This is a genomic window from Agaribacter marinus, from assembly GCF_030160655.1.
In the GTDB taxonomy this organism is placed as follows: Bacteria; Pseudomonadota; Gammaproteobacteria; order Enterobacterales; family Alteromonadaceae; genus Glaciecola; species Glaciecola marina.
Window position 1 is genome coordinate 692,059 of sequence record NZ_BSOT01000005.1, and the last position, 115,343, is coordinate 807,401.

Here is a 115,343-nt window from a genome sequence, read left to right on the forward strand (position 1 = left end):
ACGCAAATCCAAGAAATGACCCTAACGTTTGTACCCAAAATCTTCATTTGTATTGCGGTGTTATATTTTGCCGGCAATTGGATGTTATCTACTTTAGTGGCCTTCGCCAGAGATATCATCATTCAAGCAGGGAGCTTTTAGTGGACGCCGTTGTTGCTTTTATTCAACCGTACTCTTTGGTAGCAAGCCGTTTGTCGCCGCTATTTATAGGTATGAGCATGACGCCAGTCGCTAGGTTTCCCACTACAGTAAGGCTCATGTTACTGCTGATATTTACAATTGCGGTTACACAGTTAACGTCTTCTCAATGGCAAGCATTACCAAAAACAACATGGATGTTTGAAATGTTGGGAGAGTTTGGTTTAGGCGTACTAATGGCGCTTGGGTTTCAGCTAATGTTTGCGGCCATTCAAATTATGGGGCGAGTACTCGATATGCAAATTGGTTTTGCGGCCGCAGGGGTTATAGACCCTATTAGTCGCAATAATGACCCGCTCTTAGGAACCATGCTAACCCTATTCATGACGCTCTTAATTTTGGTGACCAATACGCATCATCAAATATTGGCCGTCATTGTCGAAATATTTACCTATGTACCCCCTGGGAGTTGGAATGGCGAATTCTATTTTGCCAACATCATGGGGTACTTTTCTGCTCAACTTGTCTTTGCGTTCTTGTTGTTTGGCCCAGTCATGATGGCGCTTTGGATGCTTGATTTGTTCAATGGCATCATTGCTAAAACCATGCCTCAAATGAACGTATATTTTGTAATGTTGCCGCTAAAAATTGGTGTCGGCATTTTATTAATGTCGGTGGCTATGCAGTACATGAAGCCACTTATTTCTCAAATTTTGCAGTCACTTATCGAATGGTTTCGATTTGGGTGGGTATTGTAATGGCAGATGATTCAAATAAATCAGAAAAAGCCACGCCCCATAAACTCGAAGAAGCGAAAAAGAAGGGGCAAGTAGCTAAAAGTAACGAAGTATCTAGCTTACTCATATTTATTGCGTTTTGTGGTGCAATGTTTATGACAGGGGGGCAAATTTGGGATGGCTTGCAATCGCAAATGCGAGAGCTTTTATTGCAGTCAGGGCAAATAGCTATTACCCCTTTATCGCTTAAAGGCTTATTTTTTGATGTGTCTATGGTAGTTTTTGAATTATTTGCTCCTTTACTGGCAGTAATTGTATTAGGCGCAATTTTGTTCAACATTATTCAAACCGGCCCAATTTTTTCGACGCACCCAATCACACCCGATTTCACTCGGCTAAACCCAGTACAAGGGTTTAAAAAATTGTTTGCAATCAAAACTTTATTTGAACTACTAAAGGCATTGTTGAAAGTCGGTATTATTGTCTTAGTTTGGCTCAATATTGGTGAATATTGGCTGGATAAAGTCATGCAAAGCTACGGCATGACTGAAAAAAGCTTTGTTGTACATTGGTCAAATATGTCGATTGTATTGGCGTTAATGATTATTGGATTAATTTTGCCACATGCATTAATCGATTTCGCATTTAGCAAATGGGATTTTGGTCGCCAAATGCGAATGAGCATGCAAGACATCAAAGATGAGCACAAAAAACGCGAAGGTGACCCGCAAATTAAGCAAAAACAAAAGCAGATTCAAAAAGAGCTATTGAAAAAAGCGGCATCCCTAAAAAGTGTGAAAGATGCAGATGTCATCATTACCAACCCAGAACACATTGCAGTGGCGTTGTCATATAAACCAACGGAAATGCTAGCTCCCAAAATTTTATCTATGGGGGCGGACAAAAGTGCCGCAGTTATTCGAAAAATTGCACGACACCACAATGTGCCTATTTTTAGAAATATACCGCTCGCACGCGCGATATACAAAAACAGTGTTATTGACGGGTTTATCCCAGAAGATTGTTATCAGGGCGTCGCTGAAATTTTAAAACAAGTACTAAAATTTGATGGCGTAGCGCATTCAAATCATCAACAAGGAAGTCAATCATGATTGGTTTGTTTAAACACGGAAAAAGTGAATTGGCATTGGTATTGGCCGTTGTCGCAATATTAATGTTGTTGTTTATACCTGTGCCCGCTGCATTCTTAGATTTGCTGTTGCTAATGAATTTTAGTTTGGCCTTAGTAATCTTACTGCTAACATTTTATACAGATAAACCTCTCAGTTTTTCAACGTTTCCGTCGCTCATTTTAATTGCAACCTTATTTAGATTGGGACTGAACGTATCATCTACGCGTTTAATCTTGGCAGACGCTGATGCCGGTCAAGTCATCAGTGCTATTGGGTCGCAAGTGGTTGACGGCAACTATGTAATTGGTTTGGTTGTATTCCTCATTTTGATTGTGGTGCAGTATGTGGTCGTCACAAACGGCGCTCAACGGGTGGCAGAGGTTGCTGCCCGCTTTACGCTAGACAGTATGCCGGGCAAACAAATGAGCATAGATGCTGACTTGAACATGGGGATTATTGACGAAGTCGAAGCAAAAGAAAGACGCCTTGCCATTGAGAAGGAAGCTAACTTTTATGGTGCTATGGACGGATCAACCAAATTTGTTAAAGGTGATGCGATTGCCGGTATCATTATTATTCTCATCAACATTATTGGCGGTTTGTCGATAGGCGTAGCTCAACACGGTATGAGCTGGGGTGAAGCAATGCATACCTTTACGCTGCTAACAGTAGGTGACGGTATTGTTACTCAAATCCCATCGCTTATCGTGGCAACCGCCACAGGTATTATCATTACTCGTGCCGCCTCAGACTCGCAGTTGGGTAAAGAGCTTACCAAACAAATTACCTCACAGCCCAAAATACTGATTATCATCGCGGTAACGCTAGGCATTTTAATGTTTATGCCCGGACTCCCTACATTACCGTTGTTACTTTTGTCAGTGGTGTTTGGCGCAATTGCATATTTTGCTCATCGAACAAGTGTTGCTAAAACAAGTAGCGAGTCAACACAACAGAATGAATTAGACAGTGCTAAGGCACAGACCGAAGACGGCGCAGATTTATATGCATTGACTCAAATCAATACGCTAGAATTACGGTTGGGGTTTGAAGTAAATGCATTTATTAATGAGGAGCAAAGCACACTTACCTCTCGACTGAATAGCTTTAGAAAACAGTTTGCAATGGAATTTGGTGTGGTGTTGCCAACAGAAACCATAATGGTTGACAATACCATGGACGCTAACGAATACCACTTGTTCATTCAAGGCTCTCAGGTAGCTAAAGGTGACGTGATGGCTAATCATCATTTAGCGATAGACCCCTCAGGCAATCGAAACGATCTCAAAGGCAAAAAGACCAAAGAACCCACTTATGGGTTACCCGCAATTTGGATTGATGACAACGACGTAGAACTGGCACGCAATGGCGGTTATACGGTTGTAGACCCTGAGACAACGCTACTCACGCATTTAACCGAAACACTAAAACGATATAGCCCCGAATTTGTCACGCGGAAAGAAGCAGAAAAGTTATTGTCGCGCATCGCCGATTCTCAATCAGGTCTGATCGACGAGTTAGTGCCCAATATTTTGTCTTACTCTGAGATCCAAAAAATATTGCAAACACTCCTACAAGAAAAAGTGTCGATTCGTAATTTACCAATGATTTTGGAAGAGCTTGTTGATGCCGCGAAGTCAGACAAGTCAATTCACTCATTAGTGGAAGCGGTAAGACGTAAGCTCAGAAATCAAATCTGCCAATCGCTGGTAGACAAAAACGGGACCTTAAATGTACTCACGTTTGAGCCGAGGTTTGAGCAACGTTTAGTGTCTGGTGTAGTTGATGGCGACAGCAATATGTCTTTAGCCATCGATGCGGCGACTACCGAAAGTTTACTTAAATCGTTGTCGAGCAATGTAGAAAAAATGATGGGTAAGCGGGTAAAACCGGTCGTGCTTTGCACGCCAATACTGCGCCGGCATTTATTCTTATTTTGTGAGCGAGCATTGCCACAAATGCACATATTGTCACTAAACGAAATTCCAACAACAGTAAATGTGCAGTCTTTCTCGATAGTGTCAGACAATCCATCAACAGATAAGGCGGCTTAATAATGAGTTCAGATGCTATCGATATTGTCCTAAAAAGCATTCAAAACAATGTAAAGCAGGTTGATGTTGTAAGTCACAATATTGCAAATGCAAATACACCTGGCTACATGGCCACCGAAGTATTTGCAGAATTTTCTGCCGATGCCAGCAATCAACTTCGTGAAACAGTATCGACTAAAGCGAGTAGTGCGGTGATTACCTCCAATAGGCCGCTAGACGTTGCAATGATAAATGATGGATTTTTGTTACTTGAACTGGCAGGTGAAGCGGTACTTACCCGCCACGGTCGGTTACACGTTAATGCACAAAATGAATTAACACACTTGTCAGGCGCGCAAGTAATGGGGGAATTTGGGGCTATTGTATTGCCAGAAGGTGATATCCAAATTGACAGTAAAGGCGTTATCTATGTTGATGGCCAACGAGTAGACCAACTAAGGTCAGTTACGATGGATAAAGGCGCACAAGTTACGCGCATGGGTAACTCTGTTTACCGCGCCGAGTCTACTTTTGAAGTCATTGAAAATAACATACAACAAGGCGCAGTGAATGGCGCAAATGCGGAAGTATCAAAAGACATGATCCGCATGATTGAGCTATCAAGACATACACAAAGTTTACAAAAAGCAGTATTGGCAATTGACCAAGTGGCAAATGCAGGCATCAATGAGTTAGGGAAAAGATAAAAATGATTGAATCACTTTATATTGCAGAAACAGGGATGACGTCGCAGCAGCGTCTCATCGATGTTATTTCAAACAACATCGCAAACGCGTCTACACCGGGTTTTAAAAAAACGAACTTGAGCTTTGTCGATCTTGTATACCAAACACAAGCGACACCAGAGAGCAATCAAAGCAGTTTGTCGTCATCCGTCAATAATGGCGCAGGCGTAAAAATAATGACGGGAATGAAAGATTTTACTATTGGTGATTTAAAGCCAACTGGTAACCCATTTGATCTTGCAATTCAGGGCAATGGATTTATTGAAGTCGAAATGCCCTCGGGTGACTACGCGTACACAAGAGCAGGAAGAATGCGCCTAGATGCCGACGGTAACTTAGTAACAACACAGGGATACAAGTTGTCTACGAATATTCAAATTCCACCAGACGCAAAAAACATGACGATTTCAAGTGACGGCAAAGTCATGGTCGAGCTTGATGGCACAGATGAAATACAAGAAGTGGGTCAACTAGAATTGACGAAATTTGTAAACAATGAAGGCCTCGAAACACTAGGCAATAATTTGTATGCGGCGTCAGAGCGCGCAGGCAATGCGATTTATAGTAAACCTGGCGAACTTGGTACTGGACAAATACTTCAAGGCTCAACCGAAGTAAGCAACGTATCGATGACCGAAGAAATGGTGAATTTGATGCTTGCACAACGTGGCTATCAGCTTAATGCACGGATCATCCAAGTATCTGACCAACTACTAGATACGATAAACAATTTAAGACGATGAAAATTAGCTTCTTTCTTTTATTGGCTTGTTTGTTGTTGCCTGCATTGAGTAACGCATCTGATGTGCGCTTTATTCAATCGGTAAACAGGCTAACGGCACCGGCAATGTTAGTCGATGTGGTTGATACTGAGTCTGCGGCACTTACGACGCTAGCATGGCCTAGCGAACTTACCGGTTGGGTTACGCAGCAACAAATCACGCATTGGTTAAATAATCAAATGGCGGACAGCGTCAAGCTTACGTGGAGTGGCAGAAATAAGACCTGGGTGAGCTTGTGTTTTCCAATAAAAGAAAGTGAGTTACGCGATAGTGTGACATCTGAATTGTCTGCACAATTGGCTAAAAAGCACGTCGTGTTGGAACAGCTGTTGTTCGAGAAGTTACCTTGTGCAAATTCGTCTGAATACAGCGTTCGTTTTGTATCGCTGAAACGATTGGGTCAACGAAACGCTATCGCAAAATTTACTGTGTTATCCGATGAAAAAAGCAACTCAGATATAGATGTAACACTTCGCTATTCAGCGATGATTAACGTGCTTGAATTAAATCACAGTGTGGCGAAGTTTGATGCCGTGAATAAAAGTGATTTTTCAATTGTAAAGCAATTATGGACAGGTAAAGAACTGCCAGCTGAAGCGGTGCTAACACGCCATGAATTTAAAAAATCAATGCGAAAAGGGCAAGCCGTAATGCTGAGTGATATTCAGCTAAAAAATGCTGTTACACAAGGGCAGATGGTTAAAGTGATGGTAACAAATGGACCAGTGGTCATTGAAGCAAAAGGAAGGGCGATGACAAGCGCTAACGAAGGCGAACAAATTAAAGTCAAGGTAAATGGTAGCAACTCGTTAAGTAATGCCGTTGTAGTTGCGGAAGGAGAAGTACATGTTTCGGTATAAGGTGTTAATCGCCATGTTGTTGTGTAGCAGCTTTGTTAGTGCGCAATCGTTGTACGACGAAGCCAAATTTAAGGCATTACACGCGGATAAAAAAGCGGTCGATATTGGTGATGGAATCACCGTATTGGTATATCAAAATGTTCAAGCGACATCTAGTGCTGGCGAAGTAAGCGAAGGGCAATTTGGCTTTAACGGTGGTGCATCGGTTGATGACAGGTCGTGGAACAGCGGCGTTAGCATTGGCTCATCTAACGAAGGCAATGCCGGTACCAACAGGAATGGCTTTGTGCGTGCGCAGTTAACAGCTGTAGTTGTTGGTAAAAAAGATAACGACACTTTGATTATAGAAGGGACGCAAAAGATTACCGTCAATGAAGAGCAGCAGATCATTACGATAAAAGGCAATGTGCGACTAGAAGATGTTAGCAACAACAATATGGTGCCGTCATTCCGTGTGCAAAATGCTGAAATCGTTATCGAAGGTGAAGGCGAAGTAACATCAGGTAAAAATGGCAATGTATTCACGCGTTTTATTGAATGGTTGGGGTTTTAGTATGAAAAGTTTGCGAATACCACTGAGTATCTTTTGTTGTTTTTTGTTGTTGGCGAATGCATCTGCGTCATCAGTGCGTTTAAAAGATTTGGCACGCATTCAAGGTGTGCAAGACAACCCACTTATTGGCTACGGATTGGTTGTTGGTCTTTCGGGGACTGGTGACTCAAATAGTAATCAAGCAACTATTCAGTCATTGAGCAATACGCTCCAAAGTTTTAATTTAATTGTAGACGCAAATCAAATTAAAAGCCGTAATGTTGCCGCGGTAATGGTCACCGCGTCTTTGCCGGCATACGCGCAAAGTGGAGATACGCTAGAAGTAAATGTGTCATCGATTGGTGATGCCCGAAGCTTGCAAGGTGGCACGCTGCTATTAACGCCGCTTGAAGCAGCTAATGGTGACATATATGCCCTAGCGCAAGGTCCCTTAAGTGTGGGCGGGTATCGTTTTGATTTTAATGGTAATCGCGTGCAAAAAAATCATCCGACTGTCGGCGTCGTACCTAATGGCGCAAATGTAGAAAAATCAATAGATTATCATTTTGATATCGAAAATAGTGGGCTAACGTTAGTGTTGAATGAGCCTGATTTTACGACCGCTCAACGCATCATCGACGCTATTTCAACAAAATTCCCTAGCAGCAAAATTGAATCTAATCACCCTGGAAAAATCAATTTGCAACTATCGTCAAACCAACCGCTTATGCAACTGATGTCGAAAATTGAGTCTATCGAAGTTCGCCCAGATAATTTTGCCAGAGTCGTAATAAACGAGCGTAACGGCACGGTGGTCGCAGGCGCAGGCGTACGTATAGACGACGTTGTAATCAGTCATGGTGAACTAAAGCTTAGAATAGAAACCGAGTTCTCTGCATCACAACCTAATGGATTTTTTCGTCAAACCGGTGAGTCAATCGGTTCACTCGTGATAGCGAACTCGGACATCGAAGTCACTGAAGGCGGAAAGGGCGAAATTCATGCGCTACCAGGAGCCAGTATTGGCGAGTTAGTTGATGCACTGAAGGCGTTGAACTTATCAACTCGCGATTTAATTTCGGTATTGCAAGCGATTAAACAATCGGGCGCGTTGCACGCTGAACTGATTATTCAATAAGGAAAACAATAAATGGAACCCGTAACTTTTGAACTTGTAAAGTTTGCGTTGGATATGCAATCAGCGCAACAAAAGATGGCTGCTAAAAATATTGCAAATGCCGATTTTCAAACACAGATGAAATTAGACTTTAAACAGCCACTAGCGCGTTTAGACGCAATGAATAATGAGCAACGCCTCGACTATTTGAAGGTATTTAACAGTAACGCAGGCAATATTGAATCACTTGAGTATGACACGGGAAACGCAGTTGATTTGGCAACTGAAAATTCTGACTCGACAAAAGCGATGCTTGAATTTCAAGCCTTGGTAGAAGCGTTAAATAGACGTTTGAGTATTAAATCACTGGTATTAGGAGCACAAAAATAATGGCTGTTACCGAAGTGATGAATGTATCTGACTATGGCATGCACTATCAAAAAATGCGTATAGATGCGGCCACTATCAATATTGCGAATGCAAACGTTATTCAACCACTAAGTGGCAATGGATTCCAAGCGCTTACTGTGCAGCTTGATAACACACTCGATAGTGCAATGTTTGACAAAGATAATGTGAAAATGCAGACAACCAATGTAGCAGACAGAAAGGTATTTCAGCCAGATCATCCGGCCGCAGATACGCAAGGTTTTGTGCATTATGCAAATGTAGATGTAGCTGAGCAAATGGTCATCTTAACTGAGGCTACTCGTGCATATGAAGCGAACGTTAAGGCCTTTAATGCCCAAATGAGTATTAACAGCAAAGCGCTTGAAATAGGAAAATAAAAGGAGTTAGTAATGACAATTGAAGCTGTTTCTGCGATTAACGCAACGGAGATTACTCCATCGTCAGATCTGTTTATTGAGCAACTAAATGTGGCACCAACGCAAAATTTTGGGCAAATACTCACTGACGGATTACAAGACATAAGCGCGAGTTTACAACGTGCTGATCAGGTACTTACTGATATGGCATTAAACAAACCTATCAGTACTCACGAAGTAATGATCGCTATGCAAGAAGCAAAAAGCGAATTACGCCTTGCAGTGGAAGTACGGAATAAGCTGCTCGAAGGCTATCAAGAAATTATGAGAATGCAGGTATAACATCATGACCGAAGTAATTAATGCAATGGACAGTAAAAAGCGAACGTCATTTTTTGTGATTATCGGAGGTGTTGCCTTACTTTTTATTGCCGCAACAGTTTGGTTGTTGATGCCAAAATATAGCCCGGTACTTGAAGGGCTCGATGAACAAATGGCTACCGCCGCTATCGCTAAATTAGACGAGCAAGGGGTGATGTACGAGTTAACGCAAACAGCAGATGGCACAACCCTAATGGTCGATCAGAATGTGGCGGAAAAGCTACGCGTAACACTAACTGAAAGCTTGGGACTGCCTGACGTTCAAGGGTTAGAATTGTTTGATAACGCTGACTACAGTATGACGGACTTTTCTCAGGACGTCACTTATAAGCGCGCTATTCAAGGTGAGCTAGCAAGAACAATTTCCTCAATGCCGGGAATTAAAACCGCGCGTGTACATATCACGTTTGCTCCGAAACGATTGTTCTCAGCGAATAAATCTGAGGCCAAAGCGTCAGTCTATCTAGAGCAATTGCCCGAAGCAAACATTGGTAACGAGCAGGTACTAGGTATTAAACGACTGGTAGCTAATGCAGTGGACAAAATGCTATCGACAAATGTCGCCGTGTTCGACAAAAACGGGTTGGAATTGAATCCGCCAGATGAACAGGGCCTAACAGCAAATTTAAGTAAAAAGTACGAAACTAAACTGCAAATCGAACAAATGTTAACAGAGAAAGCGTATCGAATTTTAACTCTGTTTGTGCCGCCTGAAAGTGTAGCGATTTCGGTTGATGCTGCTCTTAACTTTGACCAAAAGAGAAAGACTACGCAAGGGTTTGCTACTGGGCAGAACGGACAAGGGCTTGTGGTACGAGAAAAAGAGTCGAAAGTATCCGCAACGCCTAGCACCAATAAACCTGAAGAAAGTAAGGATGTCTCACTTTCTCAAGAGCGAGAAACTGAATACCGTCATGGTCAAGAAACCGAAGAAACGGTTTATTCATCAGGTGAAATTGAATCATTAAGCGTTGGTATTGCTGTTAATGCAGATTTAACGGATGAACAATTGTTAAAGTTAAAACAAGTACTCGCAGCAGGTATGGGAATTGATGAAGCGAGAGGCGATACCTTTGCGCTTGAAGTGCTAAATATTACGCTACCAACGGCAAATACAAATCAGCAAAGCGATACCAATCAAGCAGATATCGCGACTATTGCAAACAGCAATGCTAATGACCTTGCAGCGACGCCCGTTGCAAATATAGCAAATACCGCAAATACAGATAGTGCAGTGGGTTTAACTGATGACTCATCCAAATTTATGGCAGTGGGCGCAATAGTACTATTAATTGTTTTAATTGGGGGCGCAGTTGGTTTGTCTCGTTACAAGACGGCACAAAAGCAAAAACGAGAAAAGCTGTTACTTGAAGTGAATGAGTGGTTAGCGCAAGAGGAAGATGTTTATGCCTAATGTATCTCAAGACAAGGTGATGGCAATTAAATTGGCCAGTTTAAACGACGCTGACTGCGCATGGTTACTTGCTCAAATGAACGATGAAAGACGTATACGTTTAGAAAAATACTTGAACGTTGCTAAGAAGTTTACAAGCGTACAACGCGACATAAATCTAAGAACGATAAATGAAGAGAATAAAGCGATGCCCGCTAAAAAAGAGGTATTTAGCCGTTCTTTAAGTCGTTGGTTTAATGCTTTGGACAAAGACAACGGAGAATTATCTAGTCATGCAGTTGGGCGAATAAAAGCATTAGAACTAGAGGTCGTTAACAATGGCTGAAAGTAATGTGTTAATCCAAGGTTCAGTGGCATCATTTATTCCCGGGTTGTCTCCAGTTGAGCCAGCAAGCAAAGCGCCAGGTGTCATTGTACCGACCGTTGACAACGTAGAGCAGGCGACACAGGCGCTTAATGCACTTAGCCATGAAGAACGAACAACGATACTTAAGACTTTTTTTGCAAATGACCTAGAAATTGCGAAAAAACAAGCGAGTACTGAAGCGTATCAAGCCGCATTTGATAATAGCAAACATGAACACGAAGAAGCTCTAAATGCAAAATTAAGTGCTTTAGATGAACACATCGATGCGTTTTCAAGCGTTGTGGATAACATGAATTCGCCAGAAAAATGGCAAATTTCTGATGAATCGGTAATAAAAGAACTTATCGTAAAATCTGTTTCTACCATTACGTCTAATTTAATTGAATCACCCGAGATCAATTTGGCGCGCTTTACTGCACTTGCCAATGAACATATCGCGGATAAACCGAAAACACTGTATATCCCGCAAGGCCTACACACGATCTTAGTCCGCACAAAAAAATTGGATGCGATAGAGAAAGTGGTAACCGTTAAGGCAGACGTAACGCTTGAAAAGGGTGATTACAGAATTGAATTCGAGAAATCAGGCATTGAATATTCGTTAAAACAAAGCTTACAAAATTTTGCATCAATGGTTGCAGATGCAAATATTTCTGAAGAAGGTCAGTAACATGAAATTCGCAGATTTAGCCTCCCGTGTATCAGCTATGACCGTTCACAGCACTTATGGATGGGTGACTGATTGCGTTGGGTTAATTCTTGAAGCAGATGGCCCTAAGGCAAGCATAGGAAGTTTATGTGATATACACCTCCATTCTGGTGACGTGATAAATGGCGAAGTCGTTGGTTTTAAACAAGGACGACTATTAATTATGCCTTATTTTGGCACTGCAGGTGTGAGTCGCGGCGATAAAGTCGTATTTAACCACCAAGTAGCTAGTTTGAAGGTAGGAAATAGTTTACTCGGACGGGTTATTGACGCATTTGCTAACCCTTTAGATAAACAGGGACCTATAAACGAGCTCCACACAATTGACGTTGGTCAGCGAAAATCCTCTAACCCACTCGATAGAGCGCCAATTGACGAAGTATTAAAAACAGGGATTAAGTCTATTGATGCATTTACCACTATTGGAAAAGGGCAGCGTTTAGGTCTGATGTCAGGGAGTGGGGTAGGGAAAAGCGTACTGCTGTCTTCTATCTGCAGAAATGTAGACGCAGACATTAATATCGTCGCTCTTATTGGCGAACGAGGGCGTGAAGTTGAAGAGTTTGTACATTCAACACTAGGTGAAGAGGGGCTGAAAAAATCTGTAGTGATATCAGCGACCGCGCAGGATTCTCCGTTAGTAAGAGTAAAGGCAGCGTTTAATGCCGCAGCGCTTGCTGAATATTACGCTGCGCAGGGCAAAAACGTATTTTTTACGATGGACTCTGTCACCCGTTTAGCTTCAGCATTGCGGGAAATAGGTTTAGCCATTGGTGAACCACCGACGGTAAAAGGGTATACGCCATCCGTATTTGCCGTATTACCCGAATATATAGAACGTTTTGGAAAATTTAGAAATGGAGGCTCTATTTCAACCTTGTTAACCGTATTGGTTGAAAGTGATGACTTTAATGATCCTGTTGTTGATTGCGTAAGGGCAGTGCTTGACGGACATATTGTGCTAACACGCGAATTGGCGGAACAAGCGCATTTTCCTGCGATAGACATCAGTAAAAGTGTTAGTCGATTGGCGACCAAATTACAAAACGATGAATTCACTACTTATACAAAGGCATTACGAAGAATTTTTGCGGACTACCAACAAAATAAGGATGTACTTGAACTTGGTTTATTTGAGTCAGGTGAGGGCAACAATCGTGAAAAACTCAAAGAGAATTGGGGGATTTTACGTGAGTTTTTAGTGCAAGGGATCAATGAAAGTTTAGATTATGACAATGTTTTACATGAAATTGCGCGTATAGGAGATATTGTTAATGCTGCATAAAATGAAAAAAGACATGGGCAAGCAAACAATGTTCCTCAAATACGCTGATAGCCAGCTGTCGCAAATTAGTCGTGAATTGTCTGCGTTGATAAAACAACGTGAGAGTTTAGAAGACAAAATTATTCAATTAAACGAAAGTAAAAAATCGCATATGTTTGATAAAGAAGCCTATCTGGCTGGCGTCACTATATGCCCAATTCGTTTATCTGGCTTCAATACGCGCTATTTGCATTTAGAAGAGAATATTCGCTCTCTCGGTGCAGAAAAAACAACGATAGAAGAAAAAATACACGAAAAACGCCATGCTTTTAATAAAGCAAAAAAACAACAAGAACTAACTAGCGATGCAGTCAAAAAAACGAAATATAGCATATCGTCTTATATTAGTAAGAAAGAAGATGAGAGTGTGATGGAGTGTAATTATAGCAGAATGGAGGCAAGTAAATGATCCCGCAACTCGATGTAACTACCTTGTTACTACAAAACGTAACGGCACAAAGTCTTAATTCTGATAGTAAAGGGCAGCAGTTTGGTGAGTATCTTTTTGGTAATGCAATTGAACAGCCACTCGCAGGCACAGCAGATATGCAAGAGCAAAGCGAATACTCTCCGTCATTGATAGCAGGCCAATTGCTTAAGTTAGGTATTAATACCAGTGAATATGCAACGAATAGTCAGCAACAAAATGTACTTTTGTTGAACGAAAACGCTAATAATGCAGAAATATATTTGTTAACTGATCAGGTAAATAGTGTCAATTCAGGCGTTAGTGGCAGTGATATTTATGAGTTTCAAATAAGTGCTGACGGCACCAGTCTTCAAGCGGCCTTTACTCGTCAACTTGAGCTTGGCGCTATTGGCAACGGTGTACTTTCATATCTTTCTCCGGGTCAATTGATGGCATCAGAAAACGCCGTGGGGAAAGCAATTGATGCTTCAAAGAGTTCGAATACAAATTCTCATGCAATAGTAAACAACGGTGCGACATTCACTAGCAAAATATCTAATCAAAAGGTCGCTTTTAACGCTGGCAATATGGCGTTACTTGCAAACAATGCCGCACGCGCTGCGACAAGTGTATCCGTTAAGGCAAAAAATGTGGACGCCATTCAATTTGCCGCAACGCCACAAATGGCAGAGCTTACTAAACGTTCCTTATTATTCACAGAAAGCAGCATGCAACGCACCTTATGGATCAGAGACTATAGCCTAACTTCTGAATCATCACTGCAGGTCTCAAAACGCATTGCTGCATTTGTACAATCACAAGACTCGCAAATAAATCGCGTGTTCTTAAATGGAAAAATTTTATGGGATCAAAAAGGAGATCTTAGATGATAGAAGCAATTGGGGGCAACATCACCACCGAAAACCAACAAATAAACAATTCTTCTATTGGCCAAGAAGAGTTTATTCGCTTGTTTTTAACACAATTGACTAACCAGGATCCATTGGAACCGGTAGACAACAGCCAATTTTTGGCGCAGATGGCACAATTTACTTCGTTGGAGCAAACGCGTTTATTAAATGAAAACATGAACAACTTGCTAGCAATGAACTCAACCAATCAAGGCGTAAATATGCTTGGAAAACAAGTCGAAGTAATTAACGGTAACGCATTATTTAACGGCACCGTTGAAGGACTTCAGTTTGGCCAAAATGGAATATCACTTACTGTCAGAGGGACAGGTGATGAATTTTTATCTGATGTGTCACTGACAGACATTAGACTTATTAGGGAATAGGAGAGCATCATGTTTCAATCTTTTTTTACAGGTTTATCGGGAATGCTATCGTTCTCTCAGAACCTAGATAACGTAAGTAACAATATTTCGAATTTGAATACTCCTGGATTTAAAGGCAGTGATACCTTTTATTCTAGTTTGACCTCGGGCGATAGCGCTTTTGGTACGCAAATTTCTGGACAACAGCAACGTTTTACTGAAGGCGAAATTCGTCAAACAGGTAATCCTGGCGATTTAGCAATTGCTGGCCAAGGTTTCTTCATTTTGATGAACGACGGAGAAATAAATTATACCAAAGCAGGTCAATTTATTTTCAATGATGATGGAGTATTGGTTGATTCGGTGTCTGGTGGCAAAGTAGCTGCAATAACGGACGAGGGGAAACTTGAAGAAATTAATATCAGTGATGTCGGTGTTTTAGCGCCACAAGCGACTTCTCAGGTTGATTTTATCGGTAACTTATCAACAGACATGTCGAGCTTTACCGTTGCAGATGTTGAAGTGTTTACGGGCTTGGGCGAGCAACGCCAATACCGTTTTGAATTCACGAATAATTCTGCTACTGAAGCCGGCAGTTGGAGTGTGCGGATTGTTGATGACAATGGCGCCGACGTTCATACCGGAGAAATTCGATTTGATAGCCAAGGTACGCCGGTAAATACCTTCAGTAAAGTAAGTTTTCAAGTTGAAGACTCACTTGGTGGAGAAACAACTGTAGAAATTGATTTTGGCGAAAATGGCAGTTTTGCAAAAGGTACGTCGGTTTCTGGCGGTGACACATCGACGCTACGTGCGTCTGTCGTTGACGGCTATGGCGTGGCATCACTTACTACCGTTGATTTTACTGCAGACGGTCAGCTAACACTTAATTATTCTAATGGAGAAGCGGTTGACGGGCCATTCATCGCATTAGCTAACTTCACTAACTTATCTACATTGAGTGTCGTACAAGGCAGCGTTTTTGAAGCGGGTGACAACTCGACACGTGTAATTGGGCGCGCAAATGAATCCGGTTTAGGTAGTATCTTGTCTGAGAGTATCGAGTTATCAAATGTCGATTTATCTAGAGAATTTGCAGATATGATAATTATTCAGCGCGGATATCAGGCAAGTTCTAGAATTTTAAATGTAGCCAATCAGTTATTGGAGCAGCTATACGAGAATACTAGAGGTCGATAATGCTCAATCGTGTATCTATAGTTGGGCGTGAACATCGCGCCCCAGTAACACAAAAGCTAAGTGCGGCGATCGAATCTTGGGCAAGTCGATGGTTTGAGTGTCCTGCAAGAGTTGATATTGATTTTAATGAACAGCTATTTAATGGTGTGAATATTGAGTCAACGGATCAAATATTTCCAGGTAAAAGCACAACATCTAGTGGCTACTTAGTTGTAAAAGGCGGACACTTCCTTTTTGAAGAGTTTATTCAATCACTTAGTGGTAAAGCGTTTGATATGGCGTTTGACGCAGATAAGTCATTGTTGGAGAAGCTTAGTTCAGAGATCCTTTTTGACTTGTTAAAACCACTAAACGTTGATATCCCAATTCACAGCGGCGAGATGCCTTCCAAGTGTTTGAATTCGTGCGTCACAATACGTATTCGCATAGGCGATATGAGCAACGCTCTCAACTTATATTGCGACAATGCATTCCTTCGGCATTTGGGCTTGGCTGATAACGTAAAAACAGATGAACGTAAAGTTTGCACGAGTATTGGTGACGCACTAAAACCCGAAAAGCTTAATATTGAGGTGGGTCTTGACAATCTCTCACTCGATATTGGCTCTTTAGCGCATTTAAAACAGGGGCAAATTTTGAAACTTTCCCACAAACTTGAACAACCAGTAAATCTAACACTATCTAGGCGAAAAGTGCCGGTAGATGGATATTTAGTAAGAAACAACACTAAAAAAGCAGTGTTAGCCACTATAAAGGAGATGTAATTATGACGGAATCTACTGCAAAACGCGTTGAGCTGTCTGAAGTAAAAACCGAGGTACAAGACACATTAGCGCTCAACCAACGTGATTTTAGTTTAGTAAAGTCGGTACCCGTGAGCGTTGAAGTCAAACTTGGCAAAATAGAAGTATCCGTCGAACAACTTTTTTCATTAAAAGCCGGCGAAACCTTAGATATGAACAAGGACGTAAATCAACCAATCGAGCTAGTACTAAATGGTGACACCATTGCGACAGGAAATCTTGTTGCTATTGATGGAAATTTCGGTATCGAAATAATTGATGTAAAGAATTAATTGTGACAGACATTGGCTTTAAAACAGAATCGGCGTTTTCGCTTAGTCAGCTAGGCATTCTCTTTGTTGTTATTGCTGTGTGCTTGCTGATTCTTTTTTTCTTAAAAAAGAAGAAGGACGAGATACCTGCATGGTTAAGTTCGTTTAAAAAGCAAGAAAGTATTGCAATAGTTGAAAAACAAACGGTAGACAGTGGCCTTGTGATATATAGCGTAAAAACCGCTGAGCATAAATACGTCATCGCCAAGTCTAATGATAATTTGATAATGCTGGATAAAGTCGAGCAATCTAAAAAGTAGTAGTTGTAAATGATTTATTGTAAATGGATTTTTGTTGTGGCGTGCCTAACGATGAGCCCGGTACTTATCGCTGATGATGGTTTTTTATCGTTGGTAGAAAACAGCGAAGTACTTGATCAAATGGCACCCGAAGTGCGTCTGCTAATTACCATGACAGTGTTATCAATGATCCCTGCATTGCTAATTGCCGTCACGGCTTTTACTCGGATTGTCATTGTTCTTTCATTGCTAAGGCAAGCCTTAGGTTTAATGCAAACACCACCGAATGTAGTAATAATAACCTTGTCTATATTTTTGACTTGGTTTGTGATGCAACCGGTATTTGAGCAAGTTGATAAAGCGGCGGTAACGCCTTATTTGTCGGGTCAAAAATCGCTTTCACAGGCAGTAGACGACGGAATTAAACCTTTCCGAGCGTTTATGATTGAGCAGACCAAAGAAGAAGACTTTGCCGCAGTACTCGAAATGGCGCAAGCGGAAGTCCCTAGTGCCGCAGAGGACGTGCTTATTGAGCATTTAATTCCCGCGTTCTTATTGAGCGAACTAAAGACTGCGTTTCAAATTGCATTTATGATATTCATCCCATTTTTGCTTATTGACCTCGTGGTTGCAAGCGTATTGATGGCCCTAGGTATGATTATGGTGCCACCGATTTCTATCGCATTACCAATAAAAATTATGCTATTCGTGCTTATAGATGGTTGGACATTAGTCACACAGTCATTAGTTGGAAGTTTTTTGACCTAATGAGCGAAACTATGGAAAGGATTTCTATACCGATAAGCAGTATTAATTGGATTGGCCATATAGAAAAATGGCCAAACAAAACTACAAGCGACTGGGGTAAATCTCGAATAAATTTATTTAATAGTCATGCTAAATGGGCAAGGGCAATTGGCCTAAAAGTGTTCGGGATGTATAGAATTTATGGCGTGGACGTTAACGACTATATTAATTTTGCTAACTTAGGATTATTGGAATCCATTGACAGCTATAATCCGGGTAAAGGGGCAACATTTAGAAGCTATGCTTTTAAGCGGATAAAGGGAGCTATATTAAGTGGGATCATTAAATATACCGAGTATTCGCAATCAACAGATTGGATACGTCGACGAATGAAAGAAAGGATGCGTTCAATCACTAACGACAAGCCCCAGAATGATGATATTGAATTAATTGAAAATATCATTGCATTAACAATCGGCTTTATTTTAGAAGACAATGCCTTGATGATTACGGATACTCGTTTATCGGGCACTTATTTCGATTCACAAGAATTGGTCGTTTTACAAGGTAACATTAAAAAGGTTGTCGATGAATTGCCTCATAGTCAACAAGAAGTCATGTCTATGCATTATTATGAGCTAAAAAGTTTTTCGGAAATTGCTGAAATCAGAAATTGTTCCATTGGTCGAGTATCTCAGTTGCATGCGCAAGGCGTGAAGAACATACGAAAAAAACTCACTTGGGAATAGCACTTATAGTACGTTGTTTAAACTGTTCACAAAGGAACAACCAGTGTTCGAAAACGTACACCAAGTGATAGATATTTCCTCTCATTCCCGTTAGCTCACACGGATATTTTTTCTTAAAAAAATTAAAATTTAGTTATATCAATTACTTAAAAATATTTTTATTATTAGCCGTGACAAAATCCGCTACATTTCCAATATGGCATATCATTCGCAGCATTTCATTTTTTATCCGTTAAATTCAACTACTCTTTATATGTCAAAATGTTTTCAAAAGGCTAAATTCATGAAATCCACCTATTTAAGATTCAGGCTTAGTTTTACCACATTATTATTTTTTGCATCTGCTATTTTCGTCAATACAGCTAATGCGCAATCTGCGGTTGCGGACACGCTAATGTTGTTTGATTTTGAAAAAGCCGTCGAGTTGAAATCGACGGATACCAAAACTCGTATTATCAACAAAGATAACTCTCAACAATTACTCATTGAAACAGGAATCAATTCAGGTTCACCAGGAGTAACCATAAAAAAGCCAAAGGGCAGTTGGGACCTCAACGCTTATTATCACGTAAAAATGGACATTACCAATCTGGGCGAACATCCTGCGCGAATAATTTTTAAAGTAGGTGACCCAGAAGACGGAATGGAAGCATGGCAAATGGAGATTCGTTTTGACCTTGCGCCTGGACAAACAAAAACTGTTGCCGACGATATTGCCACGTCGCCTTGGCGTTTTTCTGAGCCGCTTAAATTGCTCGCGATGCGCGCTGCGCCTGGTCAAGCAAAATCTGATTTGAGTGCAATAGACCAAGTGAAAGTGACAATTAATTATCCTGAAAACAAACACAAACTTTTAATTGATAACATTCGGGCAACCAATCCAGTTCGTTTGGTAGATCCTAAGGGCTTCTTACCTTTCGTTGACCGATTTGGGCAATATAAACATGCACATTGGCCGGGTAAAACATTGTCAGTCGACGATTTGCGCCAACAGGCAATTGTGGAAGAGCGAGAGTTAGCAGCGTATCCAGGACCTGCAGACTTTAATCAATATGGTGGCTGGCTGGATGGTCCGCAATTGGAAGCGACAGGCCGCTTTAGAGCAGAAAAGTACGACGATGTCTGGTGGTTAGTTGACCCAGATGGACGATTATTTTGGTCGCATGGCGTAGGAGTTGTGCATCCTGGCACGGCTATCACCGGAACGACTGACAGAGAAGACTATTTTGAATGGCTGCCAAATAAAGAGACACCATACGGTGCCTTTTATTCTAAAGCTGGCCGGGCATCCCATGGATATTACAAAACGTTAGATGAACGCGAAACATACAATTTTACGGCCTCAAATTTATATCAAAAATATGGCAAAAATTGGAAGCAAGCATTCGACCGCCTCGCACATTCTCGGCTACGAAGTTGGGGGATGAATACATTAGCGGTCGCATCAGATCGTCAACTTTGTGAAGCAGGTATCACCCCATATACTGAAACTGTCTGGGTAAATGGCACGAGAAAAATAGAAGCATCTAAAGGGTATTGGGGAAAATTTCATGATGTGTTTGACCCTAGCTTTCGTAGGCAAATTAAGCGGGCATTGTCAGATCGCCAACATGCAATTGATGACCCGTGGTGCTTAGGTTTCTTTATTGAAAATGAGCTATCTTGGGGAGCTGAAGGATCGCTTGCCATAGCGACGTTAGAGAGCCCACCTGATCAACCTGCCAAAAAGGAATTCTTAAATGACTTGAAAGCTAAATATTCTTCCATTTCAGCTTTGAATAAAGTATGGGGGACTAGTTACAGTTCTTGGAAAGCCTTACTTAATTCAACTGATACGCCAAACAAATCGAAAGCATGGGCTGATCTAAGTGCCTTTTATGCAAAGATTGTGGAAACATATTTTTCGACGGTACACGATGAACTTGAAGCAGTTGCGCCAAGTGCCATGTATTTAGGTTGCCGTTTGGCTTGGGCTAACAGTGATACAGTTATTCGCACCGCCGCTAAATATACCGATGTAATCAGTATGAATAAATACCAATACAACGTGTCTAATGTTGGCTTACCGACAGGTGTTGACAAACCAATTATGATAGGCGAGTTTCATTTTGGAGCGCTTGATCGTGGTGCCTTGCACCTCGGTATCGTCGAGGCCACTAGTCAATCACACAGAGCAGCGCTTTATACCGATTATGTCGAAAGTGCACTACTAAATCCTTATATCGTCGGTACTCACTGGTTTCAATATGGCGAACAACCGCCCACTGGCCGTGGTGACGGTGAAAACTACAATGTAGGGATTGTCGATCTCGCGGACAAACCATTTCCAGAGTTAGTGAATAGTGTCAGAGAGCTAGGCTATAGAATGTATGATTTTCGTAGCAACGCGGCAAAAAATGGCAATATTGTTCAGCCTAAAAAGCCAGTTAAGCAAAACGTTATGCAAGAAGACACAGACATGCATACACGTTCTAACTAAATGATGTATAGAAGTTTTAACCTGATTTGCAGAAATGTTGAAGTGCTCAAATTCCTTTAGCGTAATTGAGTGCTTCTATCGCCACGACCTAAAAAGCATTAGATCTAAAGTTTTATTCACAGATCAATCAGTTTAATACGTGTCGCTTGAATTCGTTTTTGGCTTGTAGGGTGTATGCGTTTAGCTGAATGCTCTATCTTAAGCCTATGAGCTACTATAGCGAATGCATCTGTGCCGAGACTAGTATGAAAAAACTCCTTTATTTTTGTTCCTGAATGCATAGTAATCATACTTGCCTGTCCCGCACCGTGTGGCGCGATAACTTCTTCTGCCGAGAAAAAGGCCGAAAATTGTTCTAATGGTGAAAGTTCTCCAAGAACGATTCTGGCAAACCCCCGTTTTTCTAATACTGACATTACGTCGTCTTCATTTTTGACCATTCTTAGTTTAGCGTCAGCTCTAGATATATAAATTTTTCTACACTGTTTGTTATCTTTTACAACTTGCAAAAGCTGTTTTCGCATATATGAAAAAAGAGTGGGTTCTAACAACTTCATCGGATGAGCAAAGCCATCAGAATGATCATTAGTTATGTCGCAACTCACATATAGCTCTTCGCAATTAACAGTAGTTCGTTGATCTATTTCCATGAAAGGGATATTAAAAACTTCCAATATAAATAGATGATATTTGCTTATACTGCCTTTTAGTAAAATTAATACACTGCATTTCTGGGGGTCATGGAGTCTTAAAGATAAATAGCGTCCAATAACGTCATACATGAAGTGGGTTATATTGCCGTTTCCAAACCTATCAGAGCAGAAGACACCTTGCTTTATTTTTAGAGCAGCTGGCTGCTTTAAGTGATGCTTTTTTAGTAAACACATTGATATCGGATCAACTAACCCATTACGACTAATAGACAATCCCGTTTTACCTAATCTTAAGTTTGTATTCTTAAAACAATAAAAATCCGATGAAGGACGAACTAAATGAAGTTGGCTTAAATGATTTATTTCTGGCGTTACTCTTACATTTCCAAAAAACTCATTCACTGATGAGGGTAAAACCGTTAAAACGTCATCAACTAAGGAACTGAAACTAGGCAAACCTTTAAATTCTGATAAATTCAATTTCTGATATGTATTTAAAGCACCTAGCCTAAATGATTGTCCGTTTGATCGTTCTCGAGCCCATGAAAATTGAAGATATCTTAGGCCCGGTCTATTAATTACTCCCTTGTAACTAGGAATATCAATTTTGTCAGATCGTAACCAAAGTCGTTTAAAAAGGTCTAGACTATTTTCTTCCACTAAAAACTTCACCCTTTGAGCTTTTCTAAAAAAACGTTTTGTCACAAATCATTGTATTATACCAACTATAACGGTTTTTCGTGTGATTTTTGTTTTACCTGTTAACTTTGAACGCTAAACCGAATATTTGCAGTACATCCACTTTCCAAGTTGTTATGTAAACTAAATACCCAGTCATATTTTTTACAAATATCTTCTACCAACACTAAACCAATCCCAAAACCGTCGAGCCCACGATGACTTGATTGTAAGGCAACACCGTTGTCGACAATGTCGATACCCGATGCGCTGATAAACATCATAACTTTCCCTTGATTGGAACAAATCATTGCATTACTTAGTAAGTTTTGTATTGCGACTTTGAGTAATAATTGATTGGCAAATAAGCTAAATGATGATTCCAATTGCCAATGAAACTCAACTTGATTCGCGTCAATTTTATCTTCTAGCTCGTTCACTGCTTGACCAATGAAGTCTTGATTTATTTCCACGCATTCTTTTATTGAAGAATCGTCCCTTGCTAACATCAAAAACGTGTTGGTTAACTCATGCATCTGTTCTGTTGCATAACCAATCTTATCGATATATTTTTTGACGTTTTTCTGCTCATTCAAACGGATGTTGCTAATGGAGCCTTTAATAACGGTCATGGGTGTTCTGAGTTCATGGCTGATATAGCGAGTAAATGACTGTTCCCTAGCTATCAAATTCTTTAACCTCGATCTATAGCTGTTTATCGCCCGTATAATTTTTTCAAACTCAAATGTCTCTTTTTTAGTCACAATAAAAGGAGAAAAATCATCCATATTTGCAGATTCTAAAGTGTGGGCTAGGTCATGGAATGATTTTGCCGCGCGTTTCACGGTGCTAATCATATATGTACTTATCAGAAGAAACAGAAATATGCCGACAAATAGCAAAGACAATTCAAACATCACTAAATTTCTATCACTCAACTCAACGGCGTCTGAATTTTCTAAGGCGTACACAATTCTGTTATCTATGGGGGTGTTAATTTCCATGGCAAGCAGTTGTAATTCAGTTTCGTCGCTGAAGGTCAGATGCAAGTATCCTTGCCACTCTTGCGATATTTTATTTCTAATTTTAAGAGGTAGCAGAGCATATTGGTCATAAATGCTTAAAAGAGGGTCTATTTCCAAAACGCCGATTTGTCCCTGCTCAAAACGTTTAAAGTGATAGGGGGCAACAATATGAATACGACGCTCCATTACCATATTTTCGGTTTCTATAATAGATATGCGAAAAAGCACTGCATAGAACACCAACATAAGGCCAGCGCCAATGAGAAAAACTTTTATAACAACACTGCTAAAAGCAAATTTCTTAGGCATTATTCATACTCAATTAAATATCCTACTTTGGGCAATGTTTTGATAATGTGTTGATCAAACGGCTTATCTAAAATTTTCCTCAATTGATAAATATGTTTACGTAATAGGTCATCATCAGGTAGTTCATCTTTCCATAGCGTTGACGCTATTTCTTCTCGGCTTGCAGGCGCTGGATATTTCCGTATTAACAACGCTAATATAGAAAAACAAGAGGGATTGAGACTAATATCAATCCCTTCTCTGGTAACTTTACGAGTTGTTAAATCAACAGTTAGAGGGCCGCATGCTAGGAGTTTTTTAAATCCGTCTTGACTTGTTCGTCTGACGACTGCGTTAATGCGTGCTTCTAACAACTCTAAGTCAAATGGCTTAACAATATAGTCATCAGCACCATAACGAAACCCTCTTAACATATCTTCATTCGTATCTCGTGCTGTTAACATAATGATAGGTGTATTAAGACCATTTTCTCTTAATTGTTTACATACGGTTAAACCGTCGATTCGAGGCAGCATAAGGTCTAAAATAATGCAATCATAAAAATTTTCAGACGCTAACAAAAAGCCTTGTGAACCCGAAACCGCGTAATCCAATGCGAAGTGTCGTTGTTCAAGGTAGTCGAATATTAATTCTGCAACGTCTTTTGCATCTTCGATGAGTAATAATTTCAACGCTTTTCTCTATCTCCTTTACAAAACAATAATTGACGTATATTGCTACTCAGTATTTCAGTGCAATTTCCTTTTAAATGAGGCGTTTTAATAAGCGTAAGATGTTTGTCTTCAATGGCTAAAAAAAAGTCACCCTGAGCATCAATGACTTGCTGTAATTCATGCGTATTCGCCAAAAGTTTAGCGTTACCATTTGAATAATATTGCGCTGAAAATGGTCGATGTTGCCAGTAGTAGAGTGGTGTGCTTTCAAATGTTGTCGAATTTCGACCGAGTAAATGTAACTCACTCGATTTTGATACATTACCCGTCAGGTAAATACCAAGCAGCGTAGCCAACAGCACCACAGTTAAAGCAGCCGCCGTTAAATGACGTATTTGAAATTGACAAGTTAACGCGATGAGTATCGACATAGCGCTAAATCCCGGCAATACGTATGCACTTAATATATTGCCTGACAAGGTAAATAGTAACATTGGTGCAATCATCCAACATATCAAATATGCATTAAACCCACTTGGGCTGCAGCGTGTTTCTGATGTAGCCACTAGCATTCGTTGAATAAAAGATGTTATGAGTACAAAAGACCAAGGAAACGCGGCAACTAACCAATAAATCCAGATTGTGCCTCTTGGTTGGTCGTGTGCGCTGCCATATAAATCGCCTTCCCATCCAGATACGATAAAACGTTGAAAGTGCTCTCCTATTATAAAGTATTCTAAAAAACCAGGCGTTCTGTACTCTGCCATCAGATACCATGGTAGCGTTAATAACGCGAATAAAGACACGCCTGTAAGCCATGGCAAACAGGTCAACGCTTTTATTAACTGTCCTTGCCATATACTCCATACTCCTAACGAAATAGCCACAAGTACTATCGCAACAGGCCCTTTTACCAACATACCTAACGCTAAACTGGCAAAAAAAATCAAACCGTAAAATTTATCACTGCTGTCGGCATATGTTTTCCAAAAGCTGATCATTGCTACGCTAGTACTCAATAATAGGGCTATATCTGTCATTACCATGCCCATACCTACAATGAAGCCAATACTCGAAGCTAACACCAAGACAGCGAGTACTGCACTTTTTTCGTCATTCATTTCTTTTACAAATCGAAAAACCAAAAATAGTGTTATTAAGCCGCATGCAAAATGAGGAATGCGAGCACCAAATTCGGATACACCAAAGACCATAAACCCGCTAGCGCTCAACCATGTATGAAAGGGTGGTTTACCCCAAAATGGTTTTTCATAGTCAATCATCGGTGTTACCCAATTATTGGTTTCAAACATAATTCTGGCTATTTCTGCATACCTTGCTTCTGTTGTGTCATATAAGGGGAGAGCACTTAAACTAAAAAAGCGAATAAGCAACAACACAAGTATAAGTAGCAGAGCGACAGAGTATTTATCAACAAGATGAGTTCGGTTACCCATGTTTGTTCACTCTACTATGCGAATTTGCAACACTCGACTCGGAATCCATCAGCAAATATACTGGGCGCGCTTTTGCTTCTAAAAAGATTCGCCCGACATACTCTCCGACTATGCCTATTGCAATTAATTGCACACCACCCAAAAACAACTGAATTAATAGAAGGGTTGGATATCCTGCCACTGCTTCACCAAATAACATCGTTTTGGTGAACACCCAAATCGCATATATAAAGGCAAAAATAGACAGCAGTGCGCCAGCAAATGTCGCCAATTTTAATGGTTTTACGCTAAAGGCCGTGATGCCCGATAAGGCTAAACCTATGAGTTGCAAAAAAGACCATTTACTTAAGCCTGCCACTCGCTGCGGCCTATCAAAATGTAAGGTGGTTTGTTTAAACCCCGGCCAGCTCATTAATCCTTTCATGTAACGACTTCGCTCAGGCATTTTTTTTATGTGGTTAACTATACGCTCACTCAGCATGCGGAAGTCTCCCACGCCTGTTTCAATTTGCCCATCTGACAAGCTTTTGAAAAGGCGATAATATTGCTTGGCGCAAAACTTCTTAAAGAAGGACTCCCCAAAACGTTGACGACGTTTCATATTAACGACGTCGTAACCGTTTCTCAGTACTTTAAGCATATCAGGCAATAGTTCTGGTGGGTCTTGTAAGTCAGCATCAAGTAATACAGTAGCTTTACCGTTAGCGTGATCTATGCCTGCTGTCATTGCCGCTTCTTTGCCAAAGTTTCTGCTCAGATTCAATCGCACAATGTTGGCAAAAGGGCACGTGAGTGCCTGAATCATTTCCCAACTTTTGTCGCTACTGCCGTCATTTATATAAATGACTTCTATTCGTTCGTTGTGCATCTGAGCAATAACTTTACACAATGCATGGTGAAAGGTGCGGATAACCTTTTGCTCGTTATACACAGGGACAATGACGCTTAAATCAATATGTAGCTTTTCTTGTATGTGTTCTGGTCGTATTAATGGCGGCATTAGCTGCATAAACATATCCGTATTTCGTGTTTAATGCAGAACATATCAGACTGAATGTCGAAAAAATGTGAATTGTCATTGACAAATTTTAGACATCGCTAAAATTACAATACGGGTAAAACATCGATATTGAAATTGGCGTAAAAATGCAATTTGTCCGTTTTTGTATTATCGGCACTACCGTATTTGCAATCGACCTGATAATTTTTAGTATTTTGCTAAATACTCTGGAAAACCCATACATATCAAGACTGCTCAGTTTTTGGATTGCTATTTGTTGTGCCTGGTTTGGCAACGCTACCTTTACATTCAGTCAGCAAAACATTTTTGTGGCAATGTGGGAGCAATTTTCCAAGTATTTTCTTTTATGCCATTTGACCGGTGTATTAAACCTTGCGATTTATGCCGTGACCTTAGTTTTGGGATTTCCTACGCTTGTCTGCTTTGTTTCAGGCGTAGTGATTGCGATGATTGCAAATTTTGCGGTGACTAAACGTATATTAGTAAATTAACGCGTGTTGTTTTTTTAGATAACTGCAATAATCTAGCAAAATAAAAAGCGTAAAAGAATGTAAAATGAAACCAGCCTTACTCGTTATCGATGTGCAAAAAGACTCCTTTAAATTAAATGCCACCGCAGAACACACGCTTGGTAGAGCAATGGGTTTAATCAATCTGTCGATGGAGACTTTTAGAAATCGGAAACTGCCAGTTGTTATCGTCAGGCATATCAATGAAGAACAGGGCTTTGCGCCAGGGAATGAAGACTATGAATTTCCTCCCTCGTTAGCTATTGACGAATCAGATATTTATATTCAAAAGCGGTACGGCAATGCATTTAACAAAACTTCTTTGGCTAGCACCCTAAAAAGTTTGAATGTAGACACAATATTCATTACCGGGTTTTGCGCAGAAATTTGTGTATTATCTACATATCGCGGTGCAGAAGACGAAGACTTAACGCCAATACTTATTCGCGGTGCACTTGGCAGTGGGAATCTTGACAACTTAGCGTTTGTCGAGAGTATTCACAATACACTTACTTATGACGCTACTAAGGCTATTTTGGCCAAGTAGAACATAAGCCGGAAAAACAGATAGGGCAATCACCAACGCCTACTTACTTTGTGTTAATGCTAATCTTAGTGTAGCGCTTTTTGCATTATACAGTCGTTTAGTTTCATCTTCATATGCCAAGTCTTTCGCCTTTAACAAGGACTCCATGGCTTTATTTTCATAGCCTTGAAGATACTGAACTTTTGCTAAGCCAAAATAAGCTTCATGTAGGTAGGGAGCTAACTTTGTCGTTTTTCTGTAATATTTTGTCGCTAACCAGTAATTATCATTTTGAAAATGTTCGTTAGCGATGTCCAACCAACTATATGGGTTCGTGTCTTTATTTGCATCAATATCGGCAAGCAAGCTTGAGGCCTTTTCTCCTTCACCTCTGGCCTTGAGAATATTGGCGTAATTCCATATTAAGTTAACGGTTCTAGGTGTGAACTGTACTCCGTATTCGTAAATTGACGCAGCCGCCTCAGATAAGCCCACTTGATTAAGTAGCACTGCGTACGTATTAAGGCTATGTGGATTTAAGTGGTTAAGCTGTAGCGCTTTTTGAATATATGAAAATGCCAAATTATAGTTTTCTTCAACTAAGGCTTCACTCGCTAGATTTTGAAAATACATTGCCGTAAAATCATCACGCGAAATAAACTCGCCTTTTACATCACCAGCGCTTGGAAAATAATCAATAATCATGCGGCTTCGCAAAAGAGTGCCTGGTTCGTCTTTAGTTTTCTTTTTAGCAAGTAATATCGTTCTCACATGGCCAGCGGTCGTGGTCACATTCGCATATCGCCTATAAATAGGGCTTGAGTTGACCGTTTGAAAGCGGATGTCCAAATCAACAAGATCGGCTAACGCGGTAGTGAGCATTGCCAATGATAAGCAGTTCCCCTCATTATTTAACAAGGCTTCTTTCGCAGTATATGTTCTGCCTAAAAAGCTAAAACTATTTAGTTTACGTTGTAAAAAGTTAGAAACCCTCTCATGCTCTGAAAGATGTGAGTTTTTTGCAGAATTAAAGTACAGTAAAAAATCAGTCGATTGCTGCGGCGTAAGTGTAAATAACGCGTCTTTGTCAATTACGTTTTGGGTTTCAAAACGACTAACATCGACTTCTGGCAGTTTGGGTTGGTTAGTAGTGCTTTTTTCGACAATAGGCTCAGATGATTGGCAAGCGAATAATAATAGGCAGGTGATTACTATCAATGCTTTATTGTTTAGTTCTCGCAAGGGCTGCTCCTTAACATCAATATTATTAGCTATTTAAAATGCATATTAAAATATATCAAGACAAGTAAATACTTGATATAAATAAATACAATTACGTGCATTTGATTTAACTATAGCTAGCAAAAATACAGGCGCTTAGCTTAATGAGAGCTAAATAATGTAAATACAATGGGTTGTGCTTTTAACATTTGGAGTTTTTTGTGTCGACAATATCAACGGCAGAACTGGCAAAAGTTCTGACAAAAACAGAAGAACAAGGCCTAAATACGCGCTTACTTTTTACCACTATGAAACAAAGTGCAGTCAAACCTAAGTATTCAAACATCATTTTGGAAAACCCTAATAGATATATTGCCGATTCAATATTATTTGATTTTCAGGATGATATTGTCGACGTCGCTAGCAATATATCCAACACAATGCCTTCGCTCCAAGTATTTGAAGATAAAGTAAAGAAGCTAGGTATCTGTAATGAAGACTATATCGTTGTATATGATGATTTTGGTAATTTTTGCGCTTCACGGGTTTGGTTTATGTTTAAAACTGCGGGGTTCAATAATATTTACGTTCTTTCTGGTGGATTACCTAAATGGTTAAATGAAGGCAGAGACACAATCGAAACACTCAAAAACGTCAATAAAATTGGGAATTTTACGGCAACACCGTCAAACAAGTACAAGTTTGTAGATAAACGCTATGTATTGGCATTAATTAACAAGCAGCAACAAATAAAGAGTTTGTTCGACGCTAGGAGTCTATCGCGATATTTGGCGACAGAAAAAGAGTCTAGGCCTAACTTACGTAGCGGGCATATTCCCACTGCAATATCGCTTCACTACCAAAATCTGCAAAATGAACTGGGGGAATTTATCTCAAAAAGTGACGCACCAAGTACCTTACTTAACGCTAAAAGTGGCGCTGTATTTTCTTGTGGCAGTGGTGTCACCGCTTGCATACTAGCCCAATATGCAGACCTGCTGGGCATAGCACCAATATATGTTTATGATGGCTCCTGGTCAGAGTGGGGCGCTGATGCAGAATTGCCGATTGAGACTCAACTTGAACACTAAAAATAAGGAATAAGCGGCTCAATGGGATTTGATATTGGAGTATTGTTAACGGTAGCGCTGATGCACGCGGTAGCAGTAGCGAGTCCAGGACCTGATTTTGCTATAGTATTAAAACAAAGTCTGCAACAAGGCAAAAAGGCCGGTATTTGGACAAGTATTGGCGTTGGTGCTGGCATCTTGGTACACGTATTGTATTCTCTACTAGGTGTGGGTTTACTCATCCAAACACATGACTGGTTATATCTTGGGTTGTTATATGTTGCGGCGGCTTATTTAGTATGGATAGGTATTGGCGCATTAAAAAGTGCGCCGACTACAACACAAGCAAATGAAGAACTCAATGACGTAGAAGCGCGTAGCCACTACCCAAATAAACAAAGTAAACATGCGTTTTGGTTAGGTTTTGTTACGAATGGCCTAAACCCGAAGGCGACGTTGTTTTTCTTAGCCTTATATTCTCTTGCAATTCCATTAAATACTTATCTGTTTGTAAAAGTAGCCTATGGATTATACCTGGCCGTCGCAACGAGTCTGTGGTTCATATTTGTTACTTTTTTAGCCAGTCGCGATAGAATTAGACGGATTTATCAACAAAAAGGGCATTGGTTCGATCGCGCGATGGGAGTCGTGATAATATTAATGGCAATCTTACTCGTGATAAATCAATAGATGAAAATAGACGATGAATCTATACAGCATGTGTTAAGGGGTGAAATCCCTCTTGACGTAAAAAAAGTGCTAATACAAGCACGTGAGCTGACCAGCAAAAACATATTTACACTAGCCTTTTCACTCATCATCATATTGGCGATGTTTTTTATTTTCGGCCTATTTTTAGTGAATCACTATGATATAAAAACGATGGACGACATTCAGCAACTGCAAACGCAAGGCGGTGCCATCATTGGTTTTGTTTCCACGCTAGTGACCGCACCATTATGGGCCGGTGTGACAATGATGAGTTTGCGTTCTTTGCAGCAGTCTCCTATCAAAATTAGCCACGTTTTTGCATATTATCCGCTAATGCTAGCGTTAGGACTTGCAGCACTTATTGTAAGTATTTTTTTAGAAATTGGTTTGGCACTGCTAATTCTGCCAGGGCTATACGTATTCATCGCATCTGCGTTTGTCGCTCCCCTTATTGTCGAACGCAAACTTGGGCCAATCAGTGCCATTGTATTGTCAATCAAGGTGACAAACGCATATTTTAATAAAATTGCGATGATCTATTTAGTCTTACTATTACTAATGATCGTGGTTATATTTAGCTTTGGCCTCGCATATTTTCTTGTTGGGCCATATTACTTCAATGTGAAAGCCGTTTTGTATCAAACGCTATTAGTCAATGATAAGCCCGAAAAATGTGAAAATGGCAACGATACATCGGCTACTCATGATTCAGGGATCTTTAATGCCTAGTCATCAAGTAAACTTTATGCAACAAGGAAAGCGGCATAAACTTAAAGTCATTTTAGTCGCAATTTCTTTTGTGAGCGTGGTGATATTGGCGATAGTTTTATCTCAGCCTAAGAGTATCAATGTTTCTGAGATACCTGCTACCGAACTCGATAAAAAAATAGTTCCTGATTTTTCTCAATATTCAAATACGCAAGAAAAAAAACGGGCGTTTTTTGAATACTTACGGCCTGCAATCGAATCGCAAAATGAATATATACTAGCGGTTAGGCAATATGTACAAGGTCTGCGAGCAAAACATCTTATGGGTGAAAGCCTAAGTAAGAGCCAAATTGAACAGTTAAAATGGCTACGACAAGAATATAGAATTGAGAAAAAAGCGAATAGAAATCAGGTATTCCAAGGTTTATTAAAAAAAATCGACTTGATACCTGTCGAGTTGGTTTTAGTACAGAGTGCTAACGAGTCAGCGTGGGGCACATCTCGATTTGCTCGTGAAGGGTTTAACTTTTTTGGCCTTTGGTGCTTTGTCGAAAACTGTGGGTTTGTGCCGGCAAGGCGGAATCCTGGAGCCATTCATGAAGTCGCAAAATTCGATGACTTGTCTACAGCAATGTATACCTACATGCGCAATATAAATCGCCACCCAGCGTATGCAGAACTTAGAAATATTCGTGCACGGCTTCGAGAGAATCAGCAAGAAATTTCGGCGACTAAATTGGCGGAAGGGCTAACTCGATACTCAGAGCGGGGCGATGAGTATGTTGATGAATTAAAGCAAATGATAAGAGTGAACAAGGATTTAATATCTACATGAAGTATAAAGCTTTCCTGTTAGTGCTAATGCTAGCAAATATGCTGGGTAATTTTGCGACCGCTGAAGAAATCACAGTAAATTATAAGAGCTTTTACAGCCACATACGTAAACTCAATAATGACGACTTAAACGCATTACAATTTGCCTTTGGTTTCCAACATATCCGAGAACCTCGTTTGTGTAAGGTGTCGTCTGCAAAAATTAGTACTGAAAAACAACAAATTCCCTTAGTTGTTACGGACGAGGGAAGATTTACCGTACCCAGCGAAAAAGCGTTGAATTTGGCAAAAGCAAAAGTTGTTATCAGTTTAAAAGAACAAGCAAATTTATGTGATATGTCAGTACAGTTAGAAACCAAACCTGAATATTTAAAAACAACCTACCAACAATCAGAACTTCAACATATATATAATCAGTATGATGCGTTCTTTGATAAGATGGGGAGTTTTTTATCCTTTTTGATGCCTAGCGTAATAGGGATATCATTGCATGTAGAAAACGTCTCAGAAGAGGAACTCCATTTTTTAGGGCTAGGTGAACAAGTAAAATTTGATGGAAAGAAAATTGAATTTACTAAAGATGCATTGTCCAACATGAGTGAGATTACACTCCCTGAAAAACCGTTACGCATAACCGCTCTAACCGACAAATAAAGGTATCTCAAGCAATATACGTTAGTTGTTTCTGATGTCTAATTGATATTCAATTTGTCGCGCTAAACGTTCTACAGATGCTCTCCCTTGATTAGATAATTCTTCTGCTCGGTGAAACTCCAGTAAACCAACATCTCTCAGTTGAGGTTCAATTAAGATATCGGGAGGATCACCTGCTAACCGTGACCGAGTCACTCTTGCTTGCAGTATTTCCAAAGATGAGCTCATCACTCCCATAATGCCCGGCGGCGATTTCTTCTTACTCTCTTTGGGTGCGGGTGAAAACCATTGTTTCATAAAACCAGAACTTCCTTTTTCCATAAATTCGTCTGTTTTTAGCTGATTCTTTTCATGATCATCTTCAAATTTTTCTATGAGTTGTGGTCTGAAATCAGCTGACAAATTTACAGCAATAACAAAGTCCGCACCTAACTGCCTGCATTGATTAACAGGTACAGGGTTGACCACCGCGCCATCAACTAACCAACGGCCTTCGTGCTCAATTGGCGCAAAGAGTGCCGGAATTGCGCAAGACGCTTGAATTGCATCGTTAATGTCACCCTGGTCAAAAATTACCTCTTTACCTGAATATAAGTCAGTTGCGACGGCTGTAAACGGCTTTTCCATCGTTTCAAAAGAAGGTGCACAAAAATCGTTACGGTGCTTTTCAAACACTTTTTGTCCACTGGCTAAGCCGCCGCGCCGAAAGCCGATACCCAACAAACCAAACACTTGCCATTCAGTGAGGGTATACGCCCATTCTTCAAGTACATCTAATCTTCCGCTAGCATACGCGGCCCCAACATACGCACCAATCGAGCACCCCGCAACAACATCTATTTTTACACCAAGCTCTTCCAAGGCCTTAATTATGCCTATGTGCGCCCAACCTCTAGCGGCACCAGCACCTAGCGCAAGTCCAATTTTCACAACGATGTCCTTATATCTAATTTCAAGGTTATTTTAACTCTATTATAGATACCGAGGTGGTATCTATTTTATCTTGCCGCTTTAAGGTCGTTTCATCCTCAAAAATAGGCGATATATCGATTGGATCAAATGCCGTGTCTCCTTCAATCTGATTCAACACTTCGTGGTCATTTGCATTTAGTGCCATAAAGTTAAAGAGTGAGTTATCGAGCAAATGAGACGGTGTCACATTTTGTAATGCAGTAAACATTGATTCGATTCGCCCTGGAAAACGAGATTGCCAATCTTGCAACATCATTTTAATGTTTTTTCGTTGCAGATTTTCTTGAGAACCACATAAATTACATGGAATTATTGGAAAATCCATATGGTTGGCATACTTAGCTAAATCCGTTTCTTTACAATACGCTAGCGGTCTAATGACCACATTATTACCATCGTCACTGACTAACTTAGGCGGCATCGACTTTAATTTACCGCCATAAAACATATTTAAAAATAGCGTTTCAAGTATGTCATCTCGATGGTGTCCGAGGGCAATTTTTGTTGCACCTAATTCTTGAGCTACTCTATACAATATTCCGCGTCGAAGCCGTGAGCACAACGAACATGTCGTTTTACCTTCAGGGATTTTTTCTTTTACAATTGCGTAAGTGTCTTCTTCAATAATGTTGAAATCGACACCAAGCTCACTTAAGTATCGAGGTAAAATATCCTCAGGAAATCCAGGTTGCTTTTGGTCTAGGTTAACCGCAATTAAATCAAATTTTATTGGTGCTACACTTTGTAAATACATCAATGTATCAAGCAGGGCATAACTGTCTTTCCCGCCAGAAAGGCAAACCATGATTTTGTCACCATCTTCTATCATATTGAAATCGGCAATTGCCTTACCCGTTTCTCTACGAATTCTTTTTTGTAATTTGTTTGCGCTGTTAGACTTTTTTAATTTTACTGACATGTAATAACTGTTTATCTTAATTAATCTATAAAAAACGCCGAAAGTATACAGTAACTTTCGGCGTTTTTTTAGAGAAGATATTCGTCACTTTCTTTCAGTTCAAGTGATTGAAAAGAATTTCTTGTATTAATAGTTCATACAGCGACATCAGCTTCTGGCATACGATCTTTTATCGCTTCGGTATCAAGTATAGTGATCAATTTACCTTCTACTTTTATTAAACTATCTTTTTGAAATTTAGTTAACAAGCGACTTATCGTTTCGACAGTTAGGCCCAAATAATTACCAATTTCATTTCGCGTCATAGATAAATTAAACTGCTTTGCAGAAAAGCCTCTTTCATCAAAACGTTGCGACAAGTGTGAAATAAAGTGCAAGAGTTTTTCTTCAGCACTTCGCTTACTCAGTAACATCATTAGTTCATGGTCATGTTTTATTTCAGCACTCATGAACCGCATGATTTGTTTACGTAATTGAGGATACTTTGCCGACATTTCATCTAAGGTATCGTATGGTAATTCGCAAACCATTGCGGTTTCTAGCGCTTGAGTATAACTCTCATGCGTTTCATTTTTTAAGGCATCAAAACCAATAATATCACCCGGAAAATGAAAACCGATTATTTGTTCAACACCATCTTTGTCACTAATATACGATTTGAAGGATCCCGAACGAACAGCATACAAACTCTGAAATTTATCACCACTTCTAACTAATTTATCTTGTTTATGGAAGGGTTTTTTACGCTCAATAATGTCATCTAATGATTCCATTTCAGTCTTGTTTAAAGACACAGGCAGACACAGGTGACTAAAGCTACAGCTCTGGCAATGAATGGACAAATTATGACTATTTGACATGCGTTACTCGTTACGTCTACTTTGAGATAAATGTACTCTCATATTATGTAAAAATCAAAAAAACAGCACTTAACATTAGGAAAAGCGCAACAAGATTTCTCGTTACTTTGTGCTGCATTAGTGGCAAAAGACTGTTTGCGCCAACACTTATCGCGATAAGTGACGGTAGCGTACCCAAACCGAAGGCCGCCATTAGCATAGCGCCCTTAATAGCACCACCTGATGCAAGACTCCATGTCAGCGCCGAATAAACAAGACCACATGGCAAATATCCCCAAATCATGCCGTACATAAACGCATATTTCAGGTTTTTAACCGGGATAAATAACTTACTTAATGGTTGTATTCTTTTCCACACATGGCTACCAAGTTGTTCCAGAACACTTAAGCCTTTCCATATGTCGCTAATATAGAGCGCAAGTAATACTAAAAAAGTAATACTAATATAGTCTAAAATTGGTATTTTAGTATTCGTAGCACTACTCACAATAGTACCGATATAACCGGTGGCCGCACCAATCATTGAATACGAAAGGATTCGACCAACATTGTAAGAGAGAACGAAATGGTGTTTATTGGCATCTTTAGGTGCAGCAAAGGTAAATGCACTCATTACACCGCCACACATGCCTATGCAATGCACACTGCCTGCAAGCCCAATGAGAAAGGCCGCAATCAGGTTAATTTCGTTCATCTGTTTGCTTTACTGCATTGCTTTCTTTCGTTTGTTTTGGTGAATCGATATCATCGTCAAATAGAATGCTATACCCTTGACGTTCTAGGTCATCGAACTGATTATTTCTCACCGCCCAGAAAAATACAGCAATCCCTATGCATACAATTATTACGGCGAGAGGAATTAATACATAAATAATACTCATATCTTTCTCATTTCATTAAACGGGTTGAGTTGTAAACAACGATAATTGAACTTAAAGACATGCCAAGCGCTGCCTGCCAAGGGCTTAAAAGGCCACTGATCGCAAAAGGTAACACCAGCATATTATATCCTAGCGCCCAGGCAATATTTTGTTTTATCTTTGACTTGGTTTTCTTCGCCATTGTTAACAAATCATCTAAGGCATTCAGTCGATGACTTAATAATATGACGTCCGCCGCATTTTTGGCTAAGTCTGATGCGTTACCTACCGCAATAGACACATCTGCAGCGGCTAAGACCGGTGCATCGTTAATACCATCTCCCAACATGATCAATGATTTGCCTGCAGCTTGTTGTTGCTTTATATGTTTCAACTTACCGTCGGGCGTATTGTTACCAAAAGCGTTTGCAATATGTAGCTCGTTAGCCAGTTTGTTCACATTGTGTTGCTCATCGCCACTTAAAATAGACAATCGATAGCGACCAAGTTTCTCAACTAATGCTTTTGCTTCAGGTGCGACGGTATCTGTAACAATGAATGTCGCGACGATTTCTTCATTAATCATCAGTACTACGTTTGCGTCATCTAATGCGCCATCAAATGTTCCATTAGCATACATCATTTCTGCCGCTTGGCATTGCGCTTGAATAAAGCGCCTAGAACCCATATGGCAATTGAACTCGTTGACTTTAGCACTGATACCTTTACCTACATGGACAGTAAACGCAGACATTGAGAAGTTGTAATTGGCATAGTCATGCAAAAATGCACCTGCAATAGGGTGTTCAGAACGACTCTCGATAAAACTACCTAAGGCTAATATGAAATCTTGTTCAGATTGATCCTCGGTACTTTTTTCAATCTTGTCGTTTCGAATAGAAACATTTTCTTTTACAAAGGCATCGCTAAAAGCAAACTCGCGTAAAGAAAATTCACCTTTTGTTAAGGTGCCTGTTTTATCAAATACAATATCAGTTGCAGTTGTTATCTGTTCAAGTGCGTCAGCGCGTTTCAGTAACACGCCCAATTTATTTAACTTTGCCATCGCGCAGGTTAACGCAGACGGTGTCGCTAATCCTAAAGCGCAAGGGCAGGTCGCAACCAATATTGAAATGGTTATCCAAAATGCATCTGGGTTGCCTACTGACCACCAATACCAATATGTTAAGCCACTGACAAGCAGTACCGCGATAACAAAGTAACGTGACACTTCATCCGCTACTTTGGCAATTTTTGGCTTACTCATCAATGCGAGCTCTTGTAGCCGCAGGATTTGATTCATTACAGCGTGCTTAATAGTACTTGAGACCTTTACATTAATACTGCCTTCTTGATTAAGTGTGCCCGCATAAACCTTGTCACCCATCATTTTTACTACGGGTTCAAACTCGCCAGTCAACATAGATTCGTTAACGGTAGACGTTCCGCTTTCAATGATGCCGTCGATAGGCATCGACTCACCCGGTTTTACTAACACTAGGTCATTTACTTGTAATTGTTTAGCAATAACAGACGTCCAATCACTCCCATCCCATTTTAAAGCAGTGACGGGAATCAGTTTAAGCATGTTTGATGATAGTTCACTAGCTTTATGACGAGAACGATGTTCCAAAAAACGACTAACAAGCAAGAAAAAAACGAACATGCATATAGATTCAAAATACACTTCGCCGTCGTTATTGTTAACCGCCAAAACACCCGCAATGTAGGTCGCAGCTATTGCAATGGTTACAGGAACGTCCATATTGACTGTGCGCGCCTGAATCGCTTTCAGAGCGCTGACATAAAAGATACTGCCAGAGTAAAGTACAACGGGTGTCGTTAAGAGTAAACTTACCGCATTAAAATAGGCAATGGTTTCAGCGCCTAAATTACCAAAGACGTCAAAGTATTGGCCAAAAGCCAACATCATCACTTGCATCGTCATGATGCCAGCAAGCCCAAGCTTTTTTAAATAGCTTTTTTGTTCCTTTTTATATGACGCCTCATGCTCATCCGGCTGAAAGGGGAGCGCCTCATAGCCAATGTGACTTAAGCGCTGCAGTACACCTGATAACTTAATAATGTCATTATTCCAGGTAATTAACGCCCGTCTAGCGGCAACATTTACCGAGACCTGTTTAAGCCCGGTTACTTTGGCCAGTTGTTTTTCAATTAACCAACCGCAAGCGGCACATGTAATACCTTCAACAGTGAGTTGAATTTGTTTATCCGTGCCATGCTCAAAAACAAATTCTTCTTGCAACTCCGGTTCATCATAGACCGCTAACTTAGACATCGTTGCATCTAACGCGGCATCGCCACGTGCAGCTAGTTCGGTACGAAATTCATAATAATTCTCAAGGCCATTGTCCACGATAGCACTTGCGACTGCGTAGCAACCAGGACAACACATGGGATAACTTTTATGATTGATTTCCACCATAAATCGTTCACCTTCCGTGTTCGGTAGGCCGCAATGAAAGCATCCATTTTCTGGTATTACTACACTCATTATTCTTGGTAATTACCTTAGGGTCTAAATTGAATAGGGGATGCTTGAGGAAGACTTAACTTTTGTTGTAATTTCCAAGTGTCATCCATTGGCGTTAAACGAATTCGCCACTTACCTTGAACATTGAATGTTAGCGGTGCACGGTATTTGCCACTAGCATCTCTAGCAAGCAATAATTCGATATCACGTTCAGGTTGCGTGACATGGTAAAAATTTAACTTTAAAGCCGTCCCGTCTTTTGGTTCGCCAGAAGAAAAAGACAATACTGCTGAAGAGTTTTCAAACACTAGATCAGCGGCAATACCTAATGCTTGTGCGTTTTCAACTTTGTCTAAGCGCGCATTTATTGATTTACCTTCTTTGTAGTAATCATCAACAACCAAACTATTTGTACCGTCGGTGGCAAAATTAAATACAATGCTTCCGACAACGACTGACGACATCGGTATGGTAATCAAAAACCAAGGCCAAAACTGCTTGTACCAAGGTGTAGTATCCGTCTGTTGCATAAGCCTCTCAATACGATAATAGTGATTAAAATTTACATAAAAAAGCCTCGATAAACGAGGCCTTTTTCGTCCGGTTTTTATAATGCTAATACATCATATTAACCGACTAAAGAAATGTGCTTAGTTAGATAAACTATAAACGTAAGTTGCCACTACGTGAATTTTATCTTCACCCAAGGTATCTTTGAAAGCAGGCATTACCCCGTTTCGGCCATAATTGAGTGTTTCGGTAACAGCACGCTCAGTACCACCATACAACCAAATATTATCAGTCAAGTTTGGTGCGCCAAGGGCTTGGTTACCTTTACCATCCACCCCATGGCACGCAGCACAAGCCGCAAATCGAGCCTTACCAGCACTCGCTAAGTTCGCGTCTACGTCACGGCCACTTAAACTTAAGGCATAGGCAACCACTTCAGAAATGCCTTGCTCACCAAATGAATCCAACCAACCTGGCATTAAGCCTTGGCGACCATTAATCAGCGTTTCTTTAATTTTTTCGCCAGTGCCACCATACAACCAATCATTATCGGTAAGGTTAGGGAAACCACCACGTTGCCCTCGGGCATCAGAACCATGACACTGAGCACAGTTTTGCAAAAACAATCGTTTGCCCACTTGGACTGCTTCGTCATCCTTTGCCAATTCTTCGATAGGTATTTTTGCATACGCTTCAAAAATTGGGTCAAACTTTTCTTCAGCAAGTTTTACTTCAAGTGCATATTCATTCCATGCACCTTCCTCAATATCTTTGCGTAACTCTTCTTCAGATTCAGCTAACGACAAGATACCTTGGTTTGAGCTTTCCCACCCCAAAAAGCCTTTGTAAGCGCCAAGGCCAGGGTAGGCAAGTAAATATGCAAATCCCCAAACCATTGTTATCCAAAAAAGAATTGTCCACCAACGTGGTACCTGATTGTTTAACTCAACGATGCCATCGAACTCATGTCCCATTTCATCGCCTTCTTTAACACCTGTTTTATTAGCAAGTGTCCAGCGGAGCAGAAAATAACACCCTATGATTGTGCCAAGGCTAATTACACTGATCCAAATTGTCCAAAACATACTCATGGCTTAAGACTCCCGGTCTTTCTTATTTGTTGCATCTTCGTCGTCATCAAATACAAGGTTTGCGGCTTCATCAAATCGATCTTTGTTTCGACTACTGAATGCCCAAATCACTACGCCAACGAAGCTTACGAAAACGATAACAGTAAAAATACTGCCAATAATTCCCTGATCCATTATTTTAAATGCGTTCCAAGTGATTGAAGATAAGCGATAAGCGCTTCCATTTCGGTTTTACCCTTAACAGCAGCTTTAGCACCTTCAATATCTTCATCCGTATATGGCATACCAAGAGAACGATGAACAGACATTTTCTTAGCAATATCTTTACCTGTCAGCTTGTTTTCAGCTAGCCATGGATAACCTGGCATATTCGACTCAGGTACAACGTGTCTGGGATTAATTAAATGCACGCGATGCCATTCGTCACTATAGCGTCCACCGACGCGGGCTAAGTCAGGCCCAGTACGTTTTGACCCCCACAAAAATGGACGTTCCCAAACAGACTCACCAGCCACAGAATAGTGGCCATAACGTTCTGTTTCAGCTCTAAAAGGGCGAATCATTTGGCTATGACAACCTACACAGCCCTCACGAATATAAATATCGCGTCCTTCCATTTCCAAGGCTGTGTATGGGCGTAAACCTTTTACTGGTTCAAGCGTTTGTTGCTGAAACATAAGTGGCAGTATTTGAGCGAGTGCACCAAAGCTAATTGCTACTAAAATTAGTATCGTTAACAAACCAACATTTTTTTCGATTAACTCATGTGGATTCTTCATTTGGCAACTCCTAAGGCTTCATCACCACTCACTGGCTCATTCTTAGGCGCAAAAACTGTCTTATAAGTGTTGTAAGCCATAATAAGCATACCTGCAACAACAAAAACACCACCGATAAATCTCACAACATAGAACGGTTTAGATGCTTCAAGCGATTCCACGAAGGAGTAGGTTAGGGTGCCGTCAGCATTTACTGCTCGCCACATTAGACCTTGAAGTACGCCTGACATCCACATTGCTACGATGTATAAAACAACACCAATAGTAGCAAGCCAAAAATGTATATTTATAAGTTTAGTACTATACATTTTAGGTTGCCCGAACAAAATCGGAATCAAGTGATATACAGACCCGATAGACACCATAGCTACCCAGCCTAATGCCCCAGAGTGCACATGACCAATTGTCCAGTCAGTATAGTGAGATAGTGCATTTACGGTTTTAATGGCCATCATTGGGCCTTCGAATGTAGACATGCCGTAAAATGAAAGCGATACAATAAGGAAACGTAAAATCGGGTCAGTACGAAGTTTATGCCAAGCGCCAGATAACGTCATAATACCGTTTATCATACCGCCCCAAGATGGTACAAACAGAATGATTGACATCACCATGCCTAAAGATTGCGTCCAATCAGGCAGCGCAGTGTAATGTAAATGGTGGGGACCTGCCCAAATATAAAGCGAAATGAGTGCCCAAAAGTGAATAATAGACAAGCGATATGAGTAAACGGGGCGACCGGCTTGTTTGGGAACAAAATAATACATCATCCCCAAGAATCCAGCGGTTAAGAAGAAACCTACAGCATTGTGCCCGTACCACCATTGCATCATGGCATCCACAGCACCTGCATAAATCGAATATGATTTAAAGAAACTGACTGGAATCGCCATACTATTGCCGATATGCAATACAGCAACAGTCAGCATAAACCCGCCCAAAAACCAGTTTGCAACATAAATATGCGACGTCTTACGTATGATTAACGTACCGAAAAAATTAATTATGTAAGCTATCCAAACCAATGCAATCAAAATGTCGATTGGCCACTCTAGTTCCGCATATTCTTTACTTGACGTTAAGCCTAGAGGCAATGTTATCGCCGCAGCCACAATGACAGCCTGCCAACCCCAAAAAGTAAATGCCGCTAACTTGTCGCTAAACAAACGCACTTGGGACGTTCGTTGTACGATGTAGTAGCTGGTTGCAAACAGCGCACAACCACCAAACGCAAATATAACAGCGTTTGTATGAAGGGGTCTTAAACGAGAGTAGGTTAGCCATGGAATGTCAAAGTTTAATGCAGGTGCAAATAGCTGTGCAGCTATCAGAACACCAACCGACATACCCACAATACCCCATACAATCGTCATGATGGTAAACTGCCTAACTACTTTATAATTGTAGTCTGGCTTCACTTGACTTGTTTCGCTCATAACTAAAAATTTCCGTGTATAGAAATAAAATGGAATTAGAACAGGGCGATTTTACTTTTTATTGTCGTCCTAGTTGAGTGGCGCACGTAAGAAAAGTAAACTCATATCTATTCAGGTGTGAATGATAAAGTTTTTAATAACAAAAAGATACACAAAGACTAAGGTGATTGATCTCAGTCAATAAAGGAAAGTTTACGGTTAATGAATTGTGAATAAAAAGAACGTAATTGCGCCCTCTATTTTCTTAGCATGCCTAGTAATATTAATGCTTTCACGACTATTTGAAAGCGATGTTAATGATACGTTAAATGCAATGCAAGAATGCAGATTAATTAACGAGCAATGCGCCATCGAATCAGATTACGGTAAGATCAGTGTGAATTTTATGCAACCTCCAATTTCTGAGGAAGAATTAGCGCTTCAGTTTTCGATTCCTGCAGGGTATGCCTTAGGTACTGTGCAAATAGAAGGTATTAACATGTACATGGGTAAAACGCCGGTACTATTTGAAGATACACGAAGACCTGCACTTGGTGTCACATTTTTAGGCGCTTGCAATCTAGACGAAATGCAGTGGAAAATGACATTCAAGCTAACAAAAAACGGCACTATATTAGCGCCGCTTTATACTGTGTACTTTAGTACTACTAAGTGACAACGTTGATTGTCAAAGTTGAGATTGCGTATAGTTCTGCAGGCCGATACGCTTGATTAACCCTAATTGTTGCTCTAGCCAATGTGCATGATCATTTTCAGTATCATCTAGCAAAACAACTAGCATGTCTCTGCTGACATAATCTTTTTCAGCTTCACAAATACTAATAACATCTCTTAACTTACTTGCGACTTCGTACTCTACACGCAAATCACTCGACAACATTGCCTCGACATCGTTACCAATCTCTAACCCGGTGCGTGTTTTCATATCAGGCACGCCGCCTAAAAACAACATTCGTTCAATTAGTTTGGTTGCGTGACCTTTTTCATCATCAAACTCATGATTTATTCGTTCATAAAGTTTGTTTAAACCCCAATCCAAATACATTTGAGAATGAATAAAGTACTGATCCATCGCCGCCAATTCATACGCCAACAACTCATTTAAACCCTGAACTACTTTTTGACTGCCGTTCATAACCTTACCCCTCTATTTGCGCTTGAAGATAATTAGAAATACCCATTTCTTCAATTTGGTGTTCTTGGGTTTCTAACCAATCCAAATATTCTTCCTCATCGTCCAATATCGAAGAGAGTAGTTCTCTACTCACATAGTCTTTCTGACTTTCACAGAGCGCTATTACATCTTTCAACTGTACAATTTGATTGCTTTGAAATTTTGAATCACAAGCGATGCATTCTTCTGTGTTTTCGCCAATAAACAACTTACCTAAGGCTTGTAAATTAGGTAATCCTTCCAAAAATAAAATCCGCTCTATTAGTTTATCTGCTTGTTTCATATCGCAAATAGACTTTTTATATGCAGCATTATTTAGCTTATTGAATCCCCAGTTTTTGTGCATTCTGGCGTGCAAAAAGTACTGGTTTATTGAAGTTAATTCAAAGGTCAAAATATCATTCAGCCCCTTGATTACATTTGTGTCGCCTTTCATTTTTCTACACCTACGATTAAACACATGTGAAGTATACGCAAACCAGGGAGGTGAAGTCAATTTTTCCTTATTTTTCATACGTTTACAAAAGTAAATCATTATCATTTATGGTTAGATTTAACTTAGCACTTTGCTTTGTTGTTGTTTTAATATATCCATACTTTCTTCAGCAAAACCTAAACCGGCATCAGTAAAGAAATTAAAAACGTGATCTACACCTTTTTCTTGCAGCGGTTTAACTTCATCATTGTAGCGAGCAATGGCTGCAATCTGCCCTTTATAGCCGGCATTTCTTAACTGATTAGTAACGTTACCTGAGTCTTCAATAGAAGGGAGCGCAAGTAGTACTAACTTGATATTAGAGATATCCACGCTTTCCCATAAATCGATGTTTTCACCATCTCCATTTATTGCGTTGAGTCCTTTTACCTTTAGCTTTGCGACCTTGTCTTCGTCAGCATCCATTCCACAAACAGCGTTGCCGAGTTCAGCAGATAAGGCCCGGAACGCACCTTTACCGACGCGGCCCATACCTAAGACAACAACTTCTACCTTGTTAAAACTGGGGTACATGTCTTCAATCAGCGGTGTTGGATGCTGAAAACCGTGCATTAGGTGATTGGACTCGTGATAAATATCATGAGACTTGCGATAAAAAATACTTGTGATAACAAATGAGAACGACACACTTATGGCAATAATTACTAACCATTCCTCAGTTAGCATGTTTAAACTTACCGCTAACGCGGCAACGATTAAACCAAATTCGCTATAATTTGACATTACCGCCCCAGTAAGAAAAGACGTACGTGCCCGTAAACGAAGTTTTGAAAACATCGTAAAGAAAAACATGAATTTAAATGGAATAAGTAGTGTAAACAATAAGGCCGTCATAACCATATCAGTATTTGGTAAGGCAGTTAGTCCGATAGACAAGAAAAAACAAATCAAGAATAAATCTTTAAAGCTCAACAACGACTTTGACAACTCGACAGACTTTGAATTGCCAGCAAGTAGAATACCGAAAACTAGTGCACCAAGATCTCCCTTAACACCGACCAACTCAAACAGTTGATATCCGCCAAGTGCGAAGACAAAACCACATAGTGGTAACAACTCGCCATGCCCAACTTCTTTTAATAGTCGTTTGAATATTGGTGCAACTGGAATGAGCAAAAACAGCGATAGTGCATAAACAGAAGGCATCTTGCCTGTAGCAAAGACCAGAAATAAAACCGCGAAGATGTCTTGCATGACCAATATGCCAATCGCAACTTTTCCGTGACGCGTTTTACCTTCTCCACTTTCTTCTAGAATTTTAACGACACACACCGTTGAACTAAATGAAAATGCAAACGCTATTAACGCCGCTTGCTGAATACTCAATTCAGAGAAGTAGGGCAGAGAAGCAATTGTGAATAACGTTATAATACCCGTGAGAGAAACCACCCACACAATACAATGGCCAATACTGCCAAGCCAAATTTCGCGCTTAATTAAGTCGGCCACGTTTAGCTTAAGCCCAATTGTAAACAGCATTACTGTTATACCAAGGTTTGCAATTGTGTCGATAGTGTCGTTTGACGAAAAACCAAAGGCATTCATTACAAAACCTGCGGCTAAAAAACCGACAAGTGGCGGGAGGTGTATATATTTACAGGCGAGTCCGCATAAAAATGCGATTAGTATTAGAACAAAGTCCATGCAATAAGAATCAACGGCGCAGTGAAAAGTGTAATTGAATTAAACCCTTACTACGCCGAATACGCAATATAAATTATCGTTTTAGTTTTACCTAAGGTAAAAGCGCAATTTACTCACAAATGACTACTGCGTTAACACTCTAAGGTCTTGTTCGCTCAAGCTATCTTGAAATGCAGATACAAACATCGTCACGTAGTGCTTTGGGACCGCCTCGACTTTTTCTAGTGCGCGCAAGGTCGCCAATTTACAATTAAGTCTAGTCGCAATACAACTCAAGGGAATACCGCGTTTACCTATAAATTTTATAAATTCACGTCCGGTCATCACTTCCTCCAAATTTGCTTAAGGACAATTGCAAGAATACAACAATTGTTTATATATCACTCACCGGAAACCATACTTTGGTATATATTTTATACGAATTAACAGCTACTGATTTTATGTAGCCGCTAATCTAATGAACATTATTTGTAATGTAAATGTAAAATTATTGTTTTGATCAATTATTGGTCTCGAATGCATAATTTATGAGCGAAAACGGGTTATGCGTAACCTATAATTTAACATTCAGTTAAAATTATAGGTGTTTTTACGTAATTTTCCTCACAAAGTTCTAAACTTTTTGTAAATAAAAGAAATTCAGAAAAAATGCATTGTTTGCGCGTGTCTTAAGATTGATTCGAATAGTGAAAAAGTGATCTAGCAAGCGAAATAGCAAACATATTTTCCACCAAACACACGATTAACCAAGGTTAAAAATATGACGCTTTAAAGTACAAAACTATGATGTACAAATCAGGCAGAAACATAAAAACATAGCATGGTCGTGCTTACGAAAAATAAAGAGTGTTTCACCAAGCACTCAAAGCATTGATTTACAGATTCATGGCTGAACTACCGTATAGGTCACTAATTTACGATATTATAGTATAAGCCATTGATTAAAATGGCTTATATAACAGAAATTAAATTGATACGTCTCTCATCTGCTTTAATGTAGACCCAAATTGGCTTCGCACAACTGGGTTAAATTCATATATACCCATAAAGTTAATGTGCGCCCAAGCGATAACCGAGCCAGTCGATATTGATTCAATGACATTCGCACGTTCATCATGTGAATCAAGAGACAAACAATAGTCAGACAAAAATAAGTAGTTCCATAGAATAATCATATTGCGTAACAAGGTATTACTGGCCATGACCAATTGAATCTCGTCCTGCAGACCGACTTGTAACTTACCATTTCTTCCAAACAGTACTTTGTCAGCAAGTTTTTGACCTAACTCGACTCTGTTAAGCTGCTTCTGAATATTTTGCCTAAGCGCTTTATCGTCTACATAGTTTAAAATGAAGTGGGTCTTTAGCAAGCGCCCGAATTCTTTAAAGGCTTTATACAGAGTGTTGTCTCGCTCACTACTAGATAACATTTTTAACATTTGTGAAGCACTGCAGCGCTTCAACTTCATAGATGCCATAAGCCTCAATATATCATCCCAATTTTCCAATATAAGTTTCTTATTGATTTGCGTCTTCGGCGCTAATGGCGAATCAGAGTATTTGCTGGTTGTTTTAGACTCATAAGCATAAAGAGTCTGATGATGAACATTTTTAATGCGTGGTGCAAAAGACACGTCCATGAAATGCAAACCCGCAAACACAGCCTCAGTATAACCATGCGTGTCGGTGCTATGAAAGTGCTCCTCTATATCGTATTGCATCAATGCATGTTTTGATGAAACTAACCCTTCCAGGACATAAGGCGCCTCGCGATCTGATGACGTTAAAACATTGACATGAAAAAATGACTGCTTTTCGTCAAGAAAACTATTAACGCTTATCCCTTGTTCTTTGCCGTAATATTTGTATGAATAATTTGCAAGCAGAGAGTTAACATTAACCACGACTTTCTTACCATCGCTACTTGAATGTAATCTGCCATCATTTTCATTATAAATGGTGGGTAAAGAGAGAGATTGGATCGTTTTGACTAAAAGGTCATTTGCTCGTTGAAAGTTTTGAGTAGATATCCACGAATTTTCAGTATCTTTTAACGCTTTTTCTGAAAATAGCTTACTTGCCCTAGCGAGCTCTGTATGACCCAAGTTTGTCCCTAAACTTAATATTGTGGCGAACAGTAAGCGCACGTCTACTTCAGATTTACCAGCACGTGGAAGACGATTACGAAAACAGCCTGAAAAATCAGTATGCCGGTTTATTTCGAACATGACATCTTGAAGCGTAATTGAGCGGGAAGCGCCCAACAGCGTGGGTATGTATTTCGCGATCGAAAATTCGGGGTCTGGATATTTAATCCGCCAAGTACCATCTTCTTTTGTCGAAAAATGTGAGTTTTCATTGTTGTTAATCCGCTTAATGACGTCCTCAAATTTTCTCGTTACGCCCTGACCAATGTCGGCAAGTACCGCTTTTCCGTCTGCAAACTTTTCAAGCGATGCTGCTTCCAACAGCCTTTTTCGATGATGACGCCACTCTTCGATACCAATCATATAACTTGGCGTTTGTCTGTAACGATAGGAATAAGTTAACGTTAATGACTTGTTCTTTAGTCCCTTCGCCACGCTCATGAATAGGAACGCCCGATATTTGTTTATTGGATTGATATCGTCTTCTTCATTCAGGTGAGCCAGTTCGATTTTATTTAAGAACGCAGTAGGTGAGTCTTCATCAATACTTTTTGGCTGGGATAAGTAGAAGGTTATGGCTTCCAACAATCCTTGATCCTTACTTTGCGTGTCAAAGCTCATAGACTTAATAAGCGGACCTAGTGTGCGCTGGAGTTTGATGCTGTTTTCAAACAGCGAGCGATAATAATCAGCATGTGTAGCTAGTTTAGTAATACTGTTCCCAACACGTTCAATATGCTTTTCAAAATCAGGGTTTTCGGCATTAAAAAAAGCACTTATTAATTGGTGTGCACGCTCGTTTCGTTCTTCAAAAGACAAATCCGCATCTTGGGTGATGGAATATACTAGCTCTAACACTCTCTTGGCATCTTTTGCACTATTTAGTACTGTTTTGTTAGCCTCAAGTGTACTGACTCGTTGCTCGTCGCGTTTGGTCCGCTCATTACCTTTTGCTTTGTTTGTAAATTGTTTAACTACTTTCAAAATAGCATCTGCAGCAAAGTCATGGCGCTTATAAAACTGATCATAAATAAAAGACAAATAGTAAAGCGACTGTTTGTTGTCATTTTTCAATCGCCGGATTTCATCGTTGTTCCCTAAGTAGATCGCATCTGAAAAATGTTTAATCGCTTCGTCTGTGAGCCCCATTTTTTTGTAAACAGGTGATAGTTCAAAAAAGTGCACGCCAAACACCTGTAGTATTGCCGCATTTTGATTGAGGATCCTCTGGCCAAGGCCTTGATCGATTCTTTTTAGCTCTCTGATGCTATATAGATGCGATTGCGCAGAAAAAAACTGCAACAGCGACTTTTTCTTTTTGAGTGATAATGACTTTTCAATCAAATCAAGCATCCGTGTTTCATAAGAATGAAAAGCAGTCGAGATAATGTCAACAAACTGATTATATGATGGGATCTCGACGCGGCGCATCCAACAATACGAGACAAGTGCAAACAACATATCTTCTTTGTTCATGCGGATGGATACTAAGCTGTCTGCATGCGCTGCTAATAGTGCATTCGTGTTAGATGTCATCGCTTGCCAGTTGTATTGCGCAAGTATTTGTTTCTTTTGCCGAGAGGCAACTTCTGGCGAATACGTCGATAAATCAATAGTGCTTTTAAGTGATAGTGCCTTTGTTGCCCTTTTTATATCGGCGTCAATATAGCGACTTGTTTCAAAAAACCGTCCCTTTGCTTGAAAGTAGGCCTTTGACACTAAGTAACCCACCTTGGCAACGTCAGATTGCATTTTGTTCAATATCTTTTTAGTGTCGACATCTAAAGTGAAATAGCCAATAGTTGCTTCTTTAGTTAGTTTTGGTACGCTATCAAATGCTCGCTTTCTCGCTGAAGAAAGTACTTTCATTTTCGCCATTTTATCATTCCTTTTAGTTATTAAAATCAACCTGTTAATTACGTTATCCCTAAAAACGTGCAGTGTACACTGTTGTAATTTAAAGAAATGGTAATTAAAACCGCAATATATATAACTGTATCGTCTTACTAAGCTAGTCATTTTCGTGTAGTGTACAACGACTAATATGTCATTAATTCACGGATGTGCATCAGCAAAAATGTCGCCCACTAACGAACTCTATGCGCCTCTGATAAAGGCATTTGACCACTTTAATCGCGCATTATTTAATAACGAATTGCCGCCTGTCATTTTTACAGTCCAGCGTAAGAAGAACGTGATGGGGTTCTTCGCGGCAAAACGGTGGGGGAATGCGCAAGGTGAGCTCTGCAGTGAGTTAAGTATTAATCCTTCCTATTTTGCTTCGTCGAGAATAATAGAGGTTTTTCAGACCTTGGTTCATGAGATGGTGCATGCATGGCAATTTCATTTTGGTCTGCCCAGCGAAGGTCATTACCATAATAAAGAGTGGGCGCAGAAGATGATGGATATAGGCTTGATGCCCTCAGATACCGGGGAGCCGGGTGGGGCGATTGTAGGACGCAATATGAGCGACTTTATTATGAAGCAGGGCGCGTTTATGCAAGCGGCTAACGAGCTTCTAGATGACAAAACATTCAATTTACGCTGGGTTGACCGCTTAGCCTTACCTAAACTTCACGAGCCGATAATTGTTGATAATCCAGCATTCAAACCAAATTCGCAAGTCGAACACTGCGCGCATGCAAGTGATATCATAAACGCAGATGTCATTTCGCTGCGGGATGAAGCGCAGTTTGCATCATATGCATCTCAGCGCGAGGGCTTTTCGTCAATGCCGGATTTTTTAATCCCAGAAGTAGCAAAACGCCAAACACGATCAAAGTATGTGTGCCCTAGGTGTAGCACTAAAATTTATGGCAAAGCGTCACTAAATGTTATTTGCGGTGATTGCGAGTTACCTTTCATAAAGGAATAACCGCTACTCGGATTTAGCATGTTATCTCTAGCCACGAGTCTATTTGTTTTATTTTCACTTTGCATGCCACCAATAGTTTAGATTGTATCATCCAAATCATGTCATACTGATTTAATCATCTTATAAAAGTTCAATTGCATGTAATTAGCATAAATTAATATGTTGCCCTTACCGTTGGTCCTTTGAACTTAAGTTGCTTACGTTAATGCTACCTCACTAGATGTTGTAAAAATATACAGTTATCATTTCGCGATTAAACGTTAAATAACAATGAGGCAATACGTCGCTTGACCTTATGCGAGAACATTGAATATTTTTTATAGTAGAAGATAAACATTGACTTCTTAGCAGTCTCCCTTCAAGCCTTCTAAAATTGGGCATTCGGGTTGTTCACTCGATTTGCATTGCTTGACCAACGATTGCAAAAATGTCATTGCGCTTTTCAATTCTTGTATTTTTATTTGTAAATCTTTCTTCTTGTGCTCCGAAAGCGCCAAGATCGTTGTTCTGTCTTTCACAGAATCGAACTGTATGAGTTGCTTGATTTCAGCAATAGAAAAACCTGCTAACTTTGCATTTTTTATAAATTGCATTTTTTCTAAGTGTGATAGGGTATATTGACGAATACCAGTTTGATTCGAAGGTATGTCTAACAGTTGCTCGCGTTGGTAATAACGTATTGTTTCGACGCTCACATTCGCTTTGTTAGCAAGTTCACTAATTTTCATTTTGTTATACCTCTTGACTCCGTACCTAACTACGTAGTTTATCATGCGTGTTATCGTAAATTAAGGCAAAGGTTATTTATGAGTAAAACAGCGACATTGTATAGAATGGAAACCGCAGAGCACACTTGCCCCTTTGGTTTGAGAGCTAAGGATTTACTTAAGCGGCAAAACTATCATGTTGACGATAGGGTTCTAAATAGTCGTGAAGAGATAGAAAAGATTAAAGATAAGCTGAATGTTGAAACAACACCGCAAGTTATTATTGATGAAAAAAGAATAGGCGGCTTTGAAGATTTGAAGCGTTTCTTTGGTAAATCCAAAAAAGAAGACAATACCTCATATTTCCCCGTAGCTGCTTTATTTTCCATTGCCGCATTATTGGCGACCGGTTTATCGTTTCAATCATCCTCTGCTTTTCAAGTTGCAGATACCATCATGCTCTTTATCGGTCTGTCGATGATTATGCTTGGTTTACTCAAGTTACAAAATATCGACGGGTTCGTGAATGGCTTTTTAGGGTATGACATATTAGCACGCCGTTATGTGCCGTACGCCTTTGTGTATCCGTTCGCAGAGGTCACCGCTGGGCTTTTAATGGTTAGCGGTTTGTTTCCATACATCTCGGTTCCGTTAATGCTGTTTATTGGTGGCGTGGGCGGTATTTCAGTGTTTAAAGCCGTGTATATCGATAAACGCGACTTAAAATGTGCGTGTGTAGGAGGCGGATCAAATGTGCCATTAGGCTTTGTTTCATTTTCTGAAAATGCAGTTATGGTTGGTGCGGCGATATGGATGATAATGTAGGATGCATCTTCTTGCGATGGACATATTCACTGACGCGCTGCGCCTACTACCCAAACGAACTTACCCAACTGTAAAATTTGGTTTATAATAAGACCATGAAAAGACATTGTGTAGTGAAAAGCTTAATAATAATCGTTGTCTTGCTAGCATCACAGCTTGGCAATGCATTTGTTTTTGCACCGCCCATGCAAGACTGTGGTATGGAAATGTCTTCTAATACTTATCAAAGCTCACATGAAATGACGACAGATATGGCAAAAACCATGTCGAGCAAGCATCATTCGCCATCACAAGATAACATGCCAAGCCAAATGGACTGTTGTGACATGACTGCTACTATGTCTTGTTGTGAAGGAGAGTGCCAGTGTAGCTCGCTTATTTCAGCGAGTGCGTTTGTAAGCAACAGTAGCTTGACTGTAGAAATAAACAGTCAATTGCAGCCATCCATCCTTTTTATGACGACCCCATTAGGTCCGTTTTTACACCAACCCAAGCGCCCCCCAATTAACTATATCTCGTAACGTCGTTAAAAACGACGGCTTATTTAACGTGTCGAATAGGTTTGCGCCTTTTGTAAAGTGCGCCTACATGTTCACTATCGTTGTTACACTCATTTATTCTACGAGAAAGTTTTATGTTGACATTATTTCAAAAAAACAGACAGAGCTGGTCTCAGCACCTTACTTTTAAACCTTGCAATGCACAGGCATTCAAAACAGCTAAAGCCTTTATCGCTGGTTTAGTCTTTGTACAGTCATCCTGTCTATTAGCGCAATCACCCTCAAACCAACCACAGCAAACGTTAACGCTTCAAGATACGATTGAAATAGCACTTAGCAATGATGAGTGGCTAACAAAGAGTGAATTAACGCAGTCGAGGCTCAATGTGCTCAGTGAAGGTGCAGACGCAATGCCTGATCCTACTTTTAGTTTGGGCCTATTAAATTTTCCGACCAATGGCTTTGCCATTAACCAAGAGCCAATGACGCAAATAAAAGTGGGTGCATCGCAAATGTTTCCTCGCGGTGATTCACTATCGCTTCAAGAGAAAAAGTTTACGTTAATCGCTAATGAGCAGCCCTACCTTCGAGAAGAGCGTCGGTTAAAACTAACACAACAGACGACTCACTTATGGTTAGACGCATTTGAAGCATCGGCTAGCTATCAACTAGTCAATGAGGCTCGTCCTTTATTCGATAAGTTAGGCGATATCGTCAGTGCAAGTTATGCGTCATCAGCGGGTAAAGCTAATCAACAAGATATTATTAGAGCTGAACTTGAGTTAGTGAGGTTAAATGACCGACTGATTTCGTTGGATACAAAAAAGCGTGTGGCATTATCTACGCTATCGAAATTTTTATTGTCGACGAGTAACAATGTCAAATACAGCACTTATATCTATCAATCTAAAATGCCACCACACCTAGATAAGGTAGATGCAAGTACCATCGAAAAGCTGATGATATTAGATAGGCATGACGAACAAGGCTTGTACGAATTTATTGATACTCATCCCCTCATCGATGCTACCGAGCAGCGTGTTCGGGCATCAAATGTTGATATTGAGTTAGCCGAGCAAGCTTATAAGCCTCAATACGCTGTGAATGCAAGCTATGCGCTTAGAGCCGATGCTCCCAATGGGCAAAGTAGGGCAAACTTCATATCCATTGGCGCGAGCGTTAGCGTACCACTATTCTCAAAAAAGAGACAAGACGCCAATCTAGCAGGTGCAAAATTAATGACTGAGGCTATACGCACCGAGAAATTGCTAATTATGCGTGAATTGATGTCAGGTTTAAGCAGTGCGTATCAACAGTACACCGGGCTATCTGAACGTTTTGCCATCTATCGAGACACCATTGTGCCGCAGATGAAACATCAATCAGCGGCTGCACTCAATGCTTACACAAATGATATTGGAGATTTTGCTGAGGTGGTGAGAGCAAAAATAGCCGAGCTTGATGCGCAAATAATGCTGTTGAACATCGACGTGTCAAAGCGTAAAGCGCTTTCAAATATTGATTACTTTTCTCCCATTCGTTCAAACACATATTCATCTGCCAAGGCATTGCTACAGACTGAAAAAAAGGACAATATCCATGACTAAATCGACACTAAAAACACTCGTTTCGGGTATATCTATTGGTTTAATAATAGGCGTGGGCGCTTTTTACACGGTTACATCAAATAATCATAGTAATCATTCAATGGAAGAAAATACAGAAGTAGGCGGTAAAGATCCGCTCTACTGGGTTGCCCCGATGGATCCTAATTTCAAACGCGACAAGCCAGGCAAATCACCAATGGGGATGGACTTAGTGCCTGTTTATGCAAATGAAGATACACAAGTTTCAAAGGGCACGGTGCAGATTGATCCTGTGACGGTGCAAAACCTAGGGGTAAAGACGGAAGTAGTAGCAAAGGCGCGACCGCAATTGACTATCGATACCTATGGAGAACTTGTGCTTGCCCAAGATAATATCGTGCATATCCATCCTCGTGTTGAGGGATGGGTAGAAACCTTGAGTGTGCGCAGCGTAGGCGACTTTATTGAGCAAGGTGAGGCGCTATATTCATTGTATGCTCCCGAACTCGTTAATGCGCAAGAAGAGTTGTTAATTGCGTTGGGGCAAGATAACGAGGCACTTGTTAACGCTGCGCAATCAAGACTAATATCGTTAAATGCGCCACAAAGCCTTATTAATGCCATCCGCAAAACGCGAAAAATCATGCGTACGATCACCTACTATGCGCCTCAAAGTGGCTATGTTAGTCAACTGAACATTCAAGAGGGTTTTTATGTGAAGCCCAGCACGACTATGCTGGCTATCGCTAGTCTTAAAGACTTATGGGTATTGGCTGATGTGTTGGCAAGTGATGCAAGTCATGTAGCGGTTGGCCAGACAGCGCTTATAAGTAATGAGTATTTACCTCAACAGCGCATTAGCGCCACGGTTGACTACATCTATCCCGATATTGACACGAATACGCGCACCGTCAAAGCAAGGTTTACGCTAGATAACGCTGATTTATCATTAAAACCAGGTATGTACGTTAATGTTGCAATAGACGCCTTTTCAAATGATGGTAATAATCTCGACAATTTAGTTACTGTCCCGAAGCAGGCCGTAATTCGAACAGGTGATTCTGACCGCATCGTGCTCGCTTTAGGCGATGGAAAATATAAATCAGTTAATGTCGCATTAGGGCGCGCTTTTGATGATGTCTTTGAAGTGTTAAACGGCGTTCATGACGGGGATGAAGTCGTAACGTCGGCGCAGTTTTTATTAAATTCAGAAAGCAGCATTAGTTCTGACTTCATGCGATTTGAAGCTCCAAATAATGATGATACTGCTCAGCAGGAAAAAGACAGCGACATAAGTTCATGGACACATGCCACGGTCAACGAAGTGATGATGGAGCAAGGCATGGTCAACCTGATACACGGGCCGCTTGAAGAATTTAACATGATGGGCATGACCATGAACTTTATGGTGAGCAAGACGATTGATATGGCTGATTTTACAATAGGGCAGGAAGTACATGTCGAAATAATAAAGTCTGATACGGGAATGTATGAAGTAAGGACTGTTCATTTCATGGACGACATGGGCAAAGTCAATGTTCAAGGTGACTCTCAATGATTTCAGCCATTATACATTGGTCCATCCATAACCGCTTTTTCGTTTTACTCGCTACGCTAATATTAGTGGGTGCAGGTTTATATTCCATCAAAAATACGCCTATAGACGCTATACCCGACTTATCGGATGTGCAGGTGATTGTAAAAACATCGTATCCAGGGCAAGCCCCACAAGTTGTTGAAGACCAAGTGACCTATCCATTAACAACGGCGATGTTATCTGTGCCGGGTGCTAAAACGGTACGAGGGTTCTCTTTTTTCGGCGATTCTTATGTGTATATTATTTTTGATGATAGCACCGATTTGTACTGGGCTCGTAGTCGCGTACTGGAATACTTATCACAAGTTATTCCTAATCTACCAGAATCGGCCAAGCCACAACTGGGGCCCGATGCCACTGGCGTTGGCTGGGTATATATGTATGCATTAACAGATCCAACAGGACAATACGATATAAGCGAGCTTAGAAGCTTACAAGACTGGTTTTTAAAGTACGAGCTGCAAACGGTTCAGGGCGTGTCCGAAGTGGCCAGTATTGGCGGGATGGTCAAACAATATCAAGTCATGGTCGACCCACGGAAACTTCAGGCCTACAACATTCCCTTATCACATATACAAATGGCCATTCAACGAGGAAATCAAGAAACTGGCGCATCTGTTGTCGACATGGCCGAAGCTGAATATATGATAAGAACAACAGGCTATATTGCCAGTCAACAAGATATAGAAAATATTCCCGTTGGAACGGGAGCAACTAAAACAGGCACCCCTTTGTTAATCAAAGATATTGCCCAGGTTGAAATTGGGCCGCAAATGCGGCGCGGATTGGCTGATCTCAATGGGCAAGGTGAAACGGTCGGTGGCATCGTAGTCATGCGCTTTGGTGAAAATGCTCAAGCCACCATAAATGGCGTAAAAGCCAAATTAGACACGCTTAAAGCCAGTTTACCTGACGGTGTTGAAGTCACTACCGTGTATGATCGCTCAGCCTTAATTGAGCGGTCGGTGAATAACTTAAGCAAAAAGCTGCTTGCAGAGTTTGGTGTTGTGGCATTGATATGCGTGATATTTTTGTTTCATGTTCGCTCATCGCTTGTTGCTATTATTAGTCTGCCTATTGGTATTCTAAGTGCGTTTATTATCATGCATATTCAGGGTATCAACGCGAATATTATGTCTTTAGGCGGTATTGCAATTGCCATAGGGGCAATGATAGACGGCGCGATTGTCTTGATTGAAAACATGCACAAACACATCGAGAAAACGCCTCTAACCAACGAAAATCGTTGGGAGATAGTTGCCAAATCTGCATCTGAAGTCGGACCTGCGCTATTTTTCAGTTTACTCATCATCACAGTAAGTTTCGTGCCTGTTTTTACCTTAGAAGCGCAAGAAGGTCGTATGTTTTCGCCCCTTGCCTATACCAAAACTTACGCAATGGCCGCAGCTGCGGTTTTGGCTATTACCTTAGTACCGGTGTTAATGGGATACTTTGTGAGAGGGAATATTTTACCTGAACGCAAAAACCCAATAAATCGCGCTTTGATGAGTGCTTATCAACCTGTACTTAAGACAGTTTTAGCTTTTCCTAAAACAACCATTTTACTGTCGATTGTTGTTTTGATGGTGGGTTTATGGCCGCTTAACAAGATTGGAAGTGAATTCATTCCGCCATTGGATGAGGGCGATTTGATGTATATGCCAACGACTTATTCTGGGGTGTCGATTGGTGAGGCGCGCGATATTTTGCAGCAAACTAATAAATTGATTAAAACGCTGCCCGAAGTTGAAACCGTTTTTGGGAAAGTGGGCAGGGCGGATACCGCAACCGACCCAGCGCCTTTAACGATGATAGAGACCTTTATTCAACTAAAACCTCAATCACAGTGGCGAGCAGGCGTAGATACTAAAGGCCTAATAGATGAGCTAAACAACTTAGTGGATTTCCCAGGACTCACCAATGCGTGGGTGATGCCCATTAAAACCCGCATTGATATGCTGGCAACCGGTATTAAAACGCCTGTGGGGATCAAAATTGGCGGACCTGATTTGGCAGTGATTCAACAAATAGGGCAAGACATTGAGCAGGTATTATCGGAGGTAGAAGGCACCGTATCTGTCTACGCAGAGCGTGTGGCTGGCGGCAGGTATATCAATATTGATATTAACCGCCTTAAAGCTGCTCGATTTGGCTTAAACATTGCTGACGTGCAATCATTTATAGCTAGCGCTGTAGGTGGCATGAACTTAACGACCAGCGTCGAAGGTTTAGAGCGTTACCCCGTCCAAGTGCGGTTTCCACAGTCTTATCGCGACTCACCGGAACAGTTAAGAAAATTACCTTTTGTCACCCCATCTGGTGCACATATCGAACTCGGTGAAGTTGCAAATATTGATATTATTGATGGGCCGCCAGGTATTAAAAGTGAAAATGCGAGACCCAATGGCTGGGTTTATGTCGATATCGAAGATGTTGATATTGGCAACTACGTCAATAAGGCAATTGACGTGGTGCGTGAACAAGTGTCATTGCCGGCAGGCTACTCGATTACATGGAGTGGTCAATATGAATACATGCAACGAGCGGAAGCGAAATTGACCTATGTTGTGCCACTTACACTCGCGATTATCATCATATTGTTATATGCCAACTTTCGTAGCTTTCCACAGGTGGCCATGATTATTGGCACGCTTCCCTTTGCCTTAATTGGCGGTATTTGGTTGTTATACCTAGAGAACTTTAATTTTTCAGTTGCAGTGGGGGTAGGCTTTATCGCCCTTGCAGGCGTGGCAGTGGAAATTGGAATAATTATGCTGGCATACATAGACAATAAAGTGAAAGAGTTAGGCGACAATTATAACCAAGATGATTTAAAAAATGCGGTGATTGAAGGCTCTCAAATGCGGATCAGGCCCGTGATGATGACGTCTACTTCCATAATATTTGGTTTGCTTCCAGTTATGTATGGCACGGGTACGGGATCAGAAGTGATGAGCCGTATTGCTGCGCCAATGGTGGGGGGAATGGTCAGCGCCTTAATACTTACGCTTATTGTGCTGCCTGCTGTTTACTATTTGTGGCGGCGCAAATAAATAGACAGTATAAGCGGCAGCAGGCTCTGTCGCTTATATACTTAGTAAAAACCTAAACTCTTATTACTATTTAATTGGTTGACGCTCGAGAAGTAACGATATTATCCAACTGCTGTAAGACGCCGCAGTCTTTTACTTTTTTATCATCCTCACAAGCTGAACGAAATGAGAGGAGTGTCTTTTGTAATGCATTCAACTCAATGATGCGACTTTCGATATCTTCAATATGCTTATCAATTGTCGCATTGACACTCTCGCAACTATAGTCTGGGTTCGCGCGCGTTTCAAGAACTAGATTAATCTCTTCAATAGTCATATCTAGCGCACGGCATTGCTTAATAAACAGCAACTGCTTTAGCGCTTCGTCCGAGTAAAGTCGATAATTCGATTGCGTGCGCTGTGGTGCTGATAACAGCTTCTTTCGTTCATAAAAGCGAATAGTTTGGATACTTAGGCCTGTTTTATCTGCTAACTGTCCAATTTTCATTTTTCTTTACCTGATGCGCTTGACTCTATACCAAGTATAGAGTTTACACTTGTGTCATGAGTCAGTAAAGCGAGTGTTTTTATGAGCGGCTGTGGGTGCGACATTGAAATCAAAGACCAAGAACAAAAAAGGGTGTTGTATTGGTTATTAGGCATTAATGCAGTGATGTTCGTCGTTGAAATGAGTGTAGGGTTATTGGCTGACTCAACCGCGCTTATTGCAGATTCACTGGATATGCTTGCGGATGCGGTGGTGTATGGCATTGGTATTTATGCTGTGGGTAAAACCATCATTCACAAAGCAAACGCCGCAAAAATTAGCGGATATTTTCAATTGATTCTAGGCCTCATTATTTTATTTGATATTGCTCGTCGTTCGATATTAGGCAGTGACCCCGAGTCATTGTTAATGATTGGGATGGGTTTTGTTGCCCTAATCGCTAACGTTATATGTTTGGCAATCATAAGAAAACAGAAGAGCGGCGAAGTACATATGCGAGCGAGTTGGATTTTCTCGGCGAATGACGTTATTGCCAACGTGGGCGTCATTGTAGCGGGAGTGACGGTTTATCTATTTGACACTCGCTGGCCTGATTTAGTGATTGGCTTTATTGTTTCAATTATCGTCTTGCGGGGTGCAATCTTAATCTTAAAAGATGCTAAGCAAGAACTTCGTAATAACAGCGCATCTAATGGAGAAGTTTTATGAATTTTACTCAAGCAGCAAAGCCTTACGTAACCCAGAAATTAAACGAAGCACATAAGTCATTTACAAATAAAGATGATGAGGCTGGATTTACAGCATTGGAAGATGCACATGTGATTGGTCAGCATTCAACTTATCACCATACCCTAGTGCACTATGAAATGCTCAAATTTGGATTAAAACGCAAGGATACTAAAGAAGTCTTTGGGCAACTTTTCAGGCTGATTGGTGCTGTTACCAAAACGGCTGTTGGTTTGTTGCCAGAGGGCAATACTGGCGGGGCAAATGTCAGCCCGTTTAAACCCATGCCTATTTCACAAGCAAATAAAGCAATCTTGGATAAGATTAAACATGCACAGTCATAATCATTCACATAGCCATACACACTCAGATGGCAATTCAGACGATGCATCAAGGCGCATTGGCTGGGCGTTCTTTTTAAATGTGGTGTTCACCATCATCGAGTTTATTGGTGGTTGGCTGACCAACAGCACCGCTATCATGGCAGACGCGGTGCATGACCTCGGCGATAGTTTGTCAATTGGCACAGCGTGGGGATTGAATAAGCTTAGCGATAAATCAGCTAATAAAACCTTCTCATATGGATATAAGCGCTTTTCTTTATTGGGCGCGTTGATTAACGGTTTAGTGCTCACGGTAGGCTCTATTTGGATATTGTTTGAAGCGATCCCTCGTTTGGCTGCGCCTGAAATGCCCCAAGTAGAGGGGATGTTAGCCCTATCTATTTTTGGTATGGCAGTAAACGGTTTCGCCGCTTATAAACTAAGCGAAGGAACGTCGTTAAACGAACGAGTGCTTAATTGGCATTTGCTAGAAGACGTTCTCGGTTGGGTGGCAGTATTTATTGTATCCGTCGTCTTAATGTTTAAGCCTTGGGCGATTTTAGATCCCATCTTATCCATTGGCTTCACTTTGTTCATCCTCTTCAATGTGTTTCGTAACCTTAAAGAAACCCTGATGCTATTTTTACAGGCAACGCCAGATGAAGAGCAAATGTCAACAATCCGAAACGACTTGCTTGCAAACGATAAGGTAAGCGACCTCCATCATTTTCACATTTGGTCTTTAGACGGAGAGCGCAATGTGATGACCGTCCACCTTGTCTTAAAGGGGGAAGTCAGTGTTGAACACATTCAGTCATTAAAAGAGAGCATACAAAGCTCATTAGCCAAATATCATTTTGAACATACTACAGTAGAGCTGGAATTTGCCGATGAACAATGTCGTGACGAAGTGAAATAGGCTTGGTAAACTAGCACTTATGGGAAATTTAAAACGAATAAGTTACATCATGATCTCGCTGATACTCTTTCAGTCGTTTTCTGCTGTGGCCAATTCATTAGATTTTCATGCAGTAGACACACAACATTTGCAACATGAACATCAGCATTCAGAGCACAATCAAGCTTCAAACGATATTCCAACTAAAGTGCTTGGTGAGTCAGCAAAAGCTGATCACCATAACCCTGCCGATTGCCATCATTGTGGCCACTGCCACGGTACGCATGCGCAGTGGTTAGGTCAGCACGACATTAACAATCTACAATCTGTGGTGTCTACCCACAACTTTAATTATTTGGATGCGATCATCGACGCACCCATCAACCGATTACTACGCCCACCCAAAACACTATCCTAATATCGCTTTCGATAGTGTCTCGCTGAAAAAAAGCGCGTCACTGAATATTGAAAAATTATCAGGATATTCTAATGAAAATGTTTCATATTTTTGTGCATGCACGCGCCATGGCGTTCGCTTGCATGCTGGGCTTAACATTGAGTCCAATTACCGCACAAGCGGTGCAAACTAGTCGCTATTTAGATGAAGGTGATCAAGCGCCCTTGCGAGAAACGCTGAGCCTTGAAGATACAATAAGACTTACACTTGCCAATAATCCAAGTTTGTATGAGTTTGAATTTAGACAGCGAGTAATTGACGGTGAATCAAAAACCGCCGTGCTTAAACCCGCGCTGAATGCTGGGATTGAACTAGAGAACTTTATGGGAACCGGCGAGGTGTCGGGCATTAAGGAGCTCGAAGTCAGTTTGACCTTGTCATCTGTACTACAGCTCAACGACAAGCCTAGTGCAAGATTAGACGTACTCTCTGAGCGTAAAATACAACAAGAGGTGGAAAAGAAAATACGCACATTAGATGTCCTTGGAGAGCTGAATCGTCGTTACATCGAAGCACTCGTATTACAGGCCACCTTAGACGTGCAAAACGACGCAGAGACACTTGCACTCTATACCTATAACGCAGTTTCTAAGCGCGTTGATGCAGGCGCGTCTCCATTGCTAGAGCAAAAACGCGCCCAAGCAGCGCTAGCCCAAGCAAAACTCGATGTTAAATTAGCCCAAGAAGCTCTTCAATTTGCATTGCGAAGTCTTGCCATCATGTGGGGCGAACAAACGCCCACTTTTAAGCGTGTGGAAGGTAAGCTTTTTGCGTTTCAAGACATAGGGTCATTCGAGATGCTTTCTGCCGCTATCCAAAGCAGTCCGCATATAGAGTTGTTGGCAAAACAAAGCCGTGTTCAAGCAGCGCAGCTTAGGTTAGTGCAAGCCAACAATCGAGCTGACATTGAGTGGACAGCGGGTGTTCGACGAATACAAGGTATTGATGAAACTGCTTTAATAGCGGGGATCAGCGTGCCATTGTTTCAACAAAAACGAAACCTAGGTGAATACGAGGCGCACAAAGCTCGCCTTGATGCAATAGAGGTGCAAAAACAGAGTAATGTGCGCAGTCTTTTATATTCAGTTAATCAAGCCTTAGGTGAGCACACCCGCGCATTATTAGAGGTTGACGCTATCCAACAAACTGTCATACCGCCTCTTATAGAAGCTTTGGATTTAGTCGAAAGCGCCTATTTAGATGGCCGGTTTAGCTATTTGGAGTGGGTATCTACTCGACAAGAGTTCTTAAATACGCGCCTGACATTAATTGAGGCGGCGTCTCAAGTGCACCTAAGCAAAACAGAAATTGAAACGCTAACCGGTCTCGCACTTAAGGCTTCACAAAGCAGCACTGCAAAAACGGATACTGCAAAGAGCAGCGCTTCCAAAAAGTTAGCGCACAACATCAATATGCGGCAACCATCAAACATTTCGATAAGAAGTAACAATCATGAATAAATTTACTCAATTAAAAACATTCACAATATTAAAAGTACTCGTTTTAAGCGTCACGCTAATGATGATACATGGGACGGTGAGCGGCGGAGACAAACATGCAGACGGTGATTCTCATGAGGATGATAAACACGCAGGTGAAGTGATTACGATGAGCGACGAGACTGCTGTGCAAAATGGCATTACCACCACAAATGTCATTGCTGGCGACATTGCACTCTCGACCACGCTTTATGGCCGAATAAGTGCAGATCCTGCTTCTTTGAGTCATATCAGGGCGCGTTTTGACGGTGTGATCAAAGATGTCAAAGTCAACATTGGCGACACAGTTAAAAAAGGAGATATTTTAGCGGTCGTAGAGTCAAATGAGAGTTTAAAAAGCTACTCAATTACATCTCCATTTGATGGCAACGTAATAGCGCGGCATGCCAACAATGGTGAGTTATCAAACGGACAAGTACTATTTTCCTTAGCCAACTACAAGGATGTGTGGGCACAGTTAACCGTGTTCTCGCAGCACCTCGGCCAAATTGAAGTTGGGCAAGCTGTTGAATTAAGGCATGCAAACTTTGAACAGCTATCTGAAATTGCCTACCTTACGCCATCTGCCGATAGTAGTCCGCATTCGCTTGCCAATGTCACTGTTGACAATAGCAGTGGCTATTGGCCATTAGGCACTTTGGTAAAAGCACAGGTAACGACAGCCACCAAGGCCGTGAGTCATATGGTGCCTGTGACTGCCATTCAAGAGTATGAAGACAAGCAAGTGGTATTTGTTAACAATGATAATGAATATAAACCACGCCCCGTGCAGCTCGGTGTAACTGATGGTCGCTATATTGAAGTCATAAGCGGCATTGAAATAGGTGAGCGTGTGGTGGCTACCAATAGTTACCTGATCAAAGCAGATCTGGAAAAATCGGAGGCCGGTCATGACCATTAATGCCTCAATACAACCCGAATATACATGTTTGCTACTGCAAGGTTTTAAGGGAGGCTTAACATGCTAGCTTCCATTATTCGCACTGCAATAGACAGGCGCGGTATATTTTTGATGCTGAGTTTTTTAGTCATTGGTTTTGGCTTATTTAGTTATCAAAAGCTGCCCATTGACGCCGTACCCGATATCACCAATGTCCAAGTTCAAATAAATACACAAGCAACTGGTTATTCGCCGCTTGAAACTGAACAACGCATCACCTTTTTGGTAGAAAACGCCTTAGCGGGTTTGCCAAACTTGGATTATACCCGTTCACTATCTCGTTATGGCTTGTCACAAGTTACCGCCGTATTTGAAGAAGGCACCGACCTGTATTTTGCCAGAAACCTCATTAATGAGCGGATAGGCATTATCAAAAGTCAGTTACCTGAGGGTATCGAGCCAGAAATGGGGCCGATTGCCACGGGTTTGGGTGAAATCTACATGTACACACTCAGCGCTGAGCCAGGTACATTGACGACTGACGGCAGAGACTTTGATGCGATGGCACTAAGAGAGATGCATGACTGGGTGGTGAAACCTCAACTCGCTTTAGTAAAAGGTATTACAGAGGTTAATGCTATTGGTGGATTCACCAAGCAATATCATGTGAATCCTGATCCTCAACGTATGCTTAATTATGGTGTGAGCACTGACGATCTGCTGCGGGCATTGGCGCGAAACAATGCCAACCAAGGTGCCGGATATATCGAACGTAACGGTCAACAAATACTGGTACGCTCTCAAGCACAGCTGGCCACAATTGAAGATATAGGTAATGTAGTGGTGTCACTTACTAACCAATCTCCAGTGACCGTCAACGATATTGCCGAGGTGGCTATTGGCAAAGAGCTTCGAACGGGAGCTGCGACACGAGAGGGTAAGGAAACTGTCTTAGGCACTGCTATGATGCTCATTGGTGAAAATAGTCGTACTGTGGCCTTGGCAGTGGCTGACAAAGTGGACGAAATTCAAGCTAGCTTGCCCGAAGGTGTAATAATAGAAACCGTTTACGATAGGACAGCGCTGGTAGATAAAGCCATCAATACCGTGCGTAAAAACCTTGTTGAGGGCGCATTACTGGTAATCGTGGTGTTGTTTCTTCTACTTGGCAATATAAGAGCCGCCATCATTACCGCCGCTGTGATACCGCTCGCTATGCTCGCCACAATAACGGGGATGGTGCAAACAGGCGTAAGCGCAAATTTAATGAGCTTAGGGGCGCTAGATTTCGGGTTAATTGTAGATGGTGCGGTTATTATCGTTGAAAACTGCGTTAGACGCTTAAGTGAAGCACAGCGGCGAACTGGCGCGATGCTGCCCATCAAGGAAAGACTTGAAGTCGTGTATGAGGCAACCAATGAGGTGATCCGTCCAAGTTTATTCGGCGTGATGATTATTACTATTGTGTATATCCCTATTTTCAGTTTAACAGGGGTAGAAGGTAAGATGTTTCACCCGATGGCGGCCACCGTCATCTTGGCATTACTTGCCGCGATGGTGTTCTCAATCACTATTGTGCCAGCAGCCGTTGCGATGTTTATGTCGGGTAAAGTCAGTGAAAAAGAGAGTCCAATCATAGTAGGGGCGAAATCAGTGTATCGTCCTGTTCTGTTATGGGCGCTGAAACTACGTTGGTTAGTAATAGGCTTAGCGACATTACTGGTTATTGTGAGCGTTTGGTTAAGCATGCGTCTTGGCTCTGAATTTATTCCACAGCTTGATGAGGGTGATATTGCCTTGCACGCTATGCGAGTGCCCGGCACTGGCATTGAACAAGCCGTGGATATGCAAAAAAGGCTTGAAGACGTCATTTTGCAGTACCCACAAGTGAGCACTGTCTTTGCTAAAACCGGCACGGCAGAAGTTGCCACAGATGCGATGCCGCCTAATGTTACCGATACGTTTGTGATGTTGAAACCTATCGACCAATGGCCAGATCCTACTTTATCTAAAGCCGAATTTGTCGAGCAAATGGAGCGTGAACTTCAAAGCGTGCCCGGCAATAATTACGAGTTTACTCAACCTATACAAATGCGGTTTAACGAATTAATTAGTGGCGTTAGAGCCGACTTAGGTATAAAAATTTATGGTGACGATTTAGATAAACTGCGCGATTCGGCCGGTGATATATTAGCGGTACTGCAAGATATACCCGGCGCTGCGGATGCACGCGTTGAGCAAGTTGATGAGATTCCTATCTTTACCGTGAACCCCAAGCCTTATGCTTTAGCGCGTTATAATTTGGACGTTACTGATTTGCAAATATGGTTAAGCGCATCGATTCGCGGCAAAGAAGCAGGCTTGATATTCGAGGGCGACAGGCGATTCGAGATGGTCGTTCGCTACTCAGAGGATATTCGCAATAATCTTGATACGCTAGGCAGCATAGCTATTATGACAGGGACTGGTGATTATGTGCCTATAGCAGAGGTTGCAACACTTGAATATGCCAGTATACCCAGTCAAATCAGCCGAGAAAACGCCAAGCGCCGTATTGTGGTAACGGCGAATGTAAGAGAGCGCGACCTAGGCTCGTTTGTCACTGAAGCAAAAATGCAGATAGCAGAAAATGTCGCATTACCAAGTGGGTATTGGGTGGACTATGGCGGCACGTTCGAACAGCTTGAAAGTGCGAGTCAGCGATTGAGCCTTGTTGTCCCAGCGACGCTATTCTTAATTCTTGCATTGCTAGTCATAGCCTTTGGCTCCGTGAAAGATGCATTGATAATTTTCACCGGTGTGCCTTTAGCATTAACAGGTGGCGTTTTTGCGCTATGGGTAAGAGACATGCCCTTGTCTATATCAGCAGGCGTTGGTTTTATTGCGCTGTCTGGCATTGCTGTGCTTAACGGTTTAGTTATGTTGTCGTTTATCCGTCAAAGGCTGGAAGAGACAGGAGAGTTAATTAACGCTATTGTTGATGGTGCATTAACGCGTTTGCGGCCGGTACTGATGACGGCATTGGTTGCAAGCCTTGGTTTTGTGCCGATGGCGCTGAATGTAGGGACGGGAGCAGAGGTACAACGTCCGTTAGCGACGGTAGTTATTGGCGGGATAATATCTTCTACCTTACTTACATTAATAGTTTTACCTGTTTTATACCGACTTGTGCACAGCAGGAAGAATTAGCCACATTTGGGGCATTAGCCGTTGTTAGTTAATGCCCCAATTTCACTTATTACACTTAAACGTCATCAATATGTGTTGACCCTATATTAAGTATAGACTTTATAATCATATTTTTATGATATGACTAATAAGGGTAGGTATGATTTCTCTCGTGTTGATAAGTGCTTTTATATTGCTTGCAGTAGTTGCTCGAAGCTTTGTGCAATATAAAAGGAATGGGGATTTTGGCATTAGAGCAGCCTCGCTGAGCGCTCCGATGATAGAGATTTTGCCCGGTACTATTTTTGTGATTACATTTTGCCTAGCGTTTGGTGTAGTAGTCATGGGTTATTTAGGACAAGTGACCCCTTTCTTTGTTGCTTCTTTGCCGTTTCAATCTTTGGGTTTCGTGATCGGGACTTGTGGAATACTCGTCACGCTCTTATCTCAAATCCAAATGGGTGATTCATGGCGAATTGGTGTCGACAAGAAAGAAACGACGACGCTCATTACGCATGGTATTTATGCAAAGTCTAGAAACCCGATTTATTTCGGGATTTTTATATTTTGGCTGGGGTTGTGTCTCACATTCCCACATCTACTGCTATGGGCTTGCGCATTAATATGCTGGATTTGCATTGAACTGATTGTTCGAGAAATTGAAGAGCCATATTTAATAGAAGCCCATGGGGATGAGTTTCAAAAGTATATGCGAGAGACTAATCGATACATACCTAAGTTATGACGTTCGTTTAATTTTTACAAGTCTACGATGTGAGACTTGATTTATAAAAACTGAGCACCAATGTATACTGTATATATTATCAGTAGGGTAGAGGGAGTCACATGGATGTATTAAATGTTGAAAACGAACTTCGCGAAGTTGTAGCCAGAGTAGTGACTCAAGTAGAGCTTGCGAGCAAGCAAGGCCGCTTAGACATAAATTTAGCGATGGAAGATGCTTTTATTCCCATCCTTAAAGAGTTGTTTCACCTACCAAAGCTGCACAATTTGAATGCCAAGCAGAAGAATTATCCTGGAATAGACTTAGGAGATGAATATGATCGGGTCGCATTTCAGGTAACCGCAACTACAGACCTTGAAAAGGTCAAGAAAACACTCTCAATCTTTATTGATAAAGACTACCAGTCAAACTTTGATGAGCTCTTTATTTTGATGCTTGTAGGCAAACAGAAGAGCTATTCTCAACAGGCCATTGATAAAATAACGGGACCGACATTTAGCTTTAATGCGAAAACGCAGATCATAGATTGCGGTGACATTTTGTCAAAACTAACAGACTTAAGAGTAACTGCACAACGTCGCATATTGCATGAATTTAAACTCATTCTTGGTGAAATTGATGGTTATTTAGCGCTACGCGAACCCAAAACTGATGTACCAGTTGTATTCACGTCAAATCTAGCGCCCATTAACTTTCCGCCAAAGGTTTTCATCGCTGAGACAACAATAAACAAAAAGGATGTGCTTTCCCGAGCAAAGAAAGAACTAGAATACAAGGGCAGAAAGTCAGATATGCTCATGTGCATTCGTCTTGCTCTACAACTTGAAGGGTCTAGATTTGTAGGATGGGCCTTTCATGATGGGAAAATTTTCACGTTTGATGACTTCGAAGCTAACACTGCGCTTAAGTCTCTAATTGATGTCGGAACAATCGAGGAAGTCGGTAGTGATGAGTTATATAACTCAGAATATGTCGAATATGAAAATGTGTTTAAGTCGCTGCTTCAAGGTCAAATACGGGAGCAACTGCTACCACATAATGTAAATTTCGATATGTATGAAAAGCAATTTTATTTCAACAGAGAAAGCGAAAAGCAAACTCATAGAAAAGAAACATGGAAAGGCATGAAAACAGCCCATAGAACAGTTTTTGAGCGTGTTGATAGTAAAAAAGAGCCAGGAAGTCTAGCGCATTACAAGCACTTAAGCTTTAAATTAAGGTTTATTTATACAATGGGTCACTACCATGCCTTGATTGTGCCAAGTTGGCTTTATACCTATAACTCTTTTCGACGAAGCCGTTTTCACGACAAGCTAGTAACGAAGCAGAAGAAGCTTGAAAATAATCAAGCTGTTCGAAATTTAACTCGGTTCATTGCTTTTTATCTTTCTCAAATGACAGACCAAGAAGTTAAGTTTGGCTCCCTGATTCAGCTTGTTCCAGAAAACATCACTGAAGATGTAGTCGATATCGATGAGGAGGAATAACGAGTGAAGGTTACCGTAATTGAAGAGCCACTATTAGAATTTGGTAAAGGAACTCATATTTGTCCGCGTAATGGAATTGAACGAATGGGTGTTTATGATACGAAGGATGAACTTAGGCGTTCAGAGCTTAGACTTGGAATAGTAGGCAGGGGAGAGGGGGTAGATAAACTAGACGTTTGGTTGGACTTATGTCGCAATGGTATCGTCGGAAAAGAAAGTGAATTATCAAACCTGTTTAAAGGATTTGGTGGCGTTTCGGCGGACTATGGTTTTTTCACGCGATTATTATCTTCACCAAGTTTTACTCGTGCAATTCAGAAATCCTCAATTGTGAAAGTTAGCCGTATCAAAACAAGAGAAGAGCGAGTAGTCACAGCAGTTAACTTATATTACGAACAAGTCCAATTTCTCGCAGAAAATCGAGCCATTGATGTCATAATATGCGTGATACCAGAAGAGCTATTCGTGTCATTGACGCAGAAAGATTCTGGCTCAAAAAAAGATACCGGTGCAATAGAGCAATACATGGAGCACGACTTTAGACGCCTGTTGAAAGCCAAGTGTATGCACCTTGGTATACCGTTGCAACTTGTTCTAGAGAGTACGTTGTTAACAGGCAAAGCGAATAGGGGCAATCAAGACGATGCTACTCGTGCCTGGAATTTTGCAACGGCTTTGTACTATAAAGGCAACAAGACTGTCCCGTGGAGATTAAAAGAAGAACGATTTAAGCCAAAAAGTTGTTACGTCGGTATCGGGTTCTACAAGAGTCGGGATGGTGAGACTATATCAACAAGTCTTGCGCAAGTATTTGATGAATTTGGTCATGGCGTTATTTTGCGCGGAACACCTGTAGTCATTGACAAAAATGACAAGCGACCATTTATGTCAGAAGAACAAGCATACAATTTGTTAAGCTCAGCGTTATCTGAATACGATAAAGCGTTGATGCAAATGCCAGCCAGAATCGTTATACATAAGACTTCAAAATTTCGCGACACAGAAATCAGAGGGTTTTGTCGCGTGCTAGAAGAGAAAAGCGTGCGTTCGAAGGACTTTGTTTCTATCACGAATACGGATATACGATTATTTAGTCAAACAAGCTATCCACCAAAGAGAGGTACATTACTTTCAATAAATGAAAATGAAGGCGTTCTGTACACACGCGGCACCATCGATTTTTATCAAACTTATCCTGGCGCGTATGTACCTAATCCATTGAAAATAGATGTGTATGAAAACGATTCATCATTAGAAGAATTAGCAGAGGAAATTCTGGGTTTGACCAAAATGAATTGGAATAACACACAGCTAGATGGGCGACTACCGATAACGCTTGAGTGTGCCAAAAAAGTAGGCGATATAATGAAATATGTTGATGTAGGCGAAAAACCTCAAGTTAGTTACAGTTTTTACATGTAACACCCCGTATGTCTAATACGGTTCAGTATTAGACATAGGGTGTAAGGGTACGTTATAGTGTTGTCATCTTAACCTACAATAAAAACACACTTGGCCAACACTAAACCCACACCGTTGTTTCCCACGTATACTGAGCTGGCAGAACTCAGTCTGTCTGACTATCCACAGCTACGTTCATTCTTAGATAAGCAACCAACATGGATGAGACAACACTGGGACTGGGCGAAAGAATATCTTTTATATATCGGTCGCAACAAATCACAACACACCTATGTGCGTTTTAGAAATGATATCGAAAAGTTTCTACTGTGGGTTTTCATGGTGGATAAGCAGCCAGTAGACGATTTACGCAAATCAGATATTTTGCGATACATTGATTTTTGTGTGGCGCCACCGGTTAAATGGATAAGTACGCAGCTCCATGATCGATTTAGCCTCAATAATGGTTACTTTGCTTCAAACCTTAAGTGGACGCCGTTCAGACAAACGCCGCCTAAATACGATAAGGAAAGAGTGCTTGATCCGAAAAAGTACCAACCGTCATTGCAGACCCTCGAATCTACCTTTGTGGCATTAAGCTCTTTTTATCGCCATCTCATCGATGAAGAAATTTGTTTCGGCAATCCTATTCCATTAGCAAAACGTGACTGTAAATATTTGATAAAAGACAGTCAGGTGAAAACGATCAGTCGATTAACAGAACAGCAATGGCAATATCTCTTAGATACCGCAGTTGAGATGGCTGATAACGATCCGCTTGTGGAGCGCAATTTATTCGTTATTGCTACCATGAAAACCCTATTCTTAAGGCTTTCAGAGCTCTCAGAACGCCAAGATTGGACACCGTTGATGAGTCATTTTTGGACAGATGAGGATAACAACTGGTGGTTTAAGGCCTATGGAAAAGGCAAAAAGATTAGAGATATCACGGTACCACCGGGTTATCTTACGTTTTTGAAACGATATAGAGAATGGCGTGGACTGTCACCGTTGCCATCCAAAGGTGAACAAACCGTGTTGGTCGAAAAAATACGAGGTCGTGGAGGTTTAACAAGCCGTCAAATATCCAGGCTCGTGCAGCAAGTATTTGACGCAGCTTTCGATAAGATGAAGTCAGAACAAGGAGTAGAAGCCGCACAGAAATTAAATGAAGCAACGACACATTACTTGCGTCACACCGGTGCCAGCATGGAGATTGAACGTGACAGGCCTTTGAAAGATTTATCTGAGGATCTAGGTCATTCAAGTAGTGCGACCACTGACACAGTTTATGTGCAAGTGGAGCGAAAACGCCGAGCAGCATCAGGTAAAGATAGAAAAGTTCAATAGCTACATTTGACATTTAGTTAGGCAATATCTCGGCTTAAGCCCTTGATATAACTACTTGTGTCTTACAATTATATTGTAGAGGTGATTCGCTTATGTCAGGGACAATCGGAAAGATTGCAAAACTAATCGGTGTGAATAAAGAAACTATTCGCTTTTATGAGCGCAATGGCTTAATCAGTCAGCCACAAAAGCCCTCTGAGGGTTATCGAGTATATCCTAAGGAAACGGTTGATAGGATCCGATTCATAAAACGCGCTCAAGAATTAGGATTTACGCTTAAAGAAATAGAATCTCTGCTGTCGTTAAATAGCGAGTGCTGTAGCAAGGTAGAAGCGCTAGCAAAACAGAGACTTGCATCTGTGCAATCTAAGCTGGAAGACCTAAAACAATTAGAGCATGCGCTATTGGAGAGCATCACTAAGTGTCAGACGAATGATGATGATAGCCATTGCCCCATTATTAATGCCTTGTCACCAAAGTAAATGTATCTAACTATCTAGAGCATCCCGCTAACAAATCACAATGAAATAACTAATCAAGCTTGACTCTGTACTAAGGTACATACTTTATACTCGGTGCTATCTTATCCAATATCGAGATTAAATATGATCAACGACGACTCTAAAATGCCGATGGTGGGAGGTATTATCGCGGCGATCGGGGCAGGCATTTGTTGTGTAGGTCCGTTAGTCCTATTGTTGCTTGGAATAAGTGGCTCATGGATTAGTAGCCTAACCGCTTTTGAACCATACCGTCCAGTTTTTGTAGTGACCGTCATGCTCTTCCTTGGCTATGCAGGTTATAAAATCCATCGGCCGATTGAAAAATGCCAACCAGGCAGTGTCTGCGCAATTCCGCAAACAAGGCGTCGTCGTCAAATTGCCTTTTGGATAACGTCATTAATAGCACTTGTTTTGGTCACAAGTAACTATTGGCTAGTTTGGTTAATCTGATTTCAAGAACCTTACACAATCCCTAAAACATTTTAAAACAGGAAAATATTATGAAAAAACTATTACTTACGATGGCTTTACTTTCAAGCACCACCGCGTGGGCAGAGTTAAAAACAGTCACGCTAGAAGTACCAAGCATGAATTGTGTTACTTGTCCCGTTACGGTCAAATTAGCACTGAAAAAAGTGGAAGGTGTGAAAACAGTCGAAGCCACATATGAGCCAAATGAAGCTATTGTTACTTTCGACGATACGAAAACCAATACAAAAGAGTTAATGGCAGCCACCGAGAATGCAGGCTATTCGTCAAACGTAAAAAGTAGCGATTAATCTATGAACGCACAAGGCAGCTCTAATTGTTGTGCAAGCAAGGCGAAGCAACTTCATGTTGCTATTATTGGCAGTGGATCTGCGGCATTCTCGTGCGCCATTAAAGCGGCAGAAAATGGTGCAAGGGTCACCATAATAGAAGGAGCCGACGTTATAGGCGGGTGTTGTGTTAATGTCGGCTGCGTTCCATCTAAAATTCTCATCCGCGCCGCTCAATTAGCACATCAACAACGAAGCAACCCTTTTACAGGCATTGAAGACCACGAACCTAAGATAGACCGCACGCTTTTATCGCATCAACAAATCAGTCGCGTTGACGAATTGAGAACTGCCAAATACCAAAATATACTGAAAAACAATCCGGCATTAACCTTGATTAAGGGGTATGCGCGGTTTAGTAGCAAAAATGCGCTGAACATTACCCATGCTGACGGTACAGAAGTAACACTACTTGCAGACAAATTTCTTATTGCAACAGGCTCAACACCCACTTTCCCTAAAATAGAAGGACTACAAAACACCCCCTATTGGACTTCAACAGAAGCGTTGTTCGAAAAAGAGCTACCTAAGAGCCTTGCAGTAATTGGCTCATCGGTTGTCGCTGTAGAAATTGCTCAGGCATATGCTCGATTAGGTTGCCAAGTTACTATTTTAGCGCGCAGTACCTTGTTGAAAAGTGAGGATCCACTGTTGGGTGATAGATTAAGTCAGTGTTTTGAGAAAGAGGGCATTGAAATAATAAATAATACCCAAGTCACTCGAATCACTCATGATGACAATGGTTTTTTCATACAGACCGAAGATGAGCAAGTGCTCTGTGAGAAGTTATTGATATCTACAGGTCGTCACGCAAACACTGTAGGACTTGATTTAGATGTAGTAGGTGTCAGGACCGATGGATCTGGCGCTGTCCTTGTTAATGAAAAGCTTGAGACAAATGTTTCTCATATCTACGCTGCAGGTGATTGCTCAACCATACCTCAATATGTGTATGTTGCGGCGGCTGCAGGCAGCCGTGCCGGTTCAAATATGACTGGTGATAACTTGAAGCTAGACTTATCAATCATGCCTGCCGTTATTTTTACCGATCCGCAAGTTGCTACCGTTGGGTTATCAGAAGGTGAAGCTGAAAATCAGGGAATAAGCGTTATTAGCCGCGTATTAGAAATGGAAAATGTGCCAAGAGCCTTAGCCAACTTTGAGACAGACGGCTTTATAAAGTTAGTGGCAGATAAACAGTCTAATAAGCTTATCGGTGCGCAAATCTTAGCACACGAAGGTGGTGAGCTAATACAAAGTGCAGCCCTTGCTATACACAATCAAATGACAATTGAAGATTTAGCAAACCAGCTTTTTCCTTATCTAACCATGGTTGAAGGTCTGAAACTGTGTGCGCAGACTTTTAATAAAGATGTGAGTGAGTTGTCTTGTTGCGCTGGATAATAAATATAATTCTATTCACGAATTAACGCTACTCGACGGAGTATTTTTATAAAGTCAGTAAGAATCCAACAATAAAATCAGTTGCTTACAAATATTCATCAAAATTTAGGGACCTAAACGGTAGTTCAGCCATTCATCTATAAAATTCGAATAGTAGGGGCAAGTATTATTTTTTTAATTTAACAACAAACAAATACGGCTTAGAAAAAAGCGCTAAGAAAACCCCAAAAGGGGATGTTTATTGAGAGATTTGTGGATACTTTGTGATTAATATTTAATTTAACATAATATACATTATGCGAAATATCTATATGATGTGTATAACACTGTATGGACTCAAATGGCGCTCTGATACGCTTATGCTTGTGTTGCTTCGCGCTTCCGCTCACGCACACTGCAACGCGTATTTGATTATGTTAAAACGAACAATGTTGACGTATTATCGTCCAGTCCAATTAAAGGAACCTTCCAAATTTGGGTTCCTCCATTAATCGGGTCTGCTTCTTAGTCATACTATGTTGTTCAAAACGGTATTGCCTAGACTAGCTCGTTAGCAATTGTGTTATTTGAATTTGAGTTCATGACGAGAGAAAAACTGCCATAAAATCTCATTCGCGGTGAAATCTTGAGATGTATTACCTAGCCACGTCACTGGTTTGTTGCCAGGCCAAGTATGACCACCATTTTTAACAAAGTAATACTCTACGACAGCATCTTCATTACATCCTTGATAACGATACATAGTGGTTCTTGTGCCATCGTTAGGTGCTTTATCTTCAAGTAACTTTACAACTGGCATATCAGAACAGTTATAAGTTTCGACAAACATGCTTATTGTTTCTTGCACTGGCCGTAAATTAGACAACTGCCCTTTTTGAGGTGGTAACAGGTCTTTTTCTCCATGAATAAATGCAATAGGTGTTACGTGGCGTGGCACACAATCACTGTGTGCGGTTGAACCTATGCCTGCAACAGATGCCATGGCAGCAAACGTCCCATCAGCCTCGCATACTAAACGAGATACCATCATGCCACCATTTGAAAAGCCAGCAACATACGCCTTTTTGGCGGAAGTTTTATATTGTTCATGCACGCGACTAACTACGTTCTTTAAAAAACTCACATCATCAATACCTGAATTTACATTCAAAGCATTCCATTGAGTCATTAATTTTCCATCCAATTCAGTTGCAGCACTTTGTGGAAATACGACGACAAAGTTTTCACTATCAGCTAACGAATGCCAACGTTGAGACTTCATTAACGCATGGCTTGTTCCTGTGCGACCATGAAGTGACAAAACTAAGGCTGATTTATTATCTGGTTGGTGGTTTGTTGGTAAATAAACAATATAGCTACGTTTAATGCCATTGTGATTAAAATTATGTTCAATTATCTTCCCACTATTACCATCAAAAGTGTGACTACCCTTAATATTAGTAGGTTTGAATACGTGGTCACTTGTTTGAGTGTTTGATGTACACGAAGTAAGCAATAATATTGTTAAAAAGGCGGCAATAGTTAGCGTTATACTCGATATATATCTCATCACTGAACACTTGATAACACGAAAGTCTGCTTTTTCTGTCTGTCAACATACCGTAAAACATAAATCGACATGACGCTTAAAACCAAAGCAAACAGAATCAAAATAACCACAATATCTGTTCGATAAAAAGCTGAAATCACTAGGCCAATAGCAATAATAAACATAGTTGTTGCGGAGAGAGTCAATGGCAGTGTATCAATATAAGTCATTGCTACTTTCTTTCCATCTTGCAAATGAACACTTTCTTTGTGTGAAATGAAACGCTGCCAACCTTCATGTTCTTTATTACTTAACTTCTCAATAATTAACAAGGTAATAAATGGAAATAAAACCCCGACAAAAACATCTGCTGTACGTGTGTTAAGTGAAATCCATTCAATGTATGGTGTAAATATTTCAAATGAAGACAAGAAGCCTTGCTGCGACAAGCCAAATTTAAGAATAAACGAAGCGATAAATCCAAAAATCATGGTCAACCATACTGCTAATAAGCCAATTCGCTTTGAAAACAAGCCCCAAAGGGTTGGTAAAACCAAAGGTACATAAAGTAAGGTATTTATATCTAAAATAAACTTGGTATAACCATATTGCGGTATTAGCAGTGCACCCAATAGTAATATAGCACCTAAAACTACCGTTGCTAATCTACCCACCCAGATTTGGGTGGCGTGATTCACACAATAATTTTTATATCGACAATAGATTTCAGTAAACGCACCGGCAAAAACATTTAACCTTGTAGTTGCCATACTTGCTGTCGCAGAAAGCATGGCTGCCATCATAAGCCCCATTAGCCCCGCAGGTAATACATATTGACATGCTAGAATATAAGCTTGCTCGGCATCAATATTAGGTTCAATGGCTCTAAAAGCTAGCGGCGGGATCATCCAAATAATAGGAGAAACTATATACATTACGCCAATAAGATAAGCTGATTTTTTCGCAGACTTACTGTCGGGTACACATAAGTAGCGTTGGATAAAAGCCCAGTCACCGCCTAAGGTGACAAAATTCAATACTAACCAACCAACTAAAAACCAAACGGGGAAATCTAATGTCGTCAGCGAAAAATAACCTTCAGGCATTTGATTAACAAAACTGTCAATACTACTAAGTTCACCTAAGATCAGTGGAACAACTAATAGCACTGAAACAGTTAATACAATGAACTGAAGAACATCTGTCATCAGAACCGCCCACAAGCCGCCACTAAATGCAATTAATACGACGACTATACATAGCACGGTTGACATAATGGCGACGGAAAGATGCCCTGTTGCAGGGTCAGCAAGCCAATGCCCATGAGATAAAGGTATCAACGCACTAACAATTTTAGACAATGCATATATAGAACCGCCAGTCGTAAATATGGTTAATAGACCTTTAAACCACGTATAAAATTGAACAATAGATGAGCCAAAACGTAATTGTAAAAATTCAGACGCAGAATTTACACCAGCCTCTTTCCATTGGCCCGCAATGTATCTGCCAACAAGTAATGCAGCGATGCCGTAACAACAATTAATCGCTATCGCTACTAAACCATATTGATAAGCAATCCCGCCCCATACTACAAAGGTACCTGCAGAGAACATGGTCATAAATGCAGAAAGCCCAGAAATCCACCAGGGGGATTGCCCTCCGGCAGAAAACATATCGTTTGCATTTTTCATTCGCTTAGAAAACAAGGTGCTAATAACAAGCATGCCCAGCAAATAAATAACAACAACAATATAGTCAACAGCTTGCATTACATTATCCTCAGGCTTTTTTCATTGATGCCAACATTACATCACTAGGTTCAATGCCCAAACCCGGCGCATTCGATAAAGAATAATAACCAGACATCACAGAAATGCCTTCAGTTGTCATCTGTTGATATTGATCGAAGACAGCGTGCTGATATTCGTGATAAGTGACATTTTCGAGGCAGCAGGCCACTTGTAAACTAGCGGCAAGAAATATTCCTGAACCAATAGTCGCATGTGGAATAATTTGCAAATGATTAGCTTGCGCCAACGTTCCCATACGCATAAATTGAGTAATGCCAACATGTCCCATCTCAGGCTGAATAATATCAACTGCACCAGCAGATATCCTTGCTTGAGCATCATAAATAGTGCGCCACTCTTCCCCTACGGCAATAGGAGTAGTGCCTGAGTTTTCCACTTGTTTTAATCCCGCAATATTTTCGGTAGCAACGGGAGCTTCTGCGAACCATAAATTATATGGTTGCATGCTAGCAATCATTGCTGATGCTTCACCCGCTGTTTGCGCCCACTGTAGATCGCACGCTATTTTTACTTCCGTTCCCAATGCAACACGTAATTCTTTCATTTCTAAACCAAGATCAGGACCTGCTGCCGGTGATGCAAATTTAAATGCGACAAAACCTTTGTCCTGCCATGATTTAGCAAATTCAATTCGTTGGGCTAATGTAGGCTTAGGTAAACCAGAAACATAAGCGGGAATTTGTTTCCGTCGTTGGCCACCTAACAAATTATAAATAGGTTGCTGATGAATCTTACCTAGGACGTCCCAAAGGGCGATATCAATAGCCGCTAACGCATCGTGGTAATATCCTCCGTTATAGCCTCGACAGCGCATCATGTTGTAAATGTTTTCGTAAATAATCGACACATCAGCAGGATCTTGGCCAATCACAAATTCAGCCATAAAATCATTAATAAGTGCGATTGTTGCTTCAGCACATATCAACCCATAGGTTTCTCCCCAACCGACTACGCCGTTACCCGTTTCTATACGAACAATAACCGTTCGGTCTGTTGTTGCGTAAACCGTTTTATTTTCTTTTAAAACAAAATACTCGCCACTGCCTTTAAGGCTTTTATCACCAATATAAGAAGACTCGCGAGAAGCTTCGAATATAAAAGCTTCAACTTTAAGTACTTTATTTGTCATCACAATTCTCTATATAAGGCGACAATAAACTCAATAAATGATTTATCTCTAACTTGTCAGCATCATCAAACATCGGCAACGGGGCTCGCACAATATCGTTGGAAAGTACGCCTCTAGCAGTCAATACAAACTTAGTTAGCCGCATGCGATAAATCGCCTGAATAAGTAACATTGGTAAGGTTCTCATATATAAATCGCGTGCAGATGATTCATTACCATCGCAGTACAACTGCCAGATCTTAGCATGTAAATCAGTTATTTCCGCTGCAGGCATAGCAGCAATGGCTCCACGTTTCATTTCGTCAATAAGGTAACGCGCACCGCCGCCACCAATAACGCCCTGTAAATGTTCGGGTGCATGCTTTAACAATTCTGAAATACGCGCACCTGAGGGTAAGGCTTCCTCTTTGATATACTTTATATTAGGTATTTTTCTAACAATTGATGCGACAGCTTCTGGTGACAAACCTGCACCAACTGGCTGAGGAGCGTTCTGTAAAACAATATCTACTTGAGGGACTGCTGAACAAATTTCGGCCATAAATAACCGTGCTTGCTCGACATTGTTTGCAAATTGGTTGGGAACAAGAATCATCACCGCACAAATACCAAAGGGAATGGCTGCTTGAATGTTTTTAATAATTTCGTTCGCTGTTCCTTTGCCGCCGCCACAAATAATAGGTAAACGTCCCCTATTGGTCTCAGCGATAATTGACAATAGTGCAATTCGTTCAGCTTGAGACAGGTGGTCATACTCACTAGCGACGCCTGGAAACACAAGGCCATTGGCACCGGATTTTATACAAAACTCAACAACACCTTTCATTGCTTGACTGTCGACCTTATCGTCCGAGTCATAAGGTGTTGGTAATACAGGTAAAATTCCATTCAATATAGTATTCATATGGTCAATGAATTCACAAATTTAAATTAAACATATATAGACTTGTTACAACCTCAATAACATGACACATAATTAATGTAAAAATTATGTATAAAATAAAAGCTCGGTCAATAAAGCGTTAAAATGTTGTTTTCGACTAACAATTCCATTTTCCTATCGTTTATATGTTACAAAATGATTTCACCCTTACATATAATGTTATAACATAGCAAAACCACTAATAATGCTCACCTCCCTGAGTGTAATTAATGTTAGATTTAAAATTTTGAAATCGTAAGTTGTTTATTCTATTCATGCTTGATAAGGGAACTAGAACCATGTTCTATAGGCTCGTCAAAATCACAATAATTTCATCGTTCTTGTTCCACAATCTTACTTCATTTGGCAATGCAAGTATGCGGGCAGTCAACGAATTTGATATTTTACTCAATCATAAAATACCGGTGAACGATAACGTTAATTTGGCAGTGACGGCATGGATTCCTGCCTCATCCGCTAAGAAGCATCCAACAGTATTAGTATCGACGCCTTATGTTTCCAATGAAGCACACCCTAGAGCTCGTAAATACGTCCAGAGAGGGTATGCCATGGTGAGTCTAGATCTAAGAGGAAGAGGCGCTTCTGAAGGCATTTTTGTACCACTTGACGACCATGGTCATGATGTTTGCCATGCTATAAAATGGATAAAGCAACAAGCTTGGTCCGATGGCACAATATTAATGCGGGGAGGCTCATATCGTGGAATGACCCAATGGATGGCCGCAGGCACGTGCCCAGAAGAAATCACCTCAATGATCCCAACCGCGTCTGTTTATCCTGGGCGTGACTTCCCCACTATTTCAGGCCATCGTATGCAAAAGTATGTGGCTGGTTGGCTCGGGTTTGTTTCAGGTGCAGCATCAAATATCAATTATTATGCTGACTCGTCATATTGGCAGGCTAAAGAAGAAAGTACATTTAAAAACCATACCCCCTTTATCGACTATATAGACGATATAGGCGTATCAAGTGAGCACTACCGAAAATGGATAGAACGACTGTCTAGTCCTGCAGATTGGGAAACATCGTCCTTGAAGGCAACAGACTACGAGAAAATGAAGATGCCTATCCTTTCTGTAACTGGCCACTATGATGGGGATCAACCTGGCGCATTGCGCTACTATAATGATCATAACAATAGTAACGCTACAGATCAGGATACAGTACACTATCTTGTCATCGGGCCATGGGATCACGGTGGAACAAGAACTCCTCGAGCCGAATTGTCGTCAGACATTACTTTTGGGTTAAACGCTGCATTTGATATGGACATACTAAATATTGACTGGTTTGATTGGGTGCTGGGAAAAGGCCCAAAACCAAAATTACTCGAAAAAGCGGTTGCGTTTTATGTTGGTGGTGAGAACAAGTGGCGGTATGCAGATGATCTAAATGCCATTGGATTAGACAAAAAGTTGTTCTATTTATCAGCAGATAAGCTGGAAAGTTATGATGTATTCAATTCTGGCCATTTGATCGAAGAGCCGATTGATAATGAGCCGACACATACATTTTTATCAGATCCTCTAGATACTCGATTTTTAGACGTAACAGATACGGACTGGAATGCGATACGCGATGGAAATTTAAGAGCAGAGTTCCCAGCGTTCCTCCCTGAAACATTAGTGTTTCATTCGAAACCGTTTGAGACACAAATAACAATGGCTGGGCAAATTTTAGTAACACTGTTTCTGGAAGTTAATACGCCTGATGTCGATGTGTTCACAACCGTCTACGCCATTTTCCCTGATGGGACGCCACTTTATTTGGGCGGTGATGTCGTGCGCGCGCGGTTTAGAAATGGATTTGAACCTGAATTTTTGGAAAAAGATAATGTTGAAGAGTTTGTCTTTAAAAATTACCTTTGGAACGCATGGTCCTTTCCTAAAGGTACTCGATTGCGCTTGTCAGTTGGTCCATACAATGATCCTTCAGCACAGAAAAACTACAATTCAGGCGGAAAACTTGGTTTTGAAACGAAAGCTGATGCGAAAACTGCTACCATTACATTACACCACAACAAGGACTTTCCGAGTCGATTAGCCTTTCCAGTGGTAGAAAACTAAAGTTTTGCAAAGTGGCTTTACTCCAAATATACGTTAACAAAAAACGTGGCACTCAGGAAATGTCCAATTTAGTTGAAAACATTCTAGCTCTTAAGTTGTACATTTTCTCGTATTGAACGTCTTGACCAAGTAAGTAATATTTATCCTAAGCCCAGAACGGTTTATGTACTAGTCTTTCATTTCCGCCATAAATAATACACCACAGGCAAAACAATAATCGTCAATATCAGCGCACTTATCATTCCTCCGACCATCGGAGCGGCAATTCTACTCATTACTTCAGATCCGGTACCAGTGCCATACATCACGGGCAACAAGCCAAATATTATCGACGTAGATGTCATCATCACGGGCCGAATACGCATTGCAGCGGCTTCCATCACGGCTTTCTTTAATCTGCTATCTTCTATGGTCTTACCGGTGTCCGAGTCTTCGCATATGGCGTTATATTTTGCATCCAAATAGGTCAGCATAATGATACCAATTTCAACGGCCACGCCTGCTAACGCAATAAAGCCTACCCCAACGGCAACAGAAAAGTTAAAGCTCTCTAGGTAAATCAACCAAATACCGCCAATAAGTGCAAATGGCAAGGTGGCGATGATCATTGCGACTTGAGGAATACTCTTAAAGCTCATGTACAACAGCACAATGATAATTGCCAATGTTAAGGGGATCACATACGTCAGTTTGGCTTTCGCCCTTGCCATGTATTCGTATTGCCCACTCCATGTAATCGAATAGCCAGCCGGGAGTTCAATGTGCTGATTTACGGCCTTGATGGCGTCGCTAACATAATGCCCTACGTCGACATTTTCTGTATCGATATACACCCAACCATTGGGGCGCGCGTTTTCACTTTTGATGCTAGGTGGGCCACTTACAATATTGATATCTGCAATATCACCTAGCGTAATATGCGCGCCCTTTGGTGTGACAAAGGGCAACAACCGCAGTTGCTCTGGAGAATCTCTGTAAGATTCAGGAAAGCGCACTTGTACAGGATAACGTTCAAGGCCCTCCACACTGGTAGTCAACGCCATGCCACCGACAGCACTTGATACAAAGGACTGCACATCAGCGACATTTAAGCCATATCGCGCGGCATTTAGCCTGTTAACATCTATCGCAATATAACGGCCGCCAGCCACTCTTTCTGCGTAGACAGACGCTGTGCCCTCAACGTCAGACAAAATGCTTTCTAATTGTTTGCCAATATCTTGGATAACAGAAAGTTTCGGGCCCCCTACTTTTACGCCTACCGGAGTTTTGATGCCTGTAGCCAGCATATCAATACGCGTTTTGATTGGCATTACCCATGCGTTGATTAAACCTGGAATGTCTACTAAAGCGTTTAATTCAGCAATGAGTGACTGCGTTGTTAACCCTGCTCGCCATTGCGATTTTGGCTTAAGTTGAATAGAGGTTTCTATCATCGTAAGAGGGGCTGGGTCGGTGGCCGTATTTGCCCTGCCGACTTTACCAAAAACCGTCGCCACTTCAGGCACCGTTTTAATGAGTTTATTGGTTTGCTGCAAAATGTCTCGCGCTTCGCCAATTGACACCGACGCATAGGTAGTTGGCATATACATTAAATCTCCCTCATCCAAAGGCGGCATAAACTCACTACCAATTTTTGTCACTGGCCAAAAGCCAACAATCAATATAACAATAGAAAGTAACACCGTCGTCTTAGGAAAATTTAACACCACGTTTAAAACAGGATGGTAAACCGCCAATAAGCCCTTGTTTATCGGATTGTCTTGCGCCTTTCTAATTTTACCGCGTACAAAGTAGCCCATCAGCACAGGTACCAATGTAATAGATAAAGCGGCTGCTGCAGCCATGGCATATGTTTTGGTATAAGCCAAGGGCGAAAACATACGGCCTTCCTGTGCCTCAAGGGTAAATACCGGAACAAAACTCACGGTAATAATGAGCAAACTGAAAAATAGCGAAGGGCCAACTTCACTTGCAGAGCGCGCAACAACTTTCCATCGATTCTCTTTGGTTAGCGGAGTTTTTTCGATGTGCTTGTGCATATTTTCAACCAACACAATCGCGCCATCAATCATCGCACCTATGGCAATGGCAATACCGCCTAAAGACATAATATTGGCATTAATGCCCTGCATGTACATCACGATAAAAGCGACGAACATCCCCACAGGTAGGCTAATAATCGCGACTAAGGACGATCTAACATGAAATAAAAACACCACACATATCAAGGCCACAACTGCAAACTCTGCTAACAGTTTTTTACTCAAGTTATCAACAGAGCGTGCGATTAATGCGGAGCGATCATATACTGTCACCACGTCAACGCCATCAGGTAAGCTTTTTTTCAAGTCGGCAAGTTTGGCTTTGACTCGATTGATGGTTGCCTGCGCATTTTCGTCAAATCGCATCACCACAATACCGCCTACGCTCTCACCTTCACCGTTTAATTCTGCGACGCCTCTGCGCATTTGCGGTCCAATTTCAACGTGTGCCACGTCTTTAACCGTAATGGGTACGCCATCTGATGCCAGCATACCTAGTGGAATAGATTCAATATCAGTTTTGTTTTTAATATACCCCGTAGTGCGGATCATGTACTCTGCTTCTGCCATTTCGACGACTGACGCACCCGATTCTTGATTCCCCCTTTGAATTGCTATTTGTATGTGAGACAGGGGTATATCAAATGCTTGCAGTTTAATTGGGTCAACAATAACTTGATATTGCTTTACCATACCGCCAACTGACGCAACTTCAGACACGCCTGGCACCGTTTGTAACTCATACTTTAAAAACCAATCTTGCAAACTGCGCAGTTCACTTAAGTCTTTCTTTCCACTCGGGCTGGTTAGCGCATACATGTACACCCAGCCTACCCCCGTCGCATCTGGACCGAGTTGCGTTTTAGCGGTATCTGGCAACGTCGGCGTTACTTGAGACAAATATTCCAAAACGCGACTTCTCGCCCAATACATATCGGTTTCGTCATCAAAGATGATGTATACGTATGAGTCCCCAAAAAACGAAAAGCCTCTCACCGTTGTCGCTCCGGGGACTGATAACATCGCCGTCGTGAGTGGATAAGTCACTTGGTCTTCGACCACTTGCGGCGCTTGGCCTGGATAAGAGGTTTTGATAATCACTTGCACATCTGACAAATCAGGAATAGCATCAATCGGCGTATTCTTTATAGAAAATATGCCTAAACCAATGATAATAAGTGTGCTTAGTAACACCAAAAAACGGTTATGAATGGACCAATGGATGATTGAAGTAATCATTGGTGAACGTCTCCGTCATGTTCCCTATGTTCACCGCTTAATAGCGAGTCGTTAGACACTTTATCCTTCATTTGGTCAGCCTCTTTTTCCACAAAATGCACGGTTTTTATCTGATACATACCCGATGGCAGTTTCACTATTTCAACCTGCACTTCTTGGCCTTCCTCAAACTCAGCAATATCAAGTGTTTCGGATACCATGAAGTTCATGGTCATGCCCATCATGTTAAACGCATCAAGTGGACCATGCGTCAGATTTACCATGCCATCTGAAAGCATTACTTCATTTACGGTCGCAGATGTCCTTGCGCTGGTATTGTCGCCGTGGTTAGCCATTTGGCTACTCATTTGGTTACCCATTGTCATGTCTTCCGCCACAGCAACACTTACCATGCGATTGAAATCAGACGTAATACTGCTCTCAGAATCCAGTAAAAACTGAGCGGATGTAACGACTAAATCGCCTTCTTGCAAACCACTTACAATCTCATAATAGTCTCCAAGTTTGCGTCCCACGCCAACCTCGATTGATTTGAACTTACCTTCACCTAGCGCTAGTACGACTCTGTCTTGTATGCCCGTTCTTATAACTGCTTGAGTGGGCACGGCTATTACACTTATTGCTTGTTCGTCCGTGACGTTTTGTGATGAATCTAAAGGCGTATTTGCTTGTATGAAGACGTCAACAAACATATCTGGCTTTAAAGCAAGCCTTGGATTGTCTAACAAAAACCTTACTTGTAAAGTAAGCGTCTTACTGTGTAATGACGGATAAATATAATCGACTTGACTGCTAACAGAGGTATTAGGCAAAAATTCGGAGGTAATTGTTGCTAATTGCCCGACTTTTATAAAATCGGCTTGCTGCGCAAATACGCTTGCGATCACCCAAACTTGTTCTGTCGAAGCTACCGACAGCATGGTGTTACTTGGCGTAACAAAAAATCCTTCTTGTATCTGCAAGTTATTGACAAAACCACTTTGTGGTGACGTAAATGTCACCGTGCGTTGTACTTCTTTGCTCTGTTTTAATTTGTTTATGAAGGCCAATGGCACGTTTAACGCTTCTAATCGCGATTGTGCAGCTTTTATTAGCGATGCATTGCTTTGTTTCAATGCGATCAGTAATTCCTCTTGCGCGTTGACTAATGCAGGCGAATACAACTCATACACAGGCGCCCCTTTTTCAATGTACTCGCCTGCACTGCGAACATATAAGGTCTCCACCCAACCTTCCACGCGCGCATGAATATGCACCATGAGATCTTGTGCATATTGCACACGACCAAAAGCTCTTATATCTATAGACGGCGACAATAAAGACACGCGCGCGGTTTTTACGCCAAGGTTCTGTACGGTCGTAGGATCTACCTTAACGGTGCCCGCAGAGTCTTGGTTACCTTCACTTTTATAAACAGGCACTAAGTCCATCCCCATCGGAGATTTACCCGGTTTGTCTCGTTTAAAATTTGGGTCCATCGGCGCAACCCAATAAAGCGGTTTATCATCAGACGCTTGCTTCTGGGCGTTGGCCTGTTCTTCCGACATTAGTGCTGGCGACGCTAAAGCTAAAAATACCCAATAAATGAACACACTAATGACGATGCCCACGACTGCACCTATCGCTACACTAGGCCATTGGGACTTGGGGAATGTTATGTTATTCATAGGAGACAATTTCCAGCGGCAAATAATAACGAATGGTCGCAATGGCCTTATGTTTTGCGACCTCCAATTTAAGTAATGTCAACTGTGCATCAAGCTCAGCTATTTTAGCGCGAACTACTTCAGCAAAATCGCCGTTATCGTTGGTATAAGCGGTTAACGTTGCATCTGAATGCCGTTGCATTTGCGGAATAATGCGCGTCTGATAAATGCTTAGTCGTTCACTCATGCCCTTATATTCAGCGTAGGCGCTTTTAACCGCGGCTAATAACTCACGCACCAATAAACGTTTTTCTGTCTTGATGGCCTCTGTCATTTGCACGCTACTTGATATGTTTGCATCCTGTTTTGCAGAGGAAAACAATGGCATTGACATGTTCACGCCTACCGAAAGAAAGTCAGCTCTGCTTTGTCCATCGGGGGCATTGTCACGCAAGGCATAGCTTGCATTAATAGCATACTGCGGCTTTAAGCCTTCTTTCGCGATTTGTGTATCTACTTCAAGTGCCTTTACACGTTGTTCGGTGGCAAGTGCTAATGAATGCTGCAAAAGCAATTGATAAAGCTGATTGTCATCTTGGGCGCTTGAAAGAGACAGTCGTTTCATATCGCTTTTCGATATCTCATTTAATTGATTGGGCAACACGATTTTGCCGGTCGTTAACGACCCGGAAGAAACCGGCGTATCGCCACTAAACAAATACAACGATAACTTTCTAAGCGCGACATTTTTTTGCGTAGCCAACGCGACTAAGCGCTCCTGCAATCGTATTAATTCTAGCTCTGCACGAATGATATCTTGCTGGCCTACGTTGCCAACTGAAGATGCGTAATTGACGCTCACAATTTCTTCTAGTTTATCAAATAAAGGGCGAGTATCTTCCACCAACACATAACTAGATTGCGCATAATATGCGTCTAACCAAAGGAGTTCAGCATTTAACGCGACCTTAGCTTTTCGGTCTTGCCGCAAAAATGGTTGCTCTTTTGCGGTTATTTTATGTTTTTGTTGCTGAAGTTCTAGTGTATTACCGCGTGCAAATTGTTGACTTGCTCCAACCTTCAACTGCGTCATTTGTTCTTGGTTGAAAGCAAAACCATTGGTTGGCAAGTTCAATATACTTAAACTCACTACCGGATCAGGCAAGGCTGTTGCGCCATCACTTAGGGCGTTCAGTCCGTTTTCAATAAATTCGCTTTTTAACAACCAATCGTCGTTTTGTTGCGCAATGTTGATAGCTTTTAACAGTGTTAATGGGGCCGTCTCCGTTTGGCTGATAGCATAAAATGACGCGCTACTCAAAAACAAGGACAAACAAACCTTCGTTATTAAATGCCTATTGATAAGCGCAAGCGAAAATAGGTGCTTTTTAGAGCATTTAAGCAATGCTTGATTTATTAACTCACTCATTGGTTATTCTCAATTATTAGTTGTACACAGGACTAACATGACGTTATGCGACATTCGCATGTGTTTTTGCACACGTTTTACGCGTATTTTTACGGGAACTTTACGTTAGCCACGTTCAATAAGCCCTACAAATTTCGGGTAAAGTTTGAGTAATGAGCGTTAGATAATTGGCGGGCGGTTGGTTGGTTTAATGTCGGCTGATGGAACGTGAAGTGCATAAAATGCAATTAAGGTATTGGAAGGTGCAGACTGAAAGATGTTTAGCGAAGATGTAAGCATAACAATAGAACTAACAAGGGAGGAACACTCACATTGACCATCGCAACATAGATTTTCTTCAAAAGAAATTAACGCCGCAGCGTCTGTTGTATCGCAGCAATCCATTTGCTCCGTTGACGATACATTCTCGTCCATAAAATCGTTTGGCGACTCCGTACCAGTACTGTCAACATCTTCATCGGTTTGATTGGCGGCAGGCATCGACATTGTCTGCATATTACAATGGGCTGCCGTCTGAATAGTCGCGTACGCTTTTCCGACTTGACTCATCAACAAGCTAATGATGATTAGTACGCATTTGGCTAGGGAGTTTTTATTCATGCAAGTAGTGTAATCCAAATCCTTGTTGTGTCAATTGTTCCGATACGTTTACACTGACTCAGCACTGCTAGCTTAGCTGTTGTGTGCAACAATTGAATCACTCTTCATCAACGTCCCGATTGCTTGATATTAATTTAAACTCAAAAGGGCTATTCATATCTTTTAACCATTGATGCAGGTATGAGCGACGGCATTTAGGCAAAATACTTAATACGTCGTCTTTCAATTGTTCAGGCAATTTTTCACACAGAATTGCGTGATCAAGTTTGTACTCGCCGGCCAATACAATAGCATTTAGATTAATTTTCTTTTCATTCTTAACTAACTCATTTAGTAATGACATTGAAGAATATTTATATGCAGCAGTTTCGACAGAACCAGTGCTAGTATGTATTAGGTCGAATTGATCGCAACCAGCCAAATAAACCACGGTATCCTGCCCGCTAACTAGTCTACCCTCTAACTCAGTAAATGTGCTTCGCCAAGAATTTAAGTATAAATGGTTGTCTTTATTGACATCACCAACCGATATGTATTCTTCTAAAATCTGTTGATACATCAATCGAGCACTGTAGTTTCCATAGTTCACATCCTCATCGCATATTACAAACTTAAAATCCTGAGTTTCATATTTAGATAGTACATGCCGTATGATAGCCTTTACTGCTCGACTGTACGAAGACATTACTATGTATACATTTCCTTTGCGTTGCTCTTCGTTATGCTTGCTATAGATTAACTCAAAATATTCTCCGAAATTGAGTCCGATAGACTTTCTCTGTTCAGAGACGACACCATCGGCTTCGTCATGCCAACCATCGAAGCTCTTTAACATATCTTGAACTTGTTGTTCTGTGAGTAATTTATAGTTGTCTGATAAGTAACTATCACTAAGACATTTCACTCGATTTAGTAACAGCGTTTCATCGCTCTCATTTGCACTTTCCCCCAAATCAATATATTTCGAAAGTGCTAGCCCAATTGCTTTGTGAGCAGAAGAGCCAGTCCGATGTGCTTTTTGTAAATCGATGATCAATTTCAAATCTGCTGCCGACCGAATGTTATTGTTTTTACTCTCTTTCTCAATGAATTTAATCAGCTGTCGTGTTGCACCAGATATCGAGCGAGTTTGGAAAATAGAGACAAAGTTATTGAGATTTATTTGAGTATGCATCAGCTGCCACAAATGGGCTTTTATACTATCAAAATACAGCTTAATCGCGTTTGCATCTCGATTTGCATTGGTATTTTCTAAATTTTTACGAAGGGAAATTAAATTCTGTAAGTCTTCTAACTTAGTGCATCGATTGATGAAAATACTCCCGCTAAATTTTAAAAAATCATCTGCAACTTCTCTCGGTGTTACCTTCAACCGTTCAGCTAATACCACTTTGGTTTCATCGCATATTGCAAATGAGTCTTTCATTCTTTGGGTTGCAGAAACTAACGCTGAATCTTGATCTATATATCTATAAACATATTCAACAACTCGATACGCTTCATAAGCGGTATTTTTAATGAAGTCTTCATCCGTTACCTTCCCGGAATGAATGACTTGCGCAAACTCTTTTGCATTTACTCTAGTGAGGCTAAAAGATATAAAGGGGGCAAGAAGAATTATTATATAAAAGTAAATGGCAAAGCCCTTTAAAAAATCTAGACCTCCTTTACCTTCTTCTTTAGTGAGTCCATAGACGGTCCCTACTATGGCAATCAACAACGCGATAATGGCTAAAAACCTTTCAGAATTTATTAAAACAGCATTTATGATGATTTTGCGGTCAGCAAAGTAATGACTCATCGGCGTAATCATGCGGTAAATCTTGTCTTTAAGGCCCGTTTTACCTCTTAGTTTTGGCGCAATTGTGTCAGCGACACGTTTATAGTTGCGTTTACTAATGTAATTAAATGATTTAATCGCATTGTTCACAAAGATCTTTATCATTTTTATTAAGCTAAGGATTTTGTCTAAGACCGACATGTTTATTTCTCTTCCCAATTGTAGAAAATGAAACAAGAAATATGAGGACGCTAATGTTCCCTGTGTTACATTTTTACGTTTTATTTACAATATAACGGAAGTACATCAACCATGTAATGAGTGTTTGTTTTTTAGTCAGAAATTATATATACCTTTTTTATATTAGATATTCTCTTAAACGCAAAATGGGCAGAGTTAATTTGCCCAGTATAGTCAAGTAAACATTAGCATTGCCCGCACATGCATTCTATTATGTCGTCAGAGCACAATTGGTACAGTCGGTATATGACAGATAAATCAAATATGGAGAGCAACAATGAACGCTAAACGTAGCAAGTGTTTGTTTATCCTAGTTGCAAGCATCATTCATTTCTCTTTTCTTCCAGCCGCGCACGCTGATAGTTTACGTTGCGGTAATAAACTTGTGAACATTGGCAGTACAAAGGCTGAAGTCAAATTAAAATGCGGGACACCAATAGATATTGACGATGTTGGGCAACTGTATGATAAAAAAAGAAAAGTACTATATAGAATTGAACGGTATACCTACGCATTTGGCAAAGGTACATTGCTTAAAATTTTAGAATTCAGAAACGGCAAACTTTACGCAATCGAGTATGGCCCTCGTATTTAAGCTTGAATACCGTTGAATTATTTCAATATTGCGTTCGACTAACTACATATTTGCGCGTGACAGCGCGGAAAAGGTTCGCACCTAATAGGTGCGGCTAAGAATAGTATTCATGCTGATACTATGTCCAGCGAAACAAAATATAAAAATAGCTGAACAAATTTGTTGTGTGTTCAATAAAGTAGGTTCAACTGGCAATAACCTGTTTGGTGAATAGCGCTATGACTGCTGGAACTAAAGGATATGAAAAACATGTTTCTCGCTTCGTCCAAATTAGTAGGGCTTTAGACTTTCATGAAGTGTGTAAAGACTTTTTAAGTTTTTTACCTAACAAAAAATCGAATGTATTAGACGTAGGCTCAGGTGCAGGTCAAAATGCAGTGGCGCTCGACAAAATAGGTTTTAACGTTACAGCGATAGAACCTTTACAAGAGTTTGTAGACATATCAAAAGCTCACTACAAAAATACTTCAGTGAATTGGCTTAAAGGATCTCTGCCTGATATGGATTGCCTCAAGAATAGCAACTGTAGTTACGACTTTGTGCTGATTGATGGTGTTTGGCATCATCTTAATCAAGCCGAAAGAGAAGAAGCGGCAAAGAAGCTTTCTAATATTATCAATAGGCGGGGAAAATGTGCTGTTTCTCTAAGAAATGGGCCTGCTGGTATGGGTAGTCTTACTTACCCAATTGATTTAGATGGAACAATTACGCTATTTGAACGCTATAATTTTAGATGTATTTTTAGTATCAAAAATCAAAATAGCATTTTACCCAATAAAGAACAGGTCAAATGGGCACGCATTGTTCTAGAGAAGTACTGACCCATGAAAGCTTATAAGATCAATTATTTCCCGCAAAACTATCATTAATTCAATGCATACTTATTAAAAAATCTCAAAACAGTTGTGAGTACTCTTCATTTGTATTTTCGAGATGCGCAATCCCCATAGCATGCAAGTAATCTTTTAGGTAGAAAGCATTGCTGCTTTTTCTTAGTTAATACCCAATAAAGTACGCAAAAACTAGGCTGACGCAGCCAAGCAGTATCATTAAACCGGATGTTTTTTTTAATGTTGGAATAGTCAAGGCCAGCACTACACCACTTATCATTGTTGTCAACAAACTTAGGCCTAGCATAATCCCTAATATAAGGAGAAAGATTCCGGCGTGGCCTTTATGTATTAGCATTAATTGCTGTAAAAAATCGTGTTGAATGAGCAATAAACGCACTGTGTTTGTGTCTTCCGTTTTCAACAGTAGTATTTCTTGTTTATATCCATACCAACTATGCCATTCATGCCCTTTATCAATGTAATAGTCGGGTGGAAACGGTAAACGCTTGTGCTTTATCACATAGGGTTCAACGATATCTTTCGCCGCTTTTTCGTCATCAGGCCATGATGCTTCGATTGGTATTATGACTTCTACTTCCTCCGCACTCTTTCCTTCTATGCCTAAAAAATACAAAAGACCAGTGATTACATACAATATAAGAAATGGTATGAAGAAACACGCTAAATAGGTGTGAATCTTCATCCAGAGTGATCGAACCCTACCTTTCATGAGGCTTTCTCAAACTAAATTTTATCGATTAAAATCGGTAGGTAACAGACAGTCGAATATCTCTGCCAGCTTCATATAAACCTGCTACACCTTCCCAATCGGGAATGTGATTGTAGTCGCCAACACTTGAATGATCTCTGTAATGTTTATCTAACAAGTTTTGCACCGCTAAATTTACTGAAAACTGTTCATAAGGCATCCACCGCAGATAGGCATCGACTAGGGTGTAACTTGGCTTATCAACAAACTGCGTGTTATCAATCCAACCTAACTCAAGCCCTCGTTGCAGCACTTCGATGTTATTTAACGCTGACACATATGTAATATTAACGCCCAGATCCAAGGAATCACTTGCAATATAGTCCGCAGAAAAATTCCACGAATCTCCCCTCGAATTACCTAAACCGATGTGCTCATAACCTTCGATAACATTGCCATTAATTTTAGCATCATTGTTGCTATAGCTTGCATTCAGCCTTAATGCATCTAGCTGGTATGTGGCTTGTAGTTCAAAGCCATCGGACACCAATTCTCCAATATTTTCGTAAAATACACCGCCACCAATCTGGTCAAAAATAACATCATCAATTTTACTTTTGTAAATCGACGCGCTTAGTTGAATTTGTTCGTTAACATAACGCAGACCAGCTTCGGTATTTGCCACTTTCTCTGCCTGCAAATTAGTGGCAATGGACATATCTGTTGGCGCCATTTCTAAGGTAAACGCATCACCGATTTCTTTTCCTCGTATCGCGCGGGCATGGCCGATATTGAAAGACAGACGATCCGTAAATGAATACTCAACACCAATATTAGGACTAACACCATTGCTGCTTGTTTCATTCATATATGTAAGTTGTTCTAAATCGTATGAATCATATCTAGCACCCATACTGAGCAAAATTTTTGAATTTACCTGCCAATGGTCTTGTACATAAACAGCAAACACGTCGCCTTTTTCCTTGAATTCACCGATTGAAGCATCCCATGCCCAATCGGCCCAAACAGACGGTTCTGCAAGATATTTGCTCGTTACTTCGTCTCGCCTTCCTTCGATGCCATATGTCAGCGTATGCTTTTTTAATATAGAGGTATTTCTTAAATCAAAACCAGTCGACATGGTCTCACCACCATACCTGCCCCAGCGATCAAACCGGTCTTGCACAACGTTCGAAACTGTATGGTATAAAACGAACTCAACATTTGTGAGATCGCTTTGATTTAGGCCATAATTGAGCACAACGGTTTCTCTTTCGCCATCAATGGGAAACAACACCTCTCCCGCTAACGTTGGCCAATTTGGCCGCTGGCCAAATTCTCCTGATTCTTCTCGCCGTTCGTAGCTAACATGTAAAGATTGTGATGACGTTAAATTGCCACTTAGTTTCAAAAATCCAAGCGTTTGGTCAGCCGCTGTGCCAAACAATGTATTGTCATCGCCGTCTTGCATATTGTTTCGGCTGACATCAACGAAAGAACCTAGCAGCCCCCAATTTTCTGTCAACTTGCCGTAAAGTGTGGCACTTGTCTTATGACCGTCATTAGAAAAGTATCCAGCGTTAAGCGCACCACCAAATTGCTGAGTCGCATCAAGTAGATCATCAACATCTTTTGTTTTAAATCGTATTGCACCACCAATTGTTCCGAAGCCGCTAGTCGCTTCACCAGCTCCAGATTGCACTTCAACTCGCGCTAACAACTCTGGCTCGATAGATACTCTGCCAATATGATGAAACAGCGTACCTGTTTGTTGTGCGCCATCAACAGTTACGTTCAGTAGTGTATCTTCAAGGCCTCTAATATATATTTTTTGGGCGATCCCTAGTGAGCCACCAACTGAAACCGACGGTATTACCCGAAAAATATCCGCGAGATCATTTGCTTGCTGCATTTCTAGTTGATTTGGTGTGATTTCAGTATTGCTAGGCTCACCAACGACGGTAATTTTTTCAATATTAGCACTGTCACTGGCGACGACTATTCCTGCGTGCAGCTGCAGCGCTGACAAACATACTAATGGAAAGAATTTCTTATGATAAAACTGCTTAGACATGGTTTCTCTGTATTACACACTATATGTAAATGATAATTATTCACACATACAGATTGATTGGTAGCATTGTTGCATCTGTTACATTTAAACTATTTCCTCTTAGCGTAATGGAAGGTGAATTGTAACAATAAGTCCCGTTACTTGCGTGTTTCTTGCAGCTCGGTTTTGCGCATAAACAGTCCCGCCAATTGACAAAATTTGTCTTTTAGCTAGCGCTAAACCCATACCAAAGCTATCAGAGTTTGGACGCCTAGCGTTATCTAAACGAAAAAAGGGTTGAAAAATCGCTTCCAACTGATGCGTTTCAACACCCTTCCCTTGGTCACACACTTCAATTGCAATGTTGGTAAGTGTTTTTTTCACAGATACCTCAACGGTTGAGCCGGTAGGGGAATACTTAAGTGCGTTTCGTACTATATTCTCTATGGCTGGACCGAGTGCTCGATGATTTGAGTTTTCAACAACACAGTCATTTGGCAACAAGGTATTTACAATATGTGTTGGAAACTCAAACCTTGCGTCATCTATTATTGAATCAAGTAAATCAACCACATCATATGATTCATCACCCATTCGTTTATGCTCATTTTCGAGCCAAGCAAACGTTAGCGTATCTTCAACTAAGTGACGAATAATATGTGTTTCTTTTGTAATACGAGACAAACTTACTTCGTCTGTTTGCGTGTTACACAAGTTTTCGATTGCAATATCTAACCGTGTAAGCGGAGTGCGTAATTCATGAGAAAAATCTCCAATTAACTGGCGTTGAGCAACTAATTGCTCACCAATCCTTGTGGCCATTCCATCAAATGTAGTGGCCAATTGCCTAAACTCTTCATGTTCACTTTGCATTTTATTACTAACACGCACATCAAAATTACCCGCCGAAAAGTCACTCGTGGCACGTTTAAGTAACAGCAACGGACGCATAATATGCCGATAAATAATGAGTGACAAAACAGATAAAAATACCAGAGGGAAAACCAATTGAAGGATAACTTTTGTTGTTTGCCAATAACTACCTGGTCGCATGTTGTCAGGTAGACGTATGAGGAAGCTAGTATTCCCTTCTGAAAATGGGAGCTCCATTATTGGATTTTCATGAAAGTACAAATGAATTTGCCAATCAATATTTCGGCCTAAATTGTATCCTCGATAATACTCTCCACCTTCTTGCCCTCCTGCAATTTGCTTTGTCTGATGTTCGACCACAGCCGCCCATACAGAGTGCTTATATTGCAGTTCAGCTAACCATTGTTCTAAGCCCATAACATCTTGTGAGCTATAATACGATTCGGCTACTTGTCCCCACTGTTTTAATGTATTTTTACTCTCTTCTGAGAGTAAACTCATCTCACTTTCGGCCTCAGAGCTTACATAGTTGATTAAGGAAAAAAAAGATACAACGCTCATTGATGTAAGTAAAACTAGGTACCATAAAAGACGCCGGTTCATTTAAAAACAAAGCCTTTACCATGCACAGTAGTAATTTTTTTATCAGTGAACGCCAAGTCATTCAGTTTTTTACGAACTCGGCTAACATGCATATCGATACTACGATCATAGGCACCCAATGGTCGGCAAAGCACGGCTTCAGACAAATACGCTTTACTCAATACTTCTCCAATATGATTTGCAAACTCCCACAATAAATCGAATTGAATATCTGTCAGCTCCATGACTTGTTTTTTAACAGACGCCGTTTTCGTCTGCCTATTTAAATTCAAGTTCATTAACGATAAGTTGAACGCACTATTAACACAAATAGGCGATATTCGTCTCATTAACGCATCAACTTTTAACGTTAGTTCGGTTAAGTTAAACGGTTTAGATAAATAGTCATCTGCGCCCTGTCTCAATCCAAGTATGCGTTCCTCTTCTGCCCCTTTCGCACTAACAATGACAACTGGCGTATTGCTTTTTTTACGTAAGCTTTTCAGTATGCGTAGTCCATCAAGACTCGGCAACATGAGGTCTAACAATAGCGCATCATAGTGATTTTGTTGAATGGCATTCCATGCTTTCATCCCATCAGTAAACGTATCAATGTAATAGCCACTTTTCTCTAGTACGGTGCTCACTGCAACATTAAGTTCTGCATCATCTTCAGCTAGGAGTAACCTCTTAGGCTGATTGCTCTCAACTATATTTACCGCGCTATACATCTCAACTTACTCACTTATGATAGTGCTACTTAGAATTTACCCCGTAAACTAATACTCAATTGCCGTGGTTCCCCCAGATTAACGCGAGACACACGCTGCCCAGCGCCGAACGGCGCAAGTGCCTCGTATTGTTTATCAAAAATGTTTTTACCCACTAGATATACGCCAAACGTTGCCCATTCATAGCCAAGTTGCGCGTTAAATAAGGTTCGGCTATCGTTTTGCAAATCAAATTGTTCGTCGCCTTCTCGCAAACCTCTGCGAAACGGGTTAGTTTCAGCAGGAGAGCTGTCTGCATAATTCATACTAACATTGGCAAACAGGCCGCTGTCTCCCTTATATACAAATCCACTTGTTGCCGTCCATTCTGGTGCATCTGCAAAACTACGGCCAGCAAGATCAAAGACCGTATCGCTTTGTTCGCCAGGGATAACAATGGTAAAATCTGTAAACTCGGATTTGGCTAAACCAACAGACACGTAACTCGACAAATTTGTGGTCACGTCATAATTTATTTCTAACTCAAAACCTTTAACCGTAGACGCACCGGCGTTAATCACTTCACTATCGAATGAGTTTTCAGACAACTGCACATTGACTTGTTGGTCTTTCCAGTCTAGGTAAAATACATTGGCATTCACAAATAGCTCATCATTTAGCCACGAAGATCGAAATGAAAATTCGTAATTAGTGGTAAATTCTGGCGTGAATTGATATACATTGGCTCGCGCATTATTTACGCCGACACCGCCAGAGCGATACCCCTCTTGTAGGGTAAAACTTGTGCTCACATCATTTGACCAATGATAACTTAGCCCTACTTTAGGAATAACTTCTGTAAAACTGGTATCCACCAACGGAATCGACTGATTAGCATTTTCAACGTTGGCGACAAGCTGTTGATTTATGCCTGCAATTAACGTGTTTAAGGGCGCAGGGTACAGACTAGGATCAGGTATTGACGCAATATTTACGATTGAAAAGACTTGTGCGCTTTCGTTTTCTTGCGTTTCTTTGTCCCAACGTACACCTGCAAACACATCCCACTTGTCATTAATTGAATACGTAAAGTCTGTGAATATTGCTTGCGTCGTAATATCCTGTTGTGTAGTTGCATCTTGCCTCAATATCGCTGGGTCAAATTGCGCATACTGAGCAACGACAAAATTTGCGGTATCTGCATCTAAACCAAACTGAGACTGAAAAAATGGCGCACTCACGCCGACAGAGGACAGCCTAAAACGAGTATTGCCGCCAAAGCTACTTGGAACGTCTTGTTTAAAATAATATGCCCCGATTACACCATTAAGCTTTTCATATTCAAATGAAAATCGTAGTTCTTGTGTAAAGGTTTTATTGTCTTCGTCAAAATAACGAGTACCGCCATCAATAGGGCTATTGTCATCGTCATAGTCTAACCATAAAATATTTACATCCGTATGTGTTGATACTGCAGACATACGCCAGATATCATTTATATCGTAATTTGCAAGCAAGCTTACAATATCGCCTGTTGTTGTTGTTTGTTGTGGGTCATTATTTGTAATCACACGTGTTTCAAATGACTGCCCATTCTCTAGCGCATTCACTGCGTCGTCACCAAGCGTATTTTCAGTGCGCGTAAAACTCAGTTGTAATGATAAGTCTGGCAACGCTGAAGGTGTGTATAAAAATTTTAAACGATATAGCTCGTTATCAATAAAATCGGCATTTTCATTACGAGTAGGATTAAAATTAAAACCATCGAATGATTCCTTTTCACCACTAAAACGAAATGCTAGCTGATCTTCAACAAGCCCGCCGCCAATCGCAATAGCGCCTTCTTGTTGTCCATTCTGACCTAGCTCAAGCCGATATTTTCCTCCCCATTCGTGCGCAGGCGCTTGAGATGTCATTGCTACCGCGCCAGCCAGTGAGTTTCTACCTTGAATTGTGGACTGCGGCCCCCTGTAAATCTCAACCTGCGAAATATCCCAGGTCGAAATACCCGCGACCATTAACCTATGTGGAATAGGCGCTTCGTCAATGTAAACGCTTGCCAAATTGCTATTCCCAGCACCTGAAACATTCTGATTGTCAATGCCCCGGATATTAAAACCATTCGGTGTAGATTGTACGTTCGCTGTTTCAAACAATATTTCAGAAAAATCATCAACATCAAGGTTTTCTATTTTTTCTGCGTTAAACACAGAAACGCTAGCGGGTACCTCTTGGAGTGTTCTCATATATTTTTGACCAGTAACTACAATCTTCTCTAAATCAGCTTCCGCTTCTTCTGCCGTGGCATATTGATGATTAAATCCTAATAGCGCTAATAAAATTGACGTAGATAGTGTTTTCAGTTTGAAGTGAGAACTTTTGCTCAGATTGTACGAGCATCCTTGATTGGTCATGCTAATTCCTAATAAATATTCTATGTGTTGTGTTGAAGAGGCTAAAGAAGGTCTTTATCGATTCTCTGGGTCACCTTTAACTTACTTCGATATAATATTGATAATTATTATCATTTGCAATATTGTTATTTGCATAATGCAGTAAATAGAAAGTAAATTACCCACTGAGCGCTTTGCTTAGCTTACTTCCACTTATCTTATGCACTAAATCGGCGAAAAAAAATGGACGAAAATAAAGAATTAAAAAAGGCAGGACTGAAAATAACTCACCCAAGAGTATTGATTCTAAAGCTTTTTGAAGATCCAGAAAATCAACACATATGTGCTGAAGAAGTATATAAATTGCTGCTTGAGCAAAACGAAGAAATGGGCTTAGCAACTGTTTACCGCGTGCTTAATCAATTTGACGATGCTGGTGTATTAGAACGTCACCATTTTGAAGGTGGCAAGTCAGTATTTGAACGGAGTAATCAGCATCACCATGATCATCTAGTATGTTTAAAATGTGGCAAGGTTGTTGAATTCGAAGACGACATCATTGAACAACGTCAAAAAGATGTGGCTGAAAAATACAATATGTCATTGACTAATCACAGCCTATATCTTTACGGTGAATGCCTTGATGGTTGTAAGCAAACAGAAGTTTAATGCGCGGTCTTCATTTCCCAATTTCATATAGCTACCTTGCTCAAGATGGAGAAGAATGCGTTATCTGTTTTCTTTTTAAATGTAAAATTACTCGCCCATAAACCTCTTTTTTGTGAACCCATCCAAGCTGCTCAGTACTCGTACTCTGGGAATTTTCACCAGTTAAAAGTAATGCACCAACATTATTTCTCTGCTTTACGCGCTTGATGATTTTACCAAACCTAGGATGATCCACAATAACGATCATGCCTCGTGTTACCTTCATACTAGGCCATTTACAACTGATAACGTAGTCACCGTTACAGATTTTAGGAGACATACTATGCCCCCTTATTTTAAGAATGAATAAGCGAAACACTAGACTAATTTAGGATATAAAACGTTGAGCTTAGGTGGGTAAGGACACATTGCAGTATATGCCGATACGCCTTTAGTCTCCCAAAATGCAGCGGCAAACTCATTTACTAAAGAAACAAGCTTAACGCCTTTTCTCTGTCACTGTGCTGTTTGCAGGCCGAACTCGTAAGCATAATAGTATGAACTAAATCATGCGCCCCAGAAAACTGTTCGAATTGCGCTTGTACTAATTGCTTCATTTATAGTAGAAGCCAAACCACAATATTGCAAATGATTATAGTTATCATTTGCAATATTAAATCCGTTGAAATAATATCTGCGCAAAATTATTATCAATGAGTAAACCTAGATATGAAAAAGACGATAATGGCTGTGAACATAGGAGCGCTATTTGCGTTGCCCGTTAGTTTATTTGCACAGGAAATCCAGAATGAAGATGAGCGTTCAGTAGAAACGATACAAGTCATTGGGGTAACAAGTAAATTTAGTGCGCTTAAGTCAGACACGCCAATCATGCAAACTGCGCGTTCGGTGTCTATTGAAACAAGCGATGCATTTCTAAACAAAGGTGCGCTAACGCTAGATGATACGCTTGCATACAGTGCGGGGGTCGTCGGCGATACTTTTGGCTTTAGCACGCGTGGCGATTTCGCCAATGTGAGAGGTTTCGACGCGCCAGAATACAGAGACGGTATGCAGTCCTTATCTGGAAATTATAATAACGCACGTCCTGAAATTTATACATTAGAACAAGTAGAAGTGCTCAAAGGGCCAGCATCCGTGTTGTTTGGCCCAGGTGCGCCGGGTGGAATTGTAAATATTGTAAGCAAGCGTCCGACTTTAGGCAAAGACAATGAAGTCAGATTAGATCTTGGTAATAACAATAGGCGTCAAATTGCGACGGATATTCACGGTACAACACCAAATGACGATCTACTTATGCGTTTTGTTGGTCTTTATCGAAATAGCGATACACAAATAGCACAAGTGAAGGATGATAGTTTTGTTTTAGCGCCTTCGTTTACATACTACCCTACTGACTATACTGAAATAACACTTCTGGCAGACTATACAAAGCGAGAAAGTGATACCGCGCAGCAGTTTCTGCCTTTAAGTGGCTCTTTGCTGCAAAACGCTAGTGGCCTAAAGACTGACCCGACGGTTTATGTCGGTGAACCAGGCTTCAATCGTTATGATACAGAATCATGGGCGTTAACATTACTTGCAGAGCATCAAATAAATGAAATGTGGTCAGTTGACGTAAGTTCTAGATACCGCGATGGCGAATCACAATATAGACAAACCTGGATATCATTCATAGGTGATGGCGTGCCGCGACTTGATGATGCAGGAAATGGCCCGAGGTCATGGTTTTTGCAAAACGGGTTTTCGACGCAATTTCAAATAGATGCGCGGGCGCGCGCCAAGTTTGATGTCAAAGCAACTCAGCACAATTTGCTCATAGGAGTTAGTCATCAACGTATCGATAACCAAAATGATAGTAGCTTTCTATATGGGTTAGATTTTAGTACTGGTATTCCTATTCCGCAGGGAGGCCTTATCAACGTCTTTGCACCAGTGTATGGTTTTACTCCTTCACTTCCCCCAATTCAACAAGGTATTGAAACGCAAGACCGTATATTAGGCTTGTACGTCCATGATGAAGTTATTTGGAACAAATGGGTATTTAACGCGGGCATAAGATTCGACGACGTAAAACAATCAAATATAAATGTATCGAATCAAGAAAATGAAAGCAGTATTAGCGTGAGTGCACTGTATCAATTTGACAATGGCTTTCGACCTTATATTAACTACGCTGAATCTTTCCAGCCAGTATATGGTATCGATTCAGTAACACAGAAAACTCTCAAACCTCAGCAAGGCGAACAAATAGAAGCTGGTATAAAATATCAACCAAGTAAATCTGATCATTTGGTTACGGCGGCATACTTTGATATCGAATTAAATAATCTCACTAACCCAAATGGTTTACCAAACGCACCATCGCAGCAAGAAGGTGTGTCTAGCGTCGATGGTTTCGAACTGGAAGCCATTTTAAACTTCAATGAAGTAAACGTTGACGCGTCTTTTACTCTGTTTGACAGTGAAGACCCCAACGGTAATCAACGAGCAAGTATTCCCGAAAGGCTAGCATCAATATGGATAAACTATATACCAGCTGACTTACCTAACTTTCGTTCAGGTATTGGCTTTCGTCATGTCGGCGAAAATGAAAGCACAGGCCTTTCAGTAATTACACAAGAACCTCAAACCATAGCAACTGCGAGCTATTCTGTGCTCGACTTGATGTTAGGGTATACGATAGACAATTGGGATTTTAGTATTAATGTTCGAAACCTCAGTGATAAAGAATATTATGCAACGTGTTTATCGCGCGGTGATTGTTTTCCCGGGGAAGTTCGCAGTGTAAATTTAAGCACTAAATACAGTTTTTAGCCTGATAGCAGCATGAACCATATAAAAACCAAACCTAGGGAACACCGCTTGCGTTTGGTTTTTTATTTTGTGTACCCCTCACCTCTTTATCAAATAAATAATAGTAGTAAATAACGCATGCGAAAATCAGTGTTTAAAATACATTCTTGGTTAGCGATGATTTCTTTTATCCCAATTTTAATCATTTCACTTACAGGTAGTGTGCTTGTATTTAAGTCAGAGATCGATCATTGGCAGATGCCTGAAAAGACAAAAGTGGGTGTACATAATGAAAGAATCCCCCTAGATGTGCTGCATCTAACTATAAGGACGGCTCACCCAGACTACATCATTGGCACATGGGAAATATTTAGTGATGATAAAGCTGACACCGTGTATTTGATAAAGTCAGGCACGCATGATTGGTACAAAGTACATATTAATCAATACTCTGGCAAAATACTTAGCAGACCCGTTGGTTTACATAGCGATTTAACCGACTGGCTACTCAATTTACACTATACATTTTTATTGCATGACGCAGGATTACTTGTCGCATCGCTATTTGCCACAGCGTTTGTTGTCTTAGGCATTACCGGAATCGTTTTATACCGGCGTTTTTGGGTACGCCTTTTACAAGTGCGATGGCGAAGTGCAACCGTCGTCCTGTTCACCGATTTACATAAATTCGTGGGTATTTTGAGCTCGCCTGTCATCTTAATACTTGGCATCACAGGCGTATATTGGAATATTGCTGAATTTGCGCACGAATATACTGAACATCCCCATGAATCAAAGGCGCTTTCGACGGCCCCTTACAATCTAGACTTACCTTTTCAATCACTCGTTGACCAATCTACTCATTACTTGCCCGGATTGAGACCAACGTATCTTGTATTTGCCTACGAACCAGATATGCAAATAATGGTTTTTGGTCATATGCATACCACTAATCCACTCTATAGTGATTACAGTAGTGGCGTAATTTTCGATAAATCGTCAGGCAACTTTATTTCCACCTGGGATATTAGAACAATGCCTACCTTAGACAAGGTAGTCGATAGTTTTAGAGAACTACATTTTGGGACATTTGGCGGTATATGGACACAAATTATATGGTGTATCGTAGGCTTAGCGCCAGTAGTGCTAACCATCACCGGTATATACCTATGGATGGTCCGCCATAAAAAAATTAAACCAACACGGAAAACAACATGCGTTTCTTAGCCCCTACCTTCCACTATTATTGGATACAACATACCCAACAAGCTGATCAGTGCCAAAGATACAAATATGCCAGCCAAGGTACCAAACGCCAATACTAGAAAGAAGGTAGAGGCAACGAATACGCAATATCCAGTAATTTTTCTAGCGCTTTTGGGCGTATAACTATTGCCGTCCTTCATTGAATATATTGCAATAATTTGCAGTAAAATTGCGACAACAACATAAATACTCGTCATGATTTAAGCCTTTTGGTCTTGAATATCTGAATTTATAAGCGCGTTATTATCTACGTTGCTATCTGCTTTAGTATCTGCTTTGTTATTGGCGTTTTTACTAGCCTTTGATAACTTACGAGTCATCATAAAGGTCAACACACCAAATGATAATAGAGCTACGTCAGTTATTCCCGCCGCCCATTGTTTGTTAAACAACATGGAAATAAGATTGTCGCCGGTAAGTATGATATTTAAAAACGGAGTAACGGTTAATACGCCAGCAATTGCGAAGCAAATATACGTCGCAGCGGTCTTAATTCGTTTAGATATAAAAGCGAAAACGATACTAAAAAGCCACACAGAAAAGAATACTATGCCAAAGTTAAACGCTGTATTTGCAGTAAAGCTTAAGCTATTTAAAATTAATTGCGTCGGAAATAATAAAGAACAAGCAAGCACGACGCCACCACACGTGCCTATAACTAAACGATTAAACCGCGCATAAGTGCTTTTTGGGTAGGTGGGCGACGCAGATTTTTGACCACGTTCAATCCACAACATCATGCCACTTAGCGGAAGCAATGCCGTACTTAACCCCAAAATAGCCCAAATAAGCTTCACAAAAGCCCCGCCAAAATTACCAAAATGTAAGGGAAACATTAAATCTAAAACAGCAGTAGAAAACCCACCTACTTTTCCAAATTGGCCGAATGCTTCAGTAAACGCTCCTGACCCCCCCTGATATTGAAATATCTGACGGGCGACCGCTTCGCTCCCGACAGCGCTAATATAAATCACGGCATTCTCATCATTGTAGCCATATATTGTTACCACTTCAGGAGTCATGTCACTATCGTATGCATAGATATGCTCAAGCGCAGGCGCAATTTTAGTGGGCATAAAGATCTCTGCTAAGACTGGTTCTGGCGTGGTTGTAAAGGTTTCAATGAGCTTTTCTTGATCACCATTGAAACTAACAAATGCCGCCGCTGGAATTAACAACACTGTTGCCAAGCCTAAAAAGGCGCCAGAAAACGCAATAACACCGTTAAAAATCATTCCCCAAACGCCAAATAATTTGTGACTGTCCGCTAGCGTAATATCGAACGTTTTTTTGAATCGAAAAGTAAACAACTGTTTCAGCTTTTGTCGGTGAATAATAAAACCAGTGACAATAGACGCCATAAGCGTGAGACCCAACAAGCCAGTCAATAGCAAACCAACGGGCCTACCAAGGTGTAAGTCGGCATGAAAGTCCACAATAAAGTCAGCAATGTCTGTTTTGTTACCAGAAAAAACCGTTTGAGTATCCCCTTCTTTCTTAGCAATCAGTTCAAGGGTGTCATTATCAAACGTTAATAAGACTGCCTGCTGGGCTTCATGGTTTTCAAAAAACAAGGTAAGGTTTGGAAAAGAACGCGCACCAGGAAGAAAAATCAGAATTTCTTCTCTATACGCAGCGGGTAAAACTGCCGCCTGCTCTGCGACTAACCGTTCAATTGCGTTTTTATCTATGTTGATTTCGCCGCGTATTTCAGGATTCGCCCAAATCTTGATTTCGGGTCGCCCAAACACTGACAGTGCGCCGGTAAATGCAATTACAAACAACAAAATCCCTGTAATTAGCCCTACCCAACTGTGGATAAAATAGAGCTTTTTGATATCGATACTCTTCATTTCTACCTCTTCATTTCCATATATAAATTTTGTTGTTCATAATCACTATCATGGCGTTCAGAACGTGTATTGACCGACGCTACTAAGTTAGCGCCAAATAAGACAGAACTGCATGACTGAATAGTAATACAGTCAATACGGCCCATGCATGCCAGCTCTTTTTTGCCATATAGCTGTATATGAATAAGCCGACCCAAATAAACGAAAATAGAAATATTGGTAAACCAATTTTGTCGCTCATTGGCAAAGGCAAATACGTTGTCATACCAGGAATCATTACTGTCGCTGTAATTAACGACATTAATATTGCCGCGAAATGCCGAGATTTCGTGCTTGAAAATGTATATTTTTTTGATGTGTTGCTCATTGAGGCTTCTCGTTATTATAGCGTGACGTAAACTACTGCAAAACACACTAGAAGTAAATATAATTGATAATGAGAATGGTTCGTAATAATATAAAAATATAATATTACCCACAAAAATTATTAAAAAAGGAATTACCCATGAAGAAATTACAAACACTAATAACAACGGCATTTGCGCTTGGGCTATCAATGTCAGTATTGAATCTTGCAACCGCAGATGAAAAATATAATCACTTCCCGTCTCTGGCTGCGCCGGATTTAAAAACAGCCTTATGTAATTTAAGTCAGTACAACAGCAAGTTGAGTGACATCACGTCCAAAAACGAATTATCTACAGAAGATATGCTTAAAGTACATGAACTCACCTATACCCTAGAGAATGCCTTAATTCAGCTTACAAAAGACCTAGAAACAATGGCGGTAGAGCTAGAAAAAGTACACAAAGCATCTGAACGCTTAGACCAACAAACGATAAAAACATCTGGTGAAAAATACGCATCGGCAATGCAACAAGTGTTTGCGCAAACTAAGTGTAATTAGTCGAGTGCTTACTAATATATTGTTTTTAACGATGACAACTGTTCAAAAATAAAGCAAAAGTATTTTGAACTTTGTGCGATATAAGGCTATACCCTTCTTACTGAGGTTAGTTAGTATCGCCAATCATACCGCGATTACCTCTTATTAATGCGTTACTAAGAGTAAACGATGGATGAAACATTTTTGTGACTTGATTAGCAGTTGTATTGGTGAAAAAACGCCAAACTATGCTGCGTTAAACCTCCCTTTAGTAAACGAGAGTGCTAATTTGGCATGCCAACTGGCTCTCTCACAATGCGATGCAAAATCGGCAATGGTCATAGTACTCATTAATGATCAGACGTATTTTTTATCGACAAATAAAACATCTGCGTCTTCAATAGCCCTTCCAGAAACGCTCAAACGCCTTGAATCACAAGTTAAAGCATTAAACACAGCCTCTAGTTACTCTTTTGCTAAACACATTGTTATACAAGGGAGTCCAACCACAGTCGCCATGCCAATCGGCTTTGGTGACATAAAATGTAAAACACTATTAGTCTTAGAGCTCTACGAAGCACCTCAGGAATCAACCGCCTTGGAAATGTCGCTAGAGTTCATTTGTAATGGCTTTGTATCCACCGTTAAAAACAGAGCATTGCTCACTGAACAACAACAAATACAGGAATTACATCAGCTGATTTTAAAACACAATCGTGATTGGATTTTTGTTAAGGACAGAGATTTTAAGTTAGTTTACGTGAATCAAGCGTTTTTAAACCTGTACCCAAAAGAGAAGCATGACCGAATTATTGGTTTTACCACATTAGAAGAATATGAACAAAAAGATATTGACCTGTTTTTGGCACAAGACAAAGTGGCATTTGAGCATGGCTATAGCCACGTTCAAGAAGACATTACCATGCCAGACGGTAGTCAACGTAAAATAGAAACAACTAAACGACGATTTACAGATGAAAGTGGCGCCGAATATATCCTTTGTATTGCGCACGACATTACCGAACAGCAGCAACTGATTGAGGGCTTAAAAAAGGCAAATGCTGAATTAGATGAATTTGCCAATATTGCATCGCATGATTTAAAGGCGCCATTGAATGCAATTCAGCGCTTGTTGCAATGGATTGAAAAGGATTGCGAAAATATTTTACCTGAAAGCGCTAAAACAAATTTCTCAATGGTGATGCAACGTGCAGAAAGAATGAAGCGTCTACTCAACGATATGTTACGGTATGCCCGCCTGGGCCGCGATGCAGAAACACTTGAAAACTGTGATTTTGAAACGTTTTTGAATGATGCGCTAGAATTTACAGATGGCTCAAAGAAGATTGAACTGACAGCCAACTCCGGCTCCATTTTAGCGCCCCCCACATCATTAAAAACCGTATTGGTAAATTTGGTGTCAAATGCCGTTAAACATAACGATAAACAAATATGTGTATTAGATGCACATGTTAGCGAAACTAGGCATTACTACAAAATAACTATTGAGGACAATGGCCCTGGTATTGCTGAAAAATATCACACACGAATATTCAAACTATTTCAAACACTTAAAACAAGAGATGACATGGAAGGCAGCGGTGTTGGTTTATCGCTTGTTTCAAAAATTTTAATGCAATTAGGTGGAGATATCAGCGTGGAATCGGACGGTAAACTGGGGACTAAATTCGTTATCAAATGGCCTAAACAATCTAAGAATGAGGATAAGTAATGTTATCGAAACCGCCACAAATATTTGTTATCGAAGACGACGATGTTGATTTTAGATTATTAGTGCATGCATTTCATACGCAAAAGCTCATTAATCCTGTCGTTAGAGCAAAGGACGGTGAAGACGCGATAGATATGTTAAGCAATATTGCCAAAAATGGTCCATTTATTATTCTACTTGATTTAAACATGCCGCGTATGAATGGCCATGAATTTCTTCATGAGCTGCGCAAACACCCAAAGTATGCAAAAACAGTAGTATTTGTCTTAACGACATCTGCTGACCGAGATGATATTGAAGAAAGTTTCGATCATCATGTGGCAGGTTATTTTCTCAAGGACGACGCGGGCGAGAGTATTAATCAGGTGGTAGACGTGATTAATGGATACTGGCAAATCGTACTATTGCCTGAGGTAAAGTAAGGTGCGCATATTAGTTGTAGACGATGACCAAATCGACAGAATGGTTACGCGCAGAGTACTTACTTGTGATAGCCAGTATCGTGAAATATTTGAAGTTGAGTCTGTCCAACAAGCCTTAGATGTAATCAATAGAGAAACATTTGATATTATTTTGCTCGACTATCGGATGCCTGAAGCTGATGGAATCGAGCTATTGATTGAATTGCGCTCTCGAGACGAACTTGGTGGTACCGCTATTGTTATTGTAAGTGCATCAGAAGAAACTGACTTAGCCATTAACTGTATTGAGGCTGGCGCGCAAGACTTTATTTCCAAATCGGATCTAAATCCAACGGTATTGAGCAAGGCCATAGTGCATGCGCATAAACGTTTTGAACTAGATAAAAAGATGCATAACAGCTATCTAGAAACTAAACGATTAGCAGAACGAGATCCCCTTACAGGCTTATCGAATAGGTATCACTTCGATGAAACACTGAAGGTTATGATCACAAATAACAAGCGAATGTCTGCCAGTGTTGCATTGTTAGCGATAGATTTAGACAACTTTAAACATGTAAATGACACACTAGGTCATGCTGCGGGTGATGAATTGTTAGTTCAAGTTGTCAACCGCATTAATGACTGTTTGCGCACCAATGAAGGTTTTGCTCGCTTAGGTGGCGATGAATTTGCCATCGTATTAGGCAGTATATCTTCAAGTATGGATGTGTCTTCAATTGGTACTCGAATTTTAGAGCAATTTAAACAACCATTTTCTATTACCAACACTGAAGTCTATACTTCTGCGAGTATCGGCGCGGCACTTGTACCAGCGGATGCGCTTGATTCAGCAAATCTTCAAAAATGCGCAGATATCGCGATGTATAGAGCAAAACAAAGCGGCAAAAATAAGTTGTGTTTTTACGAGCAAAAATTTCAAGACGAATTTAATCAAAATTTTGTAATTCAGACAGCGTTACGCTCGCTAAAATTTTCAAACTATTTTACCTTGGTATATCAACCTATTTATGAGTTGGCAACTCAATCAATTTCAGGGTTTGAAGCACTTATTCGTTGGCCTAAAGACCAGGGTGCACACTATTCCCCAGATATATTCATTCCCGTTGCAGAGCAAGTAGGTATGATAGATAAAATTGGGACTTGGGTTATCCATACAGCAATTAAACAATTGTCAACGTGGCACAAAACGCTCGACTCATCATTTAACATGTCTATCAATATTTCACCTATTCAGTTAATCAATTCCAATTTACTAGAAATCCTGAAAAATGAATCTGACAAATATGGCATTGCCCCAAACCGCATTATTTTGGAAATCACCGAAACAGCTTTGGTTAAAAATGCAAAAAAAGTAAATTCAACACTTAAGGCCTTAAGTGATGCCGGTTTTTTGATTGCGCTTGATGACTTTGGTACGGGTTTCTCATCAATATCACACTTAATCGAATACCCAATCAATATTGTAAAATTAGATAAATCAATGCAAGACCATCACAACATTCAGAGTAAAAAATACAAGATTTTAAAAGGCTTAGGTAAAATGTTAAACGAACTCGACTTCACCGTTGTTGCAGAAGGTATTGAAGAGGCACAACAACTCGAAGTATGCAAAGGTTTACCAATTGATCGCGTGCAAGGTTATTACTTTTCAATACCGCTGCCGGCAACAGACATCGAGACATTTTTTGAATCCGTTTAATTGTTCAAACAACAACATTCCAGCTACAGACGTTAAGTAAAGTTCTTTTGAAATACCGTTTCAAACTCTTTTGCAGGTACAGGCCGCGCAAAATAAAACCCTTGAATTAATGTAGGGCTATCTTTACAAATCATACTCACACTATCTAGTTGTTCTTTTGTCTCTACACCTTCAACAATAATATTTAAATTGAGGGCGTTAGCTAAGGCCGATATGGCACCAACTATCGCTTTATCTTCTTCTTTAGAAGAGATATCTGTGACAAACGAGCGGTCAATTTTCAAGGCATCAATAGGGAATCGTTTTAGATAGTTCAAGGAAGAGTAGCCGGTGCCAAAATCGTCAATAGATAACTTAACGCCAAGGGCTTTAATCTCTTTCAGTCGAATGATATTGTCTTCAGCATTCCCCATCACGATACTTTCGGTCAATTCGATTTCTAACAACTCAGGGTCAACATTAGTCTCTAGTATGATCTGCTTCAAGCGTTTCACAAAATTCACTTGATTCACTTGCCTACCCGACACGTTCACAGAAATACTTACGCCTTTGCCAAATATCGTTTGCCATTTCACTATTTGTAAACAAGCGACGCGTATGACCCAGTAGCCAATATCAACAATTAGCCCTGTGTCTTCCGCTATTGGAATAAACTCCCCCGGCGAAATCAAACCAAACTCTTCATGGTGCAAGCGAATTAAAGCCTCAGCGCCAACGGCTCGCCCGCAACCTGCATCAACTTTTGCTTGGTAATACAATTCAAAATTATCTTTTTGAAGCGACTCCCGCATATACTCTTCAAGCTTAAGTCGATTTAAACACCTGTCGCTTAAATCATGTGAATGTAGTTTAAAACAATTTTTTCCGCTCGATTTTGCGGTATACATGGCAGCATCTGCATTTTTAAGCAATGTTTCAGCGTCCTCGCCGTCAAACGGATAAATAGCAATCCCAATACTTGCTGTTACGACCAGGCTGTATTGGTCAATGATTATTGGCTCACTTAATTTTGCGTTAATGCGTTTTGCTATTTCTACAATACTGGCATCTTCACCGCAATCATTAAGTAAAATAGTAAATTCATCGCCGCCTAAACGTGCGACCTGAGGCTCATTATCAACTAAACTGCCGCGGGTAATAATGTCCCCTTCCCTAAAGTGCTTATTTAGTCGACTAGACACTTCTTTCAGAACAGAGTCGCCGTATGTGAAGCCCAAGGTTTCATTTATTCGTTTAAAACTATCGATATCAATAAACATGACCGCGAGTTTATGTTCGGCACGTTTTGCAATACCAATAAATGTCTGAATTTGTTTTTTAATATATTGTCGATTGGGTAATTCAGTGAGCGGGTCAAAATAGGCTAAATAACGTAATTCTTCTTCACTGTCTTTGAGGCTTTTTTGTATATCAAAAGACCGCAGCATATATTTAATACGGTGCTTTATCAGCGGCCATTTTATCGGTTTTGGTAAAAAGTCAGTGGCTCCGACTGAATACGCTTGTTCAATAGATTCGTGATCATCAGAGCCAGTGATCATAAGCACAGGAGTGTCTTTCCCTAACTTTGTGCTCCTTATTCGCTTACAAACGCCATAACCATCGATTTTTGGCATGTTAACGTCTAGTAATACGATATCAGGTGAAAATTCATTATATAAGGATACGGCTTGCTCGCCATCCGCCGCTTGAATAGTTTCATAGCCTTGCGATTTAAGCGTTTCAGACATGAGTAAAAGATGCGTTTTATCGTCATCACAAATTAAAATTAATTTGTTGCTCGCTACCAAATTACTCATCATTACTCCGTATAAATGAAGAAAGCTCTATTATTGTTTGTTCAAGTATATCTTCTAATTTGCCCACAGCATCTGCGCATTTATCAAAATCGTTATTTGCGGCGGCATTTTCTATGTCACCGGATAACTCACGAACAAGCTGAGCGCCAACATTCCCGGCCATTGATCGTAAAGCATGGGCACTACTATATAGCACTGGGCCCTTTCGTTCTTTATGTGCAGTTTGCATATTCAGCAATAGCTCTCTTGATTCTTCTGCAAAAATTGACAATAACTTCGGCAACATGTCTTGCCCTGTTGCTGCTTCCACATCTCTTATCGCACTTACCGTACTAATATCCGTGTACTTAAGATTGCGTGTATCAAAATCAATGTTTGCACGCTGCGTTTCGTTATTCTGCGTTCCATTGCTCGGCGTTGATGCTTGTTCGTCAATTAACTCAATGCTGCTCGACAAATATTTTTTCAGCGTAGCAAGCATTTCAGCCGCTGCAAAGGGTTTTGACATAAAATCGTCAACATTTGCTTTTCGCCACTTTTCTTTACTAGCAATACTTTGGTCAGCAGTCAATGCAACAATAATTGTTTGTTTATTATGAAGATTATTTTGCTTGATAATTGTAGTGGCTTCAATACCATCCATCACAGGCATCTGATAATCCATTAAAATCATGTCGTAATATTCTTGCACTGCCATTTCAACGGCTTGCTTACCATTCTCGGCAATATCAATTGTACAGCCCAATTGCGCTAAAATACCCTTGGCAACTTCTTGGTTAGTTTTCACATCTTCAACTAATAATATTCTTGCATTCACTTTATGGCGTAAGCCAAAATCCAATGAATTAACGCCCGTATTTCCCTTAGAACCTGAGTGAAGGTAATCAATTGCGTCAACTAAGCCTTGAGTAGTAGGCAGTGGCGAGAGACGCCCAATACTTGTATAAACTTTACTATTTGCCGCAATTTGGTCTGACACGGCCTCCACTAACAAAATTTGCGCTTCATATCGATGCACGATAGAGGCGTCACAGTGACTATTAACAATCGACTCATCA

110 protein-coding genes (2 of these 110 only partly in view) are annotated in these 115,343 nt (G+C 40.7%); 65 read left to right on the forward strand and 45 right to left on the reverse strand.

All coding sequences use genetic code 11. From position 1 onward, the window contains the following. The 26 genes from QQK00_RS04635 to QQK00_RS04760 all read left to right on the forward strand — a co-directional run. Nucleotides 1–141: the 3' portion of a flagellar biosynthetic protein FliQ gene (locus QQK00_RS04635; protein ID WP_284216303.1), read on the forward strand. The gene continues 123 nt to the left of window position 1, outside the view; the window shows 141 of its 264 coding nt (coding positions 124–264); the start codon falls outside the window, past its left edge; it ends in the stop codon at nucleotides 139–141. Continuing rightward, nucleotides 141–896: a flagellar biosynthetic protein FliR gene (locus QQK00_RS04640; RefSeq protein WP_284216304.1), complete on the forward strand. Its 756-nt coding sequence runs from the start codon at nucleotides 141–143 to the stop codon at nucleotides 894–896. Before QQK00_RS04635 ends, QQK00_RS04640 begins: the two co-directional genes overlap by 1 nt. Further along, complete coding sequence (locus QQK00_RS04645; protein WP_284216305.1) at nucleotides 896–1,987, forward strand: EscU/YscU/HrcU family type III secretion system export apparatus switch protein; 1,092 nt, start codon at nucleotides 896–898, stop codon at nucleotides 1,985–1,987. Before QQK00_RS04640 ends, QQK00_RS04645 begins: the two co-directional genes overlap by 1 nt. Next, a complete protein-coding gene (locus QQK00_RS04650; protein WP_284216306.1) occupies nucleotides 1,984–4,062 on the forward strand; it encodes a flagellar biosynthesis protein FlhA in 2,079 nt (692 codons plus the stop codon). Before QQK00_RS04645 ends, QQK00_RS04650 begins: the two co-directional genes overlap by 4 nt. 2 nt (nucleotides 4,063–4,064) lie before the next feature. After that, the gene (locus QQK00_RS04655) at nucleotides 4,065–4,748 is read left to right on the forward strand and encodes a flagellar basal body protein (RefSeq protein WP_284216307.1); all 684 of its coding nucleotides are present in this window, start codon (nucleotides 4,065–4,067) and stop codon (nucleotides 4,746–4,748) included. 2 nt (nucleotides 4,749–4,750) lie between these two features. After that, on the forward strand, nucleotides 4,751–5,530 hold the full coding sequence (gene flgG / locus QQK00_RS04660; protein WP_284216308.1) for a flagellar basal-body rod protein FlgG: 780 nt from the start codon (nucleotides 4,751–4,753) through the stop codon (nucleotides 5,528–5,530). Beyond that, complete coding sequence (flgA, locus tag QQK00_RS04665) at nucleotides 5,527–6,429, forward strand: flagellar basal body P-ring formation chaperone FlgA (protein WP_284216309.1); 903 nt, start codon at nucleotides 5,527–5,529, stop codon at nucleotides 6,427–6,429. The genes flgG and flgA overlap by 4 nt, the downstream gene beginning before the upstream one ends. Next, the gene (locus tag QQK00_RS04670; RefSeq protein WP_284216310.1) at nucleotides 6,416–6,982 is read left to right on the forward strand and encodes a flagellar basal body L-ring protein FlgH; all 567 of its coding nucleotides are present in this window, start codon (nucleotides 6,416–6,418) and stop codon (nucleotides 6,980–6,982) included. The genes flgA and QQK00_RS04670 overlap by 14 nt, the downstream gene beginning before the upstream one ends. A 1-nt stretch (nucleotide 6,983) precedes the next feature. Beyond that, nucleotides 6,984–8,099 (forward strand): flagellar basal body P-ring protein FlgI, encoded by a 1,116-nt coding sequence (locus QQK00_RS04675; RefSeq protein WP_284216311.1) that lies wholly within the window; start codon nucleotides 6,984–6,986, stop codon nucleotides 8,097–8,099. A 12-nt stretch (nucleotides 8,100–8,111) separates the two neighbouring features. Further along, nucleotides 8,112–8,468, forward strand: a complete 357-nt coding sequence (locus tag QQK00_RS04680) for a hypothetical protein (RefSeq protein ID WP_284216312.1) — start codon at nucleotides 8,112–8,114, stop codon at nucleotides 8,466–8,468. Further along, a complete protein-coding gene (locus tag QQK00_RS04685) occupies nucleotides 8,468–8,866 on the forward strand; it encodes a flagellar basal body rod protein FlgC (RefSeq protein WP_284216313.1) in 399 nt (132 codons plus the stop codon). Before QQK00_RS04680 ends, QQK00_RS04685 begins: the two co-directional genes overlap by 1 nt. 12 nt (nucleotides 8,867–8,878) lie before the next feature. Then, nucleotides 8,879–9,187, forward strand: a complete 309-nt coding sequence (gene fliE / locus QQK00_RS04690) for a flagellar hook-basal body complex protein FliE (RefSeq protein WP_284216314.1) — start codon at nucleotides 8,879–8,881, stop codon at nucleotides 9,185–9,187. 4 nt (nucleotides 9,188–9,191) lie between these two features. Next, nucleotides 9,192–10,640: a flagellar basal-body MS-ring/collar protein FliF gene (gene fliF / locus QQK00_RS04695; protein ID WP_284216315.1), complete on the forward strand. Its 1,449-nt coding sequence runs from the start codon at nucleotides 9,192–9,194 to the stop codon at nucleotides 10,638–10,640. Continuing rightward, nucleotides 10,633–10,965, forward strand: coding sequence for a hypothetical protein (locus tag QQK00_RS04700; protein ID WP_284216316.1), 333 nt, complete (start codon nucleotides 10,633–10,635; stop codon nucleotides 10,963–10,965). The genes fliF and QQK00_RS04700 overlap by 8 nt, the downstream gene beginning before the upstream one ends. After that, a complete protein-coding gene (locus tag QQK00_RS04705; RefSeq protein ID WP_284216317.1) occupies nucleotides 10,958–11,677 on the forward strand; it encodes a FliH/SctL family protein in 720 nt (239 codons plus the stop codon). The genes QQK00_RS04700 and QQK00_RS04705 overlap by 8 nt, the downstream gene beginning before the upstream one ends. A gap of 1 nt (nucleotide 11,678) precedes the next feature. Beyond that, nucleotides 11,679–13,001 carry a FliI/YscN family ATPase gene (locus tag QQK00_RS04710; RefSeq protein ID WP_284216318.1) on the forward strand — a complete coding sequence of 441 codons (1,323 nt, stop codon included), beginning with the start codon at nucleotides 11,679–11,681 and terminating at the stop codon, nucleotides 12,999–13,001. Continuing rightward, complete coding sequence (locus QQK00_RS04715) at nucleotides 12,991–13,449, forward strand: hypothetical protein (protein ID WP_284216319.1); 459 nt, start codon at nucleotides 12,991–12,993, stop codon at nucleotides 13,447–13,449. The genes QQK00_RS04710 and QQK00_RS04715 overlap by 11 nt, the downstream gene beginning before the upstream one ends. Continuing rightward, nucleotides 13,446–14,339, forward strand: a complete 894-nt coding sequence (locus tag QQK00_RS04720) for a hypothetical protein (protein ID WP_284216320.1) — start codon at nucleotides 13,446–13,448, stop codon at nucleotides 14,337–14,339. Before QQK00_RS04715 ends, QQK00_RS04720 begins: the two co-directional genes overlap by 4 nt. Continuing rightward, nucleotides 14,336–14,746, forward strand: coding sequence for a flagellar hook assembly protein FlgD (locus QQK00_RS04725; protein WP_284216321.1), 411 nt, complete (start codon nucleotides 14,336–14,338; stop codon nucleotides 14,744–14,746). Before QQK00_RS04720 ends, QQK00_RS04725 begins: the two co-directional genes overlap by 4 nt. A gap of 9 nt (nucleotides 14,747–14,755) precedes the next feature. Next, entirely contained in the window at nucleotides 14,756–15,925 is a 1,170-nt protein-coding gene (flgF, locus tag QQK00_RS04730; protein WP_284216322.1) for a flagellar basal-body rod protein FlgF, read from the forward strand. Further along, nucleotides 15,925–16,689: a hypothetical protein gene (locus QQK00_RS04735; RefSeq protein WP_284216323.1), complete on the forward strand. Its 765-nt coding sequence runs from the start codon at nucleotides 15,925–15,927 to the stop codon at nucleotides 16,687–16,689. The genes flgF and QQK00_RS04735 overlap by 1 nt, the downstream gene beginning before the upstream one ends. A gap of 2 nt (nucleotides 16,690–16,691) precedes the next feature. Next, entirely contained in the window at nucleotides 16,692–17,000 is a 309-nt protein-coding gene (locus QQK00_RS04740; protein WP_284216324.1) for a FliM/FliN family flagellar motor switch protein, read from the forward strand. Between the two features lie 2 nt (nucleotides 17,001–17,002). Then, nucleotides 17,003–17,299, forward strand: a complete 297-nt coding sequence (locus QQK00_RS04745; RefSeq protein WP_284216325.1) for a hypothetical protein — start codon at nucleotides 17,003–17,005, stop codon at nucleotides 17,297–17,299. A gap of 9 nt (nucleotides 17,300–17,308) precedes the next feature. Further along, complete coding sequence (gene fliP, locus QQK00_RS04750; protein WP_284216326.1) at nucleotides 17,309–18,046, forward strand: flagellar type III secretion system pore protein FliP; 738 nt, start codon at nucleotides 17,309–17,311, stop codon at nucleotides 18,044–18,046. After that, nucleotides 18,046–18,774, forward strand: coding sequence for a sigma-70 family RNA polymerase sigma factor (locus QQK00_RS04755; RefSeq protein ID WP_284216327.1), 729 nt, complete (start codon nucleotides 18,046–18,048; stop codon nucleotides 18,772–18,774). Before fliP ends, QQK00_RS04755 begins: the two co-directional genes overlap by 1 nt. A gap of 283 nt (nucleotides 18,775–19,057) precedes the next feature. Next, nucleotides 19,058–21,253 carry a beta-agarase gene (locus QQK00_RS04760; RefSeq protein ID WP_284216328.1) on the forward strand — a complete coding sequence of 732 codons (2,196 nt, stop codon included), beginning with the start codon at nucleotides 19,058–19,060 and terminating at the stop codon, nucleotides 21,251–21,253. 116 nt (nucleotides 21,254–21,369) lie between these two features. On the opposite strand, the gene QQK00_RS04765 is transcribed toward QQK00_RS04760, so the two are convergent. From QQK00_RS04765 to QQK00_RS04785, 5 genes are all read right to left on the reverse strand, one after another. Further along, nucleotides 21,370–22,566, reverse strand: a complete 1,197-nt coding sequence (locus QQK00_RS04765) for a glycosyltransferase family 61 protein (RefSeq protein ID WP_284216329.1) — start codon at nucleotides 22,564–22,566, stop codon at nucleotides 21,370–21,372. 101 nt (nucleotides 22,567–22,667) lie between these two features. Then, complete coding sequence (locus QQK00_RS04770) at nucleotides 22,668–23,918, reverse strand: sensor histidine kinase (protein ID WP_284216330.1); 1,251 nt, start codon at nucleotides 23,916–23,918, stop codon at nucleotides 22,668–22,670. After that, nucleotides 23,918–24,589: a response regulator transcription factor gene (locus QQK00_RS04775; RefSeq protein ID WP_284216331.1), complete on the reverse strand. Its 672-nt coding sequence runs from the start codon at nucleotides 24,587–24,589 to the stop codon at nucleotides 23,918–23,920. The genes QQK00_RS04770 and QQK00_RS04775 overlap by 1 nt, the downstream gene beginning before the upstream one ends. Next, complete coding sequence (locus QQK00_RS04780; protein WP_284216332.1) at nucleotides 24,586–26,028, reverse strand: ArnT family glycosyltransferase; 1,443 nt, start codon at nucleotides 26,026–26,028, stop codon at nucleotides 24,586–24,588. Before QQK00_RS04780 ends, QQK00_RS04775 begins: the two co-directional genes overlap by 4 nt. Further along, nucleotides 26,021–27,037, reverse strand: coding sequence for a glycosyltransferase family 2 protein (locus QQK00_RS04785; RefSeq protein WP_284216333.1), 1,017 nt, complete (start codon nucleotides 27,035–27,037; stop codon nucleotides 26,021–26,023). Before QQK00_RS04785 ends, QQK00_RS04780 begins: the two co-directional genes overlap by 8 nt. Before the next feature lie 137 nt (nucleotides 27,038–27,174). Here QQK00_RS04785 and QQK00_RS04790 point away from each other — a divergent pair, with 137 nt between their 5' ends. Both QQK00_RS04790 and QQK00_RS04795 read left to right on the forward strand, forming a co-directional pair. Then, nucleotides 27,175–27,540: a GtrA family protein gene (locus tag QQK00_RS04790; RefSeq protein ID WP_284216334.1), complete on the forward strand. Its 366-nt coding sequence runs from the start codon at nucleotides 27,175–27,177 to the stop codon at nucleotides 27,538–27,540. 64 nt (nucleotides 27,541–27,604) lie between these two features. Continuing rightward, the gene (locus QQK00_RS04795; protein WP_284216335.1) at nucleotides 27,605–28,105 is read left to right on the forward strand and encodes a cysteine hydrolase family protein; all 501 of its coding nucleotides are present in this window, start codon (nucleotides 27,605–27,607) and stop codon (nucleotides 28,103–28,105) included. Between the two features lie 39 nt (nucleotides 28,106–28,144). Here QQK00_RS04795 and QQK00_RS04800 read toward each other — a convergent pair whose 3' ends face one another. Further along, a complete protein-coding gene (locus QQK00_RS04800) occupies nucleotides 28,145–29,326 on the reverse strand; it encodes a tetratricopeptide repeat protein (RefSeq protein WP_284216336.1) in 1,182 nt (393 codons plus the stop codon). Nucleotides 29,327–29,526: 200 nt separating this feature from the next. Between QQK00_RS04800 and QQK00_RS04805 the strand changes: the two genes are divergently transcribed. The 5 genes from QQK00_RS04805 to QQK00_RS04825 are packed head-to-tail and all read left to right on the forward strand — an operon-like array spanning nucleotide 29,527 to nucleotide 33,282. Further along, on the forward strand, nucleotides 29,527–30,396 hold the full coding sequence (locus QQK00_RS04805) for a sulfurtransferase (RefSeq protein ID WP_284216337.1): 870 nt from the start codon (nucleotides 29,527–29,529) through the stop codon (nucleotides 30,394–30,396). A gap of 21 nt (nucleotides 30,397–30,417) precedes the next feature. Further along, nucleotides 30,418–31,065, forward strand: a complete 648-nt coding sequence (locus QQK00_RS04810; protein WP_284216338.1) for a LysE family translocator — start codon at nucleotides 30,418–30,420, stop codon at nucleotides 31,063–31,065. Beyond that, nucleotides 31,066–31,815, forward strand: coding sequence for a hypothetical protein (locus QQK00_RS04815; RefSeq protein WP_284216339.1), 750 nt, complete (start codon nucleotides 31,066–31,068; stop codon nucleotides 31,813–31,815). Then, a complete protein-coding gene (locus QQK00_RS04820) occupies nucleotides 31,808–32,629 on the forward strand; it encodes a glucosaminidase domain-containing protein (RefSeq protein ID WP_284216340.1) in 822 nt (273 codons plus the stop codon). Before QQK00_RS04815 ends, QQK00_RS04820 begins: the two co-directional genes overlap by 8 nt. Next, nucleotides 32,626–33,282: a DUF2987 domain-containing protein gene (locus tag QQK00_RS04825; RefSeq protein ID WP_284216341.1), complete on the forward strand. Its 657-nt coding sequence runs from the start codon at nucleotides 32,626–32,628 to the stop codon at nucleotides 33,280–33,282. Before QQK00_RS04820 ends, QQK00_RS04825 begins: the two co-directional genes overlap by 4 nt. A gap of 21 nt (nucleotides 33,283–33,303) precedes the next feature. Here QQK00_RS04825 and rssA read toward each other — a convergent pair whose 3' ends face one another. The 11 genes from rssA to ccoN form a co-directional block, all read right to left on the reverse strand. Continuing rightward, nucleotides 33,304–34,212, reverse strand: a complete 909-nt coding sequence (rssA, locus tag QQK00_RS04830) for a patatin-like phospholipase RssA (protein ID WP_284216342.1) — start codon at nucleotides 34,210–34,212, stop codon at nucleotides 33,304–33,306. A gap of 28 nt (nucleotides 34,213–34,240) precedes the next feature. Continuing rightward, on the reverse strand, nucleotides 34,241–35,173 hold the full coding sequence (gene ttcA, locus QQK00_RS04835; protein WP_284216343.1) for a tRNA 2-thiocytidine(32) synthetase TtcA: 933 nt from the start codon (nucleotides 35,171–35,173) through the stop codon (nucleotides 34,241–34,243). Nucleotides 35,174–35,307: 134 nt separating this feature from the next. Then, nucleotides 35,308–36,033: a fumarate/nitrate reduction transcriptional regulator Fnr gene (fnr, locus tag QQK00_RS04840; RefSeq protein ID WP_284216345.1), complete on the reverse strand. Its 726-nt coding sequence runs from the start codon at nucleotides 36,031–36,033 to the stop codon at nucleotides 35,308–35,310. 43 nt (nucleotides 36,034–36,076) lie between these two features. After that, nucleotides 36,077–36,727, reverse strand: coding sequence for a sulfite exporter TauE/SafE family protein (locus tag QQK00_RS04845; protein WP_284216346.1), 651 nt, complete (start codon nucleotides 36,725–36,727; stop codon nucleotides 36,077–36,079). Continuing rightward, entirely contained in the window at nucleotides 36,714–36,914 is a 201-nt protein-coding gene (ccoS, locus tag QQK00_RS04850) for a cbb3-type cytochrome oxidase assembly protein CcoS (RefSeq protein ID WP_284216347.1), read from the reverse strand. The genes QQK00_RS04845 and ccoS overlap by 14 nt, the downstream gene beginning before the upstream one ends. Nucleotides 36,915–36,921: 7 nt before the next feature. Continuing rightward, nucleotides 36,922–39,408, reverse strand: coding sequence for a heavy metal translocating P-type ATPase (locus QQK00_RS04855; protein ID WP_284216348.1), 2,487 nt, complete (start codon nucleotides 39,406–39,408; stop codon nucleotides 36,922–36,924). A gap of 17 nt (nucleotides 39,409–39,425) precedes the next feature. Next, nucleotides 39,426–39,917 (reverse strand): FixH family protein, encoded by a 492-nt coding sequence (locus tag QQK00_RS04860; protein ID WP_284216349.1) that lies wholly within the window; start codon nucleotides 39,915–39,917, stop codon nucleotides 39,426–39,428. A 120-nt stretch (nucleotides 39,918–40,037) separates the two neighbouring features. Then, the gene (gene ccoP / locus QQK00_RS04865) at nucleotides 40,038–40,988 is read right to left on the reverse strand and encodes a cytochrome-c oxidase, cbb3-type subunit III (RefSeq protein WP_284216350.1); all 951 of its coding nucleotides are present in this window, start codon (nucleotides 40,986–40,988) and stop codon (nucleotides 40,038–40,040) included. A 3-nt stretch (nucleotides 40,989–40,991) separates the two neighbouring features. Then, nucleotides 40,992–41,162 carry a cbb3-type cytochrome oxidase subunit 3 gene (locus QQK00_RS04870; RefSeq protein WP_284216351.1) on the reverse strand — a complete coding sequence of 57 codons (171 nt, stop codon included), beginning with the start codon at nucleotides 41,160–41,162 and terminating at the stop codon, nucleotides 40,992–40,994. Further along, nucleotides 41,162–41,767, reverse strand: a complete 606-nt coding sequence (gene ccoO, locus QQK00_RS04875; RefSeq protein WP_284216352.1) for a cytochrome-c oxidase, cbb3-type subunit II — start codon at nucleotides 41,765–41,767, stop codon at nucleotides 41,162–41,164. Before ccoO ends, QQK00_RS04870 begins: the two co-directional genes overlap by 1 nt. Beyond that, the gene (gene ccoN / locus QQK00_RS04880) at nucleotides 41,764–43,203 is read right to left on the reverse strand and encodes a cytochrome-c oxidase, cbb3-type subunit I (RefSeq protein ID WP_284216353.1); all 1,440 of its coding nucleotides are present in this window, start codon (nucleotides 43,201–43,203) and stop codon (nucleotides 41,764–41,766) included. The genes ccoO and ccoN overlap by 4 nt, the downstream gene beginning before the upstream one ends. A gap of 265 nt (nucleotides 43,204–43,468) precedes the next feature. Here ccoN and QQK00_RS04885 point away from each other — a divergent pair, with 265 nt between their 5' ends. Continuing rightward, the gene (locus QQK00_RS04885; RefSeq protein WP_284216354.1) at nucleotides 43,469–43,858 is read left to right on the forward strand and encodes a hypothetical protein; all 390 of its coding nucleotides are present in this window, start codon (nucleotides 43,469–43,471) and stop codon (nucleotides 43,856–43,858) included. Nucleotides 43,859–43,870: 12 nt separating this feature from the next. Here QQK00_RS04885 and bfr (QQK00_RS04890) read toward each other — a convergent pair whose 3' ends face one another. The 5 genes from bfr (QQK00_RS04890) to QQK00_RS04910 all read right to left on the reverse strand — a co-directional run bounded on the left by bfr (QQK00_RS04890) (nucleotide 43,871) and on the right by QQK00_RS04910 (nucleotide 50,542). Continuing rightward, a complete protein-coding gene (bfr, locus tag QQK00_RS04890; RefSeq protein WP_284216355.1) occupies nucleotides 43,871–44,338 on the reverse strand; it encodes a bacterioferritin in 468 nt (155 codons plus the stop codon). Nucleotides 44,339–44,342: 4 nt separating this feature from the next. Next, entirely contained in the window at nucleotides 44,343–44,813 is a 471-nt protein-coding gene (gene bfr, locus QQK00_RS04895) for a bacterioferritin (protein WP_284216357.1), read from the reverse strand. 117 nt (nucleotides 44,814–44,930) lie between these two features. Beyond that, nucleotides 44,931–46,517 carry a cation:proton antiporter family protein gene (locus QQK00_RS04900; RefSeq protein ID WP_284216358.1) on the reverse strand — a complete coding sequence of 529 codons (1,587 nt, stop codon included), beginning with the start codon at nucleotides 46,515–46,517 and terminating at the stop codon, nucleotides 44,931–44,933. A gap of 123 nt (nucleotides 46,518–46,640) precedes the next feature. Further along, nucleotides 46,641–46,841 (reverse strand): hypothetical protein, encoded by a 201-nt coding sequence (locus tag QQK00_RS04905; RefSeq protein ID WP_284216359.1) that lies wholly within the window; start codon nucleotides 46,839–46,841, stop codon nucleotides 46,641–46,643. Nucleotides 46,842–47,482: 641 nt separating this feature from the next. Further along, complete coding sequence (locus QQK00_RS04910) at nucleotides 47,483–50,542, reverse strand: Tn3 family transposase (protein WP_284216360.1); 3,060 nt, start codon at nucleotides 50,540–50,542, stop codon at nucleotides 47,483–47,485. 166 nt (nucleotides 50,543–50,708) lie between these two features. On the opposite strand from QQK00_RS04910, the gene QQK00_RS04915 reads away from it, so the two are divergent. Continuing rightward, nucleotides 50,709–51,539 carry a SprT-like domain-containing protein gene (locus QQK00_RS04915; protein ID WP_284216361.1) on the forward strand — a complete coding sequence of 277 codons (831 nt, stop codon included), beginning with the start codon at nucleotides 50,709–50,711 and terminating at the stop codon, nucleotides 51,537–51,539. 344 nt (nucleotides 51,540–51,883) lie between these two features. Here the strand turns inward: QQK00_RS04915 and QQK00_RS04920 are convergent, their stop codons facing one another. Then, the gene (locus QQK00_RS04920; protein WP_284216362.1) at nucleotides 51,884–52,267 is read right to left on the reverse strand and encodes a MerR family transcriptional regulator; all 384 of its coding nucleotides are present in this window, start codon (nucleotides 52,265–52,267) and stop codon (nucleotides 51,884–51,886) included. A gap of 78 nt (nucleotides 52,268–52,345) precedes the next feature. On the opposite strand from QQK00_RS04920, the gene QQK00_RS04925 reads away from it, so the two are divergent. From QQK00_RS04925 to QQK00_RS04945, 5 genes are all read left to right on the forward strand, one after another. After that, a complete protein-coding gene (locus tag QQK00_RS04925) occupies nucleotides 52,346–53,071 on the forward strand; it encodes a glutaredoxin (protein ID WP_284216363.1) in 726 nt (241 codons plus the stop codon). A gap of 113 nt (nucleotides 53,072–53,184) precedes the next feature. Beyond that, the gene (locus QQK00_RS04930; RefSeq protein WP_284216364.1) at nucleotides 53,185–53,592 is read left to right on the forward strand and encodes a hypothetical protein; all 408 of its coding nucleotides are present in this window, start codon (nucleotides 53,185–53,187) and stop codon (nucleotides 53,590–53,592) included. A 113-nt stretch (nucleotides 53,593–53,705) separates the two neighbouring features. Continuing rightward, nucleotides 53,706–55,178, forward strand: a complete 1,473-nt coding sequence (locus QQK00_RS04935) for a TolC family protein (RefSeq protein WP_284216365.1) — start codon at nucleotides 53,706–53,708, stop codon at nucleotides 55,176–55,178. Next, nucleotides 55,171–56,715 carry an efflux RND transporter periplasmic adaptor subunit gene (locus tag QQK00_RS04940; protein ID WP_284216366.1) on the forward strand — a complete coding sequence of 515 codons (1,545 nt, stop codon included), beginning with the start codon at nucleotides 55,171–55,173 and terminating at the stop codon, nucleotides 56,713–56,715. Before QQK00_RS04935 ends, QQK00_RS04940 begins: the two co-directional genes overlap by 8 nt. Continuing rightward, on the forward strand, nucleotides 56,712–59,807 hold the full coding sequence (locus tag QQK00_RS04945; RefSeq protein WP_284216367.1) for an efflux RND transporter permease subunit: 3,096 nt from the start codon (nucleotides 56,712–56,714) through the stop codon (nucleotides 59,805–59,807). Before QQK00_RS04940 ends, QQK00_RS04945 begins: the two co-directional genes overlap by 4 nt. Nucleotides 59,808–59,877: 70 nt before the next feature. On the opposite strand, the gene cadR is transcribed toward QQK00_RS04945, so the two are convergent. Further along, nucleotides 59,878–60,294, reverse strand: a complete 417-nt coding sequence (cadR, locus tag QQK00_RS04950) for a Cd(II)/Pb(II)-responsive transcriptional regulator (RefSeq protein WP_284216368.1) — start codon at nucleotides 60,292–60,294, stop codon at nucleotides 59,878–59,880. An 81-nt stretch (nucleotides 60,295–60,375) separates the two neighbouring features. Here cadR and QQK00_RS04955 point away from each other — a divergent pair, with 81 nt between their 5' ends. From QQK00_RS04955 to merA, 15 genes are all read left to right on the forward strand, one after another. Next, entirely contained in the window at nucleotides 60,376–61,002 is a 627-nt protein-coding gene (locus QQK00_RS04955; protein ID WP_284216369.1) for a cation efflux transmembrane domain-containing protein, read from the forward strand. Further along, a complete protein-coding gene (locus tag QQK00_RS04960; RefSeq protein WP_284216370.1) occupies nucleotides 60,999–61,364 on the forward strand; it encodes a DUF3703 domain-containing protein in 366 nt (121 codons plus the stop codon). The genes QQK00_RS04955 and QQK00_RS04960 overlap by 4 nt, the downstream gene beginning before the upstream one ends. Next, complete coding sequence (locus QQK00_RS04965; protein ID WP_284216371.1) at nucleotides 61,351–62,262, forward strand: cation diffusion facilitator family transporter; 912 nt, start codon at nucleotides 61,351–61,353, stop codon at nucleotides 62,260–62,262. The genes QQK00_RS04960 and QQK00_RS04965 overlap by 14 nt, the downstream gene beginning before the upstream one ends. Before the next feature lie 19 nt (nucleotides 62,263–62,281). Next, on the forward strand, nucleotides 62,282–62,659 hold the full coding sequence (locus tag QQK00_RS04970; RefSeq protein WP_284216372.1) for a hypothetical protein: 378 nt from the start codon (nucleotides 62,282–62,284) through the stop codon (nucleotides 62,657–62,659). Nucleotides 62,660–62,730: 71 nt separating this feature from the next. Then, nucleotides 62,731–64,158, forward strand: coding sequence for a TolC family protein (locus QQK00_RS04975; protein ID WP_284216373.1), 1,428 nt, complete (start codon nucleotides 62,731–62,733; stop codon nucleotides 64,156–64,158). Continuing rightward, the gene (locus QQK00_RS04980) at nucleotides 64,151–65,098 is read left to right on the forward strand and encodes an efflux RND transporter periplasmic adaptor subunit (RefSeq protein ID WP_284216374.1); all 948 of its coding nucleotides are present in this window, start codon (nucleotides 64,151–64,153) and stop codon (nucleotides 65,096–65,098) included. Before QQK00_RS04975 ends, QQK00_RS04980 begins: the two co-directional genes overlap by 8 nt. Before the next feature lie 60 nt (nucleotides 65,099–65,158). After that, nucleotides 65,159–68,266, forward strand: coding sequence for an efflux RND transporter permease subunit (locus QQK00_RS04985; protein ID WP_284216375.1), 3,108 nt, complete (start codon nucleotides 65,159–65,161; stop codon nucleotides 68,264–68,266). Nucleotides 68,267–68,405: 139 nt separating this feature from the next. After that, nucleotides 68,406–68,990: a methyltransferase family protein gene (locus QQK00_RS04990; RefSeq protein WP_284216376.1), complete on the forward strand. Its 585-nt coding sequence runs from the start codon at nucleotides 68,406–68,408 to the stop codon at nucleotides 68,988–68,990. Between the two features lie 101 nt (nucleotides 68,991–69,091). Next, on the forward strand, nucleotides 69,092–70,477 hold the full coding sequence (locus tag QQK00_RS04995; RefSeq protein ID WP_284216377.1) for an SMEK domain-containing protein: 1,386 nt from the start codon (nucleotides 69,092–69,094) through the stop codon (nucleotides 70,475–70,477). A gap of 3 nt (nucleotides 70,478–70,480) precedes the next feature. Continuing rightward, on the forward strand, nucleotides 70,481–71,899 hold the full coding sequence (locus tag QQK00_RS05000) for an argonaute/piwi family protein (protein WP_284216378.1): 1,419 nt from the start codon (nucleotides 70,481–70,483) through the stop codon (nucleotides 71,897–71,899). Nucleotides 71,900–71,989: 90 nt separating this feature from the next. After that, nucleotides 71,990–73,228 (forward strand): tyrosine-type recombinase/integrase, encoded by a 1,239-nt coding sequence (locus QQK00_RS05005; protein ID WP_284216379.1) that lies wholly within the window; start codon nucleotides 71,990–71,992, stop codon nucleotides 73,226–73,228. Nucleotides 73,229–73,320: 92 nt separating this feature from the next. Continuing rightward, a complete protein-coding gene (gene merR, locus QQK00_RS05010; protein ID WP_284216380.1) occupies nucleotides 73,321–73,710 on the forward strand; it encodes a mercury resistance transcriptional regulator MerR in 390 nt (129 codons plus the stop codon). A 123-nt stretch (nucleotides 73,711–73,833) separates the two neighbouring features. Further along, nucleotides 73,834–74,181, forward strand: coding sequence for a mercuric transporter MerT family protein (locus QQK00_RS05015; protein WP_284216381.1), 348 nt, complete (start codon nucleotides 73,834–73,836; stop codon nucleotides 74,179–74,181). A 50-nt stretch (nucleotides 74,182–74,231) separates the two neighbouring features. Further along, nucleotides 74,232–74,510, forward strand: coding sequence for a mercury resistance system periplasmic binding protein MerP (merP, locus tag QQK00_RS05020; protein ID WP_012518533.1), 279 nt, complete (start codon nucleotides 74,232–74,234; stop codon nucleotides 74,508–74,510). A 3-nt stretch (nucleotides 74,511–74,513) separates the two neighbouring features. Next, on the forward strand, nucleotides 74,514–75,953 hold the full coding sequence (merA, locus tag QQK00_RS05025; RefSeq protein WP_012518534.1) for a mercury(II) reductase: 1,440 nt from the start codon (nucleotides 74,514–74,516) through the stop codon (nucleotides 75,951–75,953). A gap of 562 nt (nucleotides 75,954–76,515) precedes the next feature. On the opposite strand, the gene QQK00_RS05030 is transcribed toward merA, so the two are convergent. From QQK00_RS05030 to QQK00_RS05045, 4 genes are read right to left on the reverse strand one after another with little or no spacing between them, the layout of a single operon-like run. Then, nucleotides 76,516–77,502 (reverse strand): CE1 family esterase, encoded by a 987-nt coding sequence (locus QQK00_RS05030; RefSeq protein ID WP_284216383.1) that lies wholly within the window; start codon nucleotides 77,500–77,502, stop codon nucleotides 76,516–76,518. After that, a complete protein-coding gene (locus tag QQK00_RS05035) occupies nucleotides 77,502–79,253 on the reverse strand; it encodes a sodium:solute symporter family transporter (RefSeq protein ID WP_284216384.1) in 1,752 nt (583 codons plus the stop codon). Before QQK00_RS05035 ends, QQK00_RS05030 begins: the two co-directional genes overlap by 1 nt. A gap of 10 nt (nucleotides 79,254–79,263) precedes the next feature. Then, a complete protein-coding gene (locus QQK00_RS05040; RefSeq protein ID WP_284216385.1) occupies nucleotides 79,264–80,424 on the reverse strand; it encodes a mandelate racemase/muconate lactonizing enzyme family protein in 1,161 nt (386 codons plus the stop codon). Next, nucleotides 80,414–81,316, reverse strand: coding sequence for a dihydrodipicolinate synthase family protein (locus tag QQK00_RS05045; RefSeq protein ID WP_284216386.1), 903 nt, complete (start codon nucleotides 81,314–81,316; stop codon nucleotides 80,414–80,416). Before QQK00_RS05045 ends, QQK00_RS05040 begins: the two co-directional genes overlap by 11 nt. 407 nt (nucleotides 81,317–81,723) lie before the next feature. On the opposite strand from QQK00_RS05045, the gene QQK00_RS05050 reads away from it, so the two are divergent. Then, nucleotides 81,724–83,433, forward strand: coding sequence for a CocE/NonD family hydrolase (locus QQK00_RS05050; RefSeq protein WP_284216387.1), 1,710 nt, complete (start codon nucleotides 81,724–81,726; stop codon nucleotides 83,431–83,433). 176 nt (nucleotides 83,434–83,609) lie between these two features. Here QQK00_RS05050 and QQK00_RS05055 read toward each other — a convergent pair whose 3' ends face one another. The 5 genes from QQK00_RS05055 to QQK00_RS05075 form a co-directional block, all read right to left on the reverse strand. Continuing rightward, the gene (locus tag QQK00_RS05055) at nucleotides 83,610–86,717 is read right to left on the reverse strand and encodes an efflux RND transporter permease subunit (protein WP_284216388.1); all 3,108 of its coding nucleotides are present in this window, start codon (nucleotides 86,715–86,717) and stop codon (nucleotides 83,610–83,612) included. Further along, nucleotides 86,714–88,384 (reverse strand): copper-binding protein, encoded by a 1,671-nt coding sequence (locus QQK00_RS05060; protein ID WP_284216390.1) that lies wholly within the window; start codon nucleotides 88,382–88,384, stop codon nucleotides 86,714–86,716. The genes QQK00_RS05055 and QQK00_RS05060 overlap by 4 nt, the downstream gene beginning before the upstream one ends. Continuing rightward, nucleotides 88,377–89,792: a TolC family protein gene (locus QQK00_RS05065; protein WP_284216392.1), complete on the reverse strand. Its 1,416-nt coding sequence runs from the start codon at nucleotides 89,790–89,792 to the stop codon at nucleotides 88,377–88,379. The genes QQK00_RS05060 and QQK00_RS05065 overlap by 8 nt, the downstream gene beginning before the upstream one ends. Before the next feature lie 159 nt (nucleotides 89,793–89,951). Next, nucleotides 89,952–90,392, reverse strand: coding sequence for a hypothetical protein (locus QQK00_RS05070; protein ID WP_284216393.1), 441 nt, complete (start codon nucleotides 90,390–90,392; stop codon nucleotides 89,952–89,954). Between the two features lie 97 nt (nucleotides 90,393–90,489). Next, complete coding sequence (locus QQK00_RS05075) at nucleotides 90,490–92,373, reverse strand: hypothetical protein (protein WP_284216394.1); 1,884 nt, start codon at nucleotides 92,371–92,373, stop codon at nucleotides 90,490–90,492. A gap of 316 nt (nucleotides 92,374–92,689) precedes the next feature. Here QQK00_RS05075 and QQK00_RS05080 point away from each other — a divergent pair, with 316 nt between their 5' ends. Together QQK00_RS05080 and QQK00_RS05085 are read left to right on the forward strand one after the other, a co-directional pair. After that, on the forward strand, nucleotides 92,690–93,007 hold the full coding sequence (locus QQK00_RS05080) for a DUF2845 domain-containing protein (protein ID WP_284216395.1): 318 nt from the start codon (nucleotides 92,690–92,692) through the stop codon (nucleotides 93,005–93,007). Nucleotides 93,008–93,213: 206 nt separating this feature from the next. Continuing rightward, on the forward strand, nucleotides 93,214–93,828 hold the full coding sequence (locus QQK00_RS05085; RefSeq protein ID WP_284216396.1) for a class I SAM-dependent methyltransferase: 615 nt from the start codon (nucleotides 93,214–93,216) through the stop codon (nucleotides 93,826–93,828). A gap of 175 nt (nucleotides 93,829–94,003) precedes the next feature. Here the strand turns inward: QQK00_RS05085 and QQK00_RS05090 are convergent, their stop codons facing one another. The 5 genes from QQK00_RS05090 to QQK00_RS05110 all read right to left on the reverse strand — a co-directional run bounded on the left by QQK00_RS05090 (nucleotide 94,004) and on the right by QQK00_RS05110 (nucleotide 101,181). Further along, nucleotides 94,004–94,570, reverse strand: a complete 567-nt coding sequence (locus tag QQK00_RS05090) for a PepSY domain-containing protein (RefSeq protein ID WP_284216397.1) — start codon at nucleotides 94,568–94,570, stop codon at nucleotides 94,004–94,006. A 28-nt stretch (nucleotides 94,571–94,598) separates the two neighbouring features. Continuing rightward, entirely contained in the window at nucleotides 94,599–96,623 is a 2,025-nt protein-coding gene (locus QQK00_RS05095) for a TonB-dependent receptor (protein WP_284216398.1), read from the reverse strand. Between the two features lie 99 nt (nucleotides 96,624–96,722). Further along, entirely contained in the window at nucleotides 96,723–97,976 is a 1,254-nt protein-coding gene (locus QQK00_RS05100; protein ID WP_284216399.1) for a sensor histidine kinase, read from the reverse strand. 98 nt (nucleotides 97,977–98,074) lie between these two features. Continuing rightward, nucleotides 98,075–98,788 carry a response regulator transcription factor gene (locus QQK00_RS05105; RefSeq protein ID WP_284216400.1) on the reverse strand — a complete coding sequence of 238 codons (714 nt, stop codon included), beginning with the start codon at nucleotides 98,786–98,788 and terminating at the stop codon, nucleotides 98,075–98,077. 29 nt (nucleotides 98,789–98,817) lie between these two features. After that, nucleotides 98,818–101,181, reverse strand: coding sequence for a TonB-dependent receptor (locus QQK00_RS05110; RefSeq protein ID WP_284216401.1), 2,364 nt, complete (start codon nucleotides 101,179–101,181; stop codon nucleotides 98,818–98,820). 222 nt (nucleotides 101,182–101,403) lie between these two features. Between QQK00_RS05110 and fur the strand changes: the two genes are divergently transcribed. Next, nucleotides 101,404–101,829, forward strand: a complete 426-nt coding sequence (gene fur, locus QQK00_RS05115) for a ferric iron uptake transcriptional regulator (RefSeq protein ID WP_284216402.1) — start codon at nucleotides 101,404–101,406, stop codon at nucleotides 101,827–101,829. A gap of 40 nt (nucleotides 101,830–101,869) precedes the next feature. Here fur and QQK00_RS05120 read toward each other — a convergent pair whose 3' ends face one another. Then, nucleotides 101,870–102,187, reverse strand: a complete 318-nt coding sequence (locus tag QQK00_RS05120; protein ID WP_284216403.1) for a S24/S26 family peptidase — start codon at nucleotides 102,185–102,187, stop codon at nucleotides 101,870–101,872. Between the two features lie 106 nt (nucleotides 102,188–102,293). Continuing rightward, the gene (locus QQK00_RS20440; protein WP_348521138.1) at nucleotides 102,294–102,425 is read right to left on the reverse strand and encodes a superoxide dismutase [Ni]; all 132 of its coding nucleotides are present in this window, start codon (nucleotides 102,423–102,425) and stop codon (nucleotides 102,294–102,296) included. Between the two features lie 112 nt (nucleotides 102,426–102,537). On the opposite strand from QQK00_RS20440, the gene QQK00_RS05130 reads away from it, so the two are divergent. Together QQK00_RS05130 and QQK00_RS05135 are read left to right on the forward strand one after the other, a co-directional pair. Continuing rightward, nucleotides 102,538–104,646: a TonB-dependent siderophore receptor gene (locus tag QQK00_RS05130; protein WP_284216404.1), complete on the forward strand. Its 2,109-nt coding sequence runs from the start codon at nucleotides 102,538–102,540 to the stop codon at nucleotides 104,644–104,646. A gap of 117 nt (nucleotides 104,647–104,763) precedes the next feature. Then, nucleotides 104,764–105,852 (forward strand): PepSY-associated TM helix domain-containing protein, encoded by a 1,089-nt coding sequence (locus QQK00_RS05135; protein WP_284216405.1) that lies wholly within the window; start codon nucleotides 104,764–104,766, stop codon nucleotides 105,850–105,852. Here QQK00_RS05135 and QQK00_RS05140 read toward each other — a convergent pair. From QQK00_RS05140 to QQK00_RS05150, 3 genes are all read right to left on the reverse strand, one after another. After that, nucleotides 105,849–106,088 carry a hypothetical protein gene (locus tag QQK00_RS05140; protein ID WP_284216406.1) on the reverse strand — a complete coding sequence of 80 codons (240 nt, stop codon included), beginning with the start codon at nucleotides 106,086–106,088 and terminating at the stop codon, nucleotides 105,849–105,851. The genes QQK00_RS05135 and QQK00_RS05140 overlap by 4 nt on opposite strands. A 3-nt stretch (nucleotides 106,089–106,091) precedes the next feature. Then, nucleotides 106,092–107,744: a PepSY-associated TM helix domain-containing protein gene (locus tag QQK00_RS05145; RefSeq protein WP_284216407.1), complete on the reverse strand. Its 1,653-nt coding sequence runs from the start codon at nucleotides 107,742–107,744 to the stop codon at nucleotides 106,092–106,094. 82 nt (nucleotides 107,745–107,826) lie between these two features. Beyond that, nucleotides 107,827–108,111 carry a hypothetical protein gene (locus tag QQK00_RS05150; protein ID WP_284216408.1) on the reverse strand — a complete coding sequence of 95 codons (285 nt, stop codon included), beginning with the start codon at nucleotides 108,109–108,111 and terminating at the stop codon, nucleotides 107,827–107,829. A 138-nt stretch (nucleotides 108,112–108,249) separates the two neighbouring features. Here QQK00_RS05150 and QQK00_RS05155 point away from each other — a divergent pair, with 138 nt between their 5' ends. The 4 genes from QQK00_RS05155 (at nucleotide 108,250) to QQK00_RS05170 (ending at nucleotide 112,486) form a co-directional block, all read left to right on the forward strand. Next, a complete protein-coding gene (locus tag QQK00_RS05155) occupies nucleotides 108,250–108,651 on the forward strand; it encodes a DUF6746 family protein (protein WP_284216409.1) in 402 nt (133 codons plus the stop codon). A gap of 172 nt (nucleotides 108,652–108,823) precedes the next feature. Continuing rightward, nucleotides 108,824–110,362 (forward strand): sensor histidine kinase, encoded by a 1,539-nt coding sequence (locus QQK00_RS05160; protein ID WP_284216410.1) that lies wholly within the window; start codon nucleotides 108,824–108,826, stop codon nucleotides 110,360–110,362. Beyond that, on the forward strand, nucleotides 110,362–110,784 hold the full coding sequence (locus QQK00_RS05165; protein WP_284216411.1) for a response regulator: 423 nt from the start codon (nucleotides 110,362–110,364) through the stop codon (nucleotides 110,782–110,784). Before QQK00_RS05160 ends, QQK00_RS05165 begins: the two co-directional genes overlap by 1 nt. Before the next feature lies 1 nt (nucleotide 110,785). Then, entirely contained in the window at nucleotides 110,786–112,486 is a 1,701-nt protein-coding gene (locus QQK00_RS05170; protein ID WP_284216412.1) for a putative bifunctional diguanylate cyclase/phosphodiesterase, read from the forward strand. 32 nt (nucleotides 112,487–112,518) lie between these two features. Here QQK00_RS05170 and QQK00_RS05175 read toward each other — a convergent pair whose 3' ends face one another. Both QQK00_RS05175 and QQK00_RS05180 read right to left on the reverse strand, forming a co-directional pair. Next, nucleotides 112,519–114,285 carry a two-component system response regulator gene (locus QQK00_RS05175; RefSeq protein WP_284216413.1) on the reverse strand — a complete coding sequence of 589 codons (1,767 nt, stop codon included), beginning with the start codon at nucleotides 114,283–114,285 and terminating at the stop codon, nucleotides 112,519–112,521. Further along, nucleotides 114,278–115,343 carry the 3' end of an ATP-binding protein gene (locus tag QQK00_RS05180; RefSeq protein ID WP_284216414.1) on the reverse strand. The gene runs 3,527 nt beyond the window's last position, so 1,066 of the gene's 4,593 nt are visible here — the last part of the coding sequence; its start codon lies off the right edge, out of view; it ends in the stop codon at nucleotides 114,278–114,280. The genes QQK00_RS05175 and QQK00_RS05180 overlap by 8 nt, the downstream gene beginning before the upstream one ends.

Coding starts and splice junctions, on each gene's coding strand:
- QQK00_RS04645 (WP_284216305.1), top strand. CDS start 896: ATGGCAGATGATTCAAATAAATCAGAAAAAGCCACGCCCCATAAACTC.
- QQK00_RS04650 (WP_284216306.1), top strand. CDS start 1,984: ATGATTGGTTTGTTTAAACACGGAAAAAGTGAATTGGCATTGGTATTG.
- QQK00_RS04655 (WP_284216307.1), top strand. CDS start 4,065: ATGAGTTCAGATGCTATCGATATTGTCCTAAAAAGCATTCAAAACAAT.
- flgG (WP_284216308.1), top strand. CDS start 4,751: ATGATTGAATCACTTTATATTGCAGAAACAGGGATGACGTCGCAGCAG.
- flgA (WP_284216309.1), top strand. CDS start 5,527: ATGAAAATTAGCTTCTTTCTTTTATTGGCTTGTTTGTTGTTGCCTGCA.
- QQK00_RS04670 (WP_284216310.1), top strand. CDS start 6,416: ATGTTTCGGTATAAGGTGTTAATCGCCATGTTGTTGTGTAGCAGCTTT.
- QQK00_RS04675 (WP_284216311.1), top strand. CDS start 6,984: ATGAAAAGTTTGCGAATACCACTGAGTATCTTTTGTTGTTTTTTGTTG.
- QQK00_RS04680 (WP_284216312.1), top strand. CDS start 8,112: ATGGAACCCGTAACTTTTGAACTTGTAAAGTTTGCGTTGGATATGCAA.
- QQK00_RS04685 (WP_284216313.1), top strand. CDS start 8,468: ATGGCTGTTACCGAAGTGATGAATGTATCTGACTATGGCATGCACTAT.
- fliE (WP_284216314.1), top strand. CDS start 8,879: ATGACAATTGAAGCTGTTTCTGCGATTAACGCAACGGAGATTACTCCA.
- fliF (WP_284216315.1), top strand. CDS start 9,192: ATGACCGAAGTAATTAATGCAATGGACAGTAAAAAGCGAACGTCATTT.
- QQK00_RS04700 (WP_284216316.1), top strand. CDS start 10,633: ATGCCTAATGTATCTCAAGACAAGGTGATGGCAATTAAATTGGCCAGT.
- QQK00_RS04705 (WP_284216317.1), top strand. CDS start 10,958: ATGGCTGAAAGTAATGTGTTAATCCAAGGTTCAGTGGCATCATTTATT.
- QQK00_RS04710 (WP_284216318.1), top strand. CDS start 11,679: ATGAAATTCGCAGATTTAGCCTCCCGTGTATCAGCTATGACCGTTCAC.
- QQK00_RS04715 (WP_284216319.1), top strand. CDS start 12,991: ATGCTGCATAAAATGAAAAAAGACATGGGCAAGCAAACAATGTTCCTC.
- QQK00_RS04720 (WP_284216320.1), top strand. CDS start 13,446: ATGATCCCGCAACTCGATGTAACTACCTTGTTACTACAAAACGTAACG.
- QQK00_RS04725 (WP_284216321.1), top strand. CDS start 14,336: ATGATAGAAGCAATTGGGGGCAACATCACCACCGAAAACCAACAAATA.
- flgF (WP_284216322.1), top strand. CDS start 14,756: ATGTTTCAATCTTTTTTTACAGGTTTATCGGGAATGCTATCGTTCTCT.
- QQK00_RS04735 (WP_284216323.1), top strand. CDS start 15,925: ATGCTCAATCGTGTATCTATAGTTGGGCGTGAACATCGCGCCCCAGTA.
- QQK00_RS04740 (WP_284216324.1), top strand. CDS start 16,692: ATGACGGAATCTACTGCAAAACGCGTTGAGCTGTCTGAAGTAAAAACC.
- fliP (WP_284216326.1), top strand. CDS start 17,309: ATGATTTATTGTAAATGGATTTTTGTTGTGGCGTGCCTAACGATGAGC.
- QQK00_RS04755 (WP_284216327.1), top strand. CDS start 18,046: ATGAGCGAAACTATGGAAAGGATTTCTATACCGATAAGCAGTATTAAT.
- QQK00_RS04760 (WP_284216328.1), top strand. CDS start 19,058: ATGAAATCCACCTATTTAAGATTCAGGCTTAGTTTTACCACATTATTA.
- QQK00_RS04770 (WP_284216330.1), bottom strand. CDS start 23,918: ATGCCTAAGAAATTTGCTTTTAGCAGTGTTGTTATAAAAGTTTTTCTC.
- QQK00_RS04780 (WP_284216332.1), bottom strand. CDS start 26,028: ATGGGTAACCGAACTCATCTTGTTGATAAATACTCTGTCGCTCTGCTA.
- QQK00_RS04785 (WP_284216333.1), bottom strand. CDS start 27,037: ATGCAGCTAATGCCGCCATTAATACGACCAGAACACATACAAGAAAAG.
- QQK00_RS04790 (WP_284216334.1), top strand. CDS start 27,175: ATGCAATTTGTCCGTTTTTGTATTATCGGCACTACCGTATTTGCAATC.
- QQK00_RS04795 (WP_284216335.1), top strand. CDS start 27,605: ATGAAACCAGCCTTACTCGTTATCGATGTGCAAAAAGACTCCTTTAAA.
- QQK00_RS04810 (WP_284216338.1), top strand. CDS start 30,418: ATGGGATTTGATATTGGAGTATTGTTAACGGTAGCGCTGATGCACGCG.
- QQK00_RS04815 (WP_284216339.1), top strand. CDS start 31,066: ATGAAAATAGACGATGAATCTATACAGCATGTGTTAAGGGGTGAAATC.
- QQK00_RS04820 (WP_284216340.1), top strand. CDS start 31,808: ATGCCTAGTCATCAAGTAAACTTTATGCAACAAGGAAAGCGGCATAAA.
- QQK00_RS04825 (WP_284216341.1), top strand. CDS start 32,626: ATGAAGTATAAAGCTTTCCTGTTAGTGCTAATGCTAGCAAATATGCTG.
- ttcA (WP_284216343.1), bottom strand. CDS start 35,173: ATGTCAGTAAAATTAAAAAAGTCTAACAGCGCAAACAAATTACAAAAA.
- fnr (WP_284216345.1), bottom strand. CDS start 36,033: ATGTCAAATAGTCATAATTTGTCCATTCATTGCCAGAGCTGTAGCTTT.
- QQK00_RS04845 (WP_284216346.1), bottom strand. CDS start 36,727: ATGAACGAAATTAACCTGATTGCGGCCTTTCTCATTGGGCTTGCAGGC.
- ccoS (WP_284216347.1), bottom strand. CDS start 36,914: ATGAGTATTATTTATGTATTAATTCCTCTCGCCGTAATAATTGTATGC.
- QQK00_RS04855 (WP_284216348.1), bottom strand. CDS start 39,408: ATGAGTGTAGTAATACCAGAAAATGGATGCTTTCATTGCGGCCTACCG.
- QQK00_RS04860 (WP_284216349.1), bottom strand. CDS start 39,917: ATGCAACAGACGGATACTACACCTTGGTACAAGCAGTTTTGGCCTTGG.
- ccoP (WP_284216350.1), bottom strand. CDS start 40,988: ATGAGTATGTTTTGGACAATTTGGATCAGTGTAATTAGCCTTGGCACA.
- QQK00_RS04870 (WP_284216351.1), bottom strand. CDS start 41,162: ATGGATCAGGGAATTATTGGCAGTATTTTTACTGTTATCGTTTTCGTA.
- ccoO (WP_284216352.1), bottom strand. CDS start 41,767: ATGAAGAATCCACATGAGTTAATCGAAAAAAATGTTGGTTTGTTAACG.
- ccoN (WP_284216353.1), bottom strand. CDS start 43,203: ATGAGCGAAACAAGTCAAGTGAAGCCAGACTACAATTATAAAGTAGTT.
- QQK00_RS04885 (WP_284216354.1), top strand. CDS start 43,469: ATGCTTTCACGACTATTTGAAAGCGATGTTAATGATACGTTAAATGCA.
- bfr (WP_284216355.1), bottom strand. CDS start 44,338: ATGAACGGCAGTCAAAAAGTAGTTCAGGGTTTAAATGAGTTGTTGGCG.
- bfr (WP_284216357.1), bottom strand. CDS start 44,813: ATGAAAGGCGACACAAATGTAATCAAGGGGCTGAATGATATTTTGACC.
- QQK00_RS04900 (WP_284216358.1), bottom strand. CDS start 46,517: ATGGACTTTGTTCTAATACTAATCGCATTTTTATGCGGACTCGCCTGT.
- QQK00_RS04905 (WP_284216359.1), bottom strand. CDS start 46,841: ATGACCGGACGTGAATTTATAAAATTTATAGGTAAACGCGGTATTCCC.
- QQK00_RS04910 (WP_284216360.1), bottom strand. CDS start 50,542: ATGGCGAAAATGAAAGTACTTTCTTCAGCGAGAAAGCGAGCATTTGAT.
- QQK00_RS04915 (WP_284216361.1), top strand. CDS start 50,709: ATGTCATTAATTCACGGATGTGCATCAGCAAAAATGTCGCCCACTAAC.
- QQK00_RS04920 (WP_284216362.1), bottom strand. CDS start 52,267: ATGAAAATTAGTGAACTTGCTAACAAAGCGAATGTGAGCGTCGAAACA.
- QQK00_RS04925 (WP_284216363.1), top strand. CDS start 52,346: ATGAGTAAAACAGCGACATTGTATAGAATGGAAACCGCAGAGCACACT.
- QQK00_RS04935 (WP_284216365.1), top strand. CDS start 53,706: ATGTTGACATTATTTCAAAAAAACAGACAGAGCTGGTCTCAGCACCTT.
- QQK00_RS04940 (WP_284216366.1), top strand. CDS start 55,171: ATGACTAAATCGACACTAAAAACACTCGTTTCGGGTATATCTATTGGT.
- QQK00_RS04945 (WP_284216367.1), top strand. CDS start 56,712: ATGATTTCAGCCATTATACATTGGTCCATCCATAACCGCTTTTTCGTT.
- cadR (WP_284216368.1), bottom strand. CDS start 60,294: ATGAAAATTGGACAGTTAGCAGATAAAACAGGCCTAAGTATCCAAACT.
- QQK00_RS04955 (WP_284216369.1), top strand. CDS start 60,376: ATGAGCGGCTGTGGGTGCGACATTGAAATCAAAGACCAAGAACAAAAA.
- QQK00_RS04960 (WP_284216370.1), top strand. CDS start 60,999: ATGAATTTTACTCAAGCAGCAAAGCCTTACGTAACCCAGAAATTAAAC.
- QQK00_RS04965 (WP_284216371.1), top strand. CDS start 61,351: ATGCACAGTCATAATCATTCACATAGCCATACACACTCAGATGGCAAT.
- QQK00_RS04970 (WP_284216372.1), top strand. CDS start 62,282: ATGGGAAATTTAAAACGAATAAGTTACATCATGATCTCGCTGATACTC.
- QQK00_RS04975 (WP_284216373.1), top strand. CDS start 62,731: ATGAAAATGTTTCATATTTTTGTGCATGCACGCGCCATGGCGTTCGCT.
- QQK00_RS04980 (WP_284216374.1), top strand. CDS start 64,151: ATGAATAAATTTACTCAATTAAAAACATTCACAATATTAAAAGTACTC.
- QQK00_RS04985 (WP_284216375.1), top strand. CDS start 65,159: ATGCTAGCTTCCATTATTCGCACTGCAATAGACAGGCGCGGTATATTT.
- QQK00_RS04990 (WP_284216376.1), top strand. CDS start 68,406: ATGATTTCTCTCGTGTTGATAAGTGCTTTTATATTGCTTGCAGTAGTT.
- QQK00_RS04995 (WP_284216377.1), top strand. CDS start 69,092: ATGGATGTATTAAATGTTGAAAACGAACTTCGCGAAGTTGTAGCCAGA.
- merR (WP_284216380.1), top strand. CDS start 73,321: ATGTCAGGGACAATCGGAAAGATTGCAAAACTAATCGGTGTGAATAAA.
- QQK00_RS05015 (WP_284216381.1), top strand. CDS start 73,834: ATGATCAACGACGACTCTAAAATGCCGATGGTGGGAGGTATTATCGCG.
- merP (WP_012518533.1), top strand. CDS start 74,232: ATGAAAAAACTATTACTTACGATGGCTTTACTTTCAAGCACCACCGCG.
- merA (WP_012518534.1), top strand. CDS start 74,514: ATGAACGCACAAGGCAGCTCTAATTGTTGTGCAAGCAAGGCGAAGCAA.
- QQK00_RS05030 (WP_284216383.1), bottom strand. CDS start 77,502: ATGAGATATATATCGAGTATAACGCTAACTATTGCCGCCTTTTTAACA.
- QQK00_RS05035 (WP_284216384.1), bottom strand. CDS start 79,253: ATGCAAGCTGTTGACTATATTGTTGTTGTTATTTATTTGCTGGGCATG.
- QQK00_RS05040 (WP_284216385.1), bottom strand. CDS start 80,424: ATGACAAATAAAGTACTTAAAGTTGAAGCTTTTATATTCGAAGCTTCT.
- QQK00_RS05050 (WP_284216387.1), top strand. CDS start 81,724: ATGCGGGCAGTCAACGAATTTGATATTTTACTCAATCATAAAATACCG.
- QQK00_RS05055 (WP_284216388.1), bottom strand. CDS start 86,717: ATGATTACTTCAATCATCCATTGGTCCATTCATAACCGTTTTTTGGTG.
- QQK00_RS05060 (WP_284216390.1), bottom strand. CDS start 88,384: ATGAATAACATAACATTCCCCAAGTCCCAATGGCCTAGTGTAGCGATA.
- QQK00_RS05065 (WP_284216392.1), bottom strand. CDS start 89,792: ATGAGTGAGTTAATAAATCAAGCATTGCTTAAATGCTCTAAAAAGCAC.
- QQK00_RS05070 (WP_284216393.1), bottom strand. CDS start 90,392: ATGAATAAAAACTCCCTAGCCAAATGCGTACTAATCATCATTAGCTTG.
- QQK00_RS05075 (WP_284216394.1), bottom strand. CDS start 92,373: ATGTCGGTCTTAGACAAAATCCTTAGCTTAATAAAAATGATAAAGATC.
- QQK00_RS05080 (WP_284216395.1), top strand. CDS start 92,690: ATGAACGCTAAACGTAGCAAGTGTTTGTTTATCCTAGTTGCAAGCATC.
- QQK00_RS05090 (WP_284216397.1), bottom strand. CDS start 94,570: ATGAAAGGTAGGGTTCGATCACTCTGGATGAAGATTCACACCTATTTA.
- QQK00_RS05095 (WP_284216398.1), bottom strand. CDS start 96,623: ATGTCTAAGCAGTTTTATCATAAGAAATTCTTTCCATTAGTATGTTTG.
- QQK00_RS05100 (WP_284216399.1), bottom strand. CDS start 97,976: ATGAGTTTACTCTCAGAAGAGAGTAAAAATACATTAAAACAGTGGGGA.
- QQK00_RS05105 (WP_284216400.1), bottom strand. CDS start 98,788: ATGTATAGCGCGGTAAATATAGTTGAGAGCAATCAGCCTAAGAGGTTA.
- QQK00_RS05110 (WP_284216401.1), bottom strand. CDS start 101,181: ATGACCAATCAAGGATGCTCGTACAATCTGAGCAAAAGTTCTCACTTC.
- fur (WP_284216402.1), top strand. CDS start 101,404: ATGGACGAAAATAAAGAATTAAAAAAGGCAGGACTGAAAATAACTCAC.
- QQK00_RS20440 (WP_348521138.1), bottom strand. CDS start 102,425: ATGAAGCAATTAGTACAAGCGCAATTCGAACAGTTTTCTGGGGCGCAT.
- QQK00_RS05130 (WP_284216404.1), top strand. CDS start 102,538: ATGAAAAAGACGATAATGGCTGTGAACATAGGAGCGCTATTTGCGTTG.
- QQK00_RS05135 (WP_284216405.1), top strand. CDS start 104,764: ATGCGAAAATCAGTGTTTAAAATACATTCTTGGTTAGCGATGATTTCT.
- QQK00_RS05140 (WP_284216406.1), bottom strand. CDS start 106,088: ATGACGAGTATTTATGTTGTTGTCGCAATTTTACTGCAAATTATTGCA.
- QQK00_RS05145 (WP_284216407.1), bottom strand. CDS start 107,744: ATGAAGAGTATCGATATCAAAAAGCTCTATTTTATCCACAGTTGGGTA.
- QQK00_RS05150 (WP_284216408.1), bottom strand. CDS start 108,111: ATGAGCAACACATCAAAAAAATATACATTTTCAAGCACGAAATCTCGG.
- QQK00_RS05155 (WP_284216409.1), top strand. CDS start 108,250: ATGAAGAAATTACAAACACTAATAACAACGGCATTTGCGCTTGGGCTA.
- QQK00_RS05160 (WP_284216410.1), top strand. CDS start 108,824: ATGAAACATTTTTGTGACTTGATTAGCAGTTGTATTGGTGAAAAAACG.
- QQK00_RS05165 (WP_284216411.1), top strand. CDS start 110,362: ATGTTATCGAAACCGCCACAAATATTTGTTATCGAAGACGACGATGTT.
- QQK00_RS05175 (WP_284216413.1), bottom strand. CDS start 114,285: ATGAGTAATTTGGTAGCGAGCAACAAATTAATTTTAATTTGTGATGAC.